Below are 115,343 nucleotides of genomic sequence, written 5' to 3'. Positions count from 1 at the left end.
TCGATGACATGCAGGTTGATTTGAAATTGTTCTGCCATTGCTTTTGCGGCAGGGCCAATAGAGTCCAGCATCAGGCCGATCACCAGACCGATACCGACGAAGCCAATCCCGATATGCAAACCTGATTTAAAACAATCCCCGAGCTTCATTCCCAGCAATTTTGAGAAGATGATGATCACTAACGGCAGCATAACCGTTGGACCTAAGTCGAGGATATAACGCATTATTTCGCTAAACATGGCGTTACCCCACGAGGATAGTCAGTATTTTTTGCTGTAATGCTTCGATACCCACACCTGAAACAAAAGGCATGCCGTGGACCACTGGGATATCGCCAAACGTACGGTCAACGCGGGCGGTGGTACAGATAAGATCCGCTCCATCCATATAGGTTTCGATTTCTGTTACCCGACATTGAACCAGGTCGAGTTGGATATTGTTGGCTTCACAGAGTTCTTTAATTTCTTCTGCCGCCATTGTTGAAGTTGCTACAGCACCGCCACAGGCCACAATTACTTTACGTTTCATAGGGTATTCCTTTTATTATCAGTTTTTTATCAAGCCTGTGCGCAGGGCTCAGACTCAAGGATTTTTTCCCGAAAGAGCATGGCCAGTTCTGCATCAGGCGCATTCAGCAATGCTTCAATGGTGTTCGGGTTTTGTAGCTCACTAAACAGACGACGCAGGAGCTTCAGCTGCGCAGTCGGGTTCTCAACGATTAAGGCGATAATTAAAGAGACGGCTATCTCTTCGTCATCATCTGCTTGTTGAAAGTTGACCGCTGTATCCGGGCGAATCAGATAGATAGCAGGGGATATCGCATGCACAGCTTCACAATGTGGAATCGCAACGGCATGACGTTCCAGCGCTATTCCGGTTGGAAAAGTTGCTTCACGCTCAATCAGGGCCTGCGGATAGCTTTCATACACGACCCCTTTGGCCAGCATCTCCTCCCCAATATGTGTCAGCGCATGCTGACACGAGCTAAAGTTAATTCCTGTTCGAACAAAAAGTTGGCTCATATATTCTCCAGATTTCAGGCAATTACTGGTGCGCAACCAAAGCGATAGGCGCGCAGAACGTCCTGGATTTTGTCGATAATCAGATTGTGTGGTGTGGCGGTTAACGTCCCTTCAGTCAGGCGTTCAAATTGCACGGGCATAAACTGGCTAATGAGTCCCAGTGGTAAAGCGATGTCATTAAGGTTGGTGATTAATTTCTCTACACTTTGACGAATGCGGGGATGCGGCCAGTAGTAACGAATACGGTCGGAGAGGCTGAAGTGAATATCGACCATCGCCTGGCTCCAGGTTGGGCGATAATATTTTTTCCAGTAGTCCGGTTCATTCAACATTACTTCGTCAATTACTTCCAGAACCCGGCTCCGTTGTTCTGGGGAGATCAGTTCATTTTCCATTTGCGCAAGAGCAAAAATAGCTTCGCGCAGGGCAAAGGTGAGTGCCGGACCCACTTTCAATATTGCATAGTGATCGCGTACCAGAGCACGGTATGCCTGGCGGGTTTGATAATCGGTAGAATGCGCTTCGTAGACCATTGGTGTCTCTTTTATCCAGGCGGATAGCGCTTCTGCTGCTTGTGGTTGGTAGTGAATGATTTGGGTGTGATCGAACTCGACGCCGGGTTGAACCACAATGGCGATTACACGAGTTAACGCCTCTTCAAGCCCTAATGCGCGGAAGGCAACCTGATGGGTTTCCAGTGTCCGGGCGGCATCTTCTTCGCGTGTGACATGAACGGTGCCAATGGTGCTGGCTTCTCCGCCTGGTACGGGAACTTCTGTTCCAATAACGTAAGTCAGATGGTGTTTCTGTTCTTCGGTTGCCGTTGTTTCTGCGGCCTGGCAAAGTACGGCTGCTCGCTGGGCAACAACCATTGGATCTAACGGCGTTGGGTCGTCAGCACAGGACATCGAAGCATCAAGATGGATTTTGCTGAACCCTGCGGCAACGTAAGCTTTGATTAAGGCTACGGATTTTTCCATCGCTTCTGCCGCAGGTTCGTTTTGCCAGCAGTTAGGGCCGAGATGATCGCCACCCAGAATCAGCCTTTCGCGAGGAAAACCAACCGCTTGTGCGATGCTATAGACAAAGTCACGGAAATCAGCGGGTTTCATCCCGGTATAACCACCAAACTGATTAACCTGATTAGAGGTCGCTTCGATTAGAACTTTCGTGTTCGTATTGAGATCAAAACGTAATGCAGATTCAATAACCAGCGGATGGGCTGAACAAACAGAACAAATACCTAAATGCTCACCTGCTTTATGACGAGAGATTATTTCTTTCACTTCTATCTCCGATATCTTTTGTTTATCTTCATAATATTTTTGGATTGAAGGCAAAGGGTAAAAGCATCTTTCGTGATCCAGCTTTAAAAACAGACCTTTGTCAGAACCCGTACAATTCGAATTAATTAATCAATTACAACTTTCCTTCGCAGCCGCAGTCGGCAATCACCTTACGTACTACCTCTTTCATGGCCGCTTTTGCTGGCATCATGTAATGCCGTGGGTCGTTCGCATCGGTATGTGCGCTCAGGTAGGTTTTGAGTGCGCCGGCAAAGGCGATTTTAAGTTCGGTAGCGACGTTAACTTTGCAGACCCCTAAGGAGATTGCGCGCTTAATATCATGTGTAGGCAGGCCAGATGCGCCATGTAAAACCAGTGGGATATCAACGTGCTGACGAATCTCGGCTAGTCGATCGAAATCCAGTTTAGGTTCAGCGTTATACAGACCATGAGCTGTGCCAATCGCGACAGCCAGTGAGTCGATACCCGTTTTTTCCACGAACTCCCGAGCCTGTTCTGGGTGGGTATATAGCGCGTCTTTTCCGTCCACGATCAGGTCATCTTCTTGCCCACCCAGCCGTCCCAGCTCAGCTTCAACGCTAACGTCATAGCGGTGGCAGTAGTCTGTTACGTGTTTAACTAATGCAATGTTGTCGGCAAACGGCAGATGGGAACCATCGATCATCACGGAGCGAATGCCTGTAGTGACTTTCGCTTCAATATCGGTGGCGCTTTCATGGTGATCGAGATGGACGGCGAGAGGATGGTTCCAGCTTCTTGCCAGTTCACTGGCGATTGCAACGATGTTACCGACCCCGGCATAACTAAAAGTGCCAGGTGTGCCGGCGACGATCAACGGAGAGCGTAGTTCGGCTGCTGTTTCCACGACAACCTGTAAGGTCTCCAGGTTGTGAATGTTAAACGCCGGTACGGCATAGCCTTCTTGCTGCGCCTTCTTCAGCATCATTTTGCTTGAGATGATAAACATACTTCCTCCGAAGTCTTTCGATTTCTTTCTTCGAAATAAAGTATAGGGTTTCGTAACGTTTTTTTGTGATTTCGATCTGATAAATGAAAGTTTCGAAAGAAATGGGAGGTTTACGAAAGGTTTCGGCGAAAAAAAGCATGCCCGAAGGCATGCTCATTAAGAAAATACGGTAGATAATCAGGTCACTGGCGCCGGGTTAAACACCGCCAGCTGGTTATGCAGTCCCCACTGGTCCGAGAAGGTTTTCTTACGCCCGCTGGCGACGTCGAGAATAAATTCGAACAGTTTCAGACCCACATCTTCAATGGTTTCTTCTCCGGTGGCGATGGTACCTGCGTTAATGTCCATCAGGTCAAACCAACGTTTGGCCAGCTCGGTGCGTGTCGCCATTTTAATCACCGGCACGGCCATCAGGCCATACGGCGTACCGCGACCAGTGGTGAACACCTGCACGGTGATCCCGGAAGCGACCTGCTGTGTACCGCAAACAAAATCACTGGCGGGGGTTGCAGCGTAAATCAGGCCACGTTTGGTTGGACGCTGACCCGGCGACAATACTTCGACAATCGCGCTCTTGCCAGACTTGGCAATCGAACCTAGCGCCTTTTCCACCACGTTTGCCAGACCGCCTTTCTTGTTGCCCGGAGAAGGGTTGGCACTGCGATCCGTTTTGCCCATATCAAGGTAGTTATCGTACCAGGCCATCTCTTCGAGCAGGCGTTTACCGACTTCTTCGTTAATCGCACGAGGGGTCAGAAGGTGGATGGCATCGCGCACTTCTGTTACTTCAGAGAACATTACGGTCGCGCCGCAGCGTACTAACAGGTCGGAGGCATAGCCCACCGCCGGGTTGGCCGTCACGCCGGAAAACGCATCGCTACCGCCGCACTGCATGCCGACCACCAGTTCTGAAGCCGGGCAAGTTTCACGTTGGCGCTGATTGAGCTTTGCCAGATGATGTTCGGCCACTTGCAGAATATCGGTGACCATTGATTGAAAGCCGACGTGCTTTTCATCCTGTAGGCTGACGACGCTGGCGCTGTCGACCGGAATACTTTTCACATCGTGCGTGCCTTCCAGCAGGCGCTCTGGCTGCAGTTTTTCACAACCGAGGCCGATGACCATCACTTCGCCGCCAAAGTTCGGATTTAGCGCAATATTGTGAATGGTACGAATCGGAACGATGGCAGCTGGGGCATTAATCGCCACACCGCAGCCGTACAGATGATTGAGCCCCACCACACCGTCAACGTTCGGGTATTTGGGCAACAGATCGCGTTCAATGATTTTCACCACATAGTCCACCACGCCCGCCACACAGTGCACGCTGGTGGAGATGCCGAGTAGATTTTTGGTACCTACGCTACCGTCAGCATTGCGGTAACCTTCAAAGGTATAACCCTCAAGAGGCGGCAGCGGCTCTGGCACTTTAGTTGCCAGCGGCAGCGTCTCCAGCGGCGGGGCTTTGGGCAGCTCAACCATTGATTCATCAATCCAGCTGCCACGTGGGATATGGCGAACGGCATAGCCTATCACTTCGCCATAGCGCACGATTTCGCCATGAACAGGAATATCCAATAGCGCCACTTTATGACCCTGGGGAATATGTTCAATGAGTTCCAGTCCGTCCGGAAAACGCGTTCCGGCTTTCAGACCATTGTCATTGACAATTATCGCCACATTATCTGTTTCGTGAACTTTAATATAAAACGCCGTTGGCGATTCTTGTCTGATTTCGATGTCGGCCATTGTCCAGTATTCTCCAACAAGGTGGTGATAATAGTGTGGATATTTATATTTTGAATCTAATTGTAAGTAATAAAGATTCGGTATCGTGAAATAAGAATGTCAGGAGTTTAACGTGAAGAATGTGATGATGATCACTTAAACTCAGCAAGGCCGCGTCGCCAGGGGTAGCAATACGTAAATGTGTGCATTAGCGCCCAGGTATGTGTGCATATGCCCAAAACATTAATTAAATAACGCTAGTTTAATGAGCGTTTGAACAATGATTAACGTTGTGTTGATGATTATACTAAATCACGGTTTCATAACGCCTGATAAATTATTATCTATTTCTATTATCGGTAATTTATCACGAGAAATACCCACAAAATAATAATAAAAACCTTTTATGTGCCCGAGGTAAATAGAATGATATTGGATACAGTTGTCGAGAAAAAGAAAGGTACGCACACCCGTTATTTAATATTGCTGATAATATTTATTGTTACAGCCGTTAACTATGCGGACCGTGCGACGCTGTCTATTGCCGGAACTGAAGTGGCGAAAGAGTTACATCTCAGCGCCATCTCAATGGGTTACATTTTCTCCGCCTTCGGCTGGGCTTACCTGTTGATGCAAATCCCCGGCGGCTGGCTGCTGGATAAATTCGGCTCTAAGAAAGTCTACACTTACAGTTTGTTCTTCTGGTCACTGTTTACCTTCCTGCAGGGCTTTGTGGACATGTTCCCGCTGGCCTGGGCGGGTATTTCAATGTTCATCATGCGCTTTATGCTGGGCTTCTCGGAAGCGCCATCCTTCCCGGCTAATGCCCGTATCGTGGCGGCCTGGTTCCCAACGAAAGAGCGCGGTACGGCATCTGCGATTTTTAACTCTGCACAGTATTTCTCCCTGGCTCTGTTTTCCCCGCTGCTGGGCTGGCTGACCTTCGCCTGGGGCTGGGAGCACGTCTTTACCGTAATGGGCGTGATTGGTTTTGTGCTTACCGGACTGTGGGTAAAGTTTATTCATAACCCAACCGATCACCCGCGCATGTCGCAAGAAGAGTTGAAGTTTATCTCTGAAAACGGCGCGGTCGTGGATATGGACCATAAAAAGCCGGGCGATGTGAAGTCAGGTGGTCCTAAATTGCATTATATCAAGCAGTTGCTCACGAACCGTATGATGCTTGGTGTGTTCTTTGGCCAGTATTTTATCAACACAATTACCTGGTTTTTTCTCACCTGGTTCCCGATTTACCTGGTTCAGGAAAAAGGTATGTCGATCCTGAAAGTGGGCATGGTGGCTTCGATTCCGGCACTGTGCGGGTTTTTCGGTGGCGTGCTCGGCGGCGTGTTCTCTGATTATCTGATTAAACGTGGTTTCAGCATTACCCTGGCGCGAAAGCTGCCGATAGTGCTCGGCATGTTGCTCGCATCGACCATTATTCTGTGTAACTACACCGATAATACCGCTCTTGTGGTGGCGCTGATGGCGCTGGCTTTCTTCGGTAAAGGTTTCGGCGCGCTGGGTTGGCCGGTGATTTCCGATACCGCGCCGAAAGAGATTGTCGGTCTGTGCGGTGGGGTATTTAACGTATTTGGCAACGTGGCTTCCATCGTCACCCCGCTGGTGATTGGGTATCTGGTGAGCGAGCTGCACTCATTTAATGCTGCGCTGATGTTTGTAGGGTGCTCGGCGCTGATGGCAATGGTTTGCTACCTGTTTATTGTCGGTGACATTAAACGTATGGAATTGCAGAAATAAACAAAGGTATAGGCGATGAATAACACGATTTTCCCGAATAAGTTTAAAGCGGCCCTCGCGGCGCAACAAATTCAGATTGGCTGCTGGTCTGCATTGGCCAGCCCAATCAGTACCGAAGTTTTAGGTCTGGCAGGTTTTGACTGGCTGGTACTGGATGGCGAACATGCGCCGAATGATATCTCGACGTTTATTCCGCAATTAATGGCGCTGAAAGGCAGCGACAGCGCGGCGGTAGTGCGTGTACCAACCAACGAGCCAGTGATTATCAAGCGCCTGCTGGATATCGGGTTTTACAACTTCCTGATCCCGTTCGTTGAGACGGAAGAAGAAGCGGTTAACGCTGTGGCGTCGACCCGCTATCCGCCGGAAGGTATTCGTGGCGTGTCCGTATCCCATCGCGCCAATATGTTTGGCACCGTACCGGACTACTTTGCGCAGTCGAATAAGAACATCACCATCATCGTGCAGATCGAAAGTCAGCAGGGCGTTGATAACGTTGACGCAATCGCGGCGACAGAAGGCGTTGACGGTGTCTTCGTCGGACCAAGCGATCTGGCCGCGGCGCTAGGCCACCTCGGCAATGCGTCACATCCTGATGTGCAGAAAGCTATCCAGCACATTTTTGCCCGCGCGAAAGCACACGGCAAACCAAGCGGCATTCTGGCCCCGGTAGAGGCGGATGCGCGTCGTTATCTGGAGTGGGGCGCGACGTTTGTTGCCGTTGGCAGCGACCTTGGCGTGTTCCGTTCAGCCACGCAGAAACTGGCTGATTCTTTTAAGAAATAACCACCATCGACAGTAGAGAGAGATAAAGACATGACAATGAAAGTTGGTTTTATTGGCCTCGGTATTATGGGTAAACCAATGAGTAAAAACCTCCTCAAGGCAGGTTACTCGCTGGTGGTTGCTGACCGTAACCCGGAATCCATTGCGGAAGTAATTGCCGCAGGCGCTGAAACCGCCGCCACGGCGAAAGATATCGCTGAGCAGTGTGATGTGATCATCACCATGCTGCCGAACTCTCCGCATGTTAAGGAAGTGGCACTGGGTGAAGGCGGCATTATTGAAGGGGCGAAACCGGGCACAGTGCTTATCGACATGAGCTCCATCGCGCCGTTAGCCAGCCGTGAAATTAGCGATGCGCTGAAAGCGAAAGGCGTGGATATGCTGGATGCGCCGGTCAGCGGCGGCGAGCCAAAAGCGATTGACGGCACGTTGTCGGTGATGGTCGGCGGCGATAAAGCGATTTTCGACAAGTACTACGATCTGCTGAAAGCGATGGCAGGCTCTGTGGTGCATACCGGTGAAATTGGCGCGGGTAATGTCACCAAGCTGGCGAATCAGGTGATTGTGGCGCTGAACATTGCCGCGATGTCTGAAGCGCTGACGCTGGCGACCAAAGCGGGTGTGAATCCGGACCTGGTGTATCAGGCGATCCGTGGCGGGCTGGCAGGCAGCACCGTGCTGGATGCGAAAGCGCCGATGGTGATGGATCGCAACTTTAAACCAGGTTTCCGTATTGATCTGCATATCAAAGACCTGGCGAACGCGCTGGATACTTCTCATGGCGTTGGCGCTCAGTTGCCGCTGACTGCTGCAGTCATGGAGATGATGCAGGCGCTACGCGCAGATGGATTGGGTACAGCCGATCACAGTGCGCTCGCATGCTACTACGAAAAACTGGCGAAAGTGGAAGTCACTCGCTAACAAGAAGGGCGCGGATGTGCGCCCTGTATTTCTTGCCTTGCGCGGCACTGTCAGGCTACATAACTATGAAAATCGTAATTGCCCCAGACTCTTATAAAGAAAGCCTTTCTGCCACCGAGGTAGCTCAGGCAATAGAAAAAGGATTTCGGGAAATTTTCCCCGATGCGCAATATGTTTCTGTTCCGGTTGCCGATGGCGGCGAAGGAACGGTCGAAGCCATGATTGCCGCGACGCAAGGGAGTGAACATTCAGCGCAAGTAACGGGGCCGCTGGGCGAAAAAGTGAATGCCTGCTGGGGCATGTCTGGAGATGGTAAAACCGCGTTTATCGAAATGGCGGCAGCCAGCGGTCTGGCGTTGGTGCCTCCTGAAAAGCGCAACCCTTTAGTCACTACGTCACGCGGTACCGGAGAGCTGATTTTGCAGGCGCTGGATAGCGGTGCGCAGAGCATCATTATTGGCATCGGCGGCAGTGCGACCAACGACGGTGGCGCGGGTATGGTGCAGGCACTGGGGGCAAAACTTTGCGACGCCAACGGGACTGAGATTGGCTACGGTGGTGGAAGCCTGATGAGTCTGAACTCCATCGATATCTCGGGTCTGGATCCGCGCTTAAAAACCTGTTCCATTCGCGTGGCCTGCGATGTGACTAATCCTCTCATCGGCGATTCTGGCGCTTCGCGCATTTTTGGCCCGCAGAAAGGGGCGACGGAAGAACGCATTCTCGAACTGGACCGTAATCTGTCTCATTATGCCGACATCATTAAAAAATCGCTGCGGGTCGATGTGAAAGATGTGCCAGGCTCCGGTGCGGCAGGCGGAATGGGCGCGGCGTTAATGGCTTTTTTAGGTGCCGAGCTGCGCAGCGGTATCGAGATTGTGACCCAGGCGCTCAATCTGGAAGAGCATATTCACGACTGTACGCTGGTGGTGACCGGCGAAGGGCGGATCGACAGCCAGAGCATTCACGGCAAAGTGCCGGTCGGCGTGGCGAATGTCGCGAAGAAGTACCACAAGCCGGTCATTGGTATTGGCGGCAGCCTGACGCGCGATGTGGAGGTAGTGCATCAATATGGTATCGATGCGGTGTTTAGCGTATTGACCAGCATCAGCACGCTGGAAGAGGCCTTCCGTGGGGCATTTGATAATATTTATCGCGCCTCAAGAAACATCGCTGCCACGCTAGCGATAGGAATGCGCAGTGCGGGGTGACATTGCCCCGCAAACCCTCTATACTGCGCGCCGAAGCTGACCAGACAGTCGCCGCTTCGTCGTCGTCCTCTTCGGGGGAGACGGGCGGAGGGGAGGAAAGTCCGGGCTCCATAGGGCAGGGTGCCAGGTAACGCCTGGGGGGGAAACCCACGACCAGTGCAACAGAGAGCAAACCGCCGATGGCCCACGCAAGTGGGATCAGGTAAGGGTGAAAGGGTGCGGTAAGAGCGCACCGCGCGGCTGGTAACAGTCCGTGGCACGGTAAACTCCACCCGGAGCAAGGCCAAATAGGGGTTCACAAGGTACGGCCCGTACTGAACCCGGGTAGGCTGCTTGAGCCAGTGAGCGATTGCTGGCCTAGATGAATGACTGTCCACGACAGAACCCGGCTTATCGGTCAGCTTCACTCTTTATAAAACCCCGCTTCGGCGGGGTTTTTGCTTTCTGGGTAAGCCAGATGAATGACTGTCCACGACGCTATGCTCAAAAGAACCCGGCTTATCGGTCAGCTTCACTCGTTATAAAATCTCACTTCGGCGGGGTTTTTGCTTTCAGGGTAAGCCAGATGAATGACTGTCCACGACGCTATGCTCAAAAGAACGCGGCTTATCGTTCAGCTTCACTCGTTATAAAACCTCACTTCGGTGAGGTTTTTGCTTTCTGGGCGGGTGCCATGCCTGATGGCGCTGTGCTTATCAGGCCTACTGGGGGAGAGACTGGTTTTGTAGGCCGGATAAGGTGTTTACACCGCCATCCGGCAGAGGTTTTACAGCGAGCATTGAGATTGGTTTTCGAGGATGCAGGCGCTTATTTCCTTCTTATCTAATTTTTATATCCCTATTATTTATGCACCGAATTTCTTTTATCTGAGGGGAATGTGTCGGTGGATATTTCTAATTTTGTGACGACCAACACAAAACGCTGCGCGATACGTTTTTATCGAGAATAATCGAACGCAATCGATCTCCATCACAAAATTACTTGCTAATAAATTGCACAAAATCAGTGTTAATATAATGTTACATATGATAATAGTTTGTATTTTTTAGATTGAATTTTAATAAATGCAATGTTTCTTTACAAACAAATATGGCGAAAAAATGTGATGCATAACGTTATTTAATCACCATAATCATTAAAATATAATTAAATTTGATAAGTTGTTTATTAAATTTAAGCGCCATCTTGCCTGATAATTGTTCTGTAATTGATTGAAATATAGCCTTTCATGGTTTTAAAAAATAGTGGAAAAAATGGAGGTGTTATAGCCATAAAAAATCGTTATCCCCCCATCTTTTTTTGATTAAAGTCAGGATAAAGCGAGATCGATAATTCATATCTATATGATTATTAAGTGATTTAAATTTTAACGATAGTCTTACAAAATGTAAGTCAAGGGGATTTGTGAGGGGTAGCACATATCCTTGTTCGCTTAATTTGGTACACTTCCTGCCGTCAACAAAGTAATTAACGCAGGTCGATATGAATACTATTACACTCCCTAAAACACAGCACTTAGTGGTCTTTCAGGAAGTCATTAGAAGCGGTTCTATCGGCTCAGCTGCAAAAGAATTAGGTTTAACTCAACCCGCTGTCAGTAAAATCATCAATGATGTTGAGGCTTATTTTGGTATTGAGTTGGTAGTACGTAAAAATACTGGTGTGACATTGACTCAGGCAGGTCAGGTGATGCTCTCATGGTCTGAATCTATTACCCGTGAAATGAAAAACATGGTTGATGAGATGAACAGCATGACGAGCAACGCGGTCGTTGATGTGTCGTTTGGCTTTCCTTCACTGATTGCCTTCACCATCATGTCCGGCATGATTAAAAAATTCAAAGAAGTGTTCCCGAAGGCGCAGGTTTCTATGTATGAAGCTCAGCTCTCCTCCTTCTTACCGGCGATTCGTGACGGACGTCTGGATTTCGCCATCGGTACGCTGAGTGATGAGATGAAACTGCATGATCTGCACGTTGAGCCGCTCTTTGAGTCAGACTTTATCCTGGTTGCCAGCAAGTCCCGAACATGCACCGGCATCACCTCGCTGAGCGCGTTGAAAAACGAACAGTGGGTGTTGCCACAAACGAATATGGGGTACTACAGCGAACTTCTTACCACGTTACAGAATAATGGCATCAGCAGTGAAAACATCGTTAAAACAGACTCTGTCGTTACGATTTATAATCTTGTTCTCAATGCTGATTTCTTAACAGTAATTCCCTGCGATATGACCACACCGTTTGGCTCAAACCAGTTTATTACTATCCCGGTAGAAGAAACTTTACCCGTCGCGCGTTATGCCGCCGTGTGGTCGAAAAATTATCGAATTAAAAAAGCAGCATCTATTTTGGTGGAATTAGCCAAAGAGTATTCATCATATAATTGTCGGAGACGAAGGCAATTAATTGAAATTGATTAAAAATTGAATTTGTTTTAACACGAAATAAACGCCATCTGTCTATATCTGACAATGGTCACGGCTATCTATTTACTTTAATACCCAGGTAAGAGGTTCTAATGCACATTACATACGATCTCCCAGTTGCAATTGAAGATATCCTCGAAGCGAAAAAAAGACTTGCGGGGAAAATTTATAAAACGGGAATGCCTCGCTCTAACTATTTTAGTGAACGTTGCAAAGGGGAAATTTTCCTCAAATTTGAAAACATGCAGCGTACCGGTTCATTTAAAATCCGTGGTGCTTTTAACAAGCTCAGTTCATTAACCGAAGCTGAAAGATGTAAGGGCGTGGTGGCTTGCTCTGCAGGTAACCATGCGCAAGGCGTTTCTCTCTCCTGCGCTATGCTCGGAATCGACGGCAAAGTGGTGATGCCGAAAGGCGCACCGAAGTCTAAAGTAGCGGCAACCTGCGATTATTCTGCAGAAGTTGTACTGCACGGCGACAACTTCAACGACACCATCGCTAAGGTTAGCGAGATTGTGGAAACTGAAGGCCGTATCTTTATTCCACCCTATGATGACCCGAAAGTTATTGCTGGTCAGGGCACTATTGGTCTGGAAATTCTGGAAGATCTGTACGATGTCGATAACGTGATTGTGCCAATTGGCGGTGGCGGACTGATTGCTGGTATTGCGGTGGCAATTAAATCTATTAACCCGACCATTAAAATTATTGGCGTGCAGTCTGAAAACGTTCACGGCATGGCGGCTTCTTTCCACGCTGGAGAAATAACCACGCACCGAACGACCGGCACCCTGGCGGATGGTTGTGACGTTTCCCGCCCGGGTACTTTAACGTATGAAATTGTTCGTGAGTTGGTGGATGACATTGTCCTGGTCAGCGAAGACGAAATTCGCAACAGCATGGTGGCATTAATTCAGCGAAATAAAGTTGTGACTGAAGGTGCCGGCGCGCTGGCATGCGCAGCATTATTAAGCGGGAAATTAGATAGCTATATCCAGAACAGAAAAACAGTCAGCATTATTTCTGGCGGTAATATCGACCTTTCTCGTGTATCTCAAATTACTGGTTTAGTTGACGCTTAATATACTTCGTTGAGGATAGGATATGAGTACTACTGATAGCATTGTATCCAGCCAGACAAAACAGTCGTCCTGGCGCAAATCGGACACCACCTGGACACTGGGTTTATTTGGTACAGCCATCGGCGCTGGGGTGCTGTTCTTCCCTATCCGCGCAGGTTTTGGCGGACTGATCCCCATTCTGATCATGCTGGTGCTAGCATACCCCATCGCCTTCTATTGCCACCGTGCGCTGGCACGCCTGTGTCTTTCCGGTTCTAACCCTTCCGGCAACATCACAGAAACGGTTGAAGAGCATTTTGGTAAAACGGGTGGCGTGGTTATCACGTTCCTCTACTTCTTTGCGATTTGTCCGCTGCTGTGGATTTATGGCGTCACCATTACCAACACCTTTATGACCTTCTGGGAAAACCAGCTGCAGATGCCAGCGTTAAACCGTGGCTTCGTGGCACTCTTCCTGCTGCTGTTGATGGCATTCGTCATCTGGTTTGGTAAAGATCTGATGGTTAAAGTGATGAGCTACCTGGTATGGCCGTTCATTGCCAGCCTGGTGCTTATTTCTCTGTCCCTGATCCCATACTGGAACTCTGCGGTTATCGATCAGGTTGATCTCAGCAATATCGCACTGACCGGCCATGACGGTATCCTGGTTACCGTGTGGCTGGGTATTTCCATCATGGTGTTCTCTTTCAACTTCTCACCGATTGTTTCTTCCTTCGTGGTCTCCAAACGTGAAGAGTATGAGAAAGATTTTGGTCGCGAGTTCACCGAGCAGAAGTGTTCTAAAATCATCTCTCGCGCCAGTATGCTGATGGTTGCCGTGGTTATGTTCTTCGCCTTTAGCTGCCTGTTCACGCTGTCTCCGGCAAACATGGCGGATGCGAAAGCACAGAACATTCCAGTACTGTCTTACCTGGCAAACCACTTCGCTTCACTGTCCGGTACGAAGTCCACCTTCGCGACCGTTCTGGAGTACGGTGCTTCAATCATCGCCCTGGTTGCTATCTTCAAATCTTTCTTCGGCCACTATCTGGGCACGCTGGAAGGTCTGAACGGTCTGGTGCTGAAGTTTGGTTACAAAGGCGATAAAACGAAAGTTTCTGCCGGCAAACTTAATACCATCAGCATGATCTTCATCATGGGCTCCACCTGGGTAGTGGCTTACGCCAACCCGAACATCCTGGACCTGATTGAAGCAATGGGCGCGCCGATTATTGCCTCTCTGCTCTGCCTGCTGCCGATGTATGCCATCCGTAAAACGCCATCACTGGCGAAATACCGTGGCCGTCTGGATAACGTGTTTGTTACCGCGATTGGTCTGCTGACCATCCTGAACATCGTCTACAAACTGTTCTAATCCTTAAGCTCAGGATGAGCGGAGTAGTGAAATGAATGAGTTTCCGGTAGTACTGGTTATTAACTGTGGTTCGTCTTCTATTAAATTCTCAGTGCTGGATGCAGCAAACTGTGAAGTTTTAATGGCGGGGATCGCAGACGGTATTAACTCTGAAAATGCGTTCATAGCAATTAATGGAGGAGAGCCAGCTAAGCTGGCTCACCACAGCTACGAAGATGCATTAAAAGCAATTGCCGTTGAACTAGAGAAACGTAATTTAATGGACAGCGTGGCCTTAATTGGCCACCGCATTGCCCACGGCGGAAATATCTTTACTGAATCAGCAATTATTACTGACGAAGTTATCGATAATATTCGCCGGGTATCACCATTAGCACCGCTACATAATTATGCGAACCTGAGTGGGATCGAATCCGCTCAGCACCTTTTCCCGGGTGTGCAGCAGGTTGCGGTATTTGATACCAGCTTCCACCAGACGATGGCTCCTGAGGCCTATCTGTACGGTTTACCGTGGAAATATTTTGAGGAGTTGGGCGTTCGTCGTTATGGCTTCCACGGCACGTCGCATCGCTATGTTTCTCAGCGAGCGCATGAGCTTCTCGACCTGCAGAGTGATGACTCCGGTCTGGTTGTGGCGCACCTGGGCAACGGCGCGTCAATCTGTGCGGTACGTAATGGACAGAGCGTTGATACCTCAATGGGCATGACGCCGCTGGAAGGGCTGATGATGGGCACACGCAGCGGCGACGTCGATTTCGGCGCCATGGCGTGGATTGCCAGCGAAACCAACCAGACGCTGAGCGACCTTGAGCGCGTAGTGAATAAAGAGTCCGGTTTACTGGGTATTTCCGGTTTGTCCTCTGACTTACGTACGTTAGAAAAAGCCTGGCACGAGGGACATGAGCGTGCGCAGCTGGCGATTAAAACGTTTGTGCATCGTATTGCACGCCATATCGCCGGACATGCCGCATCGCTGCATCGTCTTGATGGGATTATTTTCACCGGCGGAATTGGTGAGAACTCGGTATTAATTCGTCGTCTGGTTATTGAACACCTTGCCGTTTTAGGTGTGAATATCGACAGCGAGATGAATAGCCTGCCAAATTCCCATGGCGAAAGAATTATCTCTAATAAAGATGCTCGTGTTATTTGTGCGGTAATTCCCACAAATGAAGAGAAAATGATTGCACGTGATGCCATTGCCTTAGGCAAAATTAATACACCAGTAGAATTTGCATAATTAATTTTCAGCAGAGAGATTATTTTTCATGAAGGTAAATATCGATACCAGCGATATGCTGTATGCCGAAGCCTGGAATGGCTTTAAAGGTACGGACTGGAAAGAAGAAATTAATGTCCGTGATTTTATTCAGCACAACTATACGCCTTATGAAGGGGATGAATCTTTCCTCGCCGAAGCAACGCCTGCGACCACTGCACTGTGGGAAAAAGTTATGGCGGGCATCCGTATTGAAAACTCGACGCACGCGCCGGTTGATTTCGATACTAATATTGCTACTACGATAACCGCGCATGATGCGGGTTATATTGAACAAGAACTGGAAAAAATCGTCGGTCTGCAAACGGATAAGCCGCTCAAGCGTGCTCTGCATCCGTTTGGTGGCATCAACATGATCAAAAGCTCTTTTGATGCTTATGGTCGTGAGATGGATGCTGATTTTGAATACCAGTTTACTGAACTGCGTAAAACCCATAACCAGGGCGTATTCGACGCCTACTCTCCGGATATGCTGCGCTGCCGCAAATCCGGCGTGCTGACCGGTCTGCCGGATGGCTATGGCCGTGGTCGTATCATCGGTGATTACCGCCGCGTCGCGCTGTATGGTATCCGCTATCTGGTGCGCGAGCGTGAACTGCAGTTTGCCGATCTCCAGTCGAACCTGGAGTGGGGCCAGAATCTTGAAGCCACGATTCGTCTGCGCGAAGAGCTGTCTGAGCACCGTCGCGCCCTGCTGCAAATGCAGGAAATGGCGGCGAAATACGGCTGCGATATCTCCCGTCCGGCGCGTAATGCGCAGGAAGCGGTGCAGTGGGTATACTTTGCTTACCTGGCTGCGGTGAAATCGCAGAACGGCGGCGCTATGTCGCTGGGCCGTACCGCATCGTTCCTCGACATTTACATTGAGCGCGATTTCAAAGCAGGCGTGCTAAATGAGCAGCAGGCGCAGGAGCTGATCGACCACTTCATTATGAAGATCCGCATGGTGCGCTTCCTGCGTACCCCGGAATTCGACACCCTGTTCTCAGGCGACCCAATCTGGGCGACCGAAGTTATTGGTGGTATGGGGCTGGATGGCCGCACGCTGGTCACCAAAAACTCGTTCCGTTACCTGCATACGCTGCACACCATGGGCCCGGCGCCTGAGCCGAACCTGACGGTGCTGTGGTCTGAACAGCTACCGATCGCCTTCAAAAAATATGCCGCCCAGGTGTCTATCATCACCTCGTCTTTGCAGTATGAAAACGACGATCTGATGCGTGCCGACTTTGACAGCGATGACTATGCCATTGCCTGCTGCGTCAGCCCGATGGTTATCGGCAAGCAAATGCAGTTCTTCGGGGCGCGTGCCAACCTCGCCAAAACGTTGCTGTATGCAATCAACGGCGGTGTGGATGAGAAACTGAAAATCCAGGTCGGGCCGAAAACGGCACCGCTGATGGATGACGTGCTGGACTACGACACGGTGATGGAGAGCCTGGACCACTTTATGGACTGGCTGGCCGTGCAGTACATCAGCGCGCTGAATATCATCCACTACATGCACGACAAGTACAGCTACGAAGCTTCGCTGATGGCGCTGCACGATCGTGATGTCTATCGCACGATGGCCTGTGGTATGGCGGGTCTGTCCGTGGCGGCGGATTCTCTGTCGGCTATCAAATACGCTCGCGTGAAACCGATTCGCGATGAAAATGGTCTGGCGGTTGATTTCGAAATCGAAGGCGACTATCCGCAATACGGTAACAACGACGAGCGCGTAGACAGCATTGCCTGCGACCTGGTCGAACGCTTTATGAAGAAAATTAAGGTGTTGCCAACCTACCGTAACGCGGTGCCGACGCAGTCCATTCTGACCATTACCTCCAACGTGGTGTACGGACAGAAAACCGGTAACACGCCGGATGGACGTCGCGCAGGTACGCCGTTTGCGCCAGGGGCGAACCCGATGCACGGCCGCGATCGCAAAGGTGCGGTAGCGTCGTTAACCTCGGTTGCCAAACTGCCGTTCACCTATGCCAAAGACGGTATCTCGTACACCTTCTCCATTGTGCCGGCAGCGCTGGGCAAAGAGGATGGAGTGCGTAAAACCAACCTGGTCGGTCTGCTGGACGGTTACTTCCACCATGAAGCACATGTGGAAGGTGGTCAGCATCTGAACGTTAACGTTATGAACCGTGAAATGTTGATGGATGCCATTGAGCACCCGGAAAACTATCCGAACCTGACGATCCGCGTGTCTGGCTATGCGGTGCGCTTCAACGCGCTGACCCGCGAACAGCAGCAGGATGTTATTTCACGTACTTTCACCCAGGCGCTTTGACGCCGGAGGGGCTATGAGAAAAGTAATTGCAACCGAATGTGCGCCAGGGGCGATTGGGCCTTACGTACAGGGTGTGGATCTGGGCAGCATGGTGTTGACGTCAGGTCAAATCCCGGTGTGTCCACAGACCGGTGAAGTGGCAGAAAACGTGGCGGATCAGGCACGTCAAAGCCTGGAGAACGTGAAAGCGATCGTCGAGTCTGCAGGTTTGAAAGTGAGCGATATCGTGAAGACGACCGTTTTCGTTTCTGACCTGAACGACTTCGCCACCATTAACCAGGTGTACCAGCAGTTCTTTGATGAGCATAAGGCAATCTACCCCACGCGCAGCTGCGTGCAAGTCGCCCGCTTACCCAAGGATGTGAAGCTGGAGATTGAAGCCATCGCCGTACGTGGCGACACGCTGTAATCCCTTGCGGGGCGATCTCAGGATCGCCCCGATCCTTAATGAGTGTGAAACCTGGTCTTCACTGAACGGCAATCCGAGGGTGTGGATATGATTAGCGCATTCGATATTTTTAAGATTGGCATTGGACCTTCCAGCTCCCATACCGTGGGGCCAATGAACGCAGGTAAAAGCTTTATCGATCTGTTGGTCAGCAGCGGGGAACTTCCCAAAGCTACGCATATTGTGGTCGATCTTTATGGATCGCTTTCCCTGACCGGAAAAGGTCATGCGACAGATGTCGCCATCATGATGGGACTGGCCGGTAACAGTCCGCAAAACGTTAATATAGATTCTATCGCTGGTTTTACTCAGGAAGTGGCCCGTACCGGACGTTTACCGGTTGCAGAGGGCACGCATATTGTCGATTTCTCCCCAGACAAAAATATCCTCTTTCACGCCGAAACGCTGCCGCGCCATGAAAATGGCATGCGTATCACCGCATGGAACGGCACCGAGACGCTATTAAGCAAAACCTATTACTCCGTCGGCGGTGGTTTTATCGTTGAAGAGGAGCAATTTGGTCAGGCGCATGATGTTGAAGCACACGTGCCCTACAATTTTCATTCCGCCAGCGAACTGCTGAAATTGTGCGAGCGCAACGGGCTATCCGTTTCCGGCCTGATGATGCAGAACGAACTGGCGATGCGTAGCAAAGAAGAAATCGATGCTGGTTTTGCCGCCATCTGGGACGTCATGCAAGCCGGAATCGAGCGCGGCATGAACACCGAAGGCGTCCTGCCGGGTCCATTGAACGTCCCGCGCCGCGCCGTGGCATTACGCCGGTTGCTGGTTTCCAGCGATAATCTGTCCAGCGACCCGATGAACGTTATCGACTGGATCAACATGTTCGCGCTGGCCGTGAGCGAAGAAAACGCCGCCGGATGCCGGGTTGTGACGGCGCCGACCAACGGAGCATGTGGGATTATCCCTGCCGTATTGGCCTATTACGACAAGTTCCGCCGTCCGGTAAATGCAAACTCCATTGCTCGTTATTTGCTGGCCGCTGGGGCGATAGGCGCGCTGTATAAGATGAACGCCTCTATTTCTGGTGCTGAAGTCGGCTGCCAGGGTGAAATTGGCGTAGCCTGTTCAATGGCGGCTGCCGGGCTGACCGAGTTGCTCGGCGGTAGCCCGTCGCAGGTTTGTATTGCGGCGGAAATCGCCATGGAGCATAACCTGGGGCTGACCTGCGATCCGGTTGCTGGACAGGTGCAAATACCGTGTATTGAACGCAATGCGATCAACGCGGTAAAAGCCGTCAACGCCGCACGTATGGCGCTACGTCGCACATCTGAGCCACGCGTTTCGCTCGATAAAGTGATCGAGACCATGTATGAAACGGGCAAAGATATGAACGACAAATACCGCGAAACGTCACGCGGTGGCCTGGCGATTAAAGTGGTTTGTACCTGAGATGAAAGGGTGCGTTTGTAGGCCGGATAAGGCGTAAGCGCCGCCATCCGGCAATTAATGATTTAATCAACATAGCAGAATAAAAAAGGTGCACTTTAGTGCACCTTTTTTGTTGTGATCGGCTTCAAAAATAGAAATTACATTCTATATATGCATATAAAAGAGAAAATATTTATTAACTTTTAGAAATTACAGGGGTTTGTTTGTGAAGTTTTTCTCTGACCCTGCGCGTATGATTTCTTCATTACTCCAATAGCTCGCCTGCACCTAAGTACTGCGTATCGCATTGATGCAGTACGAAAAAAATATAAAAACCTCTACCTACAAATTGAGCGGAAAATTATGGAAACGGCAACGAATAGTAGCGTAATACTCGACGCATCTGCTCCGGCACGTCGGGCGGGAATGACCGAAAGCGAATGGCGCGAAGCTATTAAATTCGACAGCACGGATACCGGCTGGGTCATTATGAGTATCGGTATGGCAATTGGCGCGGGGATTGTTTTTCTTCCTGTCCAGGTAGGATTGATGGGGCTGTGGGTGTTCTTGCTCTCCTCTATCATCGGTTACCCAGCCATGTACCTGTTCCAGCGCCTGTTTATCAACACGCTGGCTGAGTCCCCAGAGTGTAAAGACTACCCGAGCGTGATCAGCGGCTATCTGGGTAAGAACTGGGGCATCCTGTTAGGTGCGTTGTATTTTGTGATGCTGGTTATCTGGATGTTCGTTTATTCCACCGCCATCACCAATGACAGCGCCTCTTATCTGCACACGTTTGGTGTGACGGAAGGTTTACTGTCCGACAGCCCGTTCTATGGCCTGGTACTGATTTGCATCCTGGTGGCTATCTCGTCACGCGGGGAACAAATGCTGTTTAAAATCTCCACCGGTATGGTACTGACCAAGCTGCTGGTTGTGGCAGCGCTTGGCGTGTCGATGGTAGGGATGTGGCATCTGCATAACGCAGGTTCACTGCCGCCGATGGCGCTGCTGATCAAAAATGCGATCATCACTCTGCCGTTTACGCTGACCTCGATTCTGTTTATTCAGACCTTAAGCCCGATGGTTATCTCATACCGTTCACGCAACAAATCCATCGAAGTGGCGCGCCATAAAGCTCTGCGTGCCATGAACATCGCGTTCGGTATTCTGTTTGTTACCGTCTTTTTCTACGCCGTTTCCTTCACATTGGCGATGGGCCACGACGAAGCGGTTAAAGCTTATGAGCAGAACATTTCCGCTCTGGCGATTGCCGCGCAATTTATCAATGGTGCGGGTGCTGGCTGGGTGAAAATCGTCAGCGTTATTCTGAACATTTTCGCCGTTATGACCGCTTTCTTCGGTGTCTACTTAGGTTTCCGTGAAGCGACTCAAGGGATCGTGATGAACATTCTGCGCCGCTATATGCCGGCTGAGAAAATCAACGAAACCTTTGTTCAGCGCGGCATTATGATTTTTGCCATCCTGCTGGCCTGGAGCGCAATTGTGCTCAACGCGCCGGTACTGAGCTTCACCTCTATTTGTAGCCCTATCTTCGGCATGGTGGGTTGTCTGATCCCGGCCTGGCTGGTCTACAAAGTTCCTGCACTGCACAAATACAAAGGCGCTTCCCTGTATCTGATTATTTTCACGGGCCTGCTGTTGTGCGTTTCTCCGTTCCTGGCATTTTCCTGAGATATTTGAGCAAAGGTTGTTGTTATGTTTGAGACTACATTGAATCCATTATGGGATAGTTTTATCCGCGCAGTGCAGGAAGAAGTTAAGCCTGCGTTGGGCTGCACAGAACCTATCTCTCTGGCTCTGGCGGCGGCGGTTGCATCCTCTGAGCTGGACGGCGCGGTTGAACGCATTGACGCGTGGGTCTCACCGAACCTGATGAAAAACGGCATGGGCGTTACCGTGCCGGGTACCGGAATGGTCGGGTTACCTGTCGCGGCGGCGCTGGGTGCGCTGGGGGGAAATGCCCGTGCCGGTTTAGAGGTACTGAAAGATGCGTCGCCACAAGCGATCGACGATGCAAAAGCGATGCTGAGCGCTGGCAAGGTTGCGGTGATGCTGCAGGAGCCTTGCGAGGATATCCTCTTTTCCCGCGCGAAGGTTTACAGCGCTGAAGGATGGGCGTGCGTGACGATTGTGGGCGGTCATACCAACATTGTGCACATCGAGACCAATAAGGGCGTAGTGTTCACCACAGAACAGAATGCTCAGGAAGAGGAACAGGAGTCGCCGCTGGCGGTGTTGTCTCACACCTCGCTGGAAGAGATTCTGGCGTTCGTGAACGCGGTACCGTTTGAGTCGATCCGCTTTATCCTCGATGCGGCAAAACTGAACGGTGCGCTGTCTCAGGAAGGACTGCGCGGTAACTGGGGATTGCACATCGGAACCACGCTTGAGAAGCAGTGTGCGCGTGGCCTGCTGGCGAACGATCTCTCCACCTCTATTCTAATCCGCACCAGTGCGGCATCGGATGCGCGAATGGGCGGGGCGACTCTGCCGGCCATGAGCAACTCCGGCTCCGGTAATCAGGGCATTACCGCGACTGTTCCAGTGATGGTGGTGGCCGAGCACTTTGGCGCGGATGAGGAGAAACTGGCACGTGCGCTAATGTTGTCTCATCTGAGCGCTATCTACATCCATCATCAGCTTCCGCGTTTGTCTGCACTGTGTGCAGCAACCACGGCGGCGATGGGGGCAGCAGCGGGGATGGCATGGATCGTAGATGGTCGCTACAACACCATCGCGATGGCGATCAGCAGCATGATTGGCGACGTGAGCGGAATGATTTGCGATGGCGCTTCAAACAGCTGCGCGATGAAAGTCTCAACCAGCGCATCTGCGGCGTGGAAAGCGGTGCTAATGGCGCTGGATGATACTGCCGTAACCGGCAACGAAGGGATTGTGGCGCATAACGTGGAACAATCTATCGCTAACCTGTGTGCGCTGGCGTGTCGTTCGATGCAGGAAACCGACAAACAGATCATTGAGATCATGGCCAGCAAGGCGCATTAATCTGTAGGCCGGGTAAGGCGTTGCCGCCACCCGGCATAAGTCTAAGCCGCCTTTTCAGGCGGCTTCTTCGTCTTCCAGCCGTAGTTCGGCATCGGCCACAATTGCTTCCAGCTCTGTCAGCATTTCTTCATAGCCGAAGGCAACTGTTTCCTGTTTTTTCGGCTCAACCTGCGGCTGGCGTTTTTTTGATGATTTCTTGCTCAATAGTCGTACTCCATTGTTTTCCCTGACTATACGGGCAAATCTATCAGCAAAGCGCGCAGCGGGGTATCGGCGACTAACGTTATGTTAGTTTCGTCACGAATAAATGCCCCATCGCCACAGGTGAGCGCTTCTTTTTCGGCAGCAGACGTCACCGCATGGAATCTGCCGTGAATCGACTGTAAATAAGCCCGTGGCCCATGTAACTGAAAACTCAACGATTCACCTTGCTGCAGCTCAACGTGGTGCACCCATACCTGTTGGCGCAGATGCAGGCTGCCTTGTTCACCGTCCGGCGAGGCCAGCAACTGATGTTTACCAGCACCCAGCGTGGCTTTTTGTACGCAGGCGTTTTCACGCTGCGGGCAGGCGTCCAGCCAGAGCTGCATCCGGGTTAACGGTTTGTCTTTGCTGATATTGTGTTCGCTATAGCTGATTCCCGGCTGTGTCGCGAGCAGTAAAACTTCTCCTGCTTTGGCCTTGATATGGTTGCCTTCGCTGTCTCGGTACTCCGCTTCCCCTTCGAGGATCAGATTGACGATATCCACCTTCGGATAGGTCCGTGGCTGGAAAGAGGCCCCCGGTGCCAGAACTTCCTGGTTCAGAACACGCAGCGAGGCATAACCCAGCAGTTTAGGATCAAAATAGTGTCCAAAGGAGAAGGTATAACGGGCCTGCAGCCAGCCGTAGTCTGCTTGCCCGCATTGTTTGGCTGTACGGGTAGTAATCATAGTTCTTGACCTCTCTTTACTTCCTTTTATGTTAAATGGCTAGACGCTGCATTGTTAGCCAGATATTCTGCCCGGTATGTTCAAATTTCCTGAATGAGAACGAGATGGCCAAAGAAAGGGCTTTAACGCTTGAAGCGTTACGCGTCATGGACGCAATAGACAGGCGCGGTAGTTTTGCTGCTGCGGCAGATGAACTGGGACGCGTTCCTTCCGCACTTAGCTATACCATGCAGAAGCTGGAGGAAGAGCTGGACGTGGTGCTGTTTGACCGTTCAGGCCACCGCACAAAATTCACTAACGTTGGGCGTATGCTGCTGGAGCGTGGGCGCGTACTTCTGGAAGCTGCGGATAAACTGACCACCGATGCCGAAGCATTGGCTCGCGGTTGGGAAACGCATCTGACCATCGTAACCGAAGCGCTGGTGCCGACGGCGGCGTTTTTCCCGCTGATCGACAGGCTTGCCGGGAAGGCCAATACCCAGCTTTCCGTTATTACCGAAGTTCTGGCCGGGGCGTGGGAGCGTCTTGAGCAGGGGCGGGCGGATATCGTGATTGCGCCGGATATGCATTTTCGCTCATCCTCAGAAATCAACTCGCGCAAGCTGTACTCGCTGATGAACGTCTATGTAGCGGCCCCGGATCATCCCATCCATCAGGAGCCGGAACCGTTATCGGAAGTCACCCGCGTTAAATACCGTGGGATCGCGGTGGCGGATACCGCCCGTGAACGTCCGGTGCTGACGGTTCAACTGCTGGATAAGCAGCCGCGTCTGACGGTGAGTACGATAGAAGATAAACGTCAGGCGCTGTTGGCAGGACTTGGCGTGGCGACGATGCCGTACCCGCTGGTGGAAGAGGATATTGCGGCTGGTCGGCTGCGGGTCGTTAGTCCGGAATCGACAAGCGAGATAGATATTATTATGGCCTGGCGTCGTGACAGCATGGGCGAGGCGAAATCCTGGTGTCTGCGGGAAATCCCCAAGCTGTTTGCGGGTAAATAGTCTGACTGTTCCGCCGGATGCGGTGCAATTGCACCTTATCCGGCCTACAAAAGGGTGTATGACGTCAGGATGGTTGTTTAGGGTCAGCGCCGAAGCGGTTGCTCCCTTGAGTCCCGTTTTGGCAGTTGAAAATGATGATCACCAGCCAGCCTACGATCGGGATCAGCAGCACCAGTAGCCACCAGGCTGAACGATCGGTGTCATGTAAACGCCGGAACTGTACCGCCCACCACGGAATAAAGACCAGAACCCCGTAAATCGTCGTTAATATGCCTTCTCCACCGGCGCGCTCCCAGCCAAACATTCTGTCCAGAATACCCAGCACGAACGTGAAGATGATGTTGACCAGCACAAACATCCAGTATTCTTTACGACGCGCGCGGCCACCAAAACCAAAGTAATTCTTTAATACGTTTAAATACCAATCCATTTTTGCCTCGTTCTGCATTCAATTACTTGTTTTTAAAGCAATCAAATTAAGAATAGCTGTGAATGAAATGATGGTAAATATTTGCGGTATTAATTATTTAGCCCCCAGATGGGGGCCAGTGTAAATCAGGCGAAACGCTCGTCACGCCCGTGGGGTTCGTTGAGGTCCTGCCACGGCCCAACAGAAATAATGCCGGTTGGGTTAATGGTTTTGTGGCTACGGAAGTAGTGATTGCGGATATGATCGAAATTGACGGTTTCCGCAATACCCGGCATCTGGTAGATATCACGCAGGAAACCGTACAGGTTCAGATAGTCGCTAATCCGGTGTTTGTCGCACTTGAAGTGGGTGACATACACGGGATCAAAGCGTACCAGCGTGGTCCACAGGCGAATGTCGGCCTCGGTTAACTGGTCGCCGGTCAGGTAACGATGTTGCCCAAGGATCTGCTCCAGTCGTGCCAGAGATTGAAAGACGTTATCCACGGCGTCGTCGTAGGCTTCCTGACTGGTGGCAAATCCGGCTTTATACACACCGTTATTAACGTTGTCATAAATCCAGCCGTTCAGCTCGTCGATTTTGCTTTGCAGGGCAGGGGGATAGTAATCTCCGGCTTTCGCGCCCAGCGCATCAAACGCGGTGTTAAACATGCGGATGATTTCTGCAGATTCGTTGCTGACAATGGTGTGGTTCTTTTTATCCCACAGCACAGGAACGGTCACCCGACCGCTGTAGTGCGGATCGGCGTGCAAATAGAGCTGATAAAGAAATTCGTGCTGATACAGGGTATCGCCGGTTGCCGCCGGGAAGTTATCGTCAAAGGTCCAGCCGTTTTCCAGCATCAGCGGATGCACAACAGAAATGGAAATAAACGGTTCCAGCCCTTTGAGTTTGCGCAAAATCAGCGTGCGATGCGCCCATGGACAGGCCAGAGAAACGTACAGATGATAGCGGTCTTTTTCGGCAGCAAAGCCACCTTCACCGGTTGGGCCAGGCGCGCCATCCGCGGTGAGCCAGTTACGGAAAGCCGATGCAGAACGTTGAAATTTTCCACCGGTTGATTTGGTATCGTACCAGGTGTCATGCCAGACGCCGTCAATCAGTTGTCCCATGATTTTCGCCTCCTCAGATAGCAAAAGCGAGGAGATATCTCCTCGCTTTTTGATGTGTTCAGTATAGCTTGATTACCACTTTTTATTCAGCACGCGGTCGATACTAAATGCGCCTGGACCGGTGATAGCCAGCAGCAGGAAACCACCTGCGATGGTCAGGTTTTTCATGAACATCAGAGAGTTCACACCTTCCGCAAAGTTGCTGTGGAAGAGGAACGCCGTCAGCAATGTGAAGCCTGCGGTGAACAGCGCAGTTGTACGGGTCAGGAAACCGAACAGAATTGCCAGACCGCCACCAAACTCAAGCAGAATCACCAGCGGCAGCATAAATCCTGGGACGCCCATGGCTTCCATGTACTGTTGGGTACCCGCATATCCGGTGATTTTTCCCCAACCTGCGGTAATAAACAGGATTGGCATCAGAATGCGCGCTACCAGTACACCAACATCTTCTAATTTCTTCATCATACTCTCCAGGAAACCACTCAGGCGGCTTATTGTGTTTTTTTGTGCATCGACGCTGCAGAGCACGTCGTTGCTGTCGATGGAGAGAATCATAAACGTGCTTAATGAGAATTGTTAGCAAGGAAAACTGTCAGTATTTTTCAAAAATTTTGAGGTTGGGGGTAAGTAAAGGATTAGCCGCGCAGTTGCTGCTGTCTGATGGTCGATTTCACCAGACGCCAGATACTCCAGACGCTAAAGCCGCGCTTAGCCCAGCGTACCAGCAGATTCGGGTTGCGGATGGTGCGAACCGCCATAATACTGCTCCCGACCAACACCCAGCCACGCAGGTTCAGTAGCGTCTTCCAGCCACGATCGTAGACCTCGGTGGCTTCCAGCCAGTCGCGGCGAGTCGCAGACAGATCCAGCCGTTGCTGCTGGATCTGTCCAAGCAGTTGCGCCTTACGCTTTTGACGTTCGACTTTGCTGCTCATTATGCATCATCCTCCAGGGCTTGCCTGTCATTAGCGAGTTCCTGGCGTGTATGGCGTAGCAGCGTTGTTTTACGTGCTTTACGCAGCGTCCATATCCCGCCAATCAGCGCTAACAGCAACAGCACAACGGTGGTGGCAATCATGGCGTTCAGGCGGTATTGAGGGTCAATGGCCCAGATGATAAGCACCATCAGGCTCATCAGGCCAAACGCCGCGAACAGCATAGTCAGCCCAAGCATCAGCAGGATCTGGATGAGATTGGCTTTTTCCTCTTCCAGCTCAACGACGGCCAGCCGCAGCCGTGTTTCTACGATCTCAACGAGAATCGTCAGGATCCGCTGTCCAATACCCAGTACGCCTTTGCCTGGACCTTGTGCGTGTTGAGAATCAGCCATTGTTAACGGCGCGACAGCAGTACACCAAGCACCACACCGACTGCAGCGCCAATGCCGACGCCTGTCCATGGGTTTTCGCGCACGTAGTTATCGGCTTTAGCCGCGGCCTCACGGGTCTGTTTGGCAATTACATCGCTGGTTTCACTCAGACGATGGCGGCTCTCGCGCAGCGCATGTTCGGCTTTGCTGCGAATTTTACTCATCTCTTCCTTCGACTTATCGCCAGAGGAGCTAAGTACTTCTTCAAGCGTATCCGCAAGAGATTTCAGCTCAGCGCGCAGGTTTTCCGTAGCATTATCTTTCGACATAGTTTTCTCCAGTTGAGTGGCTAGTTACCGTACTTAGTAATCGCGGGTCTCGAGTTCTTTTAGCTCTTGCTGAGCTTCAGCAAGCTTGTGTTCACGCTTTGCTACCTTCTCCGCATCGCCTTTTTGCTTAGCTTCGGCTAAGTCACGTTGACGCTCGGCAATCTCATTTTTCTGCTCGGCGATCTTTTTCTGATGGTTGGCGCGCAGTTTGCTGTCAGTACAGTTTGCTCTGACTTCGCTCAGCGCTTTGTTCAGCCCATTGATACGGCTCTGATTGTTGTGTTTTTCGGCATAGCTAATCTCCCGCTGAATGTCTTGTTCTTTTTCCTGACAGAGGGTGGTGGCGTAGCTGCCGGCACTGAGAGCGAAAAGACTAATTGCCAAAGCGATGCGGTATTTCATTCTTGAACCTTCCATTGTGATTCGACCTCGTCGTTTAGGGTCGATGCTCCAGAATAATAAAACGTTGGGTCATAAACCCAGTTTATTAATCATAGGCGCTAAACGGTGAAATCACCAAAGTGAGTGATCTAATTCAGATTCCTGGAAATTAACCAAAACGGTGTGGGGTCTCACGTAAGCGGGATAACCACTGAACCGCCTGATTATTATCATCCTGCTGAGCGATAACGAAACCGTGCGGTAACGTTCGATCCAGTACGACCTTTGCCGCTGCGCTCTGTGCACTGGAATCAAAGGTAATCAGCAGGGCGTCATTTTGCGGAGTGATGCTTTTAAAACGAATGCCGTTGGCATCCAGGTGATGCCAGATAGAGAAGCCATCAGGCATGCTGGCTCCCTGGTTTACGGCACGAATGGCAAGCGTTGACTCCTGCTGGCGAATGACCGACCAGGTCAGGAGCAACGCGCCGATGAACAACATAAAAGTGGTGGACCAGGCAAGTCGTCGGAGCGTTATGCATGATTTCAGCATAATTTACCCTCGGTTCCCGTATTTCTTTTTCCAAAGAACAACCAGTGAACCTGCCAGACCAAACACCAGTAACACCACAGGAAGCAGCATCAGGCAAGACATCAGCTGATCTTCATATTTGAGAAACACCGGTGTTTTGCCCAGCAGATAGCCCAGCGATGTGAGAATAAGGACCCAAAGCAGTCCGCTCATCCAGTTGAAGAACTGAAAGCGCGCATTGTTCAGGCCGGACAATCCTGCGATGGTCGGCAGTAATGTTCTGACAAACGCGATAAAGCGGCCGACCAGCAGCGCAGACAAGCCATGCTTATGGAACAGATGATGCGCACGCTGATGATAATGTGCAGGAAGATGAGATAACCAGTTTTGCACGGTGCGGGTATTACCCAACCATCGACCTTGTATATAGCTGAGCCAGCAACCAAGGCTGGCTGCGGTGGTGAGCAGCAGTACCGTTTGCGGAAAACCCATTGCGCCTTTGGCAATAAGTACGCCGACCAGTACCAGCAAGCTGTCGCCAGGTAAAAAGGCTGCTGGCAGCAGTCCGTTTTCCAGAAACAAAATAGTAAAGAGTACAAAATAGAGCATGCCAATCATGGAAGGATTGGCCAGCGTTTCAAAATCCTGAGCCCATAAAGCATTTAGTAATTGAGTCAGTAGTTCCATTCAATATTCCTGGAGAATCGGTTGTCGTCATGCCGGTTTTCTGGATTTTGTAACACCACGATTTTATTAATATTTTTTACATGACTTGTGGTCTGTTACAAACTCACGGCCTGAACTATTCCCTGTAAAGTTGTGAAGTTAGCAAGCTCTTAAACACAAAAATTCAAACAGCATCTAATTGTAACAAAGGTCAACGTAGTCCGTTATAGAAATTACGGTTGTTGAACTGTGATTTTGCTTATCGCAATGGAGGGAGGCGAGAGGATTTACACAGGCTGACACTTTATACTTAACGCTTACCAAGTGTCAGAAACAGGCGCGTGGTCGCGCCTGCATTGATAAGATTGTTTATTTTGCGCTGTTAGCAGCTGTATCGAGGTGAACGACCGGATTTTCGGTAAATAGATAACGGTCCGCATTGAACTCAAAATCATCGCTGGTTTCGTTAAACAGCATCTGCTTCGTGTTCTCAAGATGCTGCCACATCGCCAGTTTGGCGGCATGAGGATCTTTGCGAATCAGCGCCCGAAGGATCTGGTCATGGTCATCACACCAGTTATCAACCGTGCGCAGGTCGATGTGGTCGTGCAATTTCTTCCAGTAGGGGTTGTGAATACGCTGAGTCCACATTTTTTCAACAATCGCGGCCAGAGCCGAGTTCTGCGTTGCCAGGGCGACCTGCACATGGAACTGGAGATCCCACTCGGAGTCACGAAAGCTTTTTTCGTTACGTGATTTCTCCTGAATCTCCATCAGCTTCATGATGTCCTGTTTGGTCACCTGGGTGGCGGCAAACTCGGCAATGTTACTCTCAATGAGCTGACGCGCCTGGAGCAGCTCGAAAGGACCGTAGCTGGCAAATTCCAGGTTTTCATCTGGCGCAACATAATGTCTGGGTTGGTTGGAAATGACGTGGATCCCCGATCCTTTGCGCACCTCAACGTAGCCCTCAACCTCAAGCATGATAATTGCTTCACGAACCACGGTACGGCTGACATTTTTTTCATCGGCGATAAAGCGCTCGGCGGGGAGTTTGTCACCCACCAGATAGACGCCCTGCTCAATGCGTTCTTTCAGATCAGCAGCAAGTTGTTGGTACAAACGTCGTGGTTCGGTGATTTCCATATGCGCTCCAGGCATGATACGGCAGACTATATTTGTTATACCACTTTTGCGATTACTGCTCCACTCGCGGCGATAAAAAAGCCGCCAGATAACTGGCGGCTTCGCATTATATACCCTTGATGAACAACAGCGGGTTAATTTTGCGGAGCGGGATCGCCTGTCTGTGAGCCCGAATCGACTTCGCTGGCCGATTTGTTTTGCAAGACCGTCCAGATAACGAGTGCGCCGAGCAGGTCGAATACCGCCAGTACGGCGAACAGCGGGCTAAAGCCGATAGTGTCAGCCAGTGCGCCAACAACCAGTGCAAACAGCGTACTTGCAAGCCAGGCGGACATACCGGTCAGGCCGTTTGCCGTTGCCACTTCATTACGACCAAATACGTCAGAAGAAAGCGTAATCAGCGCACCGGATAGCGCCTGGTGAGCAAAGCCGCCGACGCACAGCAGGGCGATAGCAATGTACGGGCTGGTGAACAGACCAATCATCCCTGGGCCAATCATCAGCAATGCGCCCATGGTAACGACCATTTTACGTGAAACGATCAGGTTAACGCCGAACCAGCGCTGGAACAGAGGCGGTAAGTAGCCCCCAACGATACAGCCCAGGTCAGCAAACAGCATCGGCATCCATGCAAACATCGCAATCTCTTTCAGGTTAAAGCCGTAGACTTTAAACATGAACAGCGGGATCCAGGCGTTGAAGGTACCCCAGGCCGGCTCAGCCAGGAAACGCGGCAGCGCGATGCCCCAGAACTGGCGGTTACGCAGGATCTGACCGAGCGACATTTTTTTCGAGGTCGCGTTTTTATGCTGTGATTCCTGACCATTCAGAATGTAATCACGTTCTTCATCAGACAGTTTTTTCTGGTCGCGCGGGTGTTTGTAGAACACAAGCCAGCACATCGCCCAGATGAAGCTCAACGCACCGGAAATAATGAATGCCATCTGCCAGCTGTGCATGACGATTGCCCAGACGACCAGCGGCGGAGCAATCATCGCACCGATTGAAGAGCCGACGTTAAAGTACCCCACGGCAATTGAACGTTCTTTTGCCGGGAACCACTCAGAACTGGCTTTCAGACCTGCAGGGATCATTGCGGCTTCAGCGGCACCTACTGCGCCACGCGCCAGTGCCAGTCCACCCCAACTGCCAGCCAGTGCGGTCGCGCCACAGAAGACGGCCCACAGAACGGCGAACATCGCGTAACCAACTTTTGTGCCGAGCACATCAAGCACGTAGCCGGCAACGGGTTGCATTACGGTGTAAGCAGCAGAATACGCTGCGATGATATAGGAATACTGTTGAGTGGAGATGTGTAACTCTTCCATCAGAGTTGGCGCAGCTGCCGCCACAGTGTTACGTGTCAGGTAACCCAGCACGGTGCCAAGCGTCACCAGTGCAATCATGTACCAACGTAACCCTTTAATTTTACGCATGTAAAACCTCATCGTTTTGTTATGTCCGCGAACGAGCGGTCATCTTCCAGTTCAGGGCGGAGGATGTTCTTTTACGAGGGGGGACCGAAAAAAAGCCGGTACTCCCCGAACTTTGCCATGTCAATAATTGTGCTAATTCGGTTTCCGTACCGGTCAATCCGATGGTTATACATCGGTAATTTGCATTCCGTCGGCTTATGTATCGCGACGGCCAAAAGATAACTTGTCATACAGCTTTAAAAGGTGAGTGCCATCACAAAAGTGTGAATCTTCGTGTGGTCATTATTTCGATTCAGCAAAGCCAGCACTGGCGCGGCTTGACGCGTGATTTACCTCTTTGAGAGTAATTTTTTTGTCACCATTTGTTGATCTAACTCACGAAAATATCTTCAGTGTATGGAAATTGGTGTGATAACTTTGTCAACATCAAAACATAAGCAATCTGACGCACTCGTTGAGAGGAAGACGATAATGACCCCGTTTATGACTGAAGATTTCCTGCTGGACACCGAATTTGCCCGCCGTCTGTACCATGATTACGCCAAAGACCAGCCGATCTTCGATTACCACTGCCATTTACCACCGCAACAAATCGCTGAAAACTACCGTTTTAGTAACCTGTATGACATCTGGCTGAAGGGTGATCACTACAAATGGCGTGCGATGCGTACCAATGGCGTCGCTGAGCGCTTGTGTACCGGCGATGCGTCCGATCGCGAGAAGTTTGACGCATGGGCCGCTACGGTTCCGCACACTATCGGTAACCCGCTGTACCACTGGACCCACCTCGAATTACGTCGCCCGTTTGGTATTACAGGTAAGCTGCTTTCTCCTGCGACTGCTGATGAAATCTGGAACCAATGCAACGAGCTGCTGGCGCAGGATAAATTCTCCGCGCGCGGCATCATGCAGCAGATGAATGTGAAAATGGTCGGCACTACCGATGACCCGATCGACTCTCTGGAGCATCATGCGGCCGTTGCTAAAGACGGTACCTTTGATGTGAAAGTGCTGCCGAGCTGGCGTCCGGATAAAGCCTTTAACATTGAGCTGGCGACCTTTAATGACTACATGGCGAAGCTCGGTGAAGTGTCTGACACGGATATCCGCCGCTTCAGCGATCTGCAAGCTGCACTGACCAAACGTCTGGATCACTTCGCGGCTCACGGCTGTAAGGTTTCTGACCACGCGCTGGACGTGGTGCTGTTTGCCGAATCTAACGAATCTGAACTGGATAGCATTCTGGCGCGTCGCCTGGCGGGTGAAACCCTGAGTGAGCATGAAGTTGCCCAGTTTAAAACCGCCGTGCTGGTGTTCCTTGGTGCGGAATATGCTCGTCGCGAATGGGTACAGCAGTACCACATCGGTGCGCTGCGTAATAACAACCTGCGTCAGTTCAAACTGTTGGGCGCGGATGTTGGCTTCGACTCCATCAATGACCGTCCGATGGCTGAAGAACTGTCCAAACTGCTGAGCAAGCAGAACGAACAGAACCTGCTGCCGAAAACCATTCTCTACTGCCTGAACCCGCGTGATAACGAAGTGCTGGGCACCATGATCGGCAACTTCCAGGGCGAAGGTATGCCGGGCAAGATGCAGTTCGGTTCCGGCTGGTGGTTCAACGATCAGAAAGACGGGATGGAACGTCAGATGACGCAGCTGGCCCAGCTCGGCCTGCTGAGCCGTTTCGTCGGCATGCTGACCGATAGCCGTAGCTTCTTGTCATACACGCGCCATGAATACTTCCGTCGCATTCTGTGCCAGATGATTGGCCGTTGGGTTGCTGCAGGTGAAGCACCGGCAGATATCCAGTTGCTGGGTGAAATGGTCAGAAATATTTGCTTTAACAATGCGCGTGATTACTTCGCCATTGAACTGAACTAAGGCCCGGGTGAAGGTATGCAATACATCAAGATCCATGCGCTGGATAACGTCGCGGTAGCGCTCGCTGATTTGGCTGAAGGAACCGAAGTCACCGTTGATGGGCAGGCGGTAACCCTGCGTCAGGCGGTCTCTCGTGGCCATAAATTCGCTTTACGTGATATTGCGAAAGGCGAAAACGTCATTAAATACGGTTTGCCAATTGGCCATACGCTGGTGGACGTTGCGGCGGGTGAGCATATTCATGCTCACAACACGCGCACCAATCTGAGCGACCTGGACACGTATAGCTACCACCCTGATTTTCAGACGGAAGTTGAACAACCGGCGGATCGCGATGTGCAGATCTACCGTCGTGCCAACGGCGATGTTGGCGTGCGCAACGAACTGTGGATCCTACCGACGGTAGGCTGTGTTAACGCCATGGCGCGCCAGATGCAGAACCGTTTTCTGAAAGAGACTAACGACGCCGAAGGAATCGACGGCGTGCATCTCTTCAGCCACACCTACGGCTGTTCACAGCTCGGCGACGACCACATTAACACCCGCACCATGCTGCAAAACATGGTGCGTCACCCGAATGCGGGTGCGGTGCTGGTGGTTGGCCTTGGTTGTGAAAACAACCAGGTTGATGCCTTCCGCGAAACCTTAGGCGAGTACGATCCTGAGCGCGTTCACTTCATGGTCTGCCAACATCAGGAAGACGAAGTGGAAGCGGGGATTGAACATCTTCACCAGTTGTACAACGTGATGCGTAATGATAAGCGTGAACCGGGTAAGCTGGGCGAGCTGAAGTTTGGTCTGGAATGCGGCGGCTCTGACGGCCTGTCCGGTATTACCGCCAACCCGATGCTGGGGCGTTTTTCTGACTACGTGATTGCTAACGGCGGCACCACCGTACTGACCGAAGTACCGGAAATGTTCGGCGCCGAGCAGCTGCTGATGGACCACTGCCGCGATGAAGAAACGTTTGGCAAGCTGGTCACCATGGTCAATGACTTCAAGCAGTACTTCATTGCTCACGACCAGCCGATCTACGAGAACCCATCGCCGGGCAACAAAGCGGGCGGTATCACCACGCTGGAAGATAAATCTCTCGGCTGCACGCAAAAAGCAGGCTCCAGCCAGGTGGTGGACGTACTGCGCTACGGCGAACGCCTGAAGACGCATGGTCTGAACCTGCTGAGCGCACCGGGTAACGATGCGGTGGCGACCAGTGCCCTGGCGGGCGCGGGCTGTCATATGGTGCTGTTCAGTACCGGTCGCGGTACACCTTACGGTGGTTTTGTGCCGACGGTGAAAATTGCCACCAACAGCGAGCTGGCGGCGAAGAAAAAGCACTGGATCGATTTTGACGCTGGACAGTTGATCCATGGTAAAGCGATGCCTCAGTTGCTGGAAGAATTTGTCGATACCATCGTCGAGTTCGCCAACGGCAAGCAAACCTGCAACGAGCGGAATGATTTTAGAGAGTTAGCGATATTTAAAAGCGGCGTAACGTTGTAGTAAATACCTGATGGTACCTGCATGCAGGTCTGCGCAAACCGTAGGCCTGATAAGCGCAGCGCCATCAGGCACAAACCGTTGCCGGATGGTGGCGAACTCGCCTTATCCGGCCTACGAGATAGAATTGGGGTTGCTTGCATGACCGCGTATTGGCTGGCCCAGGGCGTAGGTGTCATCGCCTTTCTGATCGGTATTACCACCTTTTTCAATCGCGATGAGCGCCGGTTCCGGCTGCAACTCGCTGTCTATAGCGCCACTATCGGCGTGCATTTTTTCCTGATGGGTGCCTGGCCTGCGGGAATGAGCGCAGAACTCAACACCATCCGCACACTTGTCTCAATGCATACCCGCAAACTGTGGGTAATGACCGTTTTTATTGTCCTCACCCTGGTTCTCGGGCTGGCGAAATTACAGCATGCGATGGAGCTATTGCCAATAATTGGCACGCTGGCCAGCACCTGGGCGCTGTTTCGCTGCAAAGGGTTAACCGTGCGCTGCGTCATGTGGTGCGCAACCGCCTGTTGGGTTATCCATAATTTCTGGCTAGGGTCGATTGGTGGGACGATGATCGAAGGGAGTTTTCTGGTAATGAACGGCCTGAACATTATTCGTTTCCGGCGGATGCAAAAACGCGGAATTGATCCGTTCAAAATTGAAAAAAGCGCACAAGAAGAGAACCCCTCCACCCGATGACGGAGGGGCGTAGGGATTAGCCGCGCAGGGCGTTATTTGCCAGACGCTCGTCTTCTGCCTGGCAGGCTGCAGCGGTAAACAGGACGTCTGTAGAAGAGTTCAACGCCGTTTCACATGAGTCCTGCAATACGCCGATGATAAAGCCAACGGCAACAACCTGCATGGCGATGTCATTCGGGATACCGAACATGTTGCACGCCAGCGGGATCAGCAGCAGAGAACCGCCCGCCACGCCCGATGCACCACAGGCACACAGCGAAGCCACCACGCTCAGTAACAGCGCTGTCGGTAAATCGACCGGAATACCCAGCGTATTCACCGCCGCCAGCGTCAGCACGGTAATGGTGATCGCCGCGCCCGCCATATTGATGGTGGCTCCCAGCGGAATAGACACCGAATAGGTATCACGATCCAGATTCAGCTTCTCACACAGTGCCATGTTCACCGGAATATTTGCCGCCGAACTGCGGGTAAAGAAGGCATACACGCCACTTTCACGCAGACAGGCCAGCACCAGCGGGTACGGGTTACGGCGAATTTTCCAGAAGACCAGCAGCGGGTTGACCACAAATGCCACCAGCAGCATACAGCCTACCAGTACGGTCAGCAGTTGGGCGTAGCCCCAAAGCGTTGCGAAACCGGTGGTTGCCAGCGTGGAGGAGACCAGACCAAAGATACCGATTGGCGCGAAACGAATCACCAGTTTCACCATAAAGGTGACGGCGTTGGACATATCATTGACCAGATTTTTGGTCGTTTCATTACCGTGGCGCAGTGCAAAGCCCAGACCAACGGCCCATACCAGAATACCGATATAGTTAGCGTTAAGCAGGGCATCAACTGGGTTAGAAACCATGCTCATCAGCAGGCTGCGCATCACTTCAACAATCCCGGACGGCGGTACGATATCCCCCGCGCTGCTGGAAAGATGCAGTGTTGATGGGAAAGCAAAGCTGAAGACAACGGCGGTTAATGCCGCTGAAAATGTTCCGAGCAGGTAGAGGAACAGAATAGGGCGGATATTGGTTTTTTGCCCGTGCTGGTGGTTGGCGATAGAAGCCATCACCAGCATCAGAACCAGAATTGGCGCGACGGCTTTTAATGCGCCGACGAACAGCGTACCCAGCAAACCAGCGGCTTCAGCCGCAGGTTTTGACACCAGTGCCAGTAAAATCCCCAGTACCAAACCGATCAAAATTTGTTTAACCAGGCTCCCTTGCGCCAAACGCGAGAACAGCCCCGATGAACGTTGCGTAGTCATGTCGTGATCCTTTCATTGTGTTGTTGCCTTACCTTTGTGCGTTCTGTTGACGCATCTTTCTGGATGGGGCAAATGTTTGCATGGCTGAGTATAAGGAAAGAACGGGGTTCTGGAAGCGAAATATCCTGGATTCCGCGTTGAGATCATATTTTATAACTTTAACTTAACATTATTTTGACATGATAAACAAAAAGCCCGACGCACGCAGTGTGCTGTCGGGCTTTTCAGCTAGCAGATGAAACTTACTGTATTTGCTGCTTTTTATCGTGCTGGTGGTTGACCCACGCGTTAACAATCAGCGTCACAAACAGAATGCCAAATACCACGCCTAACGAGATAGCGATCGGGATATGGTAGAAATCGACGATCAGCATCTTAATACCGATAAACACCAGAATGACCGACAAGCCGTACTTCAGCATGGAGAAACGCTCCGCCACGCCCGCCAGCAGGAAGTACATCGCTCGCAGACCCAAAATAGCAAACAGGTTCGAGGTCAGCACGATGAACGGGTCGGTGGTCACGGCAAAGATAGCCGGAATACTGTCGACGGCAAAAATCACATCGCTCAACTCAACCAGAATCAACACCAGCATCAGCGGCGTAACAAACAGCAGGCCGTTTTTACGCACGAAGAATTTTTCATCTTCGATGGTATCGGTCATGCGCAAATGACCGCGCAGCCAGCGTACTAACGGTCTGTCGCCAATACCGGAGGCATCTTCTTTCGCCAGCGCCATCTTCACGCCGGTAAACAACAGGAATGCGCCGAACACGTACAACAGCCACTCAAACTGGGTGATAAGCCAGCTGCCCGCGAAGATCATGATCGTACGCAGCACAATCGCACCCAGCACGCCATACACCAGTACCCGACGCTGCAACGCAGGCGGCACGGAGAAGTAGCTGAAGAGCATCAACCAGACAAAGACGTTATCTACTGCCAGTGATTTTTCGATCAAATAGCCGGTAAGGAACGCCAGCGCCTGTGGGTCGGCAACGGCGCGCCCCTGGGTTTCTGCCAGGTACCACCAGAAGGCGGCGTTAAACAGTAACGACAGCGTTACCCAGACGATTGACCAGGCCGCAGCCTGCTTCATTGACATCGTATGTGCGCCACGACGACCCTGCAACAGCAGGTCGATGGCCAGCATAATTACCACTACGACAGCGAAGCCACCCCATAACAACGGTGTGCCGACAGTATTCATTGTATTTCCCCATGCATAAAAAAAACGGCCAACGCCGAATGGCATTAGCCGCTGCTTTTTATGCATAGACCTTGCCATTCGGCAAGGTCTCACTTACAACAACAAAGGAATACGGTGGCGTATTCCTTTGTTATCGCCCGGCGACCGGATGTGGTTTTTCACACATCGTAATGACGATCAACCGACAACGAAGTTACTCCCCTTTGCGGGTTACAAAATATTACAGGCCATGCATTCAGTCAATGGCCTGCAACATTCGTTTTACACACCTTTACGCAGTCAGCGATGTTTCCGCTTCGTCTGCCGGGAAAACCACGCCGGTCTGGCGGCGAATCTCCGTTTGCAGTTTGGCGGTGATACGGCTGACGGCCAGTGCCGGGTGATCCACTTCGCCGGATTCAACCAAATGAGCAAAAGCCTCTGCCTCATACAGCATAGTATTGATGTGCTGAGGCGTCGTCAGATCCTGCGTTTTCCCCCCACGTGGAACGAAGCACACTTTCTGACACTCGGAGATATGCTCGATGACCAGCGATCCCGACTCGCCCTGAATTTCACTGGCTAATACCGAGTCGCTTACTTTTGAGTGCTGGAGCGTAACGCTGAAATCACCGTAATTCAGCACCACCACGCCGTGGGCATCCACGCCGCTTTCCAGCAGGCTGGCGCTGGCCTGAACGCTCTGCGGTTCGCCCCACAGCGCAACCGCTGAGGCCAGGCAGTAAAAACCGATATCCATAATCGAGCCATTGGAGAACGCCGGATTAAACGTGTTCGGATTTTCACCGTCCAGATAGCGCTGATAGCGCGAGGAGTACTGGCAGTAATTGATAAACGCTTTCCTGATTTTTCCTACTTTGGGTAGCGATTGCTGTAACAGCAGGAAGTTAGGCAGGCTGGCGGTCTTAAACGCTTCAAATAGCACGACCTGATTTTGACGCGCGCAGGTGATAGCGGCTTCAGCTTGCGCCAGGTTGGAGGCCAGCGGCTTTTCGCAAATAACATGCTTTTTGTGCCGCAAAAACAGCTCAGTCTGCGGGAAATGCAAAGAGTTTGGACTGGCGATGTAGACGGCGTCGATCGCCTCGCTTTGCGCCATCGCTTCCAGCGAGGTAAACAGATGTTCGACTGGGTAATCGTTGGCGAAGGTCTGCGCCTGCTCAAGGCTACGAGAATAGACTGCGGTTAACTTATATTTGCCGGTTTCATGGGCGGCATCGACAAACTGGCGGGTGATCCAGTTTGTGCCAATTACTGCGAAACGTATCATAAAGGCCTTCAGGCTGCGAAATGGGATTCTTTCGTCAATTTAGCATGCCCTGAAGACAAAGCCAGTGCGCGACTACGCAGTTTGCTTTAACGATTGTTGCGTTAACCACAGGCGGGTATCGAACTCCAGTTGATGATACTGAGGCTCCATATGACAGCAGAGCTGGTAAAACGCTTTGTCGTGCTCTTTTTCCTTCAGATGCGCCAGTTCATGAACGACGATCATGCGTAAAAAGGGTTCTGGGGCGCTGCGAAACACGGTGGCGATGCGGATCTCCGCTTTGGCTTTGAGCTTACCGCCCTGCACGCGAGAGACGGCGGTATGCAGCCCCAACGCATTATTCAGAACGTGGATCTTGCTGTCATACATGACTTTATTTAGCGGCGGGGCGTTACGCAGAAACTGATTTTTCAGATCCTGGGTATATTGCCAGAGCGCTTTGTCGGTCGCGAAGTCATGCGTACCCGGATAGCGCTTCTCCAGTACTGCGCCCAGGCGCTGCTCAGCAATCAGCGTTCTCACTTGAGAAAGCAAATGTTCCGGGTAGCCCTGGAGGTAAGTTAGTTGGTTCATTCATGTCCACGCAAATCATAAAAGTGTATACTCACGCACCCTTTTCAGGGATACGCCGAAATTTTACCATTCAGGAGGGCCGATGAGCCACATAGACAACGGTTTCCGTTCGCTGTCACTTAAACGTTTCCCGGAAACGGACGACGTTAACCCGCTGCTGGCGTGGGAAGCTGCAGATGAATATCTGCTGCAACAGCTGGACGATACCGAGATTAGCGGCCCGGTGCTGATCCTGAATGATACCTTCGGCGCGCTGGGCTGTGCGCTGGCGGAACATACGCCGTACAGCATCGGTGACTCCTATCTCAGCGAGCTTGCCACACGCGAGAACCTGCGTCACAACGATATTGCCGAGTCGAGCGTCAAGTTTCTCGACAGTACCGCGGACTATCCGCAGGCGCCGGGCGTGGTGCTGATTAAGCTGCCAAAAACCATGGCGCTGCTGGAGCAGCAACTGCGTGCGCTGCGTGAAGTGGTGACGCCAGAAACGCGTATTATCGCCGGGGCAAAAGCGCGTGATGTACATACCTCGACGCTGGAACTGTTTGAAAAAGTGCTGGGTCCAACCACCACGACGCTGGCGTGGAAAAAAGCCCGTTTGATCAACTGTACGTTCAGCAAACCTGAACTGGCCGCTGCCTCGCAAACGCTAAGCTGGAAACTGGAAGGCACTGACTGGACTATCCATAACCACGCCAACGTCTTCTCCCGTACCGGCCTGGATATCGGCGCGCGCTTTTTTATCGAGCATCTACCGGAAAACCTCGAAGGGGAGATTGTTGACCTCGGCTGCGGTAACGGTGTTATCGGTATGACGCTGCTGGCGAAGAATCCGGAAGCCAGCGTGGTATTTGTTGATGAATCGCCGATGGCGGTGGCTTCAAGCCGTTTGAACGTGGAAAGCAACATGCCTGAAGCGTTGGATCGCTGTGAGTTTATGATCAACAACGCGCTGTCTGGCGTCGAACCGTTCCGCTTTAACGCCGTACTGTGCAACCCACCGTTCCATCAGAAGCACGCGCTGACGGATAACATTGCCTGGGAAATGTTCCACCATGCCCGCCGCTGCCTGAAAATCAACGGTGAGCTGTACATTGTGGCTAACCGTCACCTTGATTACTTCCACAAGCTGAAGAAGATTTTCGGCAACTGCGAAACCATCGCCACCAATAATAAATTCGTGGTGCTGAAGGCGGTTAAAACCGGTCGTCGTCGGTAATAGCGGGTGCCGGATGGCGGCTAACGCCTTATCCGGCCTACGAAAGACATGACGTTAAATTTCCAGTGCCAGCCTGGTGCCCTGCGCAATAGCGCGTCGGGCATCCAGTTCCATCGCCACATCGCAACCGCCGATCAGATGCACCGTTTTACCTGCCGCGTGCAGCGGATCGACCAGTTCACGGCGCGGCTCTTGTCCGGCGCAAATCACCACGTTATCCACGTTAAAGATCACCGGTTCACCGTTCAACACAACGTGTAACCCATCATCATCAATCTTCTGATAGCTGACTGCCGGGATCATTTTCACGCCGCGTGAGAGCAGGGTGGCGCGATGGATCCAGCCCGTCGTTTTACCTAAACCTTGTCCCGGTTTGCTGGCTTTTCGCTGCAGCATCACTATCTGGCGCGGGCTGCGGGATAAGTGTGGGCCTTCCGGGCGTAAGCCGCCGGGCTGTTGCAGGCTGGTGTCGATCCCCCATTCTACGCAGAACTCCGCAATGTTCTGGCTGGTGGGTTCGCCGGTCTGACTCAGATACATTGCGGTATCAAAACCGATCCCGCCGCAGCCCACGATCGCCACGCGTTTACCCACTGGCGTTTTATCGCGCAGAACGTCGAGATAGCTCAGCACTTTAGGATGATCGATCCCCTCGATCGGCGGCATGCGTGGCTCGATCCCGCTGGCAAGGATCACTTCGTCGAAGGTGTGCAGATCGTGTGCGCTGACAAAGTGATTCAGCTTCAGCGTCACGCCAGTCACGTCGATCATCCGGCGGTAGTAGCGCAGGGTTTCATAGAATTCTTCTTTGCCGGGGATCTGTTTGGCGATATTAAACTGCCCGCCAATCTCGCCATGTGCGTCAAATAGCGTCACGTGATGCCCGCGCGCTGCGGCATTTATGGCGAAGGCGAGGCCCGCAGGACCCGCGCCAACAACCGCCAGGTTCTTTGGCACAGCTGCCGCAACAATCGGCATTTTGGTTTCATGGCAGGCGCGCGGATTGACCAGGCAAGAGGTGACTTTGCCGACGAAGATCTGATCCAGACAGGCCTGGTTACAGCCGATACAGGTGTTGATCTCATCCGCGCGTCCGGTTTGCGCTTTTGACAGCAGTTCGGCATCGGCGAGGAACGGTCGGGCCATCGACACCATATCGGCATCGCCACGAGCAAGGATGTCATCGGCAACCTGAGGATCGTTAATGCGGTTGGTGGTGACCAGTGGGATTGTCACATGTCCTTTCAGCTTACGCGTCACCCAACTAAACGCACCGCGCGGTACTGGGGTAGCGATAGTGGGAATACGCGCCTCATGCCAGCCAATACCGGTGTTAATAATGGTGGCCCCGGCGGCTTCTATAGCCTGCGCCAGCTGGACGGTTTCGTCGAAGGTTCCGCCATTTTCCACCAGATCGAGCATCGACAGGCGGAAGATAATAATAAAGTCATTCCCGGCACGCTGGCGTACCGCTCGCACCACCTCAACGGCAAAACGCATGCGGTTGGCATACTCACCGCCCCATTGGTCATCGCGCTGGTTGGTACGCAGAGTCAGGAATTCGTTGATGAGATACCCTTCCGACCCCATCACTTCCACGCCATCGTAGCCCGCTTCCCGCGCCAGCTGTGCGCAGTGGGCAAAATCTTCAATCAACTGCAGCACTTCATCGTGCGTTAATTCATGTGGCGTAAAGCGGTTAATGGGTGCCTGAATAGCAGAAGGCGCCACCAGATGCGGCTGGTAGCTGTAACGCCCGGTGTGCAGGATTTGCAGGGCGATTTTGCCGCCTTCATCATGCACAGCATCGGTAATGACGCGATGGTGAGCAAGCTGGCTGGTGTCGTTCAGCATCGCACCGCCTTCCATTCCCACGCCGGAAAGCGCAGGCGCAATACCTCCGCTCACAATTAACGCTACGCCGTGACGGGCGCGCTCGGCGTAGAACGCGGCCAGCCGTTCTGCACCATCGGGATATTCCTCCAGTCCGGTATGCATTGAACCCATCAGCACGCGGTTTTTAAGCGTGGTGAAGCCTAAATCGAGCGGAGCGAACAGCGACGGATAGCTCATAAAGGTGTCCAGTATGTAAAATTATTGTTATGTGGTCGGATGAGTTAATAATTTAGCCGTCGCCGCGTAAAAGGGAAAAGAGGAATGCCGTGATTGTGATGGGATTCAAAAAAGGAGTGGAGCCAGAGGACGAATATGCCGGATGGCAGTGCAAGCACCTAATCCGGCCGGTGAAAATGTGTCTTTGTAGGCCGGATAAGCGAAGCGCCATCCGGCGTTATGTCACAGATTACTGTTTTTTAAGAAAATCGTTATACAGCATATAGAGATGCGCCGCGCTCCAGGAGAAATTCGGTGCGCCCTGCTGTGCGCCGGTCAGCGGGTTATAGTTTTCCTGAATCGGACCGTCGGCGGTGAGGCCTTTGGCGTGGCTGAAGAAGGTATCCGCCAGTTTTAACGCGTCATCGCGATAGCCGTAACGCTCCATCCCTTTTAGCCCGAACCAGAACTGATCCACCCAGACGCGCCCGCGCCAGTAGATATCCGCGCCGAAAGCCGGGTTGGTCAGCGCCGCCGTGCCAAGCGGGACAAAGGTGTTGAACTCTTTGGGGTCGAGCATCACCTTAACCACCGCGTCCGCATGGGGCTGCGTTGCTGCACCGTTAAACAGCGGCGACCAGCCTTCCGGCCCTTTGCCACGTTCGACGATCGGTTTACCCGCACAGCCGTTTGCCAGCGGGGTTTCTTCGATCCTGACGTCATAAAAGAATTGGGTGTTAGGGTCGAACATGCAGGTGTTGATGTAATCCGCGAGTTTTTGCGCCAGTTGGCGATACCGCTGCGCCTCTTCGTGTTTGCCGAGCAGGGTCGCCATCTGCGCCAGATAATGGTTGTCGCTGTACATGTAGCTGGCCTGATCGACTGACTCCTGCAACAGCGAGTAACCCAGCAAATTACCGTCTTTACTGCGATTTTCGGCAAATTTCACCACCCAGTCGCTGCGTTTTCCACCGCCCGCGACGTATTTATCCAGTTGATCTTTATCGATAAAACCAAATACAGCCGCATCGTCACGACCGGACTCCCACGAGGCGGCAACCTGCGCCGGGATCTCAAGGCTGTCATACTGACCCTTATCGATCACGGTGGCGTAATTGTTCAGCCCGGAGAGCGTTTCTTCCGTGTCGCCTTTTTTCACCGTAAACAACATTTCGCCGCGGTCGGTATTGTGGGCTTTATCGCGGGTAGCGCCGTATTCCGGCACGCCGTTGCCATTATGATCGCGGTTACGCAGCCACCAGTCGTGATACGCAACCAGCTTTGGATACATCTCTTCGAGCCAGGCCTTGTCTTTGGTGACGTTGTAGACCTCCATCACCGACCAGGCCGCCAGGCTGGGCTTGGTGTTGCGCTCGTTCCAGTTACCGCCGTCGCCGCCGCGTTCCGGGCTGAGATTCCAGGCAATCAGGTCGGGAATGAATCCGGCATCCTGCGGGCGAACCGGATCACCGGGTTTAACCTGCCATGAAAAGACGGCGCGAATATTCTCTTTGGCGATCTCCGGGTTAAAGTGCGCCATGGCGAAGGCCTGTTTCCAGGTGTCCCACGGCCAGGTTTGGTTGCCGGAGAACCAGCGGCCGGTGACCGATGGCGTCACGGTATTGTGTTTTACCGCACCGCCTGGCGAGCGCCAGTTGCCGTTCAGCGTTTCAATAGCTTTTACCGCGACCCGGGTTTGTTCCGTTGTGGCATCCGGGTTAGTTAAGCCTTTTTGCAGATAATCTGCCCAGCGCTTTTGTGATGCAGCAAGATACCAGGCCGGGCGCGCCAGAATATCGCGGATCTGCGGCTGCTCTTTCGCTACATCCTCGGCGGTAAGCAGATGAGACCAGGTGGTGTAAATGGTTGTCGAACCACTGATATGGGCCTTCCCCGTAAAGCGATGACCGTTAACCGTGGTTTTCATAGCGACAGATTTATGCACCTGATACTCCGACTCACCGGAGGTGAGCAGATCCCAGGTTGAGCGCACTTTGCCGAAGGTGACTTTCAGACCGTCGTGCGTGGCGGTGATTTTGCGCTGATAGCCAGGGAATTCGCTATCAATGGTTTTATCCGACAGCGCTTTTCCCTCTTTGGCTTCCAGTTTCTCCAGCAGCTCGCCGTCCCACACCAGATCCAGCGGCGTGTTGCTGGTGATTTTGGTTTCCAGCAGCGAGGTGCGCGGGCTGGCAAAACGCAGCGTCATCTCTATTTGCACATGCTTAGATGACAGCTTTTGCACCAGCGCGCCGGGAATGCTGTAGGCCTCAAGCGCGAAATCGACCTTTTTACCGTGCTGGTACACCGTCAGACGGTCAAAATTATTGGCCATAAAATTGATGTATTCTTCGGTCAGCAACGCCACGCCTGGAAAGCCGCCCATCGTTGCAGGGCCGTCCGGGAGCAAATGACCGTGCCAGGCGCCAAGATCGAAAAATGGATTAAAGCGCTGGTGGTCGTCGTGATCGTAGTCATGCATGTAGCCCGGCGCACCGGTGCGATTAATGATGTTTTTAAAGTCGTTAGCACTGGCGGCATGTGCGGAGAAGTTCATCAGCAGAATACAGGCCAGCGGCGTGAGAATAGGTTTCATGTTCATGGTATTCCGGTCCTTGTTACCAATAGAAATATTGCATCAGGAAGATTTGGTCGCTCGGGTCGCCGGATGCATTCCGCATATAGAACCGACTGTCGAAGGCGGTAGCGAAACGGCCGCCGCCGTATTCATACCAGATACCAAACTGCATAAAGGAAGTGGTTTCGTCCTCATAGCTATCCGGTCGGTGTTTGGCGTAGCTATAAGCTGTGGAGAGGTAAACGCCTTTTAGCGCTTCATACATTGCGCTGACCATATAGCCGGTTTCGGTGCCGGACACATCCAGCCCGTCGGCGCGGCCCGTGTGGTGCCAGGCGCGGGCGGCGAAGTTGGGCGAAAGGATGCCGGTCAGGAACAGCTGTCCGGTACCATCTGTTATCTCCAGGCCGTTCATCCAGGTTACGCCTTCAGTCAGGTCGTACTGGATATAGCCGTTCATCATGGCCGGATAGGTATATTTATCGTCGTAGCGATCGTATTTACCAAAGTGCAGCCAGGTTTTGCTCTCGTCGTGGTGTCCGGCGGGCGTTGCTGTCACGCTGTAGCGCAAAGGACCGGTCAGGTTTTGCACCTTAATGGCAGTCATGATGTCGCGAGTGTTGGGAATGACGTAGCCCAGGTCTGGAGTGAAATCCCCCCACCATTGCAGGTCATCCAGCGAAGAGTCCTGGCGCAGGCTGAGCATCAGCTCCGTTCCGTCATTGGTACGATAACCGCCGTAAAAGCGGTTGAGCCCGCCCTCGAATCCGCCCCAGCTATGGTCAGGAACCCAGGCATTGCCCTGATGGTCGGCCTGCACGGTCCAGCCCTCGCCGTAGATCAGACCAAACCAAGAGCCGTGTTTTATCTCCAGGCCACCTTCTATATAGGTACCATCACTGTATTTATGTTTGTCTTGTCCTTCTAAATCCATATATCCCCCTATGCCCAATTCGCCATAAAAGCGAAATGAGGGGGAAGATATTTCTGGCGTTTTCGTGTCGTCGTGTTCTGCAGGGCGAACTTCTTCTGCACCCAGAGAGGAGACGCAGAAAAAGGGCAGGGCAATAATTGCCCTGCAACAATGGCTAATGTTTTTCATGCTTCGATCCTAAGCAAATAAAATTTAATTTTTATTGTTATAGCCTTGGCGAATATTGTTTATTGTTATTATGTTTTAGTCATTAATTGATATCTGAAGCAGGGGCCGCCTCAATAGCTTTTTCTTCTTTGGTTAGCCCTTTGATATATTTACTGTATTTCCACCAGGCAAAACCGAGGAAAATAACAATCCCACCGACGTTATAGAAAATAATGGTCATGATATTGCCGCCGGTTGGGAAGGTAGAGGCAATAAATCCGATGGTGAAAAGAACGATCAGCATCGACACCACAACAATGCCGGTTTTTTGCGAACCCATACGGAAGTCGCGCGGTAAGTGGTCCAGTTTTGCACGCAGATTCAGGTAAGCCAGCATAATAAACAGCGGCGGCAGCATCGAGGCGGCGGCGGTCATGTTGATGATGGTGTTCATTAAATCCTGCACGGTATTGGAGCCGAGCGTCGGGATAATCATCAGCGGGATAACGATCAGGAACTGGATCCATGCTGCACGGGCCGGGACGCCGTTTTCATTCAATTCGACGGTTTTTTTACCGAAAATACCCGCCGGAATTTCAGAGAAGAAGATCTTCACCGGCGTTGCGGTCCACATCAGCAGGGAGCCGAACATCGCGGTAAAGGAGACCAGGCCGACAAAGCGGTTAACGACCAGCTCCGGCAGGCCGAAATATGCCGCCAGGCCGTGGAATACCTGCACCGAACCACCGGTAAACTTCAGCTCTTTGCTGCTGACGAATACGTTAATCAACACCGAGGAGATGGAATAGAGCACGCCGATAAAAATTCCGGCAATGATAATGACCTTCACGAACGATTTGGAGCCGCCCTTGACGTCGTTGACGTACACCGCCACCGACTCCGCGCCGCCTGCCGCCATAAAAATCCAGGTGGTGATACCGAGGAAGGCCCAGTTAAAATTCGGGATCATTGCGTCTACGGTGATAGGGTCAGCAGGCTGTACGCCGCCAACCAGCGCTGTACCTGCCAGTAAAATATAGGACAGCGTCAGCAGCAGCATCAACGTGGAGGTGACCGAGGTAATCGGCCCTAACATTTTTGCACCATTGGTCGAAACCCAGGTGGAGAAGGCAAACAACACCATACTTAACACGGTGGTTGCGAACGGCGTCAGAATGTATTCGTAGCCTAAAAATGCATATGAGGCGTAGGCAATAACGCGGGGCAAAAGCGAGGTAAAAAAGAACAGGTTAACGAACCAGTAGGTGTAGGCAGTAATAAATGCCCAACGCCCACCCAGCGAACTTTTTACCCATGCGTAGACACCGGCTTCGGAGTTTTTATTCAGCGAAACAAATTCAGCGATGATTAAGCAAAACGGAATAAAGTAGAAAATCGTCGCGAGGAAAAACATCGGTGCGGATGCCAGACCAAGCTCAATATTATTGTTGATTACGTTATTAAAACTATAAACCGCGGCAAAGGTGAGTGAAAGTAAGCCGAACTTGCCGATGGTATTACGTTTGGTATCAGACATAGCACATCTCCGATTCCTGATTATTATAGGGTACTGGCGGCGCAACGTCGGCGCCGCCTGTGTTTTTATTTATTATGAAAATAACCATCTTCGATGGTGACTTTGAGTACGACTTTTTTCACTGCGTTATTACAAATAAAACGATAGGCTTCATGGTTGTCACAAATAACCATTTGTCCTTCGTGCACTTCGACGGTTTTTCCACAACCTTTCAGATATTCGCGATCGGTTTCATCGCGATAATATTCAACCACCTGGAGATCCTCTTTGGCGGCATACTCTATTTTTTGCTGCCCTTGCAGGTAGTAATGGATCTCAAAATAACGACGATGACCGGTAAACAACGCATCGGTCGCGGAGTCTGTCTCCACGCGGTAGCTCAGGGAATCACCGATAGAGTGGGCGACGCCTGGCTGAATATTGTCAATATTTTCAATAGCCTCGACGCAGCGTTGCCATTTCCGACCTGAAGCATAGCGTTGCTGGAACTGCTCTAAGTTGTCGATGATCCTCATTTTGTATTCTCGCTGTGCATATTCGTGGAAAAGAACCCGGTGCCAAAGGCGCGGTTGGCGGTGGTTTGAGCGCCAGATTCGCTGCCGGAAACCGGCAACAACGTGAAGCCGTAGCTGAATGACGTAAACCAGACGCGCCAGGAATCGAGTACTTCACTTCCCCACGAGTTGGAACCTAAGCCCAGCAACTGGTGGTCCAGATTCAGGGTGATGTCATCGCTACGTTGCAGCGCGTTGCAGTGCTGTGCGGCAAAGATATTTTCCTGCGTAAAGCGCCAGGCGCTCAGGTTGACAGGGCGCTGCCCAACCACCAGCAGACCGTTGCCGTGGCGGTTGGTTAGCATTGCCCAACGCACGTCCTGACGATTGCCGTTGTTTTGCGGGAACGGATAGTTTTCGAACATCTCATCCACGCTGCTGCGCCAAATGTCGATGATGTTGGCCTGCTGGCTATCGGCATAGTTTTCACCGGGACCACGTCCGTAATACGCCACCTGGCCCAAATCACCGTTGATGCCCATCGTGAAACCGATGCACGGAATAATGTCCCGGTACTCGCCGTAAGGCTGGCCAGAAAGTTCCACATTCAGCTGACCGTCCGCGGCAATGCGCCAGCGATAAGTGCAGCGCATACCGAAATCGAATACCGGCGGGGCGATAATGGTCTGGCTGGTTATCAGCAGCGCATCATCGGTTTGCTCAAGGGTAAACTCGCGCAGATGCTCCTGCATAATCTGTAAATGATTCGGCTGCCAGAGGCCTTCGAACTCTTGTTTGTGGTTATCAATGGTCGGTTTGAAGAAATTAATCTTCGGCTCGCGGGTAATCAGCTCTTCGCCATTGACGTTCCAGGCGATCGGTTTACCTGTCAGCTTTGAGAAGGTCAGATGGAAGTTATAACCGCGAACGGTGCAGCTCTGGCGGCTGTCTTCCAGCGTCAGAGGGGTGGAGTTTTGCAGACTAAACGGTACGGCAGCCGCCGTTCTGGCCTTCAGCGGGAACTGATAAGTCGCGATGTGATGCCCGGCTTCGCTGTATGACGTTCGGGAATCTTTCGTCACGGTGACGTTAAGGAACGCTTCGCGCGCATCCAGCTCCGGCAGTGCGCATTGCAGCAGCGCGTCGCTGTTGGGAGGAACGTCGCGCAGTTTTATCTGCTGAACAGAGAGCGTATCTCCTTCGGCGCGAACCTCAATATGCAAGGTGTAGTCGTCAAGCGTGGTGAACCAGAGTTTGTTTTCTACCCGTAGCTCGCCGCGGGCCAGATCCTGTGCGCGCACTTTCACCGGCGCAATTACCTGCTTGTACTCTTTCAGTCCCGGTCCTGGGGTTTGATCGGAATAAATCAGGCCATCAAGGCAGAAGTTGTAGTTGTTCGGATAGTCGCCGTAGTCGCCGCCATATTTGTACCAGACGTTGCCGTCGTCATCTTTAGCCTGAATCCCGTGATCGCACCACTCCCATACATAGTGCCCCTGGATGCAATCATGCTGATAGAAGACGTTCTGATATTCCGTTAGCCCGCCGGGACCGTTGCCCATGGCGTGCGCATACTCGCAGATGATGCGCGGCTTAGGATGCGGATATTCACCAAACTCATTCATCAGCGGCACGCGGGTGTACATGGTGGAGATGATATCCACCACTTCGGCGTCACGATCTTCTTCGTAATGGATCAGACGCGTGTCATCCAGCGCTTTCGCAGCGTGATACATGGCGCGGATGTTACAGCCGTATCCGGATTCGTTACCGAGCGACCAGATGATGATCGAAGGGTGGTTTTTCTGCGCATGGACGTGGCGCACGATGCGCTCAACGTAGACATTTTCCCACAGTGGATCGTCGGTGATCCGACTGATATCGCCGATATTGGCGAAGCCGTGAGATTCAACGTCTGTTTCGGCCATCACGAACAGGCCGTAGATATCGCACAATTCATAGAAGCGCGGATCGTTCGGGTAATGGGCGGTGCGTACGGAGTTGATGTTGTGCTGCTTCATTAACAGCAGATCTTTTTCAACGCGATCCATACCGACAGCACGGCCCTTAAGATGATCGTTATCGTGGCGGTTAACACCATGCAGCATCACGTAGCGGTTATTGATGTAAAACAGACCGTCGCGAACTTTAATATCGCGGAATCCAACGCGCTGTGGCACGACCTCAAGGATGTTGCCGCTGGCATCTTTCAGCGTCATCACCAGATGGTAGAGATACGGCGATTCCGCCGACCACTGCTGCGGTGCGCTAACCTTGAAATGAAAAGCGGTCTGCGTTTGTTTATCCACCTTCAGAGTGTTAATCACGCCGCTATGCAGCGCCTGCTCACCATCAAACAAGGTGTATTCGAGCGATGCTATCGCTGGCGTGGAGGCCAGGTTTTCCAGCGCAATGTCGCAGGAGAGGGTGGCGTCGCGATAGTCATCATCGAACTCGGTGCGAACGGTAAAATCCTGAATGTGGGTCGCCTGTTTGCCGACCAGATAGACGTCGCGGAAAATTCCCGCCGACCACCACATATCCTGGTCTTCAACGTAGGTGGAATCAGCCCATTGCATTACGCGAACGCACAGCAGGTTATCACCGGTCTTCACCACCGCGCTGATATCAAATTCGGCCGTCAGGCGGCTGCCTTTGCTGAAGCCAACGTATTGACCATTCACGTAAACTTCGAAGTAGGTTTCTACGCCATCAAACTTAATCAGTGTCTGTTTGCCCTGCCAGCCTTCGCTGAGGGTGAAAATACGCTGATAGGCCCCGGTGGGGTTATTGGTCGGAACGTAGGGGACATCAATCGGGAAAGGAAAACCTTCGTCGGTATACTGCAGCTTGCCGTGTCCTTCCATCTGCCACATGCCGGGGACGGTGATGCTGCCCCAGTCACTTATAAACTGCGACGTAAAGGCTTCCGGCACCTGCAGCGGATGCTCAAAGAACTGAAAATTCCACTGACCGCTTAGCAGCTGAAAGAGGCTGCTGGTTTCGCGGGCAAACGAGCGAGCCTGCGCAACGGAGTCGTAAGAGAAAAAATATGCGCGTGGCGCCAGTCGATTTTCGTGGGTGAGCTGAATGTTTTCCCAGCGATTCATAAGGCCTCCCGGTGGAGAAAAATCGGAACCATTCATTGTAATGGTGGGTAAGTGTAATTGATGGTGATTTTAGTAAAACTTTTACTAAAATATAGCAAGTGAAGTGATTTACTTTAACTGGATCACGAAAATAATTCGGACGCGGAAAAGAATGCATGACAATGCGCGCCCGGCATCAGAAGAAACCGGGCGGGTTAACGGGGGATTTCAGCGGGTGGTGCCGCGCAGTTTCAGCTTGCTGGGAACAAAAACCAGCAGGGGGAGCGCACGCCCGTCACGGGCTTTTTCGAACAGCAGGTTGACGCCCTGACTGCCCATCATTTCCGAATGGATGCGAACGGTGGAAAGCGGAGGAAAGGTGAAACGCGCCGTTGGGATATCATTAACGCTAATCAGCGAAATATCCTGCGGAATATTCAGACCGCGCTCGTGGATGGCGCGCAGAACGCCAATGGCAATCGAGTCTGAAGCCACAAACAGGGCGCTGGGATAGTCGGGTTTCGCCAGCATTTCTTTAGCCAGTTCATAGCCTGATGAACTGGAGAAACCGCCGCGATAGATGTCCTGTTCAGAAACGACCTGCTGCAGACGACCGTATTCGACAAACGCGGCTTCGCGGATATCGGCCTTGCCTGGCTGGTCTTCGCCACCGATGAAGCCAATGCGGGTGACGCCCTGGGCAATGAAGAAGTCGATGCTCTCTTTGCTGATGCGGGCCAGATCGATATCGACGGCGTCATATTCGCTGCCGGATTCATGGAAATCGATAAAGCAGATATTGTCGGTAAGTGCTGTTGCCGCCTCGCGCAGAGCGGGAGAAGGCTTGCCGACAATAAGAATGCCGGTAATGTGTTTGCTCTCCGGCAGACCACTGTGCTCATAGCAGTTGGTCAGTTCGATCCCGAGTTTCTCACACTGGGTTTCAATCCCATGGCGGATCGCGAGGTAGTAAGGATCGTTGATTTCCAAATCTTGCTGATAGCTGTAGAGCGCCAGAATATGCTGGGGGCCGAGCGCGCTGGTCTGGTTCTTTCGGGCGCTGCTGGTTTTGTACTCCAGCTTTTCCGCGATCTCCAGAATGCGATGCTTAGTCTCTTCTTTTACATTCAGCGTGGGGTCATCGTTTAAAACCCGGGACACTGTCGCCAGGGACACGCCAGCTTCGATTGCGATGTCTTTAAGTGTTGCCATGTTTGCCTTTTCCCTGAGTTACCTGCGCATTGTAAATGAAGTGCTTATCTATTCATCTGTTTTCAGTAAAAAAAGCATGATTAATTGACATGCTCGGGGTAAAACTGGGCTTTCAGAGTGTGATGAGTACGTCATTTTCCCGCTTTTGAGAACAATGCTCGGAAAATATTTTGCTAATATTTAGTAAAATTTTACCAAGGGAGAAAATAATGGATACCGTCGCATTTGCTGATTTTGCCCGAATGGAAATACGTGTTGGAAAAATCGCACAGGTAAAGCGCCATGACAATGCCGATAAGCTGTATATCGTACAGGTAGATGTGGGAGAGCGTACGCTGCAAACCGTAACCAGCCTGGTGCCTTACTACAGAGAAGAGGAGCTGATGGGCAAAACGGTGGTGGTGCTGTGTAATCTGCAAAAGGCCAAAATGCGCGGTGAGACATCAGAGTGCATGCTGCTGTGCGCGGAAACCGACGATGGCAGTGAAAGCGTACTGTTGACGCCAGAACGCCTTATGCCTGCTGGTGTGCGGATTGTTTAAGTCAGGCTAATTGCCGGATGGCGGCTACGCCTTATCCGGCCTACAAAAGATTGTCTTTTATAGGCCGGGTAAGGTTGTTACATTTGCTCCACGCTCACCCGTAATGCTGCCAGGGCTTTGCGCGTCGATCGCAATACCAGATCGCATTGCTCGATCGTTAACGTCAACGGCGGTTCGATGCGGATCGTCTTTGCATTGTTAAGCGTGCCGGCAACCAGCACCCGCTGGCGGAACATCTCACTGGCAAAGTTGTAGCCGATTTCATTATCGACAAACTCAATCGCCATCAGCATGCCCTTACCGCGTACATCATGCACCAGGTCTGGGTATTCCCGCGCAAGCTGGCGGAAACCATCCAGCAACATATCGCCTTTCTGCTCCGCCTGAGCCGGTAAATTTTGCTCCAGCAGGACGTTAATGGTGGCCAGCGCAGCTGCACAAGCGAGCGGGTTGCCGCCAAAGGTGGTGGTATGCAGGAAAGGATTGTCGAACAGGACGGAGAACACCTCTTCGGTGGCAATGGTCGCGCCAATGGGCATCACACCGCCGCCCAACGCTTTGGCCAGACACATAATGTCGGGCTGCACGTTTTCGTGTTCGCAGGCGAACATTTTGCCGGTACGCCCCATGCCGGTTTGCACTTCGTCAAGGATCATCAGCGCGCCAAACTCATCGCAAAGTTTACGAACGGCAGTCAAATAACCTTGCGGCGGCAGGATCACCCCACCTTCACCCTGGATGGGTTCGAGGATCACAGCTGCGACATCGTCACCGGTCTTTTTACACTCGCTGAGCATGGTGCGCATCGCGTTAATATCGCCAAACGGCACATGACGGAAGCCCGGCAGCAGCGGCATAAAGGGTTTACGGAAGGTAGATTTAGCCGTGGCAGACAGCGCGCCCAGTGATTTACCGTGGAATGCGCCGCTGGTGGCAATAAACGTAAATTTACCGCGCGGCGATTGATACGCTTTCGCCAGCTTCAGGGCGGCTTCAACCGACTCGGTCCCGCTGTTACAGAAAAAACTGTATTTCAGTTTACCGGGCGCCAGTGCGGCGAGAGTTTTTGCCAGCATAGCCCGAAGAGGGTCAAGTAACTCCTGGCTGTGCAGAGGTTGTTTCGCGAGTTGATTCTGTACGGCGGAAACCACGACTGGATTACGGTGCCCCACGTTGAAAATTCCAAAACCACCCAGGCAATCGACGAACTCCTGCCCCTGGGTGTCGACAAGCGTATTCAGGCTTCCCGCTTGCCACTCTACGGCTCCGTAATCCCCGCCTGCAGTTACAGATTTTCGATACTCTAAGAACCCCGGATTGACATGCTCCTTGAAGTACTCAATCACCTCTTTGTTCAATGATTTCATTTCCTCATGATCAAGCGTGCGCTTTTCGATGAGATTCAGTGCGTGTGCGCTGCAGGCCAGGGCCGATGCGCTGGAAGGTAACCTGTTCAAAATATGCTCCCGGAGCTCGCGTATCACATGATACTGATTTAAGTATTGCAGGGATTGCGCCATTCCGGCGCGCTTAGCAAAAATCGGGATAAACACCAGGAAACATCTCATTTGCGCAACATTTAATGCCGTGATTTAACATTTGCTGGCATTTTGCCCAAGTAAGGAGCCTGAAAACAGATCGAATAAACGTAAATTTGCGCTAAAAATGGGCAAGATTTGCACTGTGACGGTGCGCTGGTAGAAGTGACGTTGAATAGTTACTAGATGAAAGTATTTTAAATCAATGGATTAGAATGCGTACAGATTTTGAGGTTTAATCGCAAATTGCGATCTAAATCAAATTTAACAACTAAAGATAAAAAAATTATCGCCGAAATAACATAAGCCAAAAGAGTTAACAACCAGATAACCTGCACAGGACGCAATCATGTCTTCTCATCCCTACGTTAGTCAGCAAAATACACCGCTGGATGATGATATCACCCTCATGTCTACCACCGATTTGCAAAGCTATATCACCCATGCGAACGATACTTTTGTCCAGGTCAGTGGCTATCAGCTGAATGAATTGCTCGATAAGCCGCACAATCAGGTTCGTCATCCGGATATGCCAAAAGCGGCGTTTGCGGATATGTGGTACACCCTGAAGCAGGGCGAGCCATGGAGCGGAATTGTGAAAAACCGGCGTAAGAATGGCGATCACTACTGGGTGAGGGCCAATGCGGTGCCGATGGTGCGGGAAGGACGCGTGACTGGGTATATGTCGATTCGTACCCGGGCAACTGACGAGGAAATTGCGGCGGTAGAGCCTTTATATAAAGCGCTGAACGAAGGACGTTGCAACCGGCGTATCCATAAAGGACTGGTGGTACGCAAAGGCTGGTTGGGTAAACTGCCGGCGATGCCGATTCGCTGGCGGGTGCGCAGTGTAATGGCCTTCATGTTTATTGTACTGTCGGCCGCGTTGCAGCAAATGGGCGCTGAATGGCCTTTACTGCTGATGAGTGCGCTGGTGATGATGTTGGGAACGGCTATTTTCGAATGGCAGATTGTGCGTCCTATTGAGAATGTCACCCGTCAGGCGCTGAAAGTGGCGACCGGTGAGCGGAACAGCGTGTCGCATCTTAACCGTAGTGATGAACTGGGCCTGATGCTGCGAGCAGTAGGCCAACTGGGATTAATGTGTCGCTGGCTCATACACGACGTCTCCAGCCAGGTGAGTTGCGTGCGCAGTGACAGCGAAACTCTGGCGAAAGGCAGCGACGATTTAAACAAGCATACGCAGCAGACCGTCGAGAACGTGCAGGAAACGGTGACCACCATGAATCAGATGGCGGCATCGGTGAAACAAAACTCAGAGACCGCTGCCGCAGCCGATAAGCTCTCTATTGCCGCCAGCAGCGCGGCAACGCACGGCGGCGAAGCGATGGATACCGTCATCAAAACCATGGACGATATCGCCAACAGCACCCAGCGGATCGGCACTATTACCACGCTGATTAATGATATTGCCTTCCAGACCAACATTCTGGCTTTGAACGCCGCTGTTGAAGCCGCGCGAGCGGGTGAACAGGGGAAAGGGTTTGCTGTGGTGGCGGGAGAAGTGCGTCATCTTGCCAGCCGCAGCGCCAGTGCGGCCAATGATATCCGCAAGCTGATTGATGCCAGTGCTGACAAGGTGCAGTCCGGATCCGACCAGGTTCACGCCGCAGGGCGCACGATGGACGATATTGTGGCGCAGGTGCAAAACGTCACTCAACTGATCGCCCAAATCAGCCACTCCACGCTAGAACAGTCAGATGGTCTTTCCAGCCTGACCCGCGCGGTGAATGAGCTGAGCAACATTACGCGGAAAAACGCCGAACTGGTTGAAGAGAGTGCGCAGATTTCCGCGATGGTGAAACATCGCGCTGGTCGTCTGGAAGATGCGGTTACGGTGCTGCATTAATACTAAAAATACAGGCGGAACGTTGGGCATACGGGTTCCGCCTGCTGTGCAGATTAATCCAGCTGAGTAATATCCAGCGCAGCGCGATCGATAATACCGATGATTTTTTTGATCTGCGCATCGCTGGTATCACCATGATTGACGCGTAGATCCAGCACGGCTTTGAAGTTTTCCAGCGCGCGTTTCATCTGTGGATTTTTGCGTAATTCAAAACCCACGCAGCGGGCTTTAATCCGTTCGTGGATATGTTCCAGATGTTCACGGTTTTCATCCAGCCACTGCTGGCCCTGGGTCGTGATCGCAATCTGTTTACGCCCACCTTCCTCGTCGCTGACGGTGATCAGTGCCTGATCCTGCAAGAAATCCAGTGTTGGATAGATAACGCCCGGGCTTGGGGTGTAATTACCCTGGGTCAGGGTTTCAATCGCTTTAATCAGCTCATAGCCGTGGCTGGCGTCGCGGGTCAAGATATCCAGAATCACCAGGCGTAATTCGCCGTGGCCGAAGAACCGCTGACGACGACCACCGCCGCCGCCACGACCGTGGCGATGCCCGCAACCCTGCTCGTGGTGGTGTTCTTTGTTACAGCCTTCATGGCGATGTTCTTCACCTTTGCAGCAACCTGCATGGTGCTCGTTGTGGCGGCCTTCATGGTGATGTCCTTCACCCTTGCAGCAGCCTTCGTGTTGGTGCTCTGTGTGCTTACAGCAACCTTCATGATGGTTTTGCATCATCGTCTCCTGATGTTGTTTAGATATATCTAATTTATATCTAAAAATTATCAGTTTGCAAGTCTACAAATCATACACTGTATAACGTGATGATTATTAAGTGTTTTTAAATGGATGTGATAGTCAGGTAATCATAATTTAACTATATCAAAAAATGCTTGCAATATTTTTGATTAGCAATCATTATCATTTAAAAAATCAATTTAGATATATCGTATTATCTTCACAAGGCGAAAAAATGACAAAAAACACCTCACGCTACCCACAGCGCGTTCGCAATGAACTGCGTTTTCGAGAACTTACTGTCCTGCGGGTAGAGCGTATTAGCGCGGGCTTTCAGCGTATTGTACTGGGCGGTGACGCTCTGGACGGTTTTAGCTCACGCGGCTTTGACGACCATACCAAGGTCTTTTTCCCTGAACCGGGCAGCCATTTTGTACCGCCGGTTGTCACCGATGAAGGCATTGTCTGGGCTGACGGCGTACGTCCGTTATCCCGTGACTACACGCCGTTGTATGACGAAACGCGCCATGAGCTGGCACTGGATTTCTATATTCATGACGGCGGCGTGGCAAGTACATGGGCGATGAATGCCCGTGAGGGTGACAAGCTTACGATCGGCGGGCCGCGCGGTTCTTTGGTGGTACCAGAGGACTATGCGTATCAGGTTTACGTGTGTGATGAGTCGGGAATGCCCGCGTTGCGCCGACGCCTGGAGTCGCTCTGCCGTTTGGCGGTACGTCCGCACGTTACGGCGCTGGTTAGCGTGCAGGATGCGGCGTACCAGGACTATTTTGCCCATCTCGACGGATTTACTCTTCAGTGGTTTATCGGCCATGACGAGCAGGCGGTGAATGAACACTTATCGCGGCTAAGCGTGCCCGCAGACGATTATTTCATCTGGATCACCGGCGAAGGCAAGGTGGTCAAAAACCTGAGTGCTCGTTTTGAAACCGAGGCGTTCGATCAGCAACGGGTTCGCGCAGCGGCTTACTGGCATCAACGCCGTTAATCAGTAATTAGAGGGCGGAACGCCAAACGCCTGGCGGAATGCGTAGCTAAATGCCGCGGTGCTTGAATACCCAACGTCGAGTGCCACGGCGGTTACGCTTTTATTTTTCTTCAGCATTAATACCGATTCAAGTATTCGCATTTTTTGCTTCCAGACGCTGAAAGGCAATCCGGTTTCTTTTTTGAAATGGCGTGAAAAGGTACGGGCAGACATACCCAGATGCTGCGCCCAGTATTCAACAGAATGCTCCAGTGCGGGGGATTCTTGTATTGTTCGGCAGACTTTGGTTAATTCGCGATCCTGCGGCCAGGGTAATACAAAAGCGACTTCCGGGAGTTGCAGAATAATATCGACCAGCACACTAACCAGCTTGCCCTCTTTTGACTGACTATCATAATGGCCTGAAATTGAATTCGTGGCGTAATGAATAAACTCTCTGGCGAAATCACTGATAGCCACTACTTTGCATTCATTGATGCTCTCTTCAAGAAAGCCCGGTTTAATATCCAGATTTTCTAAATACACATCATCTAATGCCCAAACCGCATGCTCCGTATTATTTGGGATCCAAATGCCATAATGCGCCGGGATTATCCAGCACTTACCGGCAACATCAATGCGCATGCTGCCTTTGCGGGCGAAATGAAACTGCATAAAAGAGTGTGAATGCTGCGGTACATGGTGGTTGGCTTCCAGGACATATGAGCGAAAGAATACGTCCTGCGGCAGTTCGGTCATGGAGTTATCCGGGAAGGAGTTCCACTGTTTTTGCGCGAGAGTTTCCATAAATGAATCGTCAATGCTCCCGATGGTGTGTCCGCTACTCGATAGATCTTGTCCGCGGATCATAATACATACACTCTTTTTTCCATAATAATCTTGCGTAATAATTTTTAGCCCACTTTTGGTAAATACCATGAACTCGCTTTGTTCAGATGCTGTCATCGTCAATGAAACAAATGATAACTGGACCCGAATGGGAAAAGAGCTGCTTTCGCAAGCGGATATCAGAATTAATGGCTCGCGCGCCTGGGACATTCAACTTCATCATACCGGTTTCTTTAAACGGGTATTGCAACAAGGCTCGTTAGGGCTTGGCGAAAGCTATATGGAAGGCTGGTGGGACTGCGAACGGCTCGATATTCTGTTCTGTAAAATCCTGAGAGCAAAACTCGACCAGCAGATGCCTGGTAATCTGAAAGATATTTTACGCATTGCCAGCGCGCGCCTGTTTAATTTGCAGTCACGTAGCCGTGCATGGATCGTCGGTAAAGAACATTATGATATTGGTAACGATCTCTTTGCACTGATGCTTGATCCGCATATGCAATATTCCTGCGGTTACTGGAAAGACGCGACCACATTAGACGATGCGCAAGATGCCAAATTAAAAATGATCTGCGAGAAGCTGCAGCTTAAACCGGGTATGCGTTTACTCGATATCGGTTGTGGCTGGGGCGGGCTGGCGGAATATGCGGCGCGTCATTATGGCGTGGCGGTAGAAGGCGTTACCATTTCCAAAGAGCAGCAGAAAATGGCGCAGCAGCGCTGTGAAGGGCTGGACGTTAACATTCTGCTGCAGGATTATCGCGATCTTGATAAACACTACGATCGCATTGTGTCCGTAGGGATGTTTGAACACGTCGGGCCGAAAAACTACGACACCTATTTCAGCATCGCCGACCGTTGTTTAAAACCGGACGGACTGTTCCTGCTGCATACCATTGGTAGCAATAAAAAAGGGATGAGCGTCGATCCGTGGATCAATAAATACATTTTCCCGAACGGCTGCTTACCGGCAATTTCCCATATTGCCGAGGCCAGCGAATCACGGTTTGTGATGGAGGACTGGCATAACTTCGGCAGCGATTATGATAAAACGCTGATGGCCTGGCATGAGCGCTTTAATCAGGCCTGGCCGGAGCTGTCATCACGTTATTCCGCCACCTTCAGAAGAATGTTTAATTATTATTTATGTGCCTGCGCAGGGGCTTTCCGCGCCAGAGATATTGAGCTTTGGCAGGTGCTGTTTAGCCGCGGCGTAGAGGGCGGGATCCGCGTTTATCGTTAACGTTCTGCCGGATGGCGGCGTTACCTTATCCGGCCTACAAAGGTTTGCACTCGTAGGCCTGATAAGCGAAGCGCATCAGGCATATCTTGGCCGGATGGCGGCGTTGCCTTATCCGGCCTGCACAGGTTTGCACTCGTAGGCCTGATAAGCGCAGCGCATCAGGCATATCTTTGCCGGATGGCGGCGCAAGCACCTTATCTGGCCTACAAAGGTTTGCACCCGTAGGCCAGATAAGCGCAGCGCATCAGGTATATCTTCGCCGGATGGCGGCGTTGCCTTATCCGGCCTACAAAGGTTTGTACTCGTAGGCCTGATAAGCGCAGCGCATCAGGCATATCTTCGCCGGATGGCGGCGCAAGTGCCTTATCAGGCACTTATGGCTTAGCCCAATTCACTTTCTGCCAGCGCTTTAAACACCATCGCGACGGCGTGCGCGCCGGGGTCCATATTTCCGAGCAGGCTTTCGCTGCTGAGATACGATGCGCGACCCGCATTGGCTTTACTCGACAAACAGGTTCGTTCGGCTCCCGCTTGTGCGGCGTCGAATGCGGCCTGCAAATTTTTCGGTTGTGCGAGCAGCGAAGTCAGGGCCGGTTGCAGCGCATCAATCATGGTGCGATCGCCTTCGTCTGCGCCGCCGTAAAACTTCATCTGCGCCAGTCCCGTATTCAGGGCTTCGGCAACGTTAGCTCCCTGTTCCAGTTTCTGCCCTGCGGCAGTAAAGAAAATAGACATCAGCACACCGCTGGAACCGCCCATCACCACGGTCAGACGTTCGCCAATCAGCGCGAACAGCGTGGCAAGGTTATCCAGCGGCAACTGCTGACGATGCAGCTGGCTGGCAATTTCCCGCGCGCCTGCGGCAAAGGTTGAACCGGTATCGCCATCGCCGACTTTGGCATCCAGCGCATTAAGATGGGTCTCCAGATCGGAAAGGGTTGTGGTGACAAGCTCCACAATCCCGGCCACCAGGGCGTTCGCCGAAGGCTGGAATTCCACGCGTGCGCTACGCTGAGATGACGGTACACAGCTGATTTCACGCGGTGGGACCGGCGTCGGCCAGTTACTGGTTTCCACCTCGGTGAGCAGCGCTTTTTCGATGCTCTCTTCCAACACGATGGCCGTCAGTGAAAAGCCTTTCATATCCAGCGCGGTAACCAACGAGGCCGGGCCAATCAGCCAGTCGATACGCGGATGCAGCGGGCTGCTGGCCAGCTCGCGGGTAATGATGGCCATTTCGGCAACAGAAACGCCGCCAAGATTGTTAATCATCACCGCCAGACGGCCGGTTTCAGGCAGGGCAGCCAGCAGTTTATCCACCATCAGGCTCACCACCTGCGCACTGTTCTGGGTGTCGATAACCGAGGCGCCTGGTTCGCCGTGAATGCCCATACCCAGCTCCGCGTGGCCCAGATGATGACGCGGGGCGGCGTCGGTTTCTTGCGGCAGATGACAGCTGGAAAGCGCAACGCCCAGACTGAAGGTGTTATTGGCCGCGTATTGCGCTTCACGCAGGACGGTGGCGAGGTTGTAGCCGCGTTCGGCAAAATAGCCCGCGATTTTATGCACCAGGATGGTTCCCGCAATGCCGCGCGGGTGTTTGTTATCCGGCAGGGAGATGTCATCGCCGACAATCAGCATTTCGACGTTGTAACCAAGGCGACGGGCTTTCTCGGCGGCAAGACCGAAATTAAGACGGTCACCGGTGTAATTCTTCACGATCAACAAACAGCCCGCCTCACCGGTTACCGCCTGAATGGCGGTCAGTACCGCATCCACGCTCGGGGAGGCGAACACGTCGCCACAGACCGCAGCGGTTAGCATGCCTTTACCGATAAACCCAACGTGCGCGGGTTCGTGCCCTGAACCGCCGCCGGAAATGACCGCCACGTTATTTTTGTTGAGGTCACGACGGACCACGATGCGAATGGCCGGATCGCTTTCCAGACGCGCCAGGTTATTCCACGGGCTGGCGATAATCGTACCGTCGATGACGTCGCTCACGAGATGGGTACGTTGATTAAAAAAGAATTGAGACATAACGGCTCCTTGAGGTTGAGTGTAAGACAAACCCCCGGAAGCATGGTCATGGTGCGGAGGCGATAGAGAGATTCTGGCGAAGTCAGCGTGGAAAAAAACAACGTTAAAATGAGTTTCATTACGGAACGTTGTTATTGTTTTTTGTTCCGAAATGAAACCTAAAAGAACGGGGAACGACCACAATGCGAGCTCGCTCGACTTTTTCCTCTCGCGATGAATACACGTCACACGGTACTGTCAGCTTTTTTTTACCGGTATTTTGGCAAGTGAGTGTGTATAAGAGAAAGTGAGATTCGTCTGTGCCGGAGATTTGATGGCAAATGAACGGATCGGGATCGCAAACCTTATATTTTTTATGGTTAAGCGTTCCAATATGGAACATGTGTCGTTTTTATCTGTTTCATATCAGAACAAAAAGACGAAAGATTTTTTTGTGCACGCCTCGCCATACAGTTATTGCATCGCTCCGGTATCTCCCGTTTTCGCCGTCAGCATCAGGCCAAACAGGTTAACGCCAGGGCTCACCATGTAAAAACATGTACTTATTTGAGGATGAAAGGAATGCTAAAAGTTATTCAATCTCCAGCCAAATATCTCCAGGGTCCTGACGCTTCCACCTTGTTTGGTCAATACGCTAAAAATCTGGCGGACAGCTTTTTCGTGATTGCGGATGACTTCGTGATGAAACTGGCGGGAGAGAAAGTACTCAACGGCCTGCACAGCCACGACATTAGCTGCCATGCGGAACGCTTTAACGGTGAATGTAGCCATGTTGAAATTAATCGCCTGATTGCCATTCTGAAACAGCACGGTTGCCGCGGCGTGGTTGGGATTGGCGGCGGGAAAACGCTGGATACCGCCAAAGCGATTGGTTACTACCAGAAGTTGCCGGTGGTGGTGATCCCGACTATCGCGTCTACCGACGCGCCAACCAGTGCGCTGTCCGTTATCTATACCGAAGCCGGTGAGTTTGAAGAGTATCTGATCTACCCGAAAAACCCGGATATGGTGGTGATGGATACTGCAATCATTGCCAAAGCGCCGGTACGTCTGCTGGTGGCCGGGATGGGCGATGCGCTCTCGACCTGGTTTGAAGCGAAAGCCTGTTATGACGCCAGAGCGACCAGCATGGCGGGCGGACAGTCCACCGTGGCGGCGCTGAGCCTGGCGCGCTTGTGCTATGATACCCTGCTGGCGGAAGGCGAGAAGGCACGCTTTGCCGCGCAGGCCGGCGTGGTGACCGATGCGCTGGAGCGTATTGTCGAAGCTAACACTTACCTCAGCGGCATCGGTTTTGAAAGCAGCGGTCTGGCAGGGGCGCATGCGATCCACAACGGCTTTACGATTCTGGAAGAGTGCCACCATTTGTACCACGGTGAAAAAGTCGCCTTTGGTACGCTGGCGCAACTGGTGCTGCAAAACAGCCCGATGGAAGAGATCGAAACCGTGCTGAATTTCTGTCAGAAAGTAGGCCTGCCGGTAACGTTAGCGGAAATGGGCGTGAAAGAAGACGTTGACGGCAAGATCATGGCGGTGGCAAAAGCGACCTGTGCAGAAGGTGAAACCATCCACAATATGCCGTTCCCGGTAACGCCTGAAAGCGTACATGCCGCTATTCTGACGGCAGACCTGCTGGGACAGCAGTGGCTGGCGCGTTAATCAGTCGTCGGTAGGTTTTTATCCGGCATCTTCTCCCCCTCTGACAGTCTCTGCCGGAGGGGTTGTCTATGGTTAAACAGCGGAAAGGGATATGACGGCGCACACGCATAGCATCGGGAAGGAAGTCTCTTCAGTCATTGCCCAGTCATGGCATCGTTGCAGCAAGTTTATGCAGCGGGAAACCTGGCAGGCGCCGCATCAGGCGCAGGGGCTGACCTTTGAGTCGATTTGTCGTCGCAAGACGGCGTTGCTGACGATTGCTCAGGCCGCGCTGGAAGATGCCTGGGAGTTTATGGACGGCCGCCCGTGCGCGCTGCTGATTCTGGATGAGTCAGCCTGTATTCTCAGCCGTTGCGGCGATCCGCAGACGGTGGAACAGCTGGCGGAGCTTGGGTTTCGTGACGGCAGCTACTGTGCAGAAAGCATTATTGGCAGCTGTGCGCTTTCTCTGGCGACGATGCCGGGGCAGCCGACAAAAACTTCTGGCGATCAGCACTTTAAACAGGCGCTACATCCGTGGTCGTTCTGCTCGACGCCGGTCTTCGATAACCATGGTCGACTGTTTGGCTCCATCTCGCTGTGCTGTCTGGTGGAGCATGAGTGCGTTTCTGATTTATCCCTGACGCTGGCGATTGCCAGAGAAGTCGGCAACTCTTTGCTGACCGACAGCCTGCTGGCTGAATCCAACCGCCATCTGAACCAGATGTACGGGCTGCTGGAGAGTATGGATGATGGTGTGATGGCCTGGAACGAACAGGGCGTATTGCAGTTCCTCAATGCGCGTGCGGCGCTGCTTTTGCATCTCGATGCGCAGGCCAGTCAGGGGAAAAACATTCACGATCTGCTCAATCTCCCCATGCTGCTGCGCCGGGCGATCAAACATGCCCGCGGCCTGAATCACGTCGAAGTTACCTTTGAAAGCCAACATCAGTTTGTTGATGCCGTCATCACCCTGAAACCGATTGTTGAGGAGCAGGGCAACAGCTTTATCCTGCTGCTGCATCCGGTGGAGCAAATGCGCCAGCTGATGACCAGCCAGCTCGGCAAGGTGAGCCACACCTTTGAGCAGATGTCGACTGACGATCCAGAAACCCGCCGCTTGATCCACTTTGGTCGCCAGGCCGCGAGGGGGAGTTTTCCGATCCTACTGTGCGGGGAAGAGGGCGTTGGTAAAGAGCTGCTGAGTCAGGCTATTCACAACGAAAGCGAGCGCGCCAGCGGGCCGTATATCGCCGTGAACTGCCAGCTGTATGCCAACAGTGTGCTGGGGCAGGATTTTATGGGCAGCGCGCCCACCGACGATGAAAATGGTCGGTTGAGCCGTCTTGAACTGGCGAACGGCGGCACGCTGTTTCTGGAAAAAATTGAATATCTGGCACCGGAGCTGCAATCCGCGTTGTTACAGGTGATCAAGCAGGGGGTATTAACCCGCCTGGATGCCCGTCGGCTGATTCCGGTGGATGTCAAAGTGATCGCCACCACCACGGTTGATCTCGCCAATCTGGTGGAGCAAAACCGCTTTAGCCGTCAGCTGTATTATGCGCTGCACTCTTTTGAGATAGTGATCCCACCGCTGCGGGCGCGGCGTAACAGTATTCCCTCGCTGATTTATACGCGGCTGAATAGCCTGAAAAAACGCTTTTCATCCAGTCTGAAGATCGACGACGACGCGCTGGCGCAACTGGTGGCCTATTCGTGGCCGGGCAATGACTTTGAGCTGAACAGCATTATCGAAAACATCGCCATCAGCAGTGATAACGGCCATATTCGGCTGAGCAATCTACCGGATTATCTGTTTGCCGAACGTCCGGGTCTGGAGACGGCGTCTTCACTGCTGCCAGCCAGCCTGACCTTTACCGCTATCGAAAAAGAGGCGATTATCCATGCTGCCCGCGTCACCAGCGGGCGCGTGCAGGAGATGTCGCAACTGCTGAATATTGGTCGCACCACCCTGTGGCGCAAGATGAAGCAGTACGACATTGATGCCAGCCAGTTTAAGCGCAAGCATCTGGACTAGTTTCTTCAATTCTCGCCATCGAGAACAGCGCGTCTGACAGTCGGTTGATATAGCGTCTGGGTTCATCGCGTAACGTCAGCATTCTGCTCATCGCGATAAGGACCCGCTCCAGTCGGCGCGCCAGGGTTCGCGCGACGTGTAGCTGTGCCGATGGCAGATTTTTCCCCGGAATAACAAACTCTTTGAGCGGGCCGCTTTGCGCCATATTACGGTCAATAAGCTGCTCCAGCGCCTGAATATCCTCATCGCCAATAAGCTGTTGTAAGCGAGCGAGTCCTTTCTCATCGCTGGCGAGTTCCGCACCCAGTACAAACAGCATCTTCTGCATGTCGTGCAGATCCTGGCGTAGTTCAGCCTGGTGCGTGCTGGCATAGCAGACGCCAAGCTGGGAAATCAGTTCATCCACCGTGCCATAGGCCTCAACGCGGATGTCGTCTTTGTCGATACGGCTACCGCCAAACAGCGCGGTCGTGCCTTTATCGCCGGTTCGGGTATAGATGCGGTACATTTAATTTATCTCGCTGAAGGGAAGTACTTTAACCAGTTGACCGGCATTAGCACCGAGGACGCGGAGCTGGGCTGCTCCGGCGCGGATATGCCCACGGATCAGCGCCCGATCTTCGGGCAACTGGGCGTGGGTTAACGCAATATCACCCGTGGCGTTAAGACCCAGACCGACACGTAGCGTTGAGCTTTTGGCCGCAAGTTTGCTCAATGCCAGCGCGCAGTCATGCTCGTCGCAACAGATTGCCCGGCAAGGGACGCCTTGCTCTTCCAGTCCCCAGCACAGCTCATCAAGCACGCGAGTATCCTGCCAGCGTGAGTGATAAAACAGATGTACGCCCGGTGATGAAAGTGACATTGCGCCCCCTGCGTTATCAGAATGCCTGACGGAAGATCTCGGCAATTTCTTTCTCGTTCCCTTTGCGCGGGTTAGAGAAGGCGTTGCCGTCCTTCAGCGCCATTTCCGCCATGTACGGGAAATCGGCTTCTTTGACGCCCAGATCGCGCAAATGCTGCGGAATGCCGATGTCAGCGGAGAGACGGGCAATGGCGTGAATGGCCAGTTCGGCTGCATCCATGGTGGAAAGTCCGTCAGTGTTTTCGCCCATAAATTCTGCGATATCGGCAAATTTCTCCGGGTTAGCGATCAGGTTATAGCGCGCCACGTGCGGGAGCAGTACGGCATTCGCCACGCCGTGTGGCATGTCGTACAGACCGCCAAGCTGATGCGCCATTGCGTGAACGTAGCCGAGGTTGGCGTTGTTGAAAGCCATACCCGCCAGCAGAGAAGCGTAGGCCATGTTCTCGCGAGCTTTCAGGTTGCTGCCCAGCGCTACGGCCTGACGCAAGTTGCGTGCGATCAGGCGAATAGCCTGAATAGCGGCGGCGTCAGTGACCGGGTTAGCATCTTTGGAAATATAGGCTTCTACGGCGTGGGTCAGGGCGTCCATCCCGGTCGCGGCGGTCAGTGGGGCGGGTTTGCCGAGCATCAGCAGCGGATCGTTAATGGAGACCGATGGCAGGTTGCGCCAGCTGACAATCACAAACTTCACTTTAGTTTTGGTATTGGTCAGCACGCAGTGGCGGGTGACTTCGCTGGCGGTACCGGCAGTGGTATTCACCGCAACGATAGGCGGCAGCGGGTTGGTCAGGGTTTCAATCCCGGCATAGCTGTAGAGATCACCTTCGTGAGTCGCCGCGATACCGATGCCTTTACCGCAGTCATGCGGGCTACCGCCGCCAACGGTAACGATGATATCGCAATGCTCTTTGCGAAAAACTTCCAGGCCGTCACGCACGTTGGTGTCTTTTGGGTTGGGTTCAACGCCGTCAAAAACCACCACGTCAATGCCCGCTTCACGTAGATGGGCGAGGGTTTTATCTACAGCACCGTCTTTAATGGCCCGCAGACCTTTATCAGTAACCAGCAGCGCTTTTTTACCGCCTAACAGTTTGCAGCGTTCGCCGACAACGGAAATAGCATTGGGGCCAAAGAAGTTCACATTTGGCACCAGGTAATCAAACATACGATAGCTCATAATATACCTTCTTAGATTTAAATTATAATTCAGAGAAACAATTCAGTGCGGTTTCTGCTAATAATCTGTCTTGTTCGACGGTGCCGCCGCTAACGCCAACGGCACCAATTAATTTACCATTTAATATGACAGGTAAGCCGCCGCCGAAAATAACAATGCGCTGTTGGTTGGTAAGCTGCAAACCATATAGCGAAGCACCCGGTTGTACCGCATCGGTAATTTCATGGGTGCCCTGGCGCAGGCAGCAGGCGGTATACGCTTTATTAAGAGAGATATCACAGCTGGTGACAAACGCATCGTCCATGCGTTGCATTAGCAGCGTATTCCCGCCGTGATCCACCACGGAAAAGACCACCGGAACGTTGATCTCAAGCGCTTTAGCCTCAACGGCCTGCGCCATTTTTTTTGCAGCCGCCAGCGTAATGGTGGCAATTTGTTGGCTCTTATTCACAATCTCTCCTGAAAATGTTGTAGGGCTGAGGTCACGAAACATATCGCGCAACAGCTATTTTTATCATTGGCTTTACCTTATTTTCTCGCCGTACGTTATTAAGTCAATAGGACGGAAATTTCAGGAATATCAAATTTATCTTCCCGGTTTTGCGTTTATTGATAATGATCATTTAACCTCGTCACAATTAACGATGGATATTCCTGAATTGCGTTTCAATATGGAACGATGTGCTTTTATTAGGTGCCAAATTGGAACGAAATTAATTTTATTTTTTTATTGCTTGGCTCATTTAGAGTTCGGCCATTGCTGATGAAAGGCGAATGTCGGGTGTTGTGTCCCCGGCAATATGGCCCGGCGTCCCTATTTTTTACCTTTTGAGTCAATAAATCATGAGAAGATCAAAACGATTCGAAGTGCTTGCGAAGCGGCCTGTAAATCAGGATGGGCTGATTGGCGAATGGCCTGAAGAGGGGCTGATTGCCATGGAAAGCCCCTACGATCCGGCGTCGTCGGTGAAGGTGGAAAATGGTCGTATTATTGAGCTGGACGGTAAGAGCCGCGCCGAGTTCGACATGATCGACCGTTTCATTGCCGACTATGCGATTAACGTGGCCGAGGCGGAGCGCGCCATGCAGCTCGATGCGCTGGAGATCGCCAGAATGCTGGTGGATATCCACGTCAGTCGGGAAGAGATTATTGCCATTACCACCGCCATTACCCCGGCGAAAGCGGTGGAAGTGATGGCGCAAATGAACGTGGTGGAGATGATGATGGCGCTGCAAAAAATGCGCGCCAGACGCACGCCTTCCAACCAGTGCCACGTAACTAACCTGAAAGATAACCCGGTACAGATTGCCGCCGATGCTGCTGAAGCGGGGATCCGCGGCTTTTCCGAGCAGGAAACGACGGTCGGGATCGCCCGCTACGCGCCGTTTAACGCCCTGGCGCTGCTGGTGGGTTCCCAGTGCGGTCGTCCCGGTGTGCTGACGCAATGTTCCGTTGAAGAGGCCACCGAGCTGGAGCTGGGCATGCGTGGGCTTACCAGCTACGCCGAAACGGTGTCGGTATATGGCACAGAATCGGTGTTTACCGACGGTGATGACACGCCGTGGTCCAAAGCATTTCTCGCCTCGGCTTATGCGTCGCGTGGCCTGAAGATGCGCTACACCTCCGGCACCGGCTCGGAGGCGCTGATGGGCTATTCCGAAAGTAAATCGATGCTTTATCTGGAGTCACGCTGCATTTTTATCACTAAAGGCGCGGGCGTACAGGGGCTGCAAAACGGCGCGGTCAGCTGTATCGGCATGACCGGCGCTGTGCCGTCAGGGATCCGCGCGGTGCTGGCGGAAAACCTGATTGCCTCAATGCTCGACCTTGAAGTGGCCTCCGCCAATGACCAAACCTTTTCCCACTCCGATATTCGCCGTACTGCCCGTACCCTGATGCAGATGCTGCCGGGTACCGACTTTATTTTCTCCGGTTACAGCGCGGTACCCAACTACGACAACATGTTTGCCGGATCGAACTTCGACGCTGAAGATTTCGATGATTACAACATTCTGCAACGCGATCTGATGGTTGACGGCGGTCTGCGGCCGGTCACGGAAGAGGAAACCATCGCCATTCGCAATAAGGCCGCACGCGCCATTCAGGCGGTGTTCCGCGAACTGGGCCTGCCGCTGATTAGCGATGAAGAAGTCGAAGCCGCTACTTATGCTCACGGCAGCAAAGATATGCCTGCGCGTAATGTGGTTGAGGATTTGGCTGCCGTGGAAGAGATGATGAAGCGCAATATCACCGGGCTGGATATCGTCGGCGCGTTGAGTTGCAGCGGCTTCGAAGATATCGCCAGCAATATCCTCAACATGCTGAGACAGCGTGTTACCGGTGATTACCTGCAAACGTCGGCCATTCTGGATCGCCAGTTCGACGTCGTCAGCGCCGTCAACGACATCAATGATTATCAGGGACCAGGTACCGGCTATCGCATCAGTGCCGAACGCTGGGCGGAAATTAAAAATATTGCGGGCGTGGTTCAGCCCGGCTCGATCGAATAAGGCGGTACACAGTGGAATGCACAACTGAACGTAAGCCGGTTTTCACCTTACAGGTGAGCGAAGGCGAGGCGGCTAACGCGGATGAACGCGTGGATGAGGTGGTGATTGGCGTCGGCCCGGCCTTTGCTAAGTATCAGCATAAAACCTTGATTGATATGCCGCACAACGCGATTTTGAAAGAGCTGGTTGCAGGCATTGAAGAAGAGGGGTTACATGCGCGGGTAGTGAGGATCCTGCGCACCTCGGATGTTTCTTTTATGGCATGGGATGCGGCAAATCTCAGCGGCTCAGGCATTGGGATTGGTATCCAGTCGAAAGGAACCACGGTGATTCATCAGCGCGATCTGCTGCCGCTAAGTAACCTGGAACTGTTTTCTCAGGCTCCGCTGCTGACGCTGGAAACCTATCGTCAGATTGGTAAAAACGCCGCGCGATATGCACGTAAAGAGTCGCCTTCTCCGGTGCCAGTGGTCAATGACCAGATGGTGCGCCCTAAATTTATGGCCAAGGCCGCGCTGTTTCATATCAAAGAAACCAAACACGTGGTGCAGGATGCTGCGCCTGTCACGTTGCATATTGCACTGGTAAGGGAATGACCATGAACGACAACATCATGACCGCGCAGGATTACCCATTAGCCACCCGCTGCCCGGAGAAAATCCAGACGCCTACCGGTAAGCCGCTAACCGACATTACCCTTGAGAATGTGCTGGCGGGCCGCGTAGGACCACAGGATGTGCGTATTTCTCAGCAAACGCTGGAGTACCAGGCGCAGATTGCCGAGCAGATGCAGCGTCATGCCATGGCGCGCAATTTTCGTCGTGCGGCAGAACTGATTGCGATCCCGGATGCCCGCATTCTGGAGATCTACAACGCGCTACGGCCGTTTCGTTCTTCGTTTGCCGAGTTGCAGGCCATTGCCGATGAACTGGAACACACTTGGCACGCCAGGGTGAACGCCGGGTTTGTCCGCGAATCGGCAGAGGTATACCAGCAGAGAAATAAGCTGCGTAAAGGCAGTCAGTGACGGAGGCAGCATGCCGTTAATTGCAGGGATCGATATCGGCAACGCCACTACCGAAGTGGCGTTGGCGCAGGATGGCCGGTTTATCGGCAGCGGGATTGTCGCCACGACCGGGATGAAAGGCACGCGGGAGAATATCGCCGGGGTAGTCGCGTCCCTGCAGCAGGCGCTGGATAAAACGCCGTGGTCGCTGCAGGACGTGGCAAAAATCTGCATCAACGAGGCCGCACCGGTTATTGGCGATGTGGCGATGGAAACCATCACTGAAACCATCATTACCGAATCAACAATGATTGGCCATAACCCGCAAACGCCCGGCGGCGCTGGCGTGGGTATGGGAACCACCATCGCTGTGGAGAAGTTGGCAGCGTTGAGCGAGGATCGATTTGCCCAGGGCTGGATACCGTTGGTGGGTGAGGCGATGGATTTCCTTGAGGCGGTTTGGTTTATCAATGAAGCGCTGGATCGCGGCGTCAACGTGGTGGCGGCCATCCTGAAAAAAGATGATGGTGTGCTGGTGAATAATCGCCTGCGTCGGCCAATGCCGGTGGTTGATGAAGTCACTCTGCTGGAGAAGGTACCGGAAGGCGTGCTGGCGGCGGTGGAAGTGGCGGCCCCGGGACAGGTGGTGCGGGTGCTGTCGAATCCTTACGGTATCGCGACCTTCTTTGCCCTGACCCCTGAGGAAACGCAAACTATCGTCCCCATCGCCAGAGCGCTGATTGGCAACCGTTCCGCCGTGGTGCTGAAAACCCCGCAGGGCGATGTGCGATCAAGAGTGATCCCGGCGGGTAAGATCTTTATCCGTGGTGAAAAGCGTGGCGGTGAAGCCGACGTAGCGCAAGGCGCGCAGGCTATTATGCAGGCGATGAGCGCCTGCGCGCCCGTGTGTGATATTCGTGGTGAAGCAGGCACGCATGCAGGCGGCATGCTGGAGCGGGTGCGTAAGGTGATGGCCTCGCTGACCGGTCATGACATGAACACGGTGCATATTCAGGATCTGTTGGCGGTCGATACATTTATTCCGCGCAAGGTGCAGGGCGGCATCGCCGGAGAGTGTTCAATGGAGAACGCCGTGGGCATTGCGGCGATGGTGAAAGCCGATCGTTTACAGATGCAGGCCATCGCCAGTGAGCTGAGCGTCCGGTTAAACACTCTGGTTGAGGTTGGCGGCGTGGAGGCCAACATGGCTGTAGCGGGGGCGTTAACAACACCCGGATGCGCTGCACCGCTGGCGATCCTCGACTTAGGCGCAGGATCTACCGATGCCGCCGTCATCAATAGCGACGGCGTAGTGAAAGCGGTACATCTGGCCGGCGCGGGGAATATGGTCAGCCTGTTGATTCAAACTGAGCTGGGCTTAAGCGATGCATTTCTGGCGGAGGAAATTAAAAAATACCCGCTGGCAAAAGTGGAGAGCCTGTTCAGCATTCGCCATGAGAACGGCGCGGTGGAGTTTTTCCGCGAACCGCTCAGTCCGTCAGTATTCGCCAAAGTGGTGTACTTGAAAGAGGGCGAGCTGATCCCGGTAGATAACCAGACTTCGCTGGAAAAAATCCGTCTGGTGCGCCGACAGGCTAAAGAGAAGGTTTTTGTGACCAACTGCCTGCGCGCGTTACGCCAGGTGTCACCCGGCGGCTCTATTCGCGATATGACGTTTGTGGTGCTGGTGGGCGGTTCTTCGCTGGATTTCGAAATCCCGCAGATGATCACCGACGCGCTGGCGCATTACGGCGTTGTCGCCGGGCAGGGCAATATTCGAGGAACCGAAGGGCCGCGTAATGCGGTGGCAACCGGGCTGGTTTTAGCCGGAGAAGCCAAAAAATAGCGCAGAAAACAGCCGCGCAAGCGTTTAGCTGCGGGGTAAGTCAAATAAAGGCGATGTTCTCTTTGATATCCCGGCGGAGTTGGGTACATAGTATAAACGTGTCTCTCACGTGGTTAATTTTAAGGATAAGAGCATGCCAACAGCAATTGAGAAAGCATTGGATTTTATTGGTGGTATGAACACTTCGGCGTCAGTACCCCATTCAATGGATGAAAGCACCGCTAAGGGAATCTTAAAGTATTTGCATGACTTAGGTGTGCCAGCGAGTCCGGAAGTTGTGATGGCACGGGGTGAGCAAGAGGGATGGAATCCCGAGTTCACGAAAAAAGTGGCCGGATGGGCAGAAAAAGTCGCCTCCGGTAACCGCATCCTTATCAAGAACCCAGAGTATTTTTCAACCTATATGCAGGAGCAGCTCAAAGAGCTAGTGTGAGCTGACTATCGAATTAAACTCTAACGGACGTTTCCATCTCTGGATGGCGGCGTCCAGATGGGGTTGCCATTAACATGCTGTTTTCTGAACAGGTGTATCGCGTAAATAGCTTTAGTCCCCGCCAGCCATTTTCTTCCGTGTACTCATTCAACATATTGATGCAAGCAAGTATTGATTTTTCCAGGACAAACTCTTTTTTGCTACATACCAATTTCTACGGAATACCCATAAAAAAAGGACCTGCGATTTCTCGCAAGTCCTTGAAATTTGGTGGCCCCTGCTGGACTTGAACCAGCGACCAAGCGATTATGAGTCGCCTGCTCTAACCACTGAGCTAAGGGGCCGTGGCGGTGGATTATAAAGTAACTCCGCGTTGCAATCCAGACATAAGCGTACGGATGCTGTTTTTATAAACAATGTATTTTCAGTCCGTTATACTTGTTCCCTTGATGTATTGTTCGGAGTAATTATGGTTAAGGACATACTGGCACCGGGGCTGCGGGTGGTATTTTGCGGCATCAATCCGGGGCTATCTTCCGCAGGTACAGGATTCCCCTTTGCACATCCCGCCAATCGCTTCTGGAAGGTCATCCATCAGGCGGGATTCACCGAGCGCCAGCTTAAACCTGAAGAGGCACAGCATCTGTTGGATTTTCGCTGCGGCGTGACTAAGTTTGTCGACAGACCAACGGTGCAAGCCAATGAAGTGAAGCTACAGGAGATGCGTAACGGTGGTCGTCTGCTCATTGAGAAAATAGAAGAGTATCAGCCAGCCGCGCTCGCTATCCTTGGGAAGCAGGCATTTGAGCAGGGGCTTAGCCAGCGTGGGGCGCAGTGGGGAAAACAGACGCTGACCATTGGCGCGACGCAAATATGGGTATTGCCGAATCCCAGCGGGTTAAGCCGGATCACGCTGGATAAACTGGTAGAGGCGTATCGGGAAGTGAATGACGCCCTGGTCAGGCGGGGACTATAAAGAAAAACGCCACCTTGCGGTGGCGTTTATGCTTATGCGGCGAGATTAATCGTCCAGGAAGCTACGCAGTACTTCAGAGCGGCTCGGGTGGCGCAGTTTACGCAGCGCCTTCGCTTCGATCTGACGGATACGTTCGCGGGTAACGTCGAACTGTTTACCCACTTCTTCCAGCGTGTGGTCGGTGTTCATATCGATACCGAAACGCATACGCAGAACTTTCGCTTCACGGGCGGTCAGGCCAGCCAGAACGTCGTGCGTTGCGGCACGCAGGCTCTCGGTGGTCGCAGAGTCCAGCGGCAGCTCGAGGGTGGTATCCTCGATGAAATCACCCAGATGCGAATCTTCATCGTCGCCGATCGGCGTTTCCATGGAGATAGGTTCTTTAGCGATTTTCAGCACTTTACGGATCTTGTCTTCCGGCATCAGCATGCGCTCAGCCAGTTCTTCTGGCGTCGGCTCGCGGCCCATCTCTTGCAGCATCTGACGGGAGATACGGTTGAGCTTGTTGATAGTCTCAATCATATGTACCGGGATACGGATGGTACGCGCCTGATCCGCGATCGAACGGGTGATCGCCTGACGGATCCACCAGGTTGCATAGGTGGAGAACTTGTAACCACGACGGTATTCAAACTTATCAACCGCTTTCATCAGACCGATGTTACCTTCCTGAATCAGATCCAGGAACTGCAAGCCACGGTTGGTGTATTTTTTAGCGATAGAGATAACCAGACGTAAGTTCGCTTCAACCATCTCTTTTTTCGCACGGCGGGCTTTCGCTTCACCGATGGACATGCGACGGTTGATATCTTTAACCTGCTCGATGGTCAGGCCGGTTTCTTCTTCAATCTGCTGCAGTTTCTGCAGGCCGCGGTGAACGTCATCTGCAACGTCGTGCAGTTTTTCAGACCACGGTTTGTTCATCGCGATTGCCGCGTTGAACCAGGTTTCGCTGGTTTCGTTGCCAGTGAACAGGGTGATGAAGTTTTTCTTCGGCATTTTGCACTGCTCAACGCAGAGCTTCATGATCAGACGTTCCTGAGTACGCACGCGGTCCATCATGACGCGCATGCTGTTTACCAGGTAGTCGAACTGCTTCGGCACCAGGCGGAACTGTTTGAACACTTCGGACAGCTTCTGAATTTCTTCCTGCGCGGCAGCATGGCTGCGGCCTTTCGCTTTGATGGTGTCGCGAGTGATTTCGTACTGAGTACGCAGTTCACCGAATTTTTCACGCGCTAACTCAGGGTCGATGCTGTTGTCATCATCGCTGCTGTCGTCGTCGCCATCTTCTTCATCTTCGTCTTCATCGTCATCCATCTCTTCCTGAGAGAGTTCAGAACCGACGTGGGTCGCCGTTGGCGCCATGTCTTCTTCCGCGTTTGGATCGACAAAGCCAGTGATCAGATCGGAAAGACGTGCTTCTTCAGCTTCTACGCGATCGTACTGCTCAAGCAGGTAGGTGATAGCTTCCGGGTATTCGGCAACGGAGCATTGAACCTGGTTAATCCCGTCTTCGATGCGTTTAGCGATGTCGATTTCGCCTTCGCGGGTTAACAGTTCAACGGTACCCATTTCACGCATGTACATGCGGACCGGGTCAGTCGTACGACCGATTTCGGACTCAACGCTGGACAGAACCTGGGCAGCCGCTTCTTCCGCGTCTTCATCGGTGCTGTTGGAGGTTTCAGCAAGCAGCAGATCATCGGCATCAGGTGCTTCTTCCATCACCTGAATACCCATGTCATTGATCATTTGGATGATGTCTTCGATTTGATCTGAATCGACGATATCTTCCGGCAGATGGTCATTGACCTCGGCATAGGTCAGATAGCCTTGCTCCTTACCACGTTGGACAAGAAGCTTCAGCTGTGACTGCGGGTTTTGCTCCATAAGACGGTATCCACACTTAATTCGTTTGATTGGTGTTGGGCGGTAAAACCGCCAACGGCAAAACGAGGGCATACTTATATTTTGCCGCTGCCTCTCCGTGCGGCTGTCGGGGGCTTCCCGATCGATATTCGGCAGTTAAGCCGTTAAATACTTCATCTTTCACGTTGTCTCTGCGTTAGCTGCGTTCGTTACTCGGCTCATCCTGAGCCTCGCCCCTTACGGGGCCGCCGCAAGCAGCGTTCAAATCTGCTCCCGGCGGATTTGTCATCCTGGTCATGTACTTATGTACACTCCCAGGCGTTCGTTCACTTGCTGCCTTGATACAACGCGAATGATTTTGTCTTTGTTTTGTCTTTCTCTTATTTCTTGGCCAGTTCCTGGTTCAGTGTCCAGAGTTCCCGGCGTTCTTCGCTGCTTAAACCGTGTGTGCGCTCACGAGCTATCAACTCTTCCTGGCGCAGTTCAAGCATCGAATCAAACATATGGTTGAGTGAGTCGGTGAAGGTTTTTTCCGCGATATCTTTATCTGCTATATCGTCCCACATCGACAGTTTTTCAAGGGTCGCAGCATCATTTGTGCCACGGTAGTGTTCTAAAAGTTGCCCGGTGGTCAGACCTGGCTGAGCCAGACAAGTGTTGACCAGTTCTCTGAATAAGCCAAGTCCAGGCAGCTTATTACTATCCAGTGCGCCTAACGGTGGAACCAGCGGGGCGAGGCCCGGGTTCTGTACCAGCAACCCTATAAGTATACGCATGGTCGTACGTTTTAGCTGTGGAACAGGGCGGGAAGCTCCATTTTCTGCCAGTTTAGGCATTAAACGTTCAAGCTGGCTGTCATCCAGAATGCCGAGCTTGTTCCCCAACTCCTGTCGCAGGTAAATGCGCAACGTTTCGCCTGGTACCTGAGTAATCAACGGTAATGCCAGCGTACTGAGCTGTGCGCGTCCGTCCGGGGTACTCAAATCAACCTGCGGCAGCAGGCTGTTAAATAAAAACGCGGAGAGCGGCAGCGCCTGCTCCATCCGGGCTTCAAAGGCCTCTTTCCCTTCTTTACGCACCAGCGTATCGGGGTCTTCGCCGTCAGGTAAAAACATAAAGCGTAGCTGGCGTCCGTCTGTCATATAGGGCAGTGCGGTTTCCAGCGCGCGCCATGCTGCGTCACGTCCGGCACGGTCGCCGTCGTAACAGCAAATTACGTTGTTCGTCGCGCGGAACAACAGTTGGATGTGATCGGCGGTAGTTGACGTCCCAAGGGATGCCACGGCGTAGTTAATGCCGTATTGCGCCAGCGCCACCACATCCATATAGCCTTCTACCACTAACAGGCGCTGTGGATCGGCGTTATCCTGCTGGGCTTCATAAAGGCCATACAGCTGGCGACCTTTATGGAAAATATCGGTTTCCGGGGAGTTCAGATATTTCGGCAGGGCATCGCCCAGCACGCGTCCACCAAAACCAATGACCCGACCACGTTTGTCGCGGATGGGGAACATCACCCGTTCGCGGAAGCGATCGTAACTGCGTCCCTGATCGTTGGTGACCAACATCCCCGCATCGACCAGCGATTTGCGATTCTCAGCATTGCCGCCAAACCGTTTCAGGACGTTGTCCCAGCCGGGGGGCGCAAAACCAATAGCAAAACGGGTGATAACGTCGCTACTTAATCCTCGCTTTTCCAGGTACTGGCGCGCAGGGGTAGCGGCGGGCTGCATCAAAGACTGTTGATAAAAAGTGTTCAGGCCGTCCATCAATTGATAAAGGCTTTGCCGTTGATGGCGCTCTATCTGACTGGGGCCACTGCCTGCTTCATAGGGTACTTCAAGGTTATGCATTGCGGCCAGTTCTTCGACGGTTTCCACAAACTCGAGCTTGTCGTAGTTCATCAGAAAGTCGACGGCGTTGCCATGCGCGCCACACCCAAAGCAGTGATAAAACTGTTTTTCACCGTTTACGGTGAAAGAGGGGGTTTTTTCGTTATGGAACGGACAGCACGCGTGATAATTTTTGCCCTGCTTTTTCAGCTTTACCCGCGCGTCGATGAGATCGACGATGTCGGTTCTTGCCAGCAGGTCATTGATAAAAACGCGAGGAATTCGTCCAGCCATAAGCCCCTGTTTTTTGATGACTCATATACACAAAATCATTCAGGATGCATCAAGGCGGCAAGGAAGCGAATCCTCAGGAGCGTACAGCAGTACGTGACTGGGGTGAGCGACTGCAGCCAACACTGAGGCAGCTTGAATGATGACGTGTATAAACGAAAATAAGCCGCGCATTCCTTCCGGAAGCACGGCCTTACAACTACAACTCAGTCTGAATTGAGAGCTTTGGCTCTCAATGGATTAGTACAGACGAGTACGGCGTGCGTTTTCGCGAGCCAGTTTCTTCGCGTGACGTTTCACAGCAGAAGCTTTAGCGCGCTTACGTTCGGTAGTCGGTTTTTCATAGAACTCACGACGACGAACTTCCGCCAGAACACCTGCTTTTTCGCATGAACGCTTGAAGCGACGCAGTGCTACGTCGAACGGCTCGTTTTCACGTACTTTAATTACCGGCATGTAACTCTCACCTTTAATAAATTCGGTTTGCCGCTGGCATCAACGCCAGCTTATTTCAAAATGGTGCGGAATTTTACTGCAATTGCTGCTGCTTTGTAAAGCACCGACGCGATTTTGAAAGGGACTTTTATAAGGACAAGGAGTATACACGAGCGAAACTCCTGGGGCGAACAAAGTTTTACATCAACCCGCATTGGTCCTACACTGCGCGGTAATAAAGCGAGGTAAAACAAGTCATGCGTGTACTGGGTATTGAAACATCCTGCGATGAAACCGGCATCGCCATTTACGACGATGAAAAAGGTCTTTTAGCCAACCAATTGTATAGTCAGGTGAAATTACATGCTGACTACGGCGGCGTAGTGCCAGAACTGGCCTCGCGCGATCACGTACGTAAAACCGTACCGTTGATCCAGGCCGCGCTGAAAGAAGCGGGACTGACGGCAAAAGAGATCGATGCGGTGGCGTATACCGCAGGTCCTGGTCTGGTTGGTGCGCTGCTGGTTGGCGCTACCGTAGGACGTTCGCTGGCGTTCGCCTGGGGCGTACCGGCAATTCCTGTGCACCACATGGAAGGGCATCTGCTGGCGCCAATGCTGGAAGATAATCCCCCTGCGTTCCCGTTCGTCGCGCTGCTGGTTTCCGGCGGTCACACTCAGTTGATCAGCGTCACCGGTATCGGTCAGTATGAATTGCTGGGCGAATCGATTGATGATGCTGCCGGTGAAGCGTTTGACAAAACCGCCAAGCTGCTGGGGCTGGATTATCCTGGCGGCCCAATGTTGTCAAAGCTGGCATCACAAGGTGTTGAAAAACGCTTTGTCTTCCCGCGTCCGATGACTGACCGTCCGGGGCTGGACTTCAGCTTCTCTGGCCTGAAAACCTTTGCCGCGAATACCATTCGTAATAACAAAAATGACGATCAGACCCGCGCTGATATCGCCCGTGCGTTTGAAGACGCGGTAGTTGATACGCTGATGATCAAGTGCAAACGCGCGCTGGATCAAACCGGTTTTAAACGTCTGGTGATGGCGGGGGGCGTGAGTGCGAACCGTACGCTGCGCGCAAAACTGGCCGAGATGATGCAAAAACGTCGTGGCGAAGTGTTTTACGCGCGTCCGGAATTTTGTACCGATAACGGGGCGATGATCGCCTACGCGGGCATGGTGCGCTTTAAAGCGGGTGCAACGGCGGATCTTGGCGTGACCGTGCGTCCACGCTGGCCGCTGGCGGAATTACCGGCAGCATAAGTTTTTTTGCCCGGTGGCGCTGCGTTTACCGGGCTTACAAAACCGTAGGCCAGGTCAGGCGAATCCGCCGCCCGGCGATAGCTCTCACTACATCCGCAACATTCCTTTCTCTTCCAGAAACGCGATAATTTTTTCCAGGCCTTCTCCAGATTTTAAATTACTAAACGTCCATGGACGCTCGCCGCGCATGCGCAAGGTATCGCGCTCCATCACCTCCAGCGATGCGCCGACGTAAGGGGCCAGATCGGTTTTATTGATCACCAGAAAATCGGATTTGGTGATCCCCGGACCACCTTTACGCGGGATCTTCTCGCCTTCAGCAACATCGATCACATAGATCGTCAGATCCGCGAGTTCCGGGCTGAAGGTGGCGCTCAGGTTATCGCCGCCGCTTTCCACAAAAATCAGATCCAGATTACCGAATTTCTCGCTCAGCGCTTCTACGGCGGCCAGATTCATCGACGCATCTTCGCGGATGGCGGTATGCGGGCAGCCACCGGTTTCCACGCCGACGATCCTCTCTGGCTCCAGTGCGCCCGCCTCGGTGAGAATGCGCTGGTCTTCTTTGGTGTAGATATCGTTGGTCACCACCGCCAACTGATAGCTGCTGCGCATGGCTTTGCATAGCGCTTCCAGCAGCGCCGTTTTGCCCGAGCCAACCGGGCCGCCAACGCCCACGCGCAGGGGATGCTTGTAGTTACTCATTTTTTCTCCTCAGGAGCGGAATAATCGGGAATATTGGGTTTCATGCCGGGCAGACGCGATAGCGGCCAACGGCGTTGCGGAGCCGAGGCTGGTGTCAGGACACGTCAGCGCCTGTGCCAAACCCTGCGCATAGCGATCGCAGAGCGCAATAATCAAACGCTGGGCCGCCTGTTGTCCAAAAGGAACCAGCTTGACGCCAGCCATGACAGCGCTCTCAATCCAGCTGTAGCCGAGGCTTAATGCCAGCTCCGTCAGCGGAATTTTCCAGCGTACGCCCAGCCAGGCCATGCCGCAGAGTTGGCTGTCGACAAAGAGGGTGCGCCATTCTCGCGAGCAATCCGACTCCCAGTCGGTGACCAGCCGCGTAAACGCTGCACCCCGATTGCGTTCTTCATCCCGCAGTTCGCGGGTTTCGCGACAGGCCAGCAGGTAAGCGCTCCAGCGGCGTGCTGCGTCGAGATCGTCCAGCTCGCAGGCGCGATACAGTCTCGCCAGCAGCGGTAGGTCAACGGTAAAAAAGTTCTGCTCCATCTGCTGGATTTGCCAGGCAGAGAAGTCATCGACGCTTTTCACCCAGCCGATTTCCACCGCCCACTCCAGACCCTGGGACCAGGTAAACGACCCCACCGGGAGCGCGCTGCTGGCGAGCTGCATCAGACGTAGCTGTTGGCTGTTATGCATCAGTGCGCATGGCCGTGGTGATGCCCGTGTGATTCACTGGCATAAGCGCCTGCTTCAGGTTCAAACGGCAACTGGGCGAAGGTCACCTCAAGGTTGAACTGGCGCAGCATGTCGTCCAGCACATGATCGTGGTGGTAACGCAGTTCGTCCGGCAGGATTTGCAGCGGAACGTGGCGATTACCGAGGTGATAACAGGCTTTGGCGAGCAGTAAAGGATCGGCGCAGCGCACCACGGAAACCGACTCCGGCGCGGCGATCACTTCGATCACTTCGCTGCCATCTTCGGTGCTCAGCAGATCGCCACCGCGTAACAGCAAGCCACGCGGTAGCATCAGCCCGGCTTCGCGACCGTCATTCAGCGCCACTCTGGCACGACTTTTTACCCGAACATCAATGGGCAGCGTGACGCTTGCAGTAACGCGGTGAGCGTGGTCAAGGCGTTGGGTCAGGTAGATCATCGTCACTCCTCAAAACAGGAAATAGCGTTGCGCCATCGGCAAAACATCTGCCGGTTCGCTGGTGATAAGTTCGCCATCAATACGCACCTCGTAAGTCTGAGCATCGACGGTGATATTGGGTTGCAGGCCGTTGTGGATCATGTCGACCTTTTTCACCGTCCGACAGCCTTTGACGACGGCGATAGCGCTTTGCAGATTGAGCTGCTGCGGGATGTTTTGCGCGTCAGCGGCCTGCGAAATAAAGGTCAGCCGGGTGTGGTGCCGCGCCGCGCCAAGCGCGCCGAACATCATGCGGTAATGCACCGGCTGCGGGGTGGGGATCGAGGCGTTGATATCGCCCATTGGCGCGCAGGCAATCATCCCGCCCTTGACGATCGTCGCCGGTTTTACGCCAAAAAAGGCGGGCGACCACAGCACCAGATCGGCCAGTTTGCCAGGCTCAACGGAGCCGACTTCATGGGCGATACCGTGGGTTAATGCCGGGTTGATGGTGTATTTGGCGACGTAGCGTTTAACGCGCAGGTTGTCGTTGTCACCGGTTTCTTCTGCCAACGGGCCACGCTGAACCTTCATGCGGTGCGCCACCTGCCAGGTACGCAGGATCACTTCGCCAACGCGCCCCATCGCCTGTGAATCAGACGAGGTCAGGGAAAACGCGCCAATGTCATGCAGCACATCTTCGGCAGCGATTGTTTCCCGGCGAATGCGGGATTCGGCAAAGGCCACGTCTTCGGCGATATCCGGATCGAGGTGGTGGCAAACCATCAGCATGTCGAGATGCTCGTCGATAGTGTTGACGGTATAGGGCAGCGTCGGATTCGTGGAGGAGGGCAGAATATTCGGATGCGCGCAGGCGGTGATGATATCCGGCGCATGGCCGCCGCCCGCGCCTTCGGTGTGAAAGGTATGAATGGTGCGATCGCCAATTGCCGCCAGCGTATCTTCAACGAAACCGGACTCATTGAGCGTATCGCTGTGCAACGCGACCTGGATGTCCATCTCGTCGGCCACGGTCAGCGCGCAGTCGATAGCGGCAGGCGTGGCGCCCCAGTCTTCATGGATTTTCAGGCCAATTGCGCCCGCGCTGATTTGCTCGCGCAGGGCGTCTGGATTTGAGCCATTGCCTTTACCCAGCAAACCAATGTTAACCGGCAACGTGTCTGCCGCCTGCAGCATACGCGCGATGTACCACGGACCCGGCGTACAGGTGGTGGCGTGAGTGCCTGCCGCCGGACCGGTACCGCCGCCGATCATCGTCGTCACGCCAGAAACCAGCGCCTCCTGCGCCTGCTGTGGGCAGATCCAGTGAATATGCGTATCCACGCCGCCCGCGGTGACGATCTTGCCTTCCCCGGCAATGACTTCAGTTCCTACGCCTATCGGGATCGTCACGTTGGGTTGAATATCGGGATTACCTGCTTTGCCGATGGCGAAGATCCTGCCGTTTTTGATGCCGATATCCGCTTTCACGATCCCCCAGTGATCGACGATCAGCGCGTTGGTGATCACCAGATCCACGCATGCATCGGTGCGCATTTGTCCCTGGCCCATGCCGTCGCGGATCACTTTTCCGCCGCCGAATTTGACCTCTTCCCCGTAGGTGGTGAAGTCTTGTTCCACCTCGATCCACAGGTCGGTATCCGCCAGGCGCACTTTATCGCCGGTGGTTGGGCCAAACATGTCGGCGTACGCCTGCCGGGAAATGTCACTCATTATCTGCCTCCAGTGCGCCCATCACTTCGCTGCGAAAACCCACGATCCTTTGTGCACCAGCAACGCGCACCAGTTCGACTTCGCGTTTTTGTCCCGGCTCAAAACGTACTGCCGTGCCCGCAGCAATGTTCAGACGAAAGCCGCGTGCGGCCAGCCTGTCAAAGCGCAGCGCCGGGTTCACTTCGTAAAAGTGATAGTGCGATCCCACCTGTATGGGTCTGTCGCCATGATTTTCCACCACGATCGTGCAGATCTCCCGCCCTTGATTAAGCGCAATATTGCCTTTTGCGATCTGATATTCACCTGGGATCATTGCTGCTCCTTAGACGATCGGGTTGTGGACAGTGACCAGCTTCGATCCGTCCGGAAATGTGGCTTCAACCTGAATATCCGGGATCATCTCCGGTACGCCTTCCATCACCTGATCGCGGCGCAGGACGTGACGCCCGTCTTCCATCAGCGCGGCCACGGTTTGCCCGTCCCGTGCCCCTTCCATGATGAAAGCGCTAATCAGCGCCACCGATTCCGGGTAGTTCAGCTTCAGCCCGCGGGCCAGGCGACGTTCCGCCACCAGAGCGGCGGTAAACAGCAACAGCTTGTCTTTTTCTCTGGGAGTCAGTTCCATTAGGGTTCTCTTAGGTTTGCCAGATTCGCGGGAGTACGGGCGCTTTGTGTGTCAGCAGCGGGCGCAGAAATTGCCAGATGTCGCGCATAACGCGCTGGACAATCAGGTTGTCGTTAGCAAGAAAACGGATTGTCAGCAGCGAATCGTTAAGCGTTGCCCCGGCGTAATCGCCAAGCGCCGTAAGCCGCTCCCGCGTGCCCTCGAGCATGTGCTCGCTGGCCGGATAACACAGTAACGTACCGACCCAGGGATGATGTGCGACGCTGCTCAGATTCCACTCCTGCAACTGCAAGCGTTCTATCAGCAGTGGCTGCCCATCTCGCCACACTTCCAGGCGGTTTTGCAGCATGCCGTGGCTGAAGGTTTCCTGCATAACCGGTCGCCCAAGGCACAGCAGATCCCAGGCCAGCAGGCGGCTTGCGGATGTCAGATGAAAGACGGTCTGAATAGCGGCGTTGGCGCCGGGAAAGAGGATCGTATCCTGCGGCAGCCACTCCAGCGTCGAGTGGGGGGCGAGGGTAAAATGCTGGCGCAGCAATGCCTGCGGTCCGCGGCTGCGGTAAAACTTTCCCGCACCAGGCTGGGTGATTAACGCGTGGCTGTTTTCGTCGAGCGTTACGGCGATATGGAGCTCATCTCCGCCGACGATCCCCGCCGGTGGATGAAGCAGATAAAGATGGCAGACGTTTTCTTCGGGGTAAAATGGGCGCTGAACCGTCAGTGGACCATGATGACGCGCCGAGGCGAGCACCGTTTTATGCCCGGTGCAGGTAAAATGCAGATCCAGTTCGGCCTGCCAGCCCCGTGTGAGTGTCTCGTGCGCAACCGTGTCCAGAGCGTTTCCCTTATCAGCATGAGGGTGTTTGCATACAAAAAAGTATGCCTCAGCGCATCGGGAAATCGATCATACGAGAAGCTTATGGATAAAGGGGCGACAATATGCCGCCCCACCAGGGTTTTACAGTAAAACGAGGGGCATCCAGACCAGACCGGTAGTCACCAGCAGCACGAGGAAAATCAGGCCAAAAATAGCACCGAGTCGCCAGTAATCCGCCGTTGGTAAATAGCCGCTGCCGTAGTAGATAGGGCTAGGGCCGGTGGCGTACGGGGTCAGAATGCTGCCCAGACCAATGGCGGCGCCGACCATCAGGCAGAAGACCGGTAGCGGGATTTCCGGCATCGCCAGCGCGGCGGCAATCATCATCGGCGCGAGGGCGGAGGTATAGGCCGTGGCGCTGGCAAAGAAGTAACGCAGCAGATAGAACACTACGATCAGCGCTACCATCACCATCATCGGCGAATAGCCACTAAGCCCGTTTGCCAGCAGCTTGCCGAACCAGGTAATAAAACCGGTGTTATTGAGCCCGGTGGCCAGCGTGATCAGTGAGGCCAGCCAGAAAAAGACGTTCCACGCGGCTTTATTGCTGACGATGTCATCCCAGCTAATGATGCGCAATACCAGCATCAACGCTACCACGCTGTATCCGACCATCGCGGCGTCAATATAGTCACCGCCGAAGATCCACAGCACCAGCGCGCCGACCATCAGCACCAGCATCTTTTTCTCGCGAGCGCAGAGCGGTCCCATCGCTTTTAGCTCCGCATCCGCCCAGCGTGGCACCTGATCGCCGGATTTCAGCACCGGTGGATATAACACGTACGCCAGCCACGGCACGATCAGCACCAGTAAAATGCTCAGCGGCAGCATGCCTAAGAACCAGTCCCCCCAGCTCAGCGCGGTGTGGGACGCGCCTTTCATCAGACCGATCAACAGGAGGTTCGGCGCCATCGCCGTTAAGAAAATAGCGCTGGTAACGCAGTCGGCGACAATCCCCATCCACATGATGTACGAGCCAATGGAGCGTGAACTAGCGCTATTGGGCTGTGAGTTATACAGCGGCGGCAGGTTGCGGATAATCGGGTAGATTATTCCGGCCCCACGGGCGGAGTTGGAAGGCGTGACGGGAGCGAGGATAAGTTCGGAGAACATCACCGCATAGCCGAGAAACAGCGTCCGGTGCCCCATCTTTTTCACCAGCATCAGCGCGATACGCCGACCGAGTCCGGTTTTCTCATAGCCAGTACCAAACATAAAGGCCGCGAAGATCAGCCAGATGACCGAGTTTGAAAAGCCAGATACCGCCCACGACAGTGATTTGGCGGTAAATTTAAAACCGTCCTGCGCGAGTTGCTCTGGGCTGAACAGCAGCCACGGTGAAAGGACGGCGATGATCGAAATACCAATCATCGCCACCACCGCGCCAGGTACAGGTTCCAGAATAAGTCCGACAATCACACCGGTAAAGACGGCAAAATAGAGCCAGGTGTGGCTCTCAAGACCGGTGGGAACGGGCAGAACAGCAATAATGGCGATGACCACCAGCGGAGCCAGGTATCGCCACCAACCAGCTAAAGGTGCCATTGTTGTATCCCTGCGAAAGGGGAGAGGCGTAGCGCCTCTCCGGGAGGGTTATTTGATGTAATGCACGTGCTCGCAGATTTCATCGACGATAGGGTCGCGACGTTCAGCGAACAGCTTTTTGTTTTCAGCGATCAGGTTATTGCCGTGGGTATCGATGGAAACGATCAGCGGGCCGAACTCTTTTACCCGACACACCCACAGGGACTCCGGCATGCCGAGTTCCGTCCAGTGCACCTCTTCGATCTCCTCAACCTGGGTTGCCGCCACGACTGCGCAGCCTGCCGGGAAGATGACGTGCAGCGCTTTAAACTGCTTGCAGCCTTCTTCCGTCAGCGGTCCCATGCCGCCCTTGCCGACCACCAGTTTGACGCCAGTCTGTTCGATAAAGTCTTTCTCAAACGCTTCCATACGCATGCTGGTGGTTGGGCCGACGGAAACCATTTCCCATTTTTCACCGTTCTTACGTACGATCGGGCCCGCGTGGAAAATGGCTTTGCCGTTCAGGTCATAAGGAATCGGGCGCTTCAGTTCGATCAGGCGGCGGTGGCAAACGTCACGGCAGGTCACCAGCGTACCGGTCAGGTAAATGACATCGCCAACGCGAATGTCTGCCAGATCTTCGGCTTTGATCGGGGTTGTGAGGATCTTTTTCATAACGCGCTCCGGGTGTGAGACAGGTTTTCGAAGGAGAGGTCAGCATGAACCAACAGCGTGCCGCGACGGTGGGCCCAGCAGCCGGTAGAGACGGCAACGCCGATAGTCGACGGGTGGCGCGCGGCGGATTCGATATGCACGCCCATCACCGAGCTATTACCGGTCAATCCTTGCGGACCAATGCCCAGACGGTTAAGTCCTTCTTCCAGACGCAGTTCCAGTTCGGCCGCTTTCGGATTCGGATGACGTGAGCCGATAGGGCGCAGCACCGCTTTACGAGAAAGAACGGCGGCGGTTTCTACGGAGGTGGCAATACCGACGCCCACCAGCACCGGCGGACAAGCGTTTACTGCCAGCGTAGAGATATTTTCAAAAACAAATTTCACCACGCCTTCGTAGCCCTCAGAAGGCATTAACACCTTCGAGCGTCCCGGCAGCGTACAGCCGCCGCCTGCCATGTAGACTTCGATTTCCGCGTCATCGTTATCAGGGATGATGTCCCAGGTGACCCACGGCACACCGGTACCGGTATTTTTGCCGGTATTCACTTCGTCAAAAATCTCGACCGTGTTATGGCGCAGCGGTGCTTTTACCGTGGCGTCTTCAACGGCCTGCTTCAGGATGCTTTGCAGTTCGCCGAGGAGTGGAAAACGGGAACCGACCTTCACGAAGAACATAATCTCCCCGGTGTCCTGACAGGCAGGGCGGTTCAGGTCGATAGCTTTCTGCATGTTGTCAAACATGGTGTGGTAGATGATTTTACCCATCGGCGAGGTTTCGCCTTCACGCAGCTGTTTTAATTTATCCACGACGTCATCGGGCATGCGGGTAGAAATCATGGCGGTAAAATCAGCGACAATGTTCGTCAGCGTATTTATCGCATTTTGGTTATTTTGATTGCTCATCTTGTTAACTCCAGTTCTTTTATTTATCTGGAAATAAATTCTCCGCCACAAACTACCACTAAAAATGTGGATTAATATTATTTGCCACTGTGAATATCCAATTAACAGTTCGTGAATGATGTCCGGATAAGGCAATAAAAATTGCGCAAAGGCAGGGTTTAAGACGCATGAGAGAATTACACTGCGGTGAACAACATTACGGATAGACCGATCATGCTGAACACGTATCCCCTGGCGAAAGACCTGCAGGTGTTGGTTGAAATTGTGCATAGCGGCAGCTTCAGCGCCGCAGCCGCGACGCTGGGACAAACGCCGGCGTTTGTGACAAAACGCATTCAGATCCTAGAGTCCACGCTGGGGACGACGCTGCTAAGCCGCTCAGCGCGTGGCGTAGCGCTCACGGAGAGTGGTCAACGTTGCTATGAACATGCGCAGGCGATCCTCGCGAGTTATCAGCATCTGGTCGATGACGTCACGCAACTCAAAACGCGCCCGGCAGGGATGATTCGTATTGGCTGTAGTTTTGGCTTTGGGCGCAGTTATATTGCACCGGCAATTACCGAATTGATGCATAGCTACCCTGAATTACAGGTGCACTTTGAGCTTTACGATCGGCAAATTGATTTGACACAGGATAATATAGATTTGGATATTCGTATTAATGATGAGATTCCGGATTATTATATTGCGCATTTGTTAACGAAAAACAAAAGAATATTGTGTGCGGCCCCACCGTATTTACAAAAATACGGTGAGCCGACGACGTTACAGGAATTAAGTCGTCATGATTGTCTGGTCACTAAAGAACGAGATATGACTCACGGGGTGTGGGAACTGGACAATGGTCAGGAGAAAAAGTCGGTCAAGGTGGCGGGACATCTTTCCTCTAACAGCGGTGAGATTGTGTTGCAGTGGGCGCTACAGGGAAAAGGGATTATGTTGCGTTCCGAATGGGATGTGCAGCCTTTTCTGGCCAGCGGTGAACTGGTGCGTGTGCTGCCGGACTATGCGCAGAGCGCTAATATCTGGGCGGTTTATCAGGAGCCTCTGTATCGCAGCGTGAAGCTGCGCGTGTGCGTGGAATTTCTGGCGATGTGGTGTCAGAACCGATTAGGCAAGCCAGTGGAGGGGTATCACATCCCCCACGCCGGATAAGACGCCGTTGCGTCGCTATCCGACAATAAAATCACTCGGGGTCTCGTTCGCGTTTTTTCTTCAGCTTGGTCCAGATCTTCGGCTCCTGACGACGCCACAGACGCTGAATGTTGTCGTGGTGACGAAGCAGAATTAAGCACGACAGCATGGACACCGGAAAAGTGAACTGGGGATTGAACCACCAGACGTAAAAAGGGGCGATCAGCGCGCTGACGATAGCGCCTAACGACGAGTAGCCGCTTAATAAGACGGTCAGCAGCCAGGTCCCGGCCATCACGCCGGTTAAGTCCCAACCAATCGGCGCAATCGCGCCAAAAGCGGTGGCAACGCCTTTCCCACCTTTAAAGCCGAAGAATACCGGCCAAATGTGGCCCAGACAGGCGGCGATTGCGATCAATCCCAGCCAGAAGGGGCTGACGCCTAGCGCATAGGCCCCCCAGACGGGTAACATACCTTTCAGGACGTCGAAAATCAGCACCGCGACGGCGGCTCCCTTGCCACCGATGCGCAGCACGTTTGTCGCGCCCGGATTCCCAGAGCCGCTGTCGCGCGGGTCCGGCAATCCAGCAAGGCGGCATACCAGAATAGCACTGGAAATTGAGCCACAGAGGTACGCGAAGATAATCATTCCAGGCGCGATTGCACTCATAAGCTGTTCCGTTTTGAAAATGTCGTGTAAAACGCTACTTCTGTGGATAATACGCATATTTCGCCGGAAGTGGTATCCGGGTTAGCCAAAAAGCAGGCAGGTCGTGATGGATATTGTATTTATAGAGCAACTTTCTGTAATCACCACTATTGGTGTTTACGACTGGGAACAAACGATCGAACAACGGTTGGTGTTCGATATCGAAATGGCATGGGATAACCGCAAATCGGCTAAAAGCGATGATGTGGCTGATTGCCTGAGCTATGCTGATATTGCTCAAACGGTTGTTAATCATGTGGAAGGTGGGCGCTTTGCGCTGGTAGAACGGGTTGCGGAAGAGGTGGCGGATCTGCTGCTTAGCCGCTTTAATTCTCCCTGGGTACGGATCAAACTCAGTAAACCTGGCGCGGTAGCCCGTGCGGCGAACGTCGGGGTTATCATTGAGCGTGGCAATAATCTGAAAGAAAATAATTAATTTAATAATTTCTAAAACAAACGGGTATAAAAGGATCCTTTCGTCGGCTCTTTTTTGCCGTGGTTTCTCTATCTAGGGGTTTATTAATGAGTGATATGCACTCGCTGCTGGTAGCGGCAATTTTGGGTGTGGTCGAAGGATTGACGGAATTTTTACCCGTTTCCAGTACCGGCCATATGATTATTGTTGGCCACCTGTTGGGTTTTGAGGGTGACACTGCAAAAACATTCGAAGTGGTTATCCAGTTAGGTTCTATCCTGGCCGTTGTGGTCATGTTCTGGCGACGTCTGTTTGGCCTGATCGGTATTCACTTCGGCAAGGCTCCGCATGAAGGCACTGGCAAAGGTCGACTGACGCTGGGACATATCCTGTTGGGGATGATTCCAGCCGTGGTACTGGGGCTAATCTTCCACGACACTATCAAATCGCTGTTTAACCCGATCAACGTGATGTATGCGCTGGTGGTGGGTGGTGTACTGCTGATTGCCGCAGAATGCCTGAAGCCGAAGGAGCCGCGTGCGCCGGGGCTGGATGATATGACCTATCGCCAGGCGTTTATGATTGGCTGTTTCCAGTGTCTGGCGCTGTGGCCGGGTTTTTCTCGCTCCGGGGCGACGATTTCTGGCGGCATGCTGATGGGCGTGAGTCGTTACGCGGCCTCGGAATTCTCCTTCCTACTGGCTGTGCCGATGATGATGGGCGCGACGGCGCTGGATCTCTACAAGAGCTGGTCTTTCCTCAGCGCATCAGATATCCCGATGTTTGCAGTCGGATTTGTGACGGCGTTTATCGTGGCGCTGGTGGCGATCAAAACCTTCCTGCAACTGATTAAACGCATCTCGTTCATTCCGTTTGCGATTTACCGCTTTATTGTGGCGGCTGCCGTTTACGTCGTGTTCTTCTGATGACTTACCGTGGTGCCGGATGGCGGCGTTCCGCCTTATCCGGCCTACGGGTTATATCCGTGTCGAACCTGTAGGCCGGATAAGCACAGCGCATTCGGCAACGCAGTGTCTACGCTTTCGGGCAACGCTGCTCCTTCCAACTGGCTACCGCCGCGATGCGACGGCGGGTCAGTTCTTCACGAATTGCCTGACCTTTGAATCCAGCTTCAACCACGTCTTTCGTTGGCACCGCCTGAGCAACCTGCCAGGCTTCACGTAACAGCCTGCCTTGCGGATAATCCGCCGCTTCAAAACCGGTTCGCCCACGCACATCGGCCTCGCTGGTGAGGGCGATTTGCTCCACGCGCTGCGGTTTACGCCAGGCATCGATGGAATCAAACAGCTTAACGATGGTTTTTGGCTGCAGGATCGGGAAGGTATGAATGAGGTCGTGGAACTCGGAAACCAGTTTGGCTAAATCACGGATGTCATTCGGTACGCGCAGGCGCTGGCACAGTTGTTCGACAAGCTTAACACCCGCCGGACCGTGGCCGTGATGGCGCGGCCACAGCGCTTTAGGCGTCAATGCTTTGCCAAGATCGTGGCACAGCGTAGCAAAACGCACGTCGACTTCCGGACTTAACATGGCTGCCATCGACAGCGTCATCAGCGTATGAATACCGGTGTCGATTTCCGGATGCCACTGCGCGGGGGCAGGAACGCCAAACAAAGCATCTACTTCCGGAAACAGGACGCGCAGTGCGTCGCAGTCGCGCAGGACCTGAAAAAATATCTGTGGGTTACGGGTGGTTAATGCGCCTTCGGTTTCTTTCCACACCCGCTCTGGTGTCAGATGCTCCAGTTCACCAGCGATGGTCATGTCACGCATCAGCGTCATGGTTTCTTCAGCGATACGAAAACCGAGGTGCGCATAGCGGGCAGCAAAACGCGCCACGCGCAGCACGCGCAGCGGATCTTCGCTAAAGGCAGATGAAACATGGCGCAGCAGACGGTTTTCCAGATCGTCGCGTCCGTTATACGGGTCGATAATCTCCCCGTTGTCATCGCGGGCCATTGCGTTGATGGTCAGGTCACGACGCTGAAGATCGGCCTCCAGCGTGACATCTGCGGCGGCATAGCAGGTGAATCCGGTGTACCCCGAGCCTGACTTACGTTCGGTACGCGCCAGCGCATACTCTTCGCGGGTTTGCGGATGCAGAAACACGGGAAAATCGCGGCCTACCTGCTGGTAGCCCGCGTCGAGCATTTCTTGCGGCGTGGCGCCAACAACAACCCAATCTTTATCTTTAATCGGTAGCCCTAATAACGCATCCCGAACAGCACCACCGACCAGATAAATCTTCACGCCACTTTCCTTTTGAAAACTATGATCCCTTAATCATATGTCAGTGTGGCGGAGAAGGCGATTCAGTTCATCCAGCGATCTTTGCGTTTACGGCTTGGGATCATGTGTGGCAGAACCAGGCCGAGCAGCAGACCAAGACCCAACACGCCGCCACCGTACATAAACCACTGCATGATGATGGTGCGCTGTTTGTCATCAAGCTGAAGGTTGGCTGCGCTGACCTTCTTTTGCGCCACGATAAGCTCGTTTTTCAGCTTCTGGTTTTCTTGTTTCAGCCCGTCGATCACGCTGTCGCTTTGCGCTACCTTTTGCTGCATATCGGCGGTGCGCTGGTTCCACGTGGTATCGATATTATTGAGCTTATCGGTCAAGGTCTTAACCTGGTTTTCCAGGTCGGGAACGCGGGTACGCAGGCTCGGCGTACTGTTCAGCTCTTTCAGCGGGATCCAGGCGGTACGTCCGGTGCTGTCTTTCACCTGGCCGTAGTTAGTGTTGGCATCAGTCTGTAATAGCGTGACTTCCTCGCCGGCGTTAACCGTACCCACGAGGCGATAATTATCTCCCGGACCGCTGCGGACCCAGGTGTTCAGTTCGTCAGAGACATAGCGCTTTTCTTCGGCATGAGAGACTGCAGTGGCGCTAAGTGCGAGTAAAGTTAATCCAATCAGGCGTAATTTTGGCATCAGGCTGTCGTTATTGTCATAGAAAGTGGAACGATAGTAGTGGCATCAGTGTCTCTACGCAAAGCATTCGACATCAATCGGAATCATCTGTGTCCTTTTTGCCACCACTCGAAACTTTTACGCCCGTCAAATTGCTCGTTGCATGGCAATTTGGCGCAAAATACTATCTACTGACCATAAAGAACGAACTTAGTTCGCAGTCAGTTTTCTCAACTGTGACATAACCCATAAGTACAAGACCATGGCCCAGGAAATCGAATTAAAATTTATCGTCAATAGTGACGCTGTAGATGCGCTACGTGAACGTCTGAATACGCTGGGGGGAGAGCATCATGCGCCCAGTCAGTTGCTGAATATCTACTACGAAACACCGGATGCGTGGTTGCGTGGTCACGATATGGGGCTGCGTATTCGCGGTGAAAATGGTCATTACGAAATGACCATGAAAATTGCCGGACGCGTGACGGGCGGACTGCACCAGCGGCCAGAATATAACGTTGCGCTAAACGCGCCTGAGCTGGACCTCACCTTGTTCCCAACGGAAGTCTGGCCTGATGGCGAGCTGCCTGCTGAACTTGCTTCTCAAGTGCAGCCGTTGTTCAGCACCGATTTTTACCGTGAGAAATGGTTGGTTGATGTTGATGGCAGCCGGATTGAAATGGCCCTCGATCTGGGGGAGGTGAAAGCGGGCGAGTTTGCAGAACCTATCTGTGAGCTTGAACTTGAACTGCTAAGCGGCCATACCCGTGCGGTACTGAAGCTGGCAAACCAGCTGGTTTCGCAAACTGGTTTACGCCAGGGTAGCTTGAGCAAAGCAGCGCGCGGTTATCACCTGGCTCAGGGGAATGCGCCGCGCGAACTCAAACCGACACGCATTTTGAAAGTTCCGGCGAAAGCGAGTATTGAGCAGGGGCTGGAAGCGGCGCTGGAGCTGGCATTATCACAGTGGCAGTACCATGAAGAGCTGTGGGTGCGCGGCGTTAAAGGGGCGAAAGCCGAGGTGCTGGCGGCTATGGGCCTGGTGCGTCACATTCTGATGCTTTTTGGCGGTAATGTGCCGCGAAAAGCGAACGCTCACTTACGTGATTTTTTGACCCAGTCGGAAGCGATCATTTCGTCGGACGTTTCTGCTGTTTCGGCGGTTTACAGCACGCAAACGGCAATGGCCAAGCTGGCGCTGACCGAATGGCTGGTGACCAAAGGATGGCAGCCGTTCCTTGATGCGAAGGCGCAGGGAAAAATTGCCGACTCCTTTAAGCGTTTCTCGGATACCCATCTTTCACGCCATGCCGCTGAGCTGAAGACCGCTTTTGCGCAGCCGCTGGGCGATCAGTACGCCGATCAGCTTCCTCGTTTGACGCGCAACATTGATAGCATGCTGATGCTGGCGGGATACTACGATGAAAATGTCGCATCAGAATGGATCGCCAACTGGCAGGGTTTGCGCCACGCCATTGCGGCCAACCAATATATTGAAATTGAACACTTCCGTAACGAGGCAATTGCACTGGAACCGTTCTGGCTGCACAGCGGAAAACGATAATCAGGGCCGAGGCCGGGATGCCTGATGGCGCTGCGCTTATCAGGCCTACGCGATGTGTGTAACTGTCATGTAGGCCGGATAAGGCGAAAAGACGCATCCGGCACCATTCAAAGGATAACCCGTAAATGAAGCAGCTCTCTTCACCGTTACAGCAGTACTGGCCGACCGTTGTTGAGCGGCTGCCAGCAGCAATATCTGAGTCCTCGCTTAGCGTTCAGGCGAAGTCAGTACTTACATTCAGTGATTTTGTCCGTGACAGCATTATTGCCCATCCCGAATGGCTGGCTGAGCTGGAAAGCACCCCACCCCTGGCAGATGAATGGCAACACTATGCCGACTGGTTACAGCAAGCATTGGCTGACGTTAGTGACGAAAACACGCTGATGCGTGAGTTACGCCTGTTTCGCCGTCGCATTATGGTGCGTATCGCCTGGGCACAGACGCTGTCGCTGGTGACCGAAGAGAGTATTTTGCAGCAGCTAAGCCATCTGGCTGAAACGTTGATCGTCGCCGCGCGTGACTGGTTATACGCCGCCTGCTGTCGCGAATGGGGTACGCCCTGTAATCCTGAAGGTGTGGCGCAGCCGCTGCTGATTTTAGGCATGGGGAAACTGGGTGGCGGCGAGCTGAATTTTTCCTCCGATATCGATCTGATTTTTGCCTGGCCAGAACATGGCAGCACACAGGGCGGGCGCCGCGAGCTGGATAACGCCCAGTTCTTTACCCGTATGGGCCAGCGGCTCATCAAGGTATTAGATCAGCCCACAATGGATGGGTTTGTCTATCGGGTGGATATGCGTTTACGCCCGTTTGGCGACAGCGGTCCGTTGGTACTGAGCTTCTCTGCGCTGGAGGATTATTACCAGGAGCAAGGGCGCGACTGGGAACGCTATGCGATGGTCAAAGCCCGCATTATGGGCGATGCCGACGGCACTTACGTCAGCGAGCTTCGTGCCATGCTGCGGCCTTTTGTTTTCCGTCGCTATATTGATTTCAGCGTGATCCAGTCGTTGCGTAACATGAAAGGGATGATTGCGCGTGAAGTGCGCCGCCGTGGTCTGAAAGACAACATCAAGCTGGGGGCGGGCGGTATTCGCGAAATTGAATTTATCGTGCAGGTATTCCAGCTTATTCGCGGTGGGCGCGAGCCGTCGCTGCAATCCCGCTCGCTGTTACCGACGCTTAGCGCCATCAATGCGCTGCACCTGCTGTCTGATACCGATACGGAACAACTGCGAGCAGCCTATCTCTATTTACGCCGCCTGGAAAACCTGCTGCAAAGCATCAATGATGAACAGACCCAGACGCTGCCAGGCGATGAACTGAATCGCGCGCGGCTGGCGTGGGGGATGAACGTTGATGACTGGCAGCAATTAACTGATGTGCTGGCCAATCATATGGACAACGTACGCCGGGTATTTAACGAGCTGATTGGCGATGACGAGGCCGAAAGTCAGGAAGAGTCGCTCTCAGAACAGTGGCGCGAACTGTGGCAGGATGCATTACAGGAAGATGACACCACGCCGGTGCTGACGCATCTGGCGGATGACGATCGTCGGCGCGTGCTGTCTCTGATAGCCGATTTCCGCAAAGAGCTGGATAAACGCACTATTGGCCCACGCGGACGCCAGGTGCTGGACCATTTAATGCCGCATCTGCTGAGCGATGTCTGTACGCGTGACGACGCCTCAGTCCCGCTGTCGCGCATTACCCCTCTGCTGGTGGGGATTGTTACCCGTACGACCTATCTGGAACTACTAAGCGAATTCCCCGGGGCGCTGAAGCATCTGATTTCGCTCTGTGCGGCCTCGCCGATGGTCGCCAGCCAGCTGGCGCGGTATCCGCTGTTGCTTGATGAACTGCTGGATCCGAACACCCTGTATCAACCCACCGCGACGGACGCCTACCGTGATGAGCTGCGCCAGTATTTGCTGCGCGTGCCTGAAGATGATGAAGAGCAGCAACTGGAGGCTCTGCGCCAGTTTAAGCAAACGCAGCTACTGCGTATTGCCGCGGCTGATATCGCCGGTACACTGCCGGTGATGAAGGTGAGCGACCATTTAACCTGGCTGGCGGAAGCTATTATTGATGCGGTAGTCCAGCAGGCGTGGACGCAGATGGTCGCGCGCTACGGTCAACCCACTCATCTTAGCGAACGCGAGGGGCGTGGTTTTGCCGTCGTCGGTTATGGCAAGCTGGGCGGCTGGGAACTGGGGTACAGCTCGGATCTCGATTTGATCTTCCTGCATGACTGTCCGATGGACGTGATGACGGACGGTGAGCGTGAGATTGACGGGCGACAGTTCTATCTGCGCCTGGCGCAGCGCATTATGCACCTCTTTAGTACCCGTACTTCGTCCGGTATTTTATACGAAGTGGATGCGCGTTTGCGTCCGTCAGGGGCGGCGGGGATGCTGGTGACATCAGCTGACGCTTTCGCCGATTATCAGCGTAACGAAGCCTGGACATGGGAGCATCAGGCGCTGGTGCGTGCTCGCGTAGTGTACGGCGACCCGCAGTTGACCTCTCAGTTTGATGCGATTCGTCGCGATATCATGACCCTCGTCCGTGATGGGAAAACCTTGCAGACCGAGGTGCGCGAAATGCGTGAGAAAATGCGTGCCCATTTGGGTAATAAGCATCGCGATCGTTTTGATATCAAAGCGGATGAAGGCGGCATCACAGATATTGAGTTTATTACGCAGTATCTGGTGCTGCGCTATGCGCATGAAAAACCGAAGCTGACGCGCTGGTCGGATAACGTGCGCATTCTGGAATTACTGGCGCAAAACGACATTATGGACGAGCAGGAAGCGCTGGCGCTTACCCGTGCTTATACGACGTTGCGTGATGAACTTCACCATCTTGCATTGCAGGAACTTCCGGGCCATGTGGCGCCGGAGCACTTCGACGCTGAACGTACACTGGTGCGTGACAGCTGGCAGAAGTGGCTGGGTGCCGAGTGAAGTGTGCTATTATCGCGCGCAAATTTTAAGACACTCAGAGAATCTCTCAGGAGACAGGAATGAAAGTAACTCTGCCAGAGTTTGAACGTGCAGGAGTCATGGTTGTCGGTGATGTGATGCTGGATCGCTACTGGTACGGTCCTACCAGCCGTATTTCACCTGAAGCGCCTGTTCCGGTGGTAAAAGTGGATACCATCGAAGAACGTCCCGGTGGCGCAGCAAACGTGGCGATGAACATTGCCTCTCTGGGAGCGAATTCGCGCCTGGTGGGCCTGACCGGTATTGACGACGCGGCGCGTGCGCTGAGCAAAACGCTGACGGATGTAAACGTAAAATGCGATTTCGTATCCGTGCCGACCCATCCGACGATCACCAAACTGCGCGTGCTTTCCCGCAATCAGCAGCTGATTCGCCTGGATTTCGAAGAAGGTTTTGAAGGTGTGGATCCGCAGCCGCTGCACGAGCGTATTAACCAGGCGCTGGGTTCTATCGGTGCTCTGGTGCTCTCCGACTACGCCAAAGGCGCGTTGGCAAGCGTGCAGCAGATGATTGCTCTGGCGCGTAAGGCTGGGGTGCCGGTGCTTATCGATCCGAAAGGAACCGATTTTGAACGCTACCGTGGCGCAACGCTGCTGACGCCGAACCTGTCTGAGTTTGAAGCGGTGGCGGGCAAGTGCAAAAGCGAAGATGAACTGGTTGAACGCGGCATGAAAGTGATTGCTGATTTCGACCTTTCCGCACTGCTGATCACGCGATCCGAGCAGGGGATGACGTTACTGCAACCGGGCAAATCGCCGCTGCATATGCCGACGCAGGCGCAGGAAGTGTATGACGTGACCGGTGCAGGCGATACGGTTATTGGCGTGCTGGCGGCGACGCTGGCGGCGGGTAACTCACTGGAAGAGGCGTGCTATTTTGCTAACGCCGCAGCCGGTGTTGTCGTTGGTAAGCTGGGGACCTCTACCGTTTCACCGATCGAGCTGGAAAACGCCGTGCGCGGTCGGGCTGATACTGGCTTTGGCGTGATGAGCGAATCTGAGCTGAAACAGGCCGTTGCCAGCGCCCGCAAGCGCGGCGAGAAAGTGGTAATGACCAACGGTGTGTTCGACATCCTGCATGCGGGCCATGTTTCCTATCTGGCGAATGCGCGCAAGCTGGGCGATCGCCTGATCGTGGCGGTCAACAGCGATGCTTCGACCAAACGTCTGAAAGGTGAAACGCGTCCGGTCAATCCGCTGGAACAGCGTATGATCGTACTGGGCGCGCTGGAATCTGTCGACTGGGTGGTCTCTTTTGAAGAAGATACGCCGCAGCGTCTGATTGCTGGCATTCTGCCGGATCTGCTGGTCAAAGGCGGCGACTATAAGCCGGAGCAGATTGCGGGCAGTGAAGAGGTGTGGGCGAATGGCGGTGAAGTGCTGGTGCTGAACTTCGAAGATGGCTGCTCCACGACTAATATCATCAAGAAGATCCAGAAAGACAGCGATAAGTGAACCCTGACCTGATAGCCGGATAAGCGAAGTTCCTTCAGGCTTACAGGATGTACCGATTACAGGCCGGATAAGACGTTTGCGCGTCACAATCCGGCTTTTTTTCGCTTTATTCTTCAGCCGCTGCGCCTCTTTCCCTGATATACCCGCCATACTTCAAGCCTTCTTAGATTTCATAGGAAACTGTGAACCCGCGCAGTAGTTTTGCGCACAATATGTACAGCATAACTTCGTATCCAGGGAAATACTGAAATTAGAAAAAGCATATGGCCTTAGCAGATATTCAATAACTGGAGGGTATGCTCATGAACAGCAATATGTATTCACTGAACAATTTCGATTTCCTGGCCCGTAGTTTTGCCAGGATGCAGGCTGAGGGCCATCCCGTTGATATCCAGGCGATAACTGGGAATATGGATGAAGAACACCGTAGCTGGTTTTGCAAACGCTATGCGCTGTACTGCCAGCAGGCGACGGAAGCCAGGAAGCTAGAACTGGAACACTAACAGAAAAACGGGCCTTGCGGCCCGTTGTCGTTTTTACTCTTGCGGATCGACTGACGGGATCGCGGGGGCAGGTTTAACTTCTGCCGTTTTTTCACTCGATTCCAGCTCAGTCAGACGTTGCTCAAGCATCGCCAGCTTTTCACGCGTGCGCAATAAAACCTGAGTCTGTACATCGAATTCTTCACGGCTTACCAGATCCAGACGGGTCAGCTGTGACTGCAGCGTTTGACGAATTTTCTTCTCGACGTCTTCGCCAAACTCGCGGATCCCTTTCGGCATCGACTCGTGAACCTGACGAGCAATCTGCTCAATTTTTTTCGGGTCAATCATTGTGGTTTCCCTGAACTGGTACGTGTTGCTGCCTATTGTAGTGCGAACTGGCACAGGCATAAACCAGAATTGTGTGAAGCTAAGACGAGTAAAGACGTTGATGAAGGTAATCAATAGCGTTATAGTTAACCCGCTTATTCTCAGGGCGGGGCGAAATTCCCCACCGGCGGTAAATCAACTGATGTTGAAAGCCCGCGAGCGCTTTTTGTTACGGCAAAAAGGTCAGCAGATCCGGTGTAATTCCGGGGCCGACGGTTAGAGTCCGGATGGGAGAGAGTAACGATCCAGTCGGGCATGGACCCGCTCACGTTATTTTTTTGCCGCTTAGACGGTACTCCTAAGACTGCCCTGATTCTGGTAACCATAATTTTAGTGAGGTTTTTTTACCATGAATCAGACGCTACTTTCCTCTTTTGGTACGCCTTTCGAACGTGTTGAACATGCGCTTTCTGCGCTGCGTGAAGGACGCGGTGTAATGGTGCTTGACGACGAAGACCGTGAAAACGAAGGCGATATGATTTTCCCGGCAGAAACCATGACTGTAGAACAGATGGCGCTGACCATCCGTCACGGAAGCGGTATTGTATGCCTGTGCATCACTGAAGACCGACGCAAACAGCTCGATCTGCCAATGATGGTGGAAAATAATACCAGCGCTTACGGTACCGGTTTTACCGTGACCATTGAAGCCGCAGAAGGCGTGACCACCGGCGTTTCCGCAGCAGACCGTGTTACTACGGTGCGTGCGGCAATTAAGGATGGCGCTAAACCTTCCGATCTTAACCGTCCGGGGCATGTTTTCCCGCTGCGTGCTCAGGCTGGCGGCGTGTTGACCCGCGGTGGTCATACTGAAGCAACCATCGACCTGATGACGCTGGCAGGGTTTAAACCGGCAGGTGTGCTGTGCGAACTGACCAATGACGATGGCACCATGGCGCGTGCGCCAGAATGCATCGAATTTGCCGGTAAGCATAATATGGCTGTGGTTACTATCGAAGACCTGGTGGCTTACCGTCAGGCGCATGAGCGCAAAGCCAGCTAATTGCTGACTACCGCGACAACCGTGGTAGGGATAAAAAAACCGAAGTCAGTTTTCTGGCTTCGGTTTTTTGTTATTGCGGCCTGGCTATTTTTTTCTGGCCAGTTTAAGTGCCCAGGCTCCGCTCATTACCAGCAACAGCACTAAACACAAACCAAAGGCGAGCAGGCAGGCCTGCGCCATATTCATAAAATGCCATGGCGGGAGCAGATACCAGCCTTCGGACTGCTGGTACAGATCGACAAACCACTTTTGCGTACTGCTGAGCGCTACGCCATCGGGAACGACAGGTGCGTCATAGCCGCAATCTCCAGTGGGCTTAAACCATTCTGGAGCCCAGTTTGCCAGTGGCAAATTGAAAGGGAATGTCGGATCGGTGGAACATCCCTGTACACCAAAGAGTGAATCCGGGTCCGGGTTATGTACTGCATAATGGATGCCATTAAGTTTGATTGAAAACTTAATGCCCATAATGCTGCCATAAAATGCCGCAATGCAGCCGACCAGTTTTAGGATGAGGTTTTTAGGGTTTATTGCCGCGATCAGCCCACCGAAAACCATCACAAACATGGCAAAGCGGATGTATACACATTGCTCGCAAGGGGCCATGTAGAGATAGATTTGGAAGAACGAGTGCGCCAGAATAATTAACCCACCCATGGCACAAGCCATCAGCAACCACAAAAAGCGACGCTCCTGCCATCTCACCAGGGTATCAACCGGTGCGGTACATAAGTCTCGCCACAATCCTTTGATAAAATCCATAGCCGGTTCCCTGTTTATTTTGTCGCCAGCTCTCTGACAAGCTCAGCCATGGAATCAATCGATTTGATGCTTTTGGTGTAGATCAGGTACTTACCATTGACGACGTAAGCCGGAACCCCCTGGATTTTGGCAACATCATAGGCCGCTTTCCATTTTTCCAAGGTCTCCTGAACTACGGGTTCTTTTAAGGCGTTCTCGAAGTCTGCTTGACTCATACCCGCAGCATCCAGCCCTGTTTTGATGAATGAAGCGGGATCTTTACCGTCAGACCAGCGTTCCTTCTTGTCGTGGTAGGCAGTGTAGTAAGCAAACTTGGCTTTTTTGAACTGTGATTTGGCGTCAAACAATGAGACCCCTGCGGCCTGATCCTTCGCAATCATTACTGCAAATACTTCACTGGCCTGTTTACCGTATTCTCCTTTGGTCTCGAGATGAAAAGGTGTGAAGGCGACGAGATCGGCAACTTTTTCTGACACCGGGCCGGTCACGGCTTTATCATATTTGTAGCAGAATGGGCAGGCATAGCTGAATACTTTGATCAACGTTTTATCAGCATTGGGAATCGGTTTCTCCAGCACCATATAGTCAGTACCTTCAGTAAAAGCCGATGCTGCAAATGGTGTTACCAGCGCCGCCGTTAATACCACGCTTTTAAATAATGAAGTAATCCATTTAGATGACATAATTAATCCTTAATCTAACGATACTATTTAAACATTTGTTGTGGGCGAACCAGTAATGCGCGGTAGTGCGTTTGGTTTGGTTTATCGGAAAGGACATCAATTTCGACTTTGACTTCTTTTGTTTTGTAGTCAATTTCGTTGATTTTGCCGGTGGTTGGCTGTCCAACGTCAAATAAATTAATAGAACCACCAAATCCAAACATGGTGTCGCGGTCTTTTTGATATTCAATTACCGACGTGATAGGACTGTAGAAATCATAACCGCGCTCTTTCCCGTACTCCCAAATTTGCTGAACGGTTCCTTTTTTCTCGTCAATTTTATATTCGACGAACCGGGAATATTTCATTGTTGGTAGCGCCGGTTGTTCGAGTCCACGCCCATCGCCATTGTCAAAGATGGTTAGCGTTCCTTTGCTGGAGAGCCAGGCGGTGTGTTGGGTGTAGGTAAAATCGAAATCAGTATTCTCGCACTTACCGTTTTCATCACACTTCAGCGCATTGCCCTTATCATCAACCGGTTTTAACAATTTGCTTGCCAGCGACTTATTCCAGCCTTTAGACGGTGCCAGAATCCATTTCACCTGTTTATCGCGACCGATTTTGACGACACCCTGATGGCGGGAAGAAAGAATGATGGAGTCATCTTTAGCGTCATAGGCAATGGAGTTGACGTGAGCCCAGTTACGGCCCGCACCAACGCCGAGGGCGTCACCATAGGGGGTATCTGGCTCCAGTTTCGCCTGTTGGCCTGCGTGAGCGAGATCCACGTTGACGCATACCGCGCCTGCGTCCAGCGCACCCAGCAGCGCGTCACGCATCGGGTCGAGAATTTTGGTTAGATCCCACACGTCAACAACACGTCCAGATTTATCGACTTCAATAATCTGGTCGCGGATGGTATGCACGTGAAGACCATCCTCTTTGCGATAGTCGCGTTTACCTACGCGCAGCAATACAGTGTTATTGACCGTTTCGATCGATTCATGTGATGCATCCATGAATCCGCGCGGTAGTTTATGGTCGGCCAGAATCTGGCCCAGCATATCGAATTCATACCAGTGCTGGCCTTGTACGGCGGTGAATGTGCCGCGCGGTGTCTCACGAATACCCATCAGGTAGCCGCGCTTGTTGATATCCATGTCGTGGCCGTCATAGAAGGTGTCCTGATCCAGCCACCACCGATATTCGCCTTCCGTATCGACGACAAAGGTAAAGGGTGCGATATCAAAAGGGAGTGCGCCGCCAGCCGGACCCGCATCCAGGATGCCGGCATTTTTATCTTTTTCACCATGCCAGTGGAATTCTGCACCCTGCGGGGTAAAGGTATGGGTATTCACCAGATAAAGGCGATCTTCAAAACCCGGTGCTACTTTAATCACTTTTGTTTGCTGTAAATCAGATATAGAGCGGTTATCCATATAGTGATTAACGATGGCGGATGTTTGCACCACGTAATCATCTTTCATGGTTTTGCCATTTTCTTTATATTCAACGGTTACCTTATTTGCGAACTTTTGATAAAGGCCAAAAATAGGAATGCCATCGTACGTGGCGAGCGACTCTTTGCCTACGGTATAAGTCACCGGAACGCCTTTTTCACCTTTACCATGGACGGTAACTTTAACATCTGAAATAACGTGGCTATCTAATTCAACCAGCGCAGTAAGCGGGGCATTTCCATAAGGGTCAACTACTATTGCGCCCAATTTTCCTGCAGGTTGGGCCGGTTGAAAACCAGCGGCAAGAGAGTTTCCTGCTGCTAATCCAAATGTCAGTGCCAGAGTCCCTGCCAGAAGTGTTTTTCGGTATTGTGTAAACATGGATATATCTCCTTATATTACCTATAAATATAATCTTGCTGAATATATTATGTTTTTACGGTTTTGATAAAATAAAATGGTATTGCTAATACTACTTTTGTAATGCATTAATTAATATTGATGAAATGTATTATTCTTCAGGAGCTAATTTTTATTATTTTTTTGATAGTATGAGTGAGATATTTTAAGAACAATATTTATTATTGCGTAGTGTGATCTTGTCGACATTGTTTTAATTGTTTATAACGAGTTTGGCTAATAGCTTAGCCGCTGATTTATATGATCGAAATCATATATTTGTTTCTGAAATATGCCACTATATGAGTATGTCAGAATAAGGTTGTGTAAAATTTTAACGTTAAATGTTTAATGATGTTAAATTTTAAGGGTAGAAGAATGTTTATTGCCTGGTATTGGATTGTATTAATTGCACTCGTTGCGGTGGGTTATTATTGTCATATGAAACGTTATTGTCGGGCATTCCGCCAGGACAGAGATGCCTTACTTGAAGCGCGAAACAAACTCTTTCGCCGTTCTGGTGAAGATAACAGCGCGATTAAGGAACAGGATTAGTCCTTCATATTCTGCTATGGATGAGCGGATGCTGTAAATTTGCAGAGTGGCATCCGCCCTCTGGATTATCCGATTCCCATCGACTGGAGGATGACGAGGCTTAATCCCATCACCGACATTCCACATAACACCCCATAGCTGGGATTATTATTGGGATCGATCTCTTTTGCCAACGGCATCAATTCATCGACGGACAGCGCCACCATAATACCTGCGACTGCCGCCATTATTGCCGCCATCACCACCGGTGATATCAGGCTACCGAGAATTAACCACGCCAGTACGCCGCCCAGTATTTCTGCCATACCTGAAATCCCTGCCCAGAATATCGCCGTACGTTTGGAGCCTGTGGCGGCATAGACGGGACCCGCCACCGCTAATCCTTCAGGAATATTGTGCAATGCAACGGCGAGGGCAATACCAAAGCCCAGCTCAAGGTTGCTACTGGCGGTAACAAACGTCGCAATCCCTTCAGGAAAGTTGTGCAGGCTGATGCCGAGCGTTAATAAAATCGCGGTGCGTTTAATAGAGCCGGGTAGAGGCTGCGTTGTTTTTTGTACCAGATCCTGAGGGTGCGCGTGCGGCAATAGACGGTCCAGACCAAAGTAGCCCAGTAAGCCGACGATAAACATTCCGTAGCCCAGCACTGGCGACATACCTTCAGCGGCTAGCGCAGCAGGTAGCATCTCCATAAGGGAGATCAGTAGCATAATCCCGGCGGCGAAGCCTAAAGAAAAGGCGAGAACGCGGTTAGACGGTTTTTGCCCTAACACGCCGAGAAATGCGCCGATAAACGTGGCGGCACCTGCCAGTAAAGTCAGAAGTAAAGGTACTGACATCGACAAATAAAACTCCTTATCAATCTGCTGTCCGGGTTGGATCGTCAAAATAACTGATGATCTTCATCATGGTTATCTGAGTTCTTCATCAACCGAATAAGCGTATTGTGGTGGTATCAAAATGACTCCCTCAGTAAGGATATCATCATGTCTTCAACTCGTATGCCAGCATTGTTTTTGGGCCACGGTAGCCCGATGAATGTTCTGGAAGATAACGTTTATACCCGTGCCTGGCAGCAACTGGGGGAAACGTTGCCGCGTCCGAAAGCCATTGTGGTGGTCTCGGCGCACTGGTTCACCCGTGGAACGGGTGTGACTGCGATGGAAGCCCCCAAAACGATCCACGATTTTGGCGGTTTTCCGCAAGCATTATATGACACCCATTACCCGGCTCCTGGTTCGCCTGAACTGGCACAGCATCTGGTTGACTTACTTGCTCCAGTGCCTGTGACCCTGGACAAAGAAGCGTGGGGTTTTGACCACGGTTCCTGGGGCGTGCTGATCAAGATGTACCCGAATGCGGATATTCCGATGGTGCAACTGAGCATTGATAGCACCAAACCCGCGGCATGGCATTTTGAGATGGGCCGTAAGCTGGCGGCGCTGCGTGATGAGGGCATTATGCTGGTGGCCAGTGGTAACGTGGTGCATAACCTGCGCACTGCGCGCTGGCACGGTGAGAACACGCCTTATCCGTGGGCGACTTCATTCAATGATTATGTTAAGGCAAACCTGACATGGCAGGGACCGGTTGAGCAGCACCCATTGGTGAACTATCTCGATCATGAAGGTGGATCGTTATCAAACCCGACGCCGGATCACTATCTGCCGCTGCTGTATGTACTCGGGGCATGGGACGGTAAAGAGTCTGTCACGATCCCGGTAGATGGTATTGAGATGGGAAGTTTAAGTATGTTGTCGGTGCAGGTTGGATGATGAATGCCCGATGGCACTGCGCTTATCGGGCAATAAGTTCATGCTGAAGGCCGGGTAAGGCGGAGCCGCCACCCGGCACTCTCAATTATTCGACAAAAATATGCGGATAGAAACGTGACAGATCCTGTGTGATCAACGCGCGGTCTTCACGAATGCCGATCCCGGCTGGTTGATCGTTGATCAGCCAGCTGCCAATCAGCATATAGCTGTCGCCAAACTTCGGTAGCTGATGGAACTGCTGCACGATCATACCTTCTTCACCGTACGGTCCTTCCACTGCTTCGATCGTTTTACCGTTCTCAACAATGGAGACGTTAGCCCCCTCGCGTGAGAAGATCGGTTTGACGACGAATTTATCCATCTGCGGATGATCGTCTTCGGCGAAGTACGCTGGCAGCAGGTTCGGATGGTCCGGGAACATTTCCCATAACAGCGGCAACAGTGCTTTGTTGGAGATAATGCTCTTCCAGGCCGGTTCCAGCCAGCGAACGCCAGCATCTTCCAGCTTGGTGGAGAACATTTCACGCAGCATGAATTCCCATGGATAGAGCTTGAACAGGTTAGCGATTACCTGATCCTGCATGTCGGTGAACTGACCTTTTTCACCAAGACCAATATCTTCTACATAGAGGAATTCTGTAGCGATCTCAGCTTCGGCCGCGCAATCCTGTAGATACTGGATCGTACCGCGATCTTCCACCGTATCACGACAGCAGGTCAGATGAAGCAGTTGAAAACCATACTGCTCACGCAGCTCGGTGAAACGCTCGATCAGTTTTTCCTGCAGACTGTTGAACTGATCGCTGCCTTCCGGCAGGTTGCCCGCATTGAGCTGATCTTCCAGCCAGATCCACTGGAAAAACGCGGCTTCGTACAGCGAGGTTGGCGTATCGGCGTTGTTTTCTAAAAGCTTGGGTTCACCCGTGCCGTCCCATGCCAGATCGAGACGTGAATAGAGCGACGGTTGCTGCGTCTGCCAGGACTGGCGGACAAAGCCCCAGGTATGCTTCGGAATGCGAAACTTGGTCATCAACTCATCGCTGGCGATGACCTTTTCCACCACCTTGAGGCACATTTGATGCAGCTCTGCGGTGACCTCTTCCAGCTTTTCGACCTGAGCAAGGGTGAGCTTATAGTACGCGTCTTCACACCAGTACGGCTCGCCGTACATCGTGTGAAAATTGAAACCGTATTCGGTGGCTTTGTCGCGCCAGTCCGGGCGCTCAACAATACTGACTCTTTCCATGACGATCAGCCACCCATTGAACGTGTGGTGGTGCCGCTTGCGCTACGCTGCATGGTGCTCTGTTTGGCCACAGACTCACCAAATCCGCCGCGGGTTACGGTAGAGGTGGTGGCAGGTTTCGGTGCCATAGCGGTTTTCGGTACGGTCATGGTGCGACCCGGCGTTGCTGCACCGTAGTTTTTACCGCTGGCATCCGTGTATTTGCCGTAAGCCGGGCTGGCTGGGTTTTTCGAGCTGAACAGCGGTTGCTGAGCGCCCATTCCGCCGCCCATCAGTCGGCCCATCATGTAGCCCGCCATCAGCGGCATCCAGAAGCTGCCGCTGCTTTGATTCTGCGCCTGAGCCTGGCCTTCACCGGTCGGCGCCATACCTGCTTGCGCAGGAGCCTGCTGGCACTGGCCTTCGCCGAATTCAGCGATACAGTCTTCACGAGTGGCGTATTTTGGCGCGGTACGTTCAGCTTCTTTCAGCGCATTGTTAAACGCAGTAGTACATTCGGCGCTTTTACCCGGGTTAGCTGCAGAGCAGTCGTCAGCGTTCTGATAAAGCGAAACCGTTTCGTCGCTCTTTTCACAGCCCGCGAGCATAAACACAGCGGTAACTGCCAGGGCGACAGGAGTCAGATGGCGCGCGCTCCAGCTTTTGCGGAACGAGGCGTGATGTATAGATTTTGTCCGTTTCATTTATGTCTTCCAGTACCCAGTGGTAACTCTGCTCAGAATAGAGGATGACTGGTCGAAATTGAAGCGGGAAGAGGCGAGAATGCGGAAGAAGAGGCGGATCTTTACGTTGTCTTACGTTCAGACGGGGCCGAAGCCCCGTCATCAGCATCAGTTACGGAACGGGTTGTTGCCGTTGCTGCTGGTTGAACGCGCGGCCGTTGGCTGAGCCGCAGGCGTCGCGCTGTTGGACGTATAACCGTCCGCCGCGGCATCTTGCTGCGCGTTTTCCGGCGCGATCGTATCCGGAGTCGTGGATACGGGTTTACCCAGCGTATTGTTCAGTGCTACCAGATCCTGCTCGTTCAGCGTACCGAGCGCAGATTTGACGTTTAACTGGTTAATAAGATAGGTATAACGCGCATTCGCCAGTTGCTGCTTGGCGTTGTACAGCGTGGTGGTGGCATCCAACACATCCACGATGGTACGTGTACCTACGGAATAGCCGGCTTCCATCGCATCCAAAGAGCTTTGGGCCGAGACAACCGCTTGTTTGTACGCGTTAATGCTACTGATAGACGCATTAATGTTGTTGAACGAAGAACGCACGGTCTGCACCACGCTGCGGTGCGCGCTTTCCAGCTGTTCGCTCGCGCCAACAAAGTTGTACTGCGCTTGTTTCACCTGCGAGTTAACCATTCCACCCTGATACAGCGGCAGCGAGAAGCTCAGACCAATTTTGTTCTGGCCCATATTGCTGTCGTCGTACTGATTACCCGTCGCGCCACCGTGGGTTTTTGACCCGCTGTAGGAGGTGTCAGATACCCCGGTAGAGGCGGTCAGGTCCAGAGTCGGTAAATGACCATCCTGCGCCAGACGAATCTGCTCACGCGCCAGATCCTGGCTCAAACGGGCCTGCAATAATGACAGGTTGCGGTTTTCTGCTTCTTTCAGCAGCGCGTTCACCGCCTGCGGTTTGTTGGTTTTAAAACCATCAACGTTCAGTGAAGCCAGTTCCGGGTAGTAGTTACCGGTTACCTGGCGCAGCTGTTCTACCGCGTTATCCAGATTGTTACGCGCGGTAACTTCGTTCGCCAGTACAGTATCGTATTGTGAACGGGCGTTCTGTACGTCAGTGATGGCAACCAGGCCAACGTTAAAACGCTGAGTGGTCTGATCTAACTGACGATAGACCGCATCTTTCTGTGCCTGGGTATAAGAAAGCACGTCAATTGCGTTCAATACGTTAAAATAGGCTGTGGCGGTATTCAGGATCAGCGTTTGCTGATCGGTCTGATAGGTCACGTCCTGGATGCCCGCTGATTTTTCTTGCAGCGTCAGGGCACGCCATTTAGACATGTCAAAAATAGACTGAGTTAACTGCAAAGATGCGCTGGTTGCATTGGAGTTGACGCCATTTGCATCACGGTAGCCATTGCTGTAGGTGTAATCGGCACCTAAACCCAGTTGCGGCAGCAATGGACTACGCGCTTCGTTAATTTTTTCGAATGCAGCATCGCGATCGGCGGCGGATTTACGCAATTCCGGGTTGCTCAGGCGTGCTTGCTGATAAACCTGCATCAGGTTTTCTGCCTGGCTCAAAGTACTGAACCCCGACAGGCTCAGGCCGATAAGGATGGGGAGCAATTTCTTCATTTGCATTCCTTGTTGTGAAGCAGTATTTAGCGCTGATCAAATTGTAAAAATATTTGCTGATTCTAGCAGAATCCGCCACTTCAAAAAGTTGGCGTTACGTGCCATACGGCGTTAATTTGCATCAATTTAACACAAGGGCGTTCAAACATCAGTCAAACGACCTTGAAATTCACATTTTAATCACTATTGGTTTCAGGACAGCACAATGCGTAAACCAGACAACTTGCCAATGACTTTCACTAAAAATGATGTAGAAATTATTGCACGAGAAACGCTATACCGCGGTTTTTTTTCACTGGATCTTTATCGGTTTCGCCACCGCCTGTTTAACGGGGGGATGAGCGGTGAGGTAACGCGCGAAATTTTTGAGCGCGGACACGCGGCTGTCTTGCTACCCTTTGACCCTGAGCGGGATGAAGTTGTGCTGGTCGAGCAGATTCGTATTGCGGCATTTGATACCAGCGAAAGCCCGTGGCTACTGGAAATGGTAGCCGGAATGATCGAAGAGGGCGAAACCGTTGAAGATGTAGCCCGTCGTGAAGCAATGGAAGAGGCCGGGCTGGAAGTTAAAAGGACGAAACCCGTTCTGAGCTATCTGGCAAGCCCGGGTGGCACCAGTGAGCGTCTGTCTATTTTAGTCGGCGAAGTGGACGCCACGACCGCGAGCGGAATACACGGTCTGGCTGATGAAAACGAAGATATTCGTGTTCATGTGGTAAGCCGGGAACAGGCTTACCAATGGGTAGAAGAGGGGAAAATCGACAACGCAGCGTCTGTCATCGCCTTGCAATGGTTACAGCTGCACTATCAAGAGTTAAAAACTGAGTGGAAAAAATGAAGCGTTACACACCTGACTTCCCTGAAATGATGCGTCTGTGCGAAACCAACTATTCGCAATTGCGCCGCCTGCTGCCACGTAATGATGCAGCCGGTGAAACAGTGAGCTATCAGGTAGCAAACGCACAATATCGGTTAACGATCGTTGAATCGACCCGATACACTACGCTTGTCGCGATCGAACAAACGGCACCGGCCGTCACTTACTGGAGCCTGCCGTCATTGACTGTGCGCCTGTATCATGACGCAAGGGTGGCTGAAGTGTGTTCAAGTCAGCAGATCTTTCGCTTCAAAGCGCGGTATGATTATCCAAATAAAAAGTTGCATCAACGCGACGAAAAGCATCAAATTAATCAGTTTCTGGCCGACTGGTTACGGTACTGTTTAGCACATGGAGCGATGGCGATTCCGGTTTATTAGCGTCGTGAAACCTAAGGACACCATTTGGAAAGCCTGTTAACCCTTCCTTTGGCTGGTGAGGCCAGAGTCAGGATCTTACAAATTACAGACACTCACCTGTTTGCCGAAAAGCATGAAACGCTGCTGGGTGTGAACACCTGGGACAGCTATCAATCCGTACTGGATGCAATACATGCAGAGTCGCCTGAGTACGATCTGATCGTCGCGACGGGTGATTTGGCGCAGGATCAATCCGCTGCGGCTTATCAGCATTTTGCTGAGGGCATCGCAAGTTTTCGTGCGCCTTGCGTTTGGCTACCGGGCAATCACGATTTTCAGCCGGCAATGTACAGCGCGCTGCAGGATGCGGGCATTTCCCCGGCCAAACGCGTTTTCATTGGCGAACAGTGGCAAATATTGTTGCTGGACAGCCAGGTGTTCGGCGTTCCCCACGGTGAGTTAAGTGAATTCCAGCTCGAATGGCTGGAGCGTAAACTTGCTGATGCACCAGAGCGTAACACCTTGCTGCTTCTGCATCATCATCCTCTGCCTGCGGGCTGCAGCTGGCTCGATCAGCACAGTCTGCGTAATGCCGCTGAGCTGGATAACGTGCTGGTGAATTATCCTCGCGCCAGGTATCTATTGTGCGGGCATATTCATCAGGAACTGGATCTGGACTGGAACGGTCGCCGTCTGCTGGCGACGCCGTCGACCTGCGTGCAGTTTAAACCGCACTGTTCCAACTTCACATTGGATACCATCAGCCCAGGCTGGCGGACGCTGGAGCTTTTTGCCGACGGAACATTGCAGACTCAGGTACGTCGTCTGCAGGGTAATCGGTTCCACCCTGATACCGCTTCAGAAGGCTACTGATGTCTACGCTTCTCTATCTTCACGGATTTAATAGCTCTCCTCGTTCGGCGAAGGCGTGTTTACTGAAAAACTGGCTGGCGGAGCACCACCCGCACGTTGAGATGATCGTGCCGCAGCTACCTCCGTATCCAGCGCAGGCCGCAGAGATGCTGGAATCGATCATTCTTGAACATGGCGGAGAGTCGCTGGGGATTGTCGGTTCCTCTTTAGGCGGTTATTACGCCACCTGGCTGTCGCAATGTTTTATGCTGCCGGCAGTGGTGGTGAACCCTGCCGTACGGCCTTATGAACTGCTGGTCGACTATCTCGGTCAAAACGAGAACCCCTACACGGGGCAGCAATATGTGCTAGAGTCACGCCATATTTACGATCTTAAAGTCATGCAGATTGACCCGCTGGAAGCGCCGGATTTGATCTGGCTGCTCCAACAAACGGGCGATGAAGTGTTGGACTACCGCCAGGCGGTGGCGTATTACGCCTCCTGCCGTCAGACAGTTATTGAGGGCGGAAACCACGCATTCACGGGCTTCGAAGATTATTTCAACCCGATTGTCGATTTCCTTGGACTGCACAGTTTCTGACGATCAATTCGAATTGCTTATTTAAACCATGACGCAAACTTATAACGCTGATGCCATTGAGGTACTCACTGGGCTTGAGCCGGTACGCCGTCGCCCAGGGATGTACACCGATACGACCCGTCCGAACCATCTTGGACAGGAAGTGATTGATAACAGTGTGGATGAAGCACTGGCGGGTCACGCAAAACGCGTGGACGTGATCTTACATGCCGACCAGTCACTGGAAGTCATTGATGACGGACGCGGCATGCCGGTAGATATTCACCCTGAAGAAGGCGTTCCGGCGGTTGAGCTGATCC

The 115,343-nt window shown here is 52.6% G+C and carries 108 protein-coding genes, 1 tRNA gene, 1 other RNA gene and 1 riboswitch (2 of these 111 cut by a window edge); of the genes, 47 read left to right on the top strand and 63 right to left on the bottom strand.

The window, feature by feature from the left end; all coding sequences use genetic code 11:
* The 6 genes from OGY72_RS15010 to garD all read right to left on the bottom strand — a co-directional run.
* A protein-coding gene (locus tag OGY72_RS15010; RefSeq protein ID WP_003828618.1) for a galactitol-specific PTS transporter subunit IIC crosses the window boundary here: on the bottom strand, window positions 1-239 show its 5' portion. The gene continues 1,135 nt to the left of window position 1, outside the view; 239 of the gene's 1,374 nt are visible here — the first part of the coding sequence; it begins with the start codon at window positions 237-239; the stop codon falls past the left edge of the window.
* A gap of 4 nt (window positions 240-243) precedes the next feature.
* Complete coding sequence (gene gatB / locus OGY72_RS15005; protein WP_003828616.1) at window positions 244-528, bottom strand: PTS galactitol transporter subunit IIB; 285 nt, start codon at window positions 526-528, stop codon at window positions 244-246.
* 29 nt (window positions 529-557) lie between these two features.
* A complete protein-coding gene (gene gatA / locus OGY72_RS15000; protein ID WP_149384975.1) occupies window positions 558-1,022 on the bottom strand; it encodes a PTS galactitol transporter subunit IIA in 465 nt (154 codons plus the stop codon).
* A gap of 14 nt (window positions 1,023-1,036) precedes the next feature.
* Complete coding sequence (gatZ, locus tag OGY72_RS14995; RefSeq protein WP_003828612.1) at window positions 1,037-2,308, bottom strand: tagatose-bisphosphate aldolase subunit GatZ; 1,272 nt, start codon at window positions 2,306-2,308, stop codon at window positions 1,037-1,039.
* 133 nt (window positions 2,309-2,441) lie between these two features.
* Window positions 2,442-3,296, bottom strand: a complete 855-nt coding sequence (locus OGY72_RS14990; RefSeq protein WP_063941601.1) for a tagatose bisphosphate family class II aldolase — start codon at window positions 3,294-3,296, stop codon at window positions 2,442-2,444.
* A 177-nt stretch (window positions 3,297-3,473) separates the two neighbouring features.
* Window positions 3,474-5,045, bottom strand: a complete 1,572-nt coding sequence (garD, locus tag OGY72_RS14985) for a galactarate dehydratase (protein WP_286548144.1) — start codon at window positions 5,043-5,045, stop codon at window positions 3,474-3,476.
* Window positions 5,046-5,450: 405 nt separating this feature from the next.
* Here garD and garP point away from each other — a divergent pair, with 405 nt between their 5' ends.
* The 14 genes from garP (at window position 5,451) to OGY72_RS14915 (ending at window position 22,999) form a co-directional block, all read left to right on the top strand.
* Entirely contained in the window at window positions 5,451-6,785 is a 1,335-nt protein-coding gene (gene garP / locus OGY72_RS14980; RefSeq protein ID WP_003828604.1) for a galactarate/glucarate/glycerate transporter GarP, read from the top strand.
* 15 nt (window positions 6,786-6,800) lie between these two features.
* Window positions 6,801-7,571, top strand: coding sequence for a 2-dehydro-3-deoxyglucarate aldolase (gene garL / locus OGY72_RS14975; RefSeq protein WP_008785889.1), 771 nt, complete (start codon window positions 6,801-6,803; stop codon window positions 7,569-7,571).
* 30 nt (window positions 7,572-7,601) lie between these two features.
* Window positions 7,602-8,492 carry a 2-hydroxy-3-oxopropionate reductase gene (garR, locus tag OGY72_RS14970; protein WP_003828600.1) on the top strand — a complete coding sequence of 297 codons (891 nt, stop codon included), beginning with the start codon at window positions 7,602-7,604 and terminating at the stop codon, window positions 8,490-8,492.
* 65 nt (window positions 8,493-8,557) lie between these two features.
* Window positions 8,558-9,703, top strand: a complete 1,146-nt coding sequence (gene garK, locus OGY72_RS14965; protein ID WP_032934186.1) for a glycerate 2-kinase — start codon at window positions 8,558-8,560, stop codon at window positions 9,701-9,703.
* Window positions 9,704-9,735: 32 nt separating this feature from the next.
* An RNA gene (gene rnpB / locus OGY72_RS14960) (RNase P RNA component class A) lies at window positions 9,736-10,112 on the top strand.
* Between the two features lie 1,073 nt (window positions 10,113-11,185).
* Complete coding sequence (gene tdcA, locus OGY72_RS14955) at window positions 11,186-12,124, top strand: transcriptional regulator TdcA (RefSeq protein ID WP_003828596.1); 939 nt, start codon at window positions 11,186-11,188, stop codon at window positions 12,122-12,124.
* Window positions 12,125-12,222: 98 nt separating this feature from the next.
* Window positions 12,223-13,212 carry a bifunctional threonine ammonia-lyase/L-serine ammonia-lyase TdcB gene (tdcB, locus tag OGY72_RS14950; protein WP_003828594.1) on the top strand — a complete coding sequence of 330 codons (990 nt, stop codon included), beginning with the start codon at window positions 12,223-12,225 and terminating at the stop codon, window positions 13,210-13,212.
* Between the two features lie 22 nt (window positions 13,213-13,234).
* Window positions 13,235-14,566, top strand: coding sequence for a threonine/serine transporter TdcC (tdcC, locus tag OGY72_RS14945; RefSeq protein WP_079938296.1), 1,332 nt, complete (start codon window positions 13,235-13,237; stop codon window positions 14,564-14,566).
* 31 nt (window positions 14,567-14,597) lie between these two features.
* Entirely contained in the window at window positions 14,598-15,806 is a 1,209-nt protein-coding gene (tdcD, locus tag OGY72_RS14940) for a propionate kinase (RefSeq protein WP_100271876.1), read from the top strand.
* Window positions 15,807-15,834: 28 nt separating this feature from the next.
* Window positions 15,835-18,129, top strand: a complete 2,295-nt coding sequence (gene tdcE, locus OGY72_RS14935) for a 2-ketobutyrate formate-lyase/pyruvate formate-lyase (RefSeq protein ID WP_003828587.1) — start codon at window positions 15,835-15,837, stop codon at window positions 18,127-18,129.
* Between the two features lie 13 nt (window positions 18,130-18,142).
* Window positions 18,143-18,538, top strand: coding sequence for an enamine/imine deaminase (locus OGY72_RS14930; protein WP_003828585.1), 396 nt, complete (start codon window positions 18,143-18,145; stop codon window positions 18,536-18,538).
* A gap of 87 nt (window positions 18,539-18,625) precedes the next feature.
* Window positions 18,626-19,990 (top strand): L-serine ammonia-lyase, encoded by a 1,365-nt coding sequence (gene tdcG / locus OGY72_RS14925; RefSeq protein ID WP_198579687.1) that lies wholly within the window; start codon window positions 18,626-18,628, stop codon window positions 19,988-19,990.
* Window positions 19,991-20,332: 342 nt separating this feature from the next.
* Window positions 20,333-21,664, top strand: a complete 1,332-nt coding sequence (locus OGY72_RS14920) for an SLC5/6 family protein (protein ID WP_003828582.1) — start codon at window positions 20,333-20,335, stop codon at window positions 21,662-21,664.
* A 24-nt stretch (window positions 21,665-21,688) separates the two neighbouring features.
* Window positions 21,689-22,999, top strand: coding sequence for an L-cysteine desulfidase family protein (locus tag OGY72_RS14915; RefSeq protein WP_286548135.1), 1,311 nt, complete (start codon window positions 21,689-21,691; stop codon window positions 22,997-22,999).
* 54 nt (window positions 23,000-23,053) lie between these two features.
* On the opposite strand, the gene OGY72_RS14910 is transcribed toward OGY72_RS14915, so the two are convergent.
* On the bottom strand, window positions 23,054-23,203 hold the full coding sequence (locus tag OGY72_RS14910) for a protein YhaL (protein ID WP_275397498.1): 150 nt from the start codon (window positions 23,201-23,203) through the stop codon (window positions 23,054-23,056).
* Between the two features lie 26 nt (window positions 23,204-23,229).
* On the bottom strand, window positions 23,230-23,931 hold the full coding sequence (locus OGY72_RS14905; protein ID WP_275397499.1) for a pirin family protein: 702 nt from the start codon (window positions 23,929-23,931) through the stop codon (window positions 23,230-23,232).
* A gap of 104 nt (window positions 23,932-24,035) precedes the next feature.
* Here OGY72_RS14905 and yhaJ point away from each other — a divergent pair, with 104 nt between their 5' ends.
* A complete protein-coding gene (gene yhaJ, locus OGY72_RS14900; protein ID WP_003024855.1) occupies window positions 24,036-24,932 on the top strand; it encodes a DNA-binding transcriptional regulator YhaJ in 897 nt (298 codons plus the stop codon).
* Window positions 24,933-24,996: 64 nt separating this feature from the next.
* Here yhaJ and OGY72_RS14895 read toward each other — a convergent pair whose 3' ends face one another.
* From OGY72_RS14895 to OGY72_RS14845, 11 genes are all read right to left on the bottom strand, one after another.
* Window positions 24,997-25,362: a DUF805 domain-containing protein gene (locus tag OGY72_RS14895; RefSeq protein ID WP_003828575.1), complete on the bottom strand. Its 366-nt coding sequence runs from the start codon at window positions 25,360-25,362 to the stop codon at window positions 24,997-24,999.
* A gap of 125 nt (window positions 25,363-25,487) precedes the next feature.
* The gene (gene yqjG, locus OGY72_RS14890; protein WP_174771007.1) at window positions 25,488-26,474 is read right to left on the bottom strand and encodes a glutathionyl-hydroquinone reductase YqjG; all 987 of its coding nucleotides are present in this window, start codon (window positions 26,472-26,474) and stop codon (window positions 25,488-25,490) included.
* A gap of 72 nt (window positions 26,475-26,546) precedes the next feature.
* Window positions 26,547-26,939, bottom strand: a complete 393-nt coding sequence (locus tag OGY72_RS14885; protein ID WP_003024847.1) for a DoxX family protein — start codon at window positions 26,937-26,939, stop codon at window positions 26,547-26,549.
* 173 nt (window positions 26,940-27,112) lie between these two features.
* Entirely contained in the window at window positions 27,113-27,412 is a 300-nt protein-coding gene (locus OGY72_RS14880) for a YqjK-like family protein (RefSeq protein ID WP_003828569.1), read from the bottom strand.
* Window positions 27,412-27,807 (bottom strand): phage holin family protein, encoded by a 396-nt coding sequence (locus OGY72_RS14875; protein WP_003828567.1) that lies wholly within the window; start codon window positions 27,805-27,807, stop codon window positions 27,412-27,414. The genes OGY72_RS14880 and OGY72_RS14875 overlap by 1 nt, the downstream gene beginning before the upstream one ends.
* Window positions 27,808-27,809: 2 nt before the next feature.
* The gene (locus OGY72_RS14870; RefSeq protein WP_003024832.1) at window positions 27,810-28,115 is read right to left on the bottom strand and encodes an ElaB/YgaM/YqjD family protein; all 306 of its coding nucleotides are present in this window, start codon (window positions 28,113-28,115) and stop codon (window positions 27,810-27,812) included.
* Window positions 28,116-28,148: 33 nt separating this feature from the next.
* On the bottom strand, window positions 28,149-28,517 hold the full coding sequence (locus OGY72_RS14865; RefSeq protein WP_032934183.1) for a DUF1090 domain-containing protein: 369 nt from the start codon (window positions 28,515-28,517) through the stop codon (window positions 28,149-28,151).
* A 148-nt stretch (window positions 28,518-28,665) separates the two neighbouring features.
* Window positions 28,666-29,034 (bottom strand): EnvZ/OmpR regulon moderator MzrA, encoded by a 369-nt coding sequence (gene mzrA / locus OGY72_RS14860; protein ID WP_162623447.1) that lies wholly within the window; start codon window positions 29,032-29,034, stop codon window positions 28,666-28,668.
* A gap of 18 nt (window positions 29,035-29,052) precedes the next feature.
* Window positions 29,053-29,715, bottom strand: coding sequence for a DedA family general envelope maintenance protein YqjA (gene yqjA / locus OGY72_RS14855; protein WP_003828561.1), 663 nt, complete (start codon window positions 29,713-29,715; stop codon window positions 29,053-29,055).
* 348 nt (window positions 29,716-30,063) lie between these two features.
* Complete coding sequence (gene exuR, locus OGY72_RS14850) at window positions 30,064-30,840, bottom strand: transcriptional regulator ExuR (RefSeq protein ID WP_003828559.1); 777 nt, start codon at window positions 30,838-30,840, stop codon at window positions 30,064-30,066.
* 134 nt (window positions 30,841-30,974) lie between these two features.
* Entirely contained in the window at window positions 30,975-32,276 is a 1,302-nt protein-coding gene (locus OGY72_RS14845; protein WP_003828557.1) for an MFS transporter, read from the bottom strand.
* Window positions 32,277-32,747: 471 nt separating this feature from the next.
* On the opposite strand from OGY72_RS14845, the gene uxaC reads away from it, so the two are divergent.
* From uxaC to OGY72_RS14830, 3 genes are all read left to right on the top strand, one after another.
* Entirely contained in the window at window positions 32,748-34,160 is a 1,413-nt protein-coding gene (uxaC, locus tag OGY72_RS14840) for a glucuronate isomerase (protein WP_003828556.1), read from the top strand.
* Window positions 34,161-34,175: 15 nt separating this feature from the next.
* Window positions 34,176-35,663 carry a UxaA family hydrolase gene (locus tag OGY72_RS14835; protein ID WP_286548119.1) on the top strand — a complete coding sequence of 496 codons (1,488 nt, stop codon included), beginning with the start codon at window positions 34,176-34,178 and terminating at the stop codon, window positions 35,661-35,663.
* 138 nt (window positions 35,664-35,801) lie between these two features.
* Window positions 35,802-36,356: a YgjV family protein gene (locus OGY72_RS14830; protein ID WP_286548118.1), complete on the top strand. Its 555-nt coding sequence runs from the start codon at window positions 35,802-35,804 to the stop codon at window positions 36,354-36,356.
* A gap of 16 nt (window positions 36,357-36,372) precedes the next feature.
* Here the strand turns inward: OGY72_RS14830 and sstT are convergent, their stop codons facing one another.
* From sstT to OGY72_RS14810, 4 genes are all read right to left on the bottom strand, one after another.
* Window positions 36,373-37,617, bottom strand: coding sequence for a serine/threonine transporter SstT (sstT, locus tag OGY72_RS14825; RefSeq protein ID WP_148361434.1), 1,245 nt, complete (start codon window positions 37,615-37,617; stop codon window positions 36,373-36,375).
* A 242-nt stretch (window positions 37,618-37,859) separates the two neighbouring features.
* Window positions 37,860-38,828, bottom strand: a complete 969-nt coding sequence (locus OGY72_RS14820) for a TerC family protein (RefSeq protein ID WP_003828551.1) — start codon at window positions 38,826-38,828, stop codon at window positions 37,860-37,862.
* Window positions 38,829-39,099: 271 nt separating this feature from the next.
* The gene (locus OGY72_RS14815; RefSeq protein ID WP_148361435.1) at window positions 39,100-40,098 is read right to left on the bottom strand and encodes a Gfo/Idh/MocA family protein; all 999 of its coding nucleotides are present in this window, start codon (window positions 40,096-40,098) and stop codon (window positions 39,100-39,102) included.
* A gap of 72 nt (window positions 40,099-40,170) precedes the next feature.
* Window positions 40,171-40,671 (bottom strand): M48 metallopeptidase family protein, encoded by a 501-nt coding sequence (locus OGY72_RS14810; RefSeq protein WP_286548117.1) that lies wholly within the window; start codon window positions 40,669-40,671, stop codon window positions 40,171-40,173.
* 82 nt (window positions 40,672-40,753) lie between these two features.
* Between OGY72_RS14810 and rlmG the strand changes: the two genes are divergently transcribed.
* Window positions 40,754-41,890, top strand: a complete 1,137-nt coding sequence (gene rlmG, locus OGY72_RS14805) for a 23S rRNA (guanine(1835)-N(2))-methyltransferase RlmG (RefSeq protein ID WP_003828544.1) — start codon at window positions 40,754-40,756, stop codon at window positions 41,888-41,890.
* A 54-nt stretch (window positions 41,891-41,944) separates the two neighbouring features.
* On the opposite strand, the gene OGY72_RS14800 is transcribed toward rlmG, so the two are convergent.
* The 7 genes from OGY72_RS14800 to ebgR form a co-directional block, all read right to left on the bottom strand.
* Entirely contained in the window at window positions 41,945-43,963 is a 2,019-nt protein-coding gene (locus OGY72_RS14800; RefSeq protein ID WP_286548116.1) for an NADPH-dependent 2,4-dienoyl-CoA reductase, read from the bottom strand.
* Window positions 43,964-44,192: 229 nt separating this feature from the next.
* Window positions 44,193-46,544 (bottom strand): alpha-glucosidase, encoded by a 2,352-nt coding sequence (gene ygjK, locus OGY72_RS14795; protein ID WP_286548114.1) that lies wholly within the window; start codon window positions 46,542-46,544, stop codon window positions 44,193-44,195.
* Window positions 46,545-46,560: 16 nt separating this feature from the next.
* Window positions 46,561-47,622, bottom strand: coding sequence for a protein YgjJ (gene ygjJ / locus OGY72_RS14790; protein ID WP_286548112.1), 1,062 nt, complete (start codon window positions 47,620-47,622; stop codon window positions 46,561-46,563).
* Between the two features lie 82 nt (window positions 47,623-47,704).
* Window positions 47,705-49,138: an amino acid permease gene (locus OGY72_RS14785; RefSeq protein WP_003828538.1), complete on the bottom strand. Its 1,434-nt coding sequence runs from the start codon at window positions 49,136-49,138 to the stop codon at window positions 47,705-47,707.
* 65 nt (window positions 49,139-49,203) lie between these two features.
* Window positions 49,204-49,653 carry a beta-galactosidase subunit beta gene (locus OGY72_RS14780; protein ID WP_003828536.1) on the bottom strand — a complete coding sequence of 150 codons (450 nt, stop codon included), beginning with the start codon at window positions 49,651-49,653 and terminating at the stop codon, window positions 49,204-49,206.
* Window positions 49,650-52,742 (bottom strand): beta-galactosidase subunit alpha, encoded by a 3,093-nt coding sequence (gene ebgA / locus OGY72_RS14775; RefSeq protein ID WP_286548109.1) that lies wholly within the window; start codon window positions 52,740-52,742, stop codon window positions 49,650-49,652. Before ebgA ends, OGY72_RS14780 begins: the two co-directional genes overlap by 4 nt.
* 207 nt (window positions 52,743-52,949) lie before the next feature.
* Window positions 52,950-53,933 carry a transcriptional regulator EbgR gene (gene ebgR, locus OGY72_RS14770; protein ID WP_032945068.1) on the bottom strand — a complete coding sequence of 328 codons (984 nt, stop codon included), beginning with the start codon at window positions 53,931-53,933 and terminating at the stop codon, window positions 52,950-52,952.
* Between the two features lie 209 nt (window positions 53,934-54,142).
* Here ebgR and OGY72_RS14765 point away from each other — a divergent pair, with 209 nt between their 5' ends.
* The gene (locus OGY72_RS14765) at window positions 54,143-54,475 is read left to right on the top strand and encodes a tRNA-binding protein (RefSeq protein WP_003828529.1); all 333 of its coding nucleotides are present in this window, start codon (window positions 54,143-54,145) and stop codon (window positions 54,473-54,475) included.
* A gap of 77 nt (window positions 54,476-54,552) precedes the next feature.
* Here the strand turns inward: OGY72_RS14765 and ygjG are convergent, their stop codons facing one another.
* Window positions 54,553-55,932, bottom strand: a complete 1,380-nt coding sequence (ygjG, locus tag OGY72_RS14760) for a putrescine aminotransferase (RefSeq protein WP_057067552.1) — start codon at window positions 55,930-55,932, stop codon at window positions 54,553-54,555.
* Between the two features lie 430 nt (window positions 55,933-56,362).
* Here ygjG and OGY72_RS14755 point away from each other — a divergent pair, with 430 nt between their 5' ends.
* Window positions 56,363-57,883, top strand: coding sequence for a methyl-accepting chemotaxis protein (locus tag OGY72_RS14755; protein ID WP_286548106.1), 1,521 nt, complete (start codon window positions 56,363-56,365; stop codon window positions 57,881-57,883).
* Between the two features lie 53 nt (window positions 57,884-57,936).
* On the opposite strand, the gene OGY72_RS14750 is transcribed toward OGY72_RS14755, so the two are convergent.
* A complete protein-coding gene (locus OGY72_RS14750; RefSeq protein WP_165612482.1) occupies window positions 57,937-58,617 on the bottom strand; it encodes a PadR family transcriptional regulator in 681 nt (226 codons plus the stop codon).
* 235 nt (window positions 58,618-58,852) lie between these two features.
* Here OGY72_RS14750 and OGY72_RS14745 point away from each other — a divergent pair, with 235 nt between their 5' ends.
* Window positions 58,853-59,626: a siderophore-interacting protein gene (locus OGY72_RS14745; protein WP_149281702.1), complete on the top strand. Its 774-nt coding sequence runs from the start codon at window positions 58,853-58,855 to the stop codon at window positions 59,624-59,626.
* Here the strand turns inward: OGY72_RS14745 and OGY72_RS14740 are convergent, their stop codons facing one another.
* Window positions 59,627-60,475, bottom strand: a complete 849-nt coding sequence (locus tag OGY72_RS14740) for a helix-turn-helix domain-containing protein (protein ID WP_003828520.1) — start codon at window positions 60,473-60,475, stop codon at window positions 59,627-59,629.
* 67 nt (window positions 60,476-60,542) lie between these two features.
* Here OGY72_RS14740 and cfa point away from each other — a divergent pair, with 67 nt between their 5' ends.
* Window positions 60,543-61,697, top strand: a complete 1,155-nt coding sequence (cfa, locus tag OGY72_RS14735; protein WP_126317365.1) for a cyclopropane fatty acyl phospholipid synthase — start codon at window positions 60,543-60,545, stop codon at window positions 61,695-61,697.
* A 381-nt stretch (window positions 61,698-62,078) separates the two neighbouring features.
* On the opposite strand, the gene OGY72_RS14730 is transcribed toward cfa, so the two are convergent.
* Window positions 62,079-63,737: a glycerone kinase gene (locus OGY72_RS14730; protein WP_286548102.1), complete on the bottom strand. Its 1,659-nt coding sequence runs from the start codon at window positions 63,735-63,737 to the stop codon at window positions 62,079-62,081.
* A gap of 561 nt (window positions 63,738-64,298) precedes the next feature.
* Between OGY72_RS14730 and OGY72_RS14725 the strand changes: the two genes are divergently transcribed.
* The gene (locus OGY72_RS14725; RefSeq protein WP_003024745.1) at window positions 64,299-65,396 is read left to right on the top strand and encodes a glycerol dehydrogenase; all 1,098 of its coding nucleotides are present in this window, start codon (window positions 64,299-64,301) and stop codon (window positions 65,394-65,396) included.
* 91 nt (window positions 65,397-65,487) lie between these two features.
* On the top strand, window positions 65,488-67,413 hold the full coding sequence (dhaR, locus tag OGY72_RS14720; protein ID WP_003828512.1) for a dihydroxyacetone kinase operon transcriptional regulator DhaR: 1,926 nt from the start codon (window positions 65,488-65,490) through the stop codon (window positions 67,411-67,413).
* Here the strand turns inward: dhaR and OGY72_RS14715 are convergent.
* The 4 genes from OGY72_RS14715 to OGY72_RS14700 are packed head-to-tail and all read right to left on the bottom strand — an operon-like array spanning window position 67,391 to window position 69,906.
* Entirely contained in the window at window positions 67,391-67,921 is a 531-nt protein-coding gene (locus tag OGY72_RS14715) for a cob(I)yrinic acid a,c-diamide adenosyltransferase (RefSeq protein ID WP_286548099.1), read from the bottom strand. The two genes, dhaR and OGY72_RS14715, sit on opposite strands and share 23 nt — an antisense overlap.
* The gene (locus OGY72_RS14710) at window positions 67,922-68,275 is read right to left on the bottom strand and encodes a glycerol dehydratase reactivase beta/small subunit family protein (protein WP_003828507.1); all 354 of its coding nucleotides are present in this window, start codon (window positions 68,273-68,275) and stop codon (window positions 67,922-67,924) included.
* Between the two features lie 16 nt (window positions 68,276-68,291).
* Window positions 68,292-69,455: a 1,3-propanediol dehydrogenase gene (gene dhaT, locus OGY72_RS14705; protein ID WP_003024734.1), complete on the bottom strand. Its 1,164-nt coding sequence runs from the start codon at window positions 69,453-69,455 to the stop codon at window positions 68,292-68,294.
* 22 nt (window positions 69,456-69,477) lie between these two features.
* Complete coding sequence (locus OGY72_RS14700) at window positions 69,478-69,906, bottom strand: GlcG/HbpS family heme-binding protein (protein WP_003828504.1); 429 nt, start codon at window positions 69,904-69,906, stop codon at window positions 69,478-69,480.
* A 392-nt stretch (window positions 69,907-70,298) separates the two neighbouring features.
* On the opposite strand from OGY72_RS14700, the gene OGY72_RS14695 reads away from it, so the two are divergent.
* From OGY72_RS14695 to OGY72_RS14675, 5 genes are all read left to right on the top strand, one after another.
* Window positions 70,299-71,966, top strand: coding sequence for a propanediol/glycerol family dehydratase large subunit (locus OGY72_RS14695; RefSeq protein ID WP_003828502.1), 1,668 nt, complete (start codon window positions 70,299-70,301; stop codon window positions 71,964-71,966).
* Between the two features lie 11 nt (window positions 71,967-71,977).
* Window positions 71,978-72,562, top strand: coding sequence for a propanediol/glycerol family dehydratase medium subunit (locus OGY72_RS14690; protein WP_003828500.1), 585 nt, complete (start codon window positions 71,978-71,980; stop codon window positions 72,560-72,562).
* Window positions 72,563-72,564: 2 nt separating this feature from the next.
* Window positions 72,565-72,993: a diol dehydratase small subunit gene (locus OGY72_RS14685; protein WP_286548095.1), complete on the top strand. Its 429-nt coding sequence runs from the start codon at window positions 72,565-72,567 to the stop codon at window positions 72,991-72,993.
* Window positions 72,994-73,003: 10 nt separating this feature from the next.
* Window positions 73,004-74,818: a diol dehydratase reactivase subunit alpha gene (locus OGY72_RS14680; RefSeq protein ID WP_286548093.1), complete on the top strand. Its 1,815-nt coding sequence runs from the start codon at window positions 73,004-73,006 to the stop codon at window positions 74,816-74,818.
* Between the two features lie 109 nt (window positions 74,819-74,927).
* Window positions 74,928-75,251, top strand: a complete 324-nt coding sequence (locus tag OGY72_RS14675; RefSeq protein WP_001573898.1) for a DUF1889 family protein — start codon at window positions 74,928-74,930, stop codon at window positions 75,249-75,251.
* A gap of 268 nt (window positions 75,252-75,519) precedes the next feature.
* Here the strand turns inward: OGY72_RS14675 and OGY72_RS14670 are convergent.
* Window positions 75,520-75,595: transfer RNA gene (locus OGY72_RS14670), tRNA-Ile, on the bottom strand.
* A gap of 125 nt (window positions 75,596-75,720) precedes the next feature.
* On the opposite strand from OGY72_RS14670, the gene mug reads away from it, so the two are divergent.
* Window positions 75,721-76,227, top strand: coding sequence for a G/U mismatch-specific DNA glycosylase (gene mug, locus OGY72_RS14665; protein ID WP_149281949.1), 507 nt, complete (start codon window positions 75,721-75,723; stop codon window positions 76,225-76,227).
* A gap of 45 nt (window positions 76,228-76,272) precedes the next feature.
* On the opposite strand, the gene rpoD is transcribed toward mug, so the two are convergent.
* From rpoD to rpsU, 3 genes are all read right to left on the bottom strand, one after another.
* Entirely contained in the window at window positions 76,273-78,120 is a 1,848-nt protein-coding gene (gene rpoD, locus OGY72_RS14660) for an RNA polymerase sigma factor RpoD (protein WP_003024699.1), read from the bottom strand.
* 359 nt (window positions 78,121-78,479) lie between these two features.
* Window positions 78,480-80,225: a DNA primase gene (gene dnaG / locus OGY72_RS14655; RefSeq protein ID WP_003828467.1), complete on the bottom strand. Its 1,746-nt coding sequence runs from the start codon at window positions 80,223-80,225 to the stop codon at window positions 78,480-78,482.
* Window positions 80,226-80,462: 237 nt separating this feature from the next.
* Window positions 80,463-80,678: a 30S ribosomal protein S21 gene (gene rpsU, locus OGY72_RS14650; protein WP_001144069.1), complete on the bottom strand. Its 216-nt coding sequence runs from the start codon at window positions 80,676-80,678 to the stop codon at window positions 80,463-80,465.
* A gap of 236 nt (window positions 80,679-80,914) precedes the next feature.
* On the opposite strand from rpsU, the gene tsaD reads away from it, so the two are divergent.
* Entirely contained in the window at window positions 80,915-81,928 is a 1,014-nt protein-coding gene (gene tsaD / locus OGY72_RS14645) for a tRNA (adenosine(37)-N6)-threonylcarbamoyltransferase complex transferase subunit TsaD (protein WP_126317394.1), read from the top strand.
* Between the two features lie 87 nt (window positions 81,929-82,015).
* Here the strand turns inward: tsaD and ureG are convergent, their stop codons facing one another.
* From ureG to ttdA, 10 genes are all read right to left on the bottom strand, one after another.
* Window positions 82,016-82,633, bottom strand: coding sequence for an urease accessory protein UreG (gene ureG, locus OGY72_RS14640; RefSeq protein WP_003828463.1), 618 nt, complete (start codon window positions 82,631-82,633; stop codon window positions 82,016-82,018).
* A 9-nt stretch (window positions 82,634-82,642) separates the two neighbouring features.
* A complete protein-coding gene (locus OGY72_RS14635; RefSeq protein WP_148361459.1) occupies window positions 82,643-83,314 on the bottom strand; it encodes an urease accessory protein UreF in 672 nt (223 codons plus the stop codon).
* Entirely contained in the window at window positions 83,314-83,772 is a 459-nt protein-coding gene (gene ureE, locus OGY72_RS14630) for an urease accessory protein UreE (protein WP_198579676.1), read from the bottom strand. The genes OGY72_RS14635 and ureE overlap by 1 nt, the downstream gene beginning before the upstream one ends.
* Window positions 83,773-83,781: 9 nt before the next feature.
* Window positions 83,782-85,485 carry an urease subunit alpha gene (gene ureC / locus OGY72_RS14625; RefSeq protein ID WP_279275484.1) on the bottom strand — a complete coding sequence of 568 codons (1,704 nt, stop codon included), beginning with the start codon at window positions 85,483-85,485 and terminating at the stop codon, window positions 83,782-83,784.
* Window positions 85,478-85,798, bottom strand: a complete 321-nt coding sequence (locus OGY72_RS14620; RefSeq protein WP_003828455.1) for an urease subunit beta — start codon at window positions 85,796-85,798, stop codon at window positions 85,478-85,480. The genes ureC and OGY72_RS14620 overlap by 8 nt, the downstream gene beginning before the upstream one ends.
* 9 nt (window positions 85,799-85,807) lie before the next feature.
* Window positions 85,808-86,110, bottom strand: coding sequence for an urease subunit gamma (locus OGY72_RS14615; RefSeq protein ID WP_003024678.1), 303 nt, complete (start codon window positions 86,108-86,110; stop codon window positions 85,808-85,810).
* A 10-nt stretch (window positions 86,111-86,120) separates the two neighbouring features.
* Window positions 86,121-86,945, bottom strand: coding sequence for an urease accessory protein UreD (locus OGY72_RS14610; RefSeq protein ID WP_197971215.1), 825 nt, complete (start codon window positions 86,943-86,945; stop codon window positions 86,121-86,123).
* Between the two features lie 123 nt (window positions 86,946-87,068).
* A complete protein-coding gene (locus tag OGY72_RS14605) occupies window positions 87,069-88,532 on the bottom strand; it encodes an anion permease (protein ID WP_126317398.1) in 1,464 nt (487 codons plus the stop codon).
* Between the two features lie 48 nt (window positions 88,533-88,580).
* Window positions 88,581-89,186 (bottom strand): L(+)-tartrate dehydratase subunit beta, encoded by a 606-nt coding sequence (gene ttdB / locus OGY72_RS14600; protein ID WP_003828447.1) that lies wholly within the window; start codon window positions 89,184-89,186, stop codon window positions 88,581-88,583.
* On the bottom strand, window positions 89,183-90,091 hold the full coding sequence (ttdA, locus tag OGY72_RS14595; RefSeq protein ID WP_286548083.1) for a L(+)-tartrate dehydratase subunit alpha: 909 nt from the start codon (window positions 90,089-90,091) through the stop codon (window positions 89,183-89,185). Before ttdA ends, ttdB begins: the two co-directional genes overlap by 4 nt.
* 213 nt (window positions 90,092-90,304) lie before the next feature.
* Here ttdA and ttdR point away from each other — a divergent pair, with 213 nt between their 5' ends.
* The gene (ttdR, locus tag OGY72_RS14590; protein WP_284968982.1) at window positions 90,305-91,246 is read left to right on the top strand and encodes an L-tartrate utilization transcriptional activator TtdR; all 942 of its coding nucleotides are present in this window, start codon (window positions 90,305-90,307) and stop codon (window positions 91,244-91,246) included.
* A gap of 31 nt (window positions 91,247-91,277) precedes the next feature.
* On the opposite strand, the gene plsY is transcribed toward ttdR, so the two are convergent.
* The gene (gene plsY, locus OGY72_RS14585) at window positions 91,278-91,895 is read right to left on the bottom strand and encodes a glycerol-3-phosphate 1-O-acyltransferase PlsY (protein ID WP_003828443.1); all 618 of its coding nucleotides are present in this window, start codon (window positions 91,893-91,895) and stop codon (window positions 91,278-91,280) included.
* Between the two features lie 106 nt (window positions 91,896-92,001).
* Between plsY and folB the strand changes: the two genes are divergently transcribed.
* Window positions 92,002-92,370: a bifunctional dihydroneopterin aldolase/7,8-dihydroneopterin epimerase gene (gene folB / locus OGY72_RS14580; RefSeq protein WP_003024659.1), complete on the top strand. Its 369-nt coding sequence runs from the start codon at window positions 92,002-92,004 to the stop codon at window positions 92,368-92,370.
* A gap of 86 nt (window positions 92,371-92,456) precedes the next feature.
* Window positions 92,457-93,275, top strand: a complete 819-nt coding sequence (gene bacA, locus OGY72_RS14575; protein WP_003828439.1) for an undecaprenyl-diphosphate phosphatase — start codon at window positions 92,457-92,459, stop codon at window positions 93,273-93,275.
* 109 nt (window positions 93,276-93,384) lie between these two features.
* Here bacA and OGY72_RS14570 read toward each other — a convergent pair whose 3' ends face one another.
* Window positions 93,385-94,620 carry a multifunctional CCA addition/repair protein gene (locus tag OGY72_RS14570; protein ID WP_126317403.1) on the bottom strand — a complete coding sequence of 412 codons (1,236 nt, stop codon included), beginning with the start codon at window positions 94,618-94,620 and terminating at the stop codon, window positions 93,385-93,387.
* A 62-nt stretch (window positions 94,621-94,682) separates the two neighbouring features.
* On the bottom strand, window positions 94,683-95,303 hold the full coding sequence (locus OGY72_RS14565; RefSeq protein WP_003828434.1) for a TIGR04211 family SH3 domain-containing protein: 621 nt from the start codon (window positions 95,301-95,303) through the stop codon (window positions 94,683-94,685).
* A gap of 241 nt (window positions 95,304-95,544) precedes the next feature.
* Here OGY72_RS14565 and OGY72_RS14560 point away from each other — a divergent pair, with 241 nt between their 5' ends.
* From OGY72_RS14560 to glgS, 4 genes are all read left to right on the top strand, one after another.
* Entirely contained in the window at window positions 95,545-96,846 is a 1,302-nt protein-coding gene (locus tag OGY72_RS14560) for a CYTH domain-containing protein (RefSeq protein ID WP_286548078.1), read from the top strand.
* Between the two features lie 125 nt (window positions 96,847-96,971).
* Entirely contained in the window at window positions 96,972-99,812 is a 2,841-nt protein-coding gene (gene glnE / locus OGY72_RS14555) for a bifunctional [glutamate--ammonia ligase]-adenylyl-L-tyrosine phosphorylase/[glutamate--ammonia-ligase] adenylyltransferase (RefSeq protein WP_284968981.1), read from the top strand.
* 59 nt (window positions 99,813-99,871) lie between these two features.
* On the top strand, window positions 99,872-101,305 hold the full coding sequence (hldE, locus tag OGY72_RS14550) for a bifunctional D-glycero-beta-D-manno-heptose-7-phosphate kinase/D-glycero-beta-D-manno-heptose 1-phosphate adenylyltransferase HldE (RefSeq protein ID WP_003828429.1): 1,434 nt from the start codon (window positions 99,872-99,874) through the stop codon (window positions 101,303-101,305).
* A 296-nt stretch (window positions 101,306-101,601) separates the two neighbouring features.
* On the top strand, window positions 101,602-101,808 hold the full coding sequence (gene glgS / locus OGY72_RS14545; RefSeq protein ID WP_123267894.1) for a cell surface composition regulator GlgS: 207 nt from the start codon (window positions 101,602-101,604) through the stop codon (window positions 101,806-101,808).
* Window positions 101,809-101,841: 33 nt separating this feature from the next.
* On the opposite strand, the gene ubiK is transcribed toward glgS, so the two are convergent.
* Window positions 101,842-102,138 carry a ubiquinone biosynthesis accessory factor UbiK gene (ubiK, locus tag OGY72_RS14540; RefSeq protein WP_286548073.1) on the bottom strand — a complete coding sequence of 99 codons (297 nt, stop codon included), beginning with the start codon at window positions 102,136-102,138 and terminating at the stop codon, window positions 101,842-101,844.
* Window positions 102,139-102,270: 132 nt separating this feature from the next.
* A riboswitch (FMN riboswitch) is annotated at window positions 102,271-102,420 on the top strand.
* Window positions 102,421-102,526: 106 nt separating this feature from the next.
* Between ubiK and ribB the strand changes: the two genes are divergently transcribed.
* The gene (ribB, locus tag OGY72_RS14535; protein ID WP_003828424.1) at window positions 102,527-103,180 is read left to right on the top strand and encodes a 3,4-dihydroxy-2-butanone-4-phosphate synthase; all 654 of its coding nucleotides are present in this window, start codon (window positions 102,527-102,529) and stop codon (window positions 103,178-103,180) included.
* A gap of 84 nt (window positions 103,181-103,264) precedes the next feature.
* On the opposite strand, the gene dsbI is transcribed toward ribB, so the two are convergent.
* Genes dsbI through assT form a run of 3 tightly spaced genes read right to left on the bottom strand, consistent with a single transcriptional unit; the run spans window position 103,265 to window position 106,445 of the window.
* A complete protein-coding gene (gene dsbI / locus OGY72_RS14530) occupies window positions 103,265-103,942 on the bottom strand; it encodes a protein-disulfide oxidoreductase DsbI (RefSeq protein ID WP_003828423.1) in 678 nt (225 codons plus the stop codon).
* 14 nt (window positions 103,943-103,956) lie between these two features.
* Entirely contained in the window at window positions 103,957-104,625 is a 669-nt protein-coding gene (locus OGY72_RS14525) for a thiol:disulfide interchange protein DsbA/DsbL (RefSeq protein WP_063941833.1), read from the bottom strand.
* A gap of 23 nt (window positions 104,626-104,648) precedes the next feature.
* A complete protein-coding gene (gene assT / locus OGY72_RS14520) occupies window positions 104,649-106,445 on the bottom strand; it encodes an arylsulfate sulfotransferase AssT (RefSeq protein ID WP_003828419.1) in 1,797 nt (598 codons plus the stop codon).
* Between the two features lie 396 nt (window positions 106,446-106,841).
* Between assT and OGY72_RS14515 the strand changes: the two genes are divergently transcribed.
* On the top strand, window positions 106,842-107,018 hold the full coding sequence (locus OGY72_RS14515) for a hypothetical protein (RefSeq protein ID WP_003828416.1): 177 nt from the start codon (window positions 106,842-106,844) through the stop codon (window positions 107,016-107,018).
* Window positions 107,019-107,083: 65 nt separating this feature from the next.
* On the opposite strand, the gene zupT is transcribed toward OGY72_RS14515, so the two are convergent.
* On the bottom strand, window positions 107,084-107,857 hold the full coding sequence (zupT, locus tag OGY72_RS14510) for a zinc transporter ZupT (RefSeq protein ID WP_003024600.1): 774 nt from the start codon (window positions 107,855-107,857) through the stop codon (window positions 107,084-107,086).
* A 147-nt stretch (window positions 107,858-108,004) separates the two neighbouring features.
* On the opposite strand from zupT, the gene ygiD reads away from it, so the two are divergent.
* Window positions 108,005-108,793 carry a 4,5-DOPA-extradiol-dioxygenase gene (gene ygiD / locus OGY72_RS14505; RefSeq protein WP_003828413.1) on the top strand — a complete coding sequence of 263 codons (789 nt, stop codon included), beginning with the start codon at window positions 108,005-108,007 and terminating at the stop codon, window positions 108,791-108,793.
* Between the two features lie 85 nt (window positions 108,794-108,878).
* Here ygiD and OGY72_RS14500 read toward each other — a convergent pair whose 3' ends face one another.
* The 3 genes from OGY72_RS14500 to tolC form a co-directional block, all read right to left on the bottom strand.
* A complete protein-coding gene (locus OGY72_RS14500) occupies window positions 108,879-110,039 on the bottom strand; it encodes a glutathionylspermidine synthase family protein (protein ID WP_003828411.1) in 1,161 nt (386 codons plus the stop codon).
* Between the two features lie 5 nt (window positions 110,040-110,044).
* Window positions 110,045-110,722, bottom strand: a complete 678-nt coding sequence (locus OGY72_RS14495) for a DUF1190 family protein (RefSeq protein WP_003024591.1) — start codon at window positions 110,720-110,722, stop codon at window positions 110,045-110,047.
* Window positions 110,723-110,869: 147 nt separating this feature from the next.
* A complete protein-coding gene (gene tolC, locus OGY72_RS14490) occupies window positions 110,870-112,354 on the bottom strand; it encodes an outer membrane channel protein TolC (RefSeq protein WP_003828407.1) in 1,485 nt (494 codons plus the stop codon).
* 205 nt (window positions 112,355-112,559) lie between these two features.
* On the opposite strand from tolC, the gene nudF reads away from it, so the two are divergent.
* The 5 genes in view from nudF to parE are tightly spaced (at most 28 nt apart) and all read left to right on the top strand, a layout consistent with a single transcriptional unit that may run on beyond the window.
* Window positions 112,560-113,192, top strand: a complete 633-nt coding sequence (gene nudF / locus OGY72_RS14485) for an ADP-ribose diphosphatase (protein ID WP_048225550.1) — start codon at window positions 112,560-112,562, stop codon at window positions 113,190-113,192.
* Window positions 113,189-113,611 carry a DUF1249 family protein gene (locus tag OGY72_RS14480; protein ID WP_003024582.1) on the top strand — a complete coding sequence of 141 codons (423 nt, stop codon included), beginning with the start codon at window positions 113,189-113,191 and terminating at the stop codon, window positions 113,609-113,611. Before nudF ends, OGY72_RS14480 begins: the two co-directional genes overlap by 4 nt.
* 24 nt (window positions 113,612-113,635) lie before the next feature.
* Window positions 113,636-114,463, top strand: a complete 828-nt coding sequence (cpdA, locus tag OGY72_RS14475) for a 3',5'-cyclic-AMP phosphodiesterase (protein WP_008785825.1) — start codon at window positions 113,636-113,638, stop codon at window positions 114,461-114,463.
* Window positions 114,463-115,044 (top strand): esterase YqiA, encoded by a 582-nt coding sequence (gene yqiA, locus OGY72_RS14470; RefSeq protein ID WP_003024575.1) that lies wholly within the window; start codon window positions 114,463-114,465, stop codon window positions 115,042-115,044. The genes cpdA and yqiA overlap by 1 nt, the downstream gene beginning before the upstream one ends.
* 28 nt (window positions 115,045-115,072) lie before the next feature.
* On the top strand, window positions 115,073-115,343 hold the 5' portion of the coding sequence (gene parE, locus OGY72_RS14465) for a DNA topoisomerase IV subunit B (protein WP_003024571.1). It continues 1,622 nt past the right edge of the window; the window shows 271 of its 1,893 coding nt (coding positions 1-271); it begins with the start codon at window positions 115,073-115,075; its stop codon lies off the right edge, out of view.

Origin of the sequence: Citrobacter sp. Cpo221 (genome assembly GCF_030332345.1) — a bacterium.
GTDB classification, from domain to species: Bacteria; Pseudomonadota; Gammaproteobacteria; order Enterobacterales; family Enterobacteriaceae; genus Citrobacter; species Citrobacter portucalensis.
This window is presented reverse-complemented; position numbering and strand designations above follow the sequence as displayed.

Coding starts and splice junctions, on each gene's coding strand:
- gatB (WP_003828616.1), bottom strand. CDS start 528: ATGAAACGTAAAGTAATTGTGGCCTGTGGCGGTGCTGTAGCAACTTCA.
- gatA (WP_149384975.1), bottom strand. CDS start 1,022: ATGAGCCAACTTTTTGTTCGAACAGGAATTAACTTTAGCTCGTGTCAG.
- OGY72_RS14990 (WP_063941601.1), bottom strand. CDS start 3,296: ATGTTTATCATCTCAAGCAAAATGATGCTGAAGAAGGCGCAGCAAGAA.
- garD (WP_286548144.1), bottom strand. CDS start 5,045: ATGGCCGACATCGAAATCAGACAAGAATCGCCAACGGCGTTTTATATT.
- garP (WP_003828604.1), top strand. CDS start 5,451: ATGATATTGGATACAGTTGTCGAGAAAAAGAAAGGTACGCACACCCGT.
- garL (WP_008785889.1), top strand. CDS start 6,801: ATGAATAACACGATTTTCCCGAATAAGTTTAAAGCGGCCCTCGCGGCG.
- garR (WP_003828600.1), top strand. CDS start 7,602: ATGACAATGAAAGTTGGTTTTATTGGCCTCGGTATTATGGGTAAACCA.
- garK (WP_032934186.1), top strand. CDS start 8,558: ATGAAAATCGTAATTGCCCCAGACTCTTATAAAGAAAGCCTTTCTGCC.
- tdcA (WP_003828596.1), top strand. CDS start 11,186: ATGAATACTATTACACTCCCTAAAACACAGCACTTAGTGGTCTTTCAG.
- tdcB (WP_003828594.1), top strand. CDS start 12,223: ATGCACATTACATACGATCTCCCAGTTGCAATTGAAGATATCCTCGAA.
- tdcC (WP_079938296.1), top strand. CDS start 13,235: ATGAGTACTACTGATAGCATTGTATCCAGCCAGACAAAACAGTCGTCC.
- tdcD (WP_100271876.1), top strand. CDS start 14,598: ATGAATGAGTTTCCGGTAGTACTGGTTATTAACTGTGGTTCGTCTTCT.
- tdcE (WP_003828587.1), top strand. CDS start 15,835: ATGAAGGTAAATATCGATACCAGCGATATGCTGTATGCCGAAGCCTGG.
- OGY72_RS14930 (WP_003828585.1), top strand. CDS start 18,143: ATGAGAAAAGTAATTGCAACCGAATGTGCGCCAGGGGCGATTGGGCCT.
- tdcG (WP_198579687.1), top strand. CDS start 18,626: ATGATTAGCGCATTCGATATTTTTAAGATTGGCATTGGACCTTCCAGC.
- OGY72_RS14920 (WP_003828582.1), top strand. CDS start 20,333: ATGGAAACGGCAACGAATAGTAGCGTAATACTCGACGCATCTGCTCCG.
- OGY72_RS14915 (WP_286548135.1), top strand. CDS start 21,689: ATGTTTGAGACTACATTGAATCCATTATGGGATAGTTTTATCCGCGCA.
- OGY72_RS14905 (WP_275397499.1), bottom strand. CDS start 23,931: ATGATTACTACCCGTACAGCCAAACAATGCGGGCAAGCAGACTACGGC.
- yhaJ (WP_003024855.1), top strand. CDS start 24,036: ATGGCCAAAGAAAGGGCTTTAACGCTTGAAGCGTTACGCGTCATGGAC.
- OGY72_RS14895 (WP_003828575.1), bottom strand. CDS start 25,362: ATGGATTGGTATTTAAACGTATTAAAGAATTACTTTGGTTTTGGTGGC.
- yqjG (WP_174771007.1), bottom strand. CDS start 26,474: ATGGGACAACTGATTGACGGCGTCTGGCATGACACCTGGTACGATACC.
- OGY72_RS14885 (WP_003024847.1), bottom strand. CDS start 26,939: ATGAAGAAATTAGAAGATGTTGGTGTACTGGTAGCGCGCATTCTGATG.
- OGY72_RS14880 (WP_003828569.1), bottom strand. CDS start 27,412: ATGAGCAGCAAAGTCGAACGTCAAAAGCGTAAGGCGCAACTGCTTGGA.
- OGY72_RS14875 (WP_003828567.1), bottom strand. CDS start 27,807: ATGGCTGATTCTCAACACGCACAAGGTCCAGGCAAAGGCGTACTGGGT.
- OGY72_RS14870 (WP_003024832.1), bottom strand. CDS start 28,115: ATGTCGAAAGATAATGCTACGGAAAACCTGCGCGCTGAGCTGAAATCT.
- OGY72_RS14865 (WP_032934183.1), bottom strand. CDS start 28,517: ATGAAATACCGCATCGCTTTGGCAATTAGTCTTTTCGCTCTCAGTGCC.
- yqjA (WP_003828561.1), bottom strand. CDS start 29,715: ATGGAACTACTGACTCAATTACTAAATGCTTTATGGGCTCAGGATTTT.
- exuR (WP_003828559.1), bottom strand. CDS start 30,840: ATGGAAATCACCGAACCACGACGTTTGTACCAACAACTTGCTGCTGAT.
- OGY72_RS14845 (WP_003828557.1), bottom strand. CDS start 32,276: ATGCGTAAAATTAAAGGGTTACGTTGGTACATGATTGCACTGGTGACG.
- uxaC (WP_003828556.1), top strand. CDS start 32,748: ATGACCCCGTTTATGACTGAAGATTTCCTGCTGGACACCGAATTTGCC.
- OGY72_RS14835 (WP_286548119.1), top strand. CDS start 34,176: ATGCAATACATCAAGATCCATGCGCTGGATAACGTCGCGGTAGCGCTC.
- OGY72_RS14830 (WP_286548118.1), top strand. CDS start 35,802: ATGACCGCGTATTGGCTGGCCCAGGGCGTAGGTGTCATCGCCTTTCTG.
- sstT (WP_148361434.1), bottom strand. CDS start 37,617: ATGACTACGCAACGTTCATCGGGGCTGTTCTCGCGTTTGGCGCAAGGG.
- OGY72_RS14820 (WP_003828551.1), bottom strand. CDS start 38,828: ATGAATACTGTCGGCACACCGTTGTTATGGGGTGGCTTCGCTGTCGTA.
- OGY72_RS14815 (WP_148361435.1), bottom strand. CDS start 40,098: ATGATACGTTTCGCAGTAATTGGCACAAACTGGATCACCCGCCAGTTT.
- OGY72_RS14810 (WP_286548117.1), bottom strand. CDS start 40,671: ATGAACCAACTAACTTACCTCCAGGGCTACCCGGAACATTTGCTTTCT.
- rlmG (WP_003828544.1), top strand. CDS start 40,754: ATGAGCCACATAGACAACGGTTTCCGTTCGCTGTCACTTAAACGTTTC.
- OGY72_RS14800 (WP_286548116.1), bottom strand. CDS start 43,963: ATGAGCTATCCGTCGCTGTTCGCTCCGCTCGATTTAGGCTTCACCACG.
- ygjK (WP_286548114.1), bottom strand. CDS start 46,544: ATGAACATGAAACCTATTCTCACGCCGCTGGCCTGTATTCTGCTGATG.
- ygjJ (WP_286548112.1), bottom strand. CDS start 47,622: ATGAAAAACATTAGCCATTGTTGCAGGGCAATTATTGCCCTGCCCTTT.
- OGY72_RS14785 (WP_003828538.1), bottom strand. CDS start 49,138: ATGTCTGATACCAAACGTAATACCATCGGCAAGTTCGGCTTACTTTCA.
- OGY72_RS14780 (WP_003828536.1), bottom strand. CDS start 49,653: ATGAGGATCATCGACAACTTAGAGCAGTTCCAGCAACGCTATGCTTCA.
- ebgA (WP_286548109.1), bottom strand. CDS start 52,742: ATGAATCGCTGGGAAAACATTCAGCTCACCCACGAAAATCGACTGGCG.
- ebgR (WP_032945068.1), bottom strand. CDS start 53,933: ATGGCAACACTTAAAGACATCGCAATCGAAGCTGGCGTGTCCCTGGCG.
- OGY72_RS14765 (WP_003828529.1), top strand. CDS start 54,143: ATGGATACCGTCGCATTTGCTGATTTTGCCCGAATGGAAATACGTGTT.
- OGY72_RS14755 (WP_286548106.1), top strand. CDS start 56,363: ATGTCTTCTCATCCCTACGTTAGTCAGCAAAATACACCGCTGGATGAT.
- OGY72_RS14750 (WP_165612482.1), bottom strand. CDS start 58,617: ATGATGCAAAACCATCATGAAGGTTGCTGTAAGCACACAGAGCACCAA.
- OGY72_RS14745 (WP_149281702.1), top strand. CDS start 58,853: ATGACAAAAAACACCTCACGCTACCCACAGCGCGTTCGCAATGAACTG.
- OGY72_RS14740 (WP_003828520.1), bottom strand. CDS start 60,475: ATGATCCGCGGACAAGATCTATCGAGTAGCGGACACACCATCGGGAGC.
- cfa (WP_126317365.1), top strand. CDS start 60,543: ATGAACTCGCTTTGTTCAGATGCTGTCATCGTCAATGAAACAAATGAT.
- OGY72_RS14730 (WP_286548102.1), bottom strand. CDS start 63,737: ATGTCTCAATTCTTTTTTAATCAACGTACCCATCTCGTGAGCGACGTC.
- OGY72_RS14725 (WP_003024745.1), top strand. CDS start 64,299: ATGCTAAAAGTTATTCAATCTCCAGCCAAATATCTCCAGGGTCCTGAC.
- dhaR (WP_003828512.1), top strand. CDS start 65,488: ATGACGGCGCACACGCATAGCATCGGGAAGGAAGTCTCTTCAGTCATT.
- OGY72_RS14715 (WP_286548099.1), bottom strand. CDS start 67,921: ATGTACCGCATCTATACCCGAACCGGCGATAAAGGCACGACCGCGCTG.
- OGY72_RS14710 (WP_003828507.1), bottom strand. CDS start 68,275: ATGTCACTTTCATCACCGGGCGTACATCTGTTTTATCACTCACGCTGG.
- dhaT (WP_003024734.1), bottom strand. CDS start 69,455: ATGAGCTATCGTATGTTTGATTACCTGGTGCCAAATGTGAACTTCTTT.
- OGY72_RS14695 (WP_003828502.1), top strand. CDS start 70,299: ATGAGAAGATCAAAACGATTCGAAGTGCTTGCGAAGCGGCCTGTAAAT.
- OGY72_RS14685 (WP_286548095.1), top strand. CDS start 72,565: ATGAACGACAACATCATGACCGCGCAGGATTACCCATTAGCCACCCGC.
- OGY72_RS14680 (WP_286548093.1), top strand. CDS start 73,004: ATGCCGTTAATTGCAGGGATCGATATCGGCAACGCCACTACCGAAGTG.
- mug (WP_149281949.1), top strand. CDS start 75,721: ATGGTTAAGGACATACTGGCACCGGGGCTGCGGGTGGTATTTTGCGGC.
- rpoD (WP_003024699.1), bottom strand. CDS start 78,120: ATGGAGCAAAACCCGCAGTCACAGCTGAAGCTTCTTGTCCAACGTGGT.
- dnaG (WP_003828467.1), bottom strand. CDS start 80,225: ATGGCTGGACGAATTCCTCGCGTTTTTATCAATGACCTGCTGGCAAGA.
- rpsU (WP_001144069.1), bottom strand. CDS start 80,678: ATGCCGGTAATTAAAGTACGTGAAAACGAGCCGTTCGACGTAGCACTG.
- tsaD (WP_126317394.1), top strand. CDS start 80,915: ATGCGTGTACTGGGTATTGAAACATCCTGCGATGAAACCGGCATCGCC.
- ureG (WP_003828463.1), bottom strand. CDS start 82,633: ATGAGTAACTACAAGCATCCCCTGCGCGTGGGCGTTGGCGGCCCGGTT.
- OGY72_RS14635 (WP_148361459.1), bottom strand. CDS start 83,314: ATGCATAACAGCCAACAGCTACGTCTGATGCAGCTCGCCAGCAGCGCG.
- ureE (WP_198579676.1), bottom strand. CDS start 83,772: ATGATCTACCTGACCCAACGCCTTGACCACGCTCACCGCGTTACTGCA.
- ureC (WP_279275484.1), bottom strand. CDS start 85,485: ATGAGTGACATTTCCCGGCAGGCGTACGCCGACATGTTTGGCCCAACC.
- OGY72_RS14620 (WP_003828455.1), bottom strand. CDS start 85,798: ATGATCCCAGGTGAATATCAGATCGCAAAAGGCAATATTGCGCTTAAT.
- OGY72_RS14615 (WP_003024678.1), bottom strand. CDS start 86,110: ATGGAACTGACTCCCAGAGAAAAAGACAAGCTGTTGCTGTTTACCGCC.
- OGY72_RS14605 (WP_126317398.1), bottom strand. CDS start 88,532: ATGGCACCTTTAGCTGGTTGGTGGCGATACCTGGCTCCGCTGGTGGTC.
- ttdB (WP_003828447.1), bottom strand. CDS start 89,186: ATGAAAAAGATCCTCACAACCCCGATCAAAGCCGAAGATCTGGCAGAC.
- ttdA (WP_286548083.1), bottom strand. CDS start 90,091: ATGAGCAATCAAAATAACCAAAATGCGATAAATACGCTGACGAACATT.
- ttdR (WP_284968982.1), top strand. CDS start 90,305: ATGCTGAACACGTATCCCCTGGCGAAAGACCTGCAGGTGTTGGTTGAA.
- plsY (WP_003828443.1), bottom strand. CDS start 91,895: ATGAGTGCAATCGCGCCTGGAATGATTATCTTCGCGTACCTCTGTGGC.
- folB (WP_003024659.1), top strand. CDS start 92,002: ATGGATATTGTATTTATAGAGCAACTTTCTGTAATCACCACTATTGGT.
- bacA (WP_003828439.1), top strand. CDS start 92,457: ATGAGTGATATGCACTCGCTGCTGGTAGCGGCAATTTTGGGTGTGGTC.
- OGY72_RS14565 (WP_003828434.1), bottom strand. CDS start 95,303: ATGCCAAAATTACGCCTGATTGGATTAACTTTACTCGCACTTAGCGCC.
- OGY72_RS14560 (WP_286548078.1), top strand. CDS start 95,545: ATGGCCCAGGAAATCGAATTAAAATTTATCGTCAATAGTGACGCTGTA.
- glnE (WP_284968981.1), top strand. CDS start 96,972: ATGAAGCAGCTCTCTTCACCGTTACAGCAGTACTGGCCGACCGTTGTT.
- hldE (WP_003828429.1), top strand. CDS start 99,872: ATGAAAGTAACTCTGCCAGAGTTTGAACGTGCAGGAGTCATGGTTGTC.
- glgS (WP_123267894.1), top strand. CDS start 101,602: ATGCTCATGAACAGCAATATGTATTCACTGAACAATTTCGATTTCCTG.
- ubiK (WP_286548073.1), bottom strand. CDS start 102,138: ATGATTGACCCGAAAAAAATTGAGCAGATTGCTCGTCAGGTTCACGAG.
- ribB (WP_003828424.1), top strand. CDS start 102,527: ATGAATCAGACGCTACTTTCCTCTTTTGGTACGCCTTTCGAACGTGTT.
- dsbI (WP_003828423.1), bottom strand. CDS start 103,942: ATGGATTTTATCAAAGGATTGTGGCGAGACTTATGTACCGCACCGGTT.
- OGY72_RS14525 (WP_063941833.1), bottom strand. CDS start 104,625: ATGTCATCTAAATGGATTACTTCATTATTTAAAAGCGTGGTATTAACG.
- assT (WP_003828419.1), bottom strand. CDS start 106,445: ATGTTTACACAATACCGAAAAACACTTCTGGCAGGGACTCTGGCACTG.
- OGY72_RS14515 (WP_003828416.1), top strand. CDS start 106,842: ATGTTTATTGCCTGGTATTGGATTGTATTAATTGCACTCGTTGCGGTG.
- zupT (WP_003024600.1), bottom strand. CDS start 107,857: ATGTCAGTACCTTTACTTCTGACTTTACTGGCAGGTGCCGCCACGTTT.
- ygiD (WP_003828413.1), top strand. CDS start 108,005: ATGTCTTCAACTCGTATGCCAGCATTGTTTTTGGGCCACGGTAGCCCG.
- OGY72_RS14500 (WP_003828411.1), bottom strand. CDS start 110,039: ATGGAAAGAGTCAGTATTGTTGAGCGCCCGGACTGGCGCGACAAAGCC.
- OGY72_RS14495 (WP_003024591.1), bottom strand. CDS start 110,722: ATGAAACGGACAAAATCTATACATCACGCCTCGTTCCGCAAAAGCTGG.
- tolC (WP_003828407.1), bottom strand. CDS start 112,354: ATGAAGAAATTGCTCCCCATCCTTATCGGCCTGAGCCTGTCGGGGTTC.
- nudF (WP_048225550.1), top strand. CDS start 112,560: ATGCGTAAACCAGACAACTTGCCAATGACTTTCACTAAAAATGATGTA.
- OGY72_RS14480 (WP_003024582.1), top strand. CDS start 113,189: ATGAAGCGTTACACACCTGACTTCCCTGAAATGATGCGTCTGTGCGAA.
- yqiA (WP_003024575.1), top strand. CDS start 114,463: ATGTCTACGCTTCTCTATCTTCACGGATTTAATAGCTCTCCTCGTTCG.